This window comes from Nonomuraea sp. NPDC049158, from assembly GCF_040648335.1.
Taxonomy (GTDB): Bacteria; Actinomycetota; Actinomycetes; order Streptosporangiales; family Streptosporangiaceae; genus Nonomuraea.
In genome coordinates, this window is the sequence record NZ_JBEZDM010000015.1 from 1 (window position 1) to 112,457 (window position 112,457).

Annotated in this window: 109 protein-coding genes, 1 tRNA gene and 1 pseudogene; 58 read left to right on the forward strand and 53 right to left on the reverse strand. The window is 70.1% G+C overall.

The features are described from left to right. Positions 1-262 precede the first annotated feature (262 nt). The 4 genes from AB0B61_RS29625 (at position 263) to AB0B61_RS29640 (ending at position 2,693) form a co-directional block, all read left to right on the forward strand. Positions 263-697, forward strand: a complete 435-nt coding sequence (locus tag AB0B61_RS29625) for a GNAT family N-acetyltransferase (RefSeq protein WP_358438491.1) — start codon at positions 263-265, stop codon at positions 695-697. Positions 698-980: 283 nt separating this feature from the next. After that, the gene (locus AB0B61_RS29630) at positions 981-1,145 is read left to right on the forward strand and encodes a hypothetical protein (protein WP_358438494.1); all 165 of its coding nucleotides are present in this window, start codon (positions 981-983) and stop codon (positions 1,143-1,145) included. Between the two features lie 174 nt (positions 1,146-1,319). Next, positions 1,320-1,706, forward strand: a complete 387-nt coding sequence (locus tag AB0B61_RS29635; protein ID WP_358438497.1) for a helix-turn-helix transcriptional regulator — start codon at positions 1,320-1,322, stop codon at positions 1,704-1,706. A 24-nt stretch (positions 1,707-1,730) separates the two neighbouring features. After that, on the forward strand, positions 1,731-2,693 hold the full coding sequence (locus tag AB0B61_RS29640; RefSeq protein ID WP_358438499.1) for a hypothetical protein: 963 nt from the start codon (positions 1,731-1,733) through the stop codon (positions 2,691-2,693). A 326-nt stretch (positions 2,694-3,019) separates the two neighbouring features. On the opposite strand, the gene AB0B61_RS29645 is transcribed toward AB0B61_RS29640, so the two are convergent. Then, positions 3,020-3,805, reverse strand: coding sequence for a sulfite exporter TauE/SafE family protein (locus tag AB0B61_RS29645; protein ID WP_358438502.1), 786 nt, complete (start codon positions 3,803-3,805; stop codon positions 3,020-3,022). Positions 3,806-4,624: 819 nt separating this feature from the next. On the opposite strand from AB0B61_RS29645, the gene AB0B61_RS29650 reads away from it, so the two are divergent. Next, positions 4,625-4,885 (forward strand): replication initiator, encoded by a 261-nt coding sequence (locus AB0B61_RS29650; protein ID WP_358438505.1) that lies wholly within the window; start codon positions 4,625-4,627, stop codon positions 4,883-4,885. A gap of 64 nt (positions 4,886-4,949) precedes the next feature. Here the strand turns inward: AB0B61_RS29650 and AB0B61_RS29655 are convergent. Next, a tRNA-Pro gene (locus tag AB0B61_RS29655) sits at positions 4,950-5,026 on the reverse strand. An 84-nt stretch (positions 5,027-5,110) separates the two neighbouring features. On the opposite strand from AB0B61_RS29655, the gene AB0B61_RS29660 reads away from it, so the two are divergent. From AB0B61_RS29660 to AB0B61_RS29675, 4 genes are all read left to right on the forward strand, one after another. Then, positions 5,111-5,536, forward strand: coding sequence for a hypothetical protein (locus tag AB0B61_RS29660; protein ID WP_358438507.1), 426 nt, complete (start codon positions 5,111-5,113; stop codon positions 5,534-5,536). A 69-nt stretch (positions 5,537-5,605) separates the two neighbouring features. Beyond that, complete coding sequence (locus AB0B61_RS29665; RefSeq protein WP_358438510.1) at positions 5,606-6,151, forward strand: hypothetical protein; 546 nt, start codon at positions 5,606-5,608, stop codon at positions 6,149-6,151. A gap of 5 nt (positions 6,152-6,156) precedes the next feature. Then, complete coding sequence (locus AB0B61_RS29670) at positions 6,157-6,978, forward strand: hypothetical protein (protein ID WP_358438513.1); 822 nt, start codon at positions 6,157-6,159, stop codon at positions 6,976-6,978. Positions 6,979-6,984: 6 nt separating this feature from the next. After that, complete coding sequence (locus AB0B61_RS29675; protein ID WP_225291618.1) at positions 6,985-7,179, forward strand: hypothetical protein; 195 nt, start codon at positions 6,985-6,987, stop codon at positions 7,177-7,179. A 116-nt stretch (positions 7,180-7,295) separates the two neighbouring features. On the opposite strand, the gene AB0B61_RS29680 is transcribed toward AB0B61_RS29675, so the two are convergent. Next, positions 7,296-7,709: an ATP-binding protein gene (locus tag AB0B61_RS29680; protein ID WP_358438516.1), complete on the reverse strand. Its 414-nt coding sequence runs from the start codon at positions 7,707-7,709 to the stop codon at positions 7,296-7,298. Between the two features lie 16 nt (positions 7,710-7,725). Beyond that, the gene (locus AB0B61_RS29685; protein WP_358438518.1) at positions 7,726-8,496 is read right to left on the reverse strand and encodes a SigB/SigF/SigG family RNA polymerase sigma factor; all 771 of its coding nucleotides are present in this window, start codon (positions 8,494-8,496) and stop codon (positions 7,726-7,728) included. Positions 8,497-8,672: 176 nt separating this feature from the next. Between AB0B61_RS29685 and AB0B61_RS29690 the strand changes: the two genes are divergently transcribed. Continuing rightward, positions 8,673-9,029, forward strand: coding sequence for an STAS domain-containing protein (locus tag AB0B61_RS29690; RefSeq protein WP_357946367.1), 357 nt, complete (start codon positions 8,673-8,675; stop codon positions 9,027-9,029). Positions 9,030-9,056: 27 nt separating this feature from the next. Here the strand turns inward: AB0B61_RS29690 and AB0B61_RS29695 are convergent, their stop codons facing one another. Then, entirely contained in the window at positions 9,057-9,713 is a 657-nt protein-coding gene (locus tag AB0B61_RS29695; RefSeq protein ID WP_358438520.1) for a GAF and ANTAR domain-containing protein, read from the reverse strand. A gap of 118 nt (positions 9,714-9,831) precedes the next feature. On the opposite strand from AB0B61_RS29695, the gene AB0B61_RS29700 reads away from it, so the two are divergent. The 3 genes from AB0B61_RS29700 (at position 9,832) to AB0B61_RS29710 (ending at position 13,475) form a co-directional block, all read left to right on the forward strand. Further along, entirely contained in the window at positions 9,832-11,664 is a 1,833-nt protein-coding gene (locus AB0B61_RS29700; RefSeq protein WP_358438523.1) for a SpoIIE family protein phosphatase, read from the forward strand. A 106-nt stretch (positions 11,665-11,770) separates the two neighbouring features. Further along, positions 11,771-12,874 carry a glycosyltransferase gene (locus AB0B61_RS29705; protein ID WP_358438526.1) on the forward strand — a complete coding sequence of 368 codons (1,104 nt, stop codon included), beginning with the start codon at positions 11,771-11,773 and terminating at the stop codon, positions 12,872-12,874. A 10-nt stretch (positions 12,875-12,884) separates the two neighbouring features. Beyond that, on the forward strand, positions 12,885-13,475 hold the full coding sequence (locus AB0B61_RS29710; protein ID WP_358438529.1) for an FMN-binding negative transcriptional regulator: 591 nt from the start codon (positions 12,885-12,887) through the stop codon (positions 13,473-13,475). A 13-nt stretch (positions 13,476-13,488) separates the two neighbouring features. Here AB0B61_RS29710 and AB0B61_RS29715 read toward each other — a convergent pair whose 3' ends face one another. Then, complete coding sequence (locus AB0B61_RS29715; RefSeq protein WP_358438532.1) at positions 13,489-14,556, reverse strand: helix-turn-helix domain-containing protein; 1,068 nt, start codon at positions 14,554-14,556, stop codon at positions 13,489-13,491. 76 nt (positions 14,557-14,632) lie between these two features. On the opposite strand from AB0B61_RS29715, the gene AB0B61_RS29720 reads away from it, so the two are divergent. Together AB0B61_RS29720 and pruA are read left to right on the forward strand one after the other, a co-directional pair. Beyond that, positions 14,633-15,550, forward strand: a complete 918-nt coding sequence (locus AB0B61_RS29720; RefSeq protein WP_358438534.1) for a proline dehydrogenase family protein — start codon at positions 14,633-14,635, stop codon at positions 15,548-15,550. Then, positions 15,551-17,224 carry an L-glutamate gamma-semialdehyde dehydrogenase gene (gene pruA, locus AB0B61_RS29725; protein WP_358438536.1) on the forward strand — a complete coding sequence of 558 codons (1,674 nt, stop codon included), beginning with the start codon at positions 15,551-15,553 and terminating at the stop codon, positions 17,222-17,224. A gap of 98 nt (positions 17,225-17,322) precedes the next feature. Here the strand turns inward: pruA and AB0B61_RS29730 are convergent, their stop codons facing one another. The 3 genes from AB0B61_RS29730 to AB0B61_RS29740 all read right to left on the reverse strand — a co-directional run bounded on the left by AB0B61_RS29730 (position 17,323) and on the right by AB0B61_RS29740 (position 19,322). Then, complete coding sequence (locus AB0B61_RS29730) at positions 17,323-17,466, reverse strand: hypothetical protein (RefSeq protein ID WP_358438539.1); 144 nt, start codon at positions 17,464-17,466, stop codon at positions 17,323-17,325. Between the two features lie 165 nt (positions 17,467-17,631). Continuing rightward, complete coding sequence (locus AB0B61_RS29735) at positions 17,632-18,153, reverse strand: snapalysin family zinc-dependent metalloprotease (protein ID WP_358438542.1); 522 nt, start codon at positions 18,151-18,153, stop codon at positions 17,632-17,634. Positions 18,154-18,572: 419 nt separating this feature from the next. Continuing rightward, positions 18,573-19,322: a tyrosine-protein phosphatase gene (locus tag AB0B61_RS29740; RefSeq protein ID WP_358438545.1), complete on the reverse strand. Its 750-nt coding sequence runs from the start codon at positions 19,320-19,322 to the stop codon at positions 18,573-18,575. A 216-nt stretch (positions 19,323-19,538) separates the two neighbouring features. On the opposite strand from AB0B61_RS29740, the gene AB0B61_RS29745 reads away from it, so the two are divergent. Beyond that, positions 19,539-21,128, forward strand: coding sequence for a S8 family serine peptidase (locus tag AB0B61_RS29745; protein WP_358438547.1), 1,590 nt, complete (start codon positions 19,539-19,541; stop codon positions 21,126-21,128). An 83-nt stretch (positions 21,129-21,211) separates the two neighbouring features. Here AB0B61_RS29745 and AB0B61_RS29750 read toward each other — a convergent pair whose 3' ends face one another. Next, positions 21,212-21,844, reverse strand: a complete 633-nt coding sequence (locus tag AB0B61_RS29750; protein WP_358438550.1) for a TetR/AcrR family transcriptional regulator — start codon at positions 21,842-21,844, stop codon at positions 21,212-21,214. 236 nt (positions 21,845-22,080) lie between these two features. On the opposite strand from AB0B61_RS29750, the gene AB0B61_RS29755 reads away from it, so the two are divergent. Further along, complete coding sequence (locus tag AB0B61_RS29755; protein ID WP_358438553.1) at positions 22,081-22,437, forward strand: hypothetical protein; 357 nt, start codon at positions 22,081-22,083, stop codon at positions 22,435-22,437. On the opposite strand, the gene AB0B61_RS29760 is transcribed toward AB0B61_RS29755, so the two are convergent. The 5 genes from AB0B61_RS29760 to AB0B61_RS29780 all read right to left on the reverse strand — a co-directional run bounded on the left by AB0B61_RS29760 (position 22,434) and on the right by AB0B61_RS29780 (position 27,317). Then, positions 22,434-23,462 carry an iron chelate uptake ABC transporter family permease subunit gene (locus tag AB0B61_RS29760; RefSeq protein WP_358438556.1) on the reverse strand — a complete coding sequence of 343 codons (1,029 nt, stop codon included), beginning with the start codon at positions 23,460-23,462 and terminating at the stop codon, positions 22,434-22,436. The two genes, AB0B61_RS29755 and AB0B61_RS29760, sit on opposite strands and share 4 nt — an antisense overlap. Continuing rightward, entirely contained in the window at positions 23,462-24,472 is a 1,011-nt protein-coding gene (locus tag AB0B61_RS29765; RefSeq protein WP_358438559.1) for an iron ABC transporter permease, read from the reverse strand. Before AB0B61_RS29765 ends, AB0B61_RS29760 begins: the two co-directional genes overlap by 1 nt. Next, a complete protein-coding gene (locus AB0B61_RS29770) occupies positions 24,469-25,485 on the reverse strand; it encodes an iron-siderophore ABC transporter substrate-binding protein (RefSeq protein WP_358438562.1) in 1,017 nt (338 codons plus the stop codon). Before AB0B61_RS29770 ends, AB0B61_RS29765 begins: the two co-directional genes overlap by 4 nt. A 14-nt stretch (positions 25,486-25,499) precedes the next feature. Further along, the gene (locus tag AB0B61_RS29775; protein WP_358438567.1) at positions 25,500-26,393 is read right to left on the reverse strand and encodes a siderophore-interacting protein; all 894 of its coding nucleotides are present in this window, start codon (positions 26,391-26,393) and stop codon (positions 25,500-25,502) included. A gap of 300 nt (positions 26,394-26,693) precedes the next feature. Continuing rightward, positions 26,694-27,317, reverse strand: coding sequence for a helix-turn-helix domain-containing protein (locus tag AB0B61_RS29780; protein WP_358438570.1), 624 nt, complete (start codon positions 27,315-27,317; stop codon positions 26,694-26,696). A 68-nt stretch (positions 27,318-27,385) separates the two neighbouring features. On the opposite strand from AB0B61_RS29780, the gene AB0B61_RS29785 reads away from it, so the two are divergent. Next, positions 27,386-28,636, forward strand: a complete 1,251-nt coding sequence (locus tag AB0B61_RS29785) for an MFS transporter (RefSeq protein WP_358438573.1) — start codon at positions 27,386-27,388, stop codon at positions 28,634-28,636. A gap of 56 nt (positions 28,637-28,692) precedes the next feature. Next, positions 28,693-29,499 (forward strand): serine/threonine-protein kinase, encoded by an 807-nt coding sequence (locus tag AB0B61_RS29790; RefSeq protein WP_225291636.1) that lies wholly within the window; start codon positions 28,693-28,695, stop codon positions 29,497-29,499. A gap of 12 nt (positions 29,500-29,511) precedes the next feature. On the opposite strand, the gene AB0B61_RS29795 is transcribed toward AB0B61_RS29790, so the two are convergent. After that, positions 29,512-30,267 carry a lysophospholipid acyltransferase family protein gene (locus AB0B61_RS29795; protein ID WP_358438576.1) on the reverse strand — a complete coding sequence of 252 codons (756 nt, stop codon included), beginning with the start codon at positions 30,265-30,267 and terminating at the stop codon, positions 29,512-29,514. A gap of 117 nt (positions 30,268-30,384) precedes the next feature. Between AB0B61_RS29795 and dhaK the strand changes: the two genes are divergently transcribed. From dhaK to AB0B61_RS29810, 3 genes are read left to right on the forward strand one after another with little or no spacing between them, the layout of a single operon-like run. Further along, complete coding sequence (dhaK, locus tag AB0B61_RS29800; protein ID WP_358438579.1) at positions 30,385-31,365, forward strand: dihydroxyacetone kinase subunit DhaK; 981 nt, start codon at positions 30,385-30,387, stop codon at positions 31,363-31,365. Beyond that, entirely contained in the window at positions 31,365-32,036 is a 672-nt protein-coding gene (dhaL, locus tag AB0B61_RS29805; protein ID WP_358438581.1) for a dihydroxyacetone kinase subunit DhaL, read from the forward strand. The genes dhaK and dhaL overlap by 1 nt, the downstream gene beginning before the upstream one ends. After that, a complete protein-coding gene (locus tag AB0B61_RS29810; protein WP_358438961.1) occupies positions 32,036-32,419 on the forward strand; it encodes a phosphoenolpyruvate--protein phosphotransferase in 384 nt (127 codons plus the stop codon). Before dhaL ends, AB0B61_RS29810 begins: the two co-directional genes overlap by 1 nt. Positions 32,420-32,462: 43 nt before the next feature. Here the strand turns inward: AB0B61_RS29810 and AB0B61_RS29815 are convergent, their stop codons facing one another. From AB0B61_RS29815 to AB0B61_RS29830, 4 genes are all read right to left on the reverse strand, one after another. After that, on the reverse strand, positions 32,463-34,304 hold the full coding sequence (locus tag AB0B61_RS29815; RefSeq protein WP_358438584.1) for a thiamine pyrophosphate-binding protein: 1,842 nt from the start codon (positions 34,302-34,304) through the stop codon (positions 32,463-32,465). Then, the gene (locus tag AB0B61_RS29820) at positions 34,301-35,146 is read right to left on the reverse strand and encodes a cyclase family protein (RefSeq protein ID WP_358438587.1); all 846 of its coding nucleotides are present in this window, start codon (positions 35,144-35,146) and stop codon (positions 34,301-34,303) included. The genes AB0B61_RS29815 and AB0B61_RS29820 overlap by 4 nt, the downstream gene beginning before the upstream one ends. Positions 35,147-35,207: 61 nt before the next feature. Continuing rightward, on the reverse strand, positions 35,208-35,786 hold the full coding sequence (locus AB0B61_RS29825) for a hypothetical protein (RefSeq protein ID WP_358438589.1): 579 nt from the start codon (positions 35,784-35,786) through the stop codon (positions 35,208-35,210). Positions 35,787-35,883: 97 nt separating this feature from the next. Continuing rightward, positions 35,884-36,312 (reverse strand): CBS domain-containing protein, encoded by a 429-nt coding sequence (locus AB0B61_RS29830; RefSeq protein ID WP_357639239.1) that lies wholly within the window; start codon positions 36,310-36,312, stop codon positions 35,884-35,886. Between the two features lie 149 nt (positions 36,313-36,461). Here AB0B61_RS29830 and AB0B61_RS29835 point away from each other — a divergent pair, with 149 nt between their 5' ends. The 12 genes from AB0B61_RS29835 to AB0B61_RS29890 all read left to right on the forward strand — a co-directional run bounded on the left by AB0B61_RS29835 (position 36,462) and on the right by AB0B61_RS29890 (position 47,656). Next, complete coding sequence (locus AB0B61_RS29835; RefSeq protein ID WP_358438592.1) at positions 36,462-37,847, forward strand: aminopeptidase P family protein; 1,386 nt, start codon at positions 36,462-36,464, stop codon at positions 37,845-37,847. Between the two features lie 164 nt (positions 37,848-38,011). Then, complete coding sequence (locus AB0B61_RS29840; RefSeq protein WP_358438595.1) at positions 38,012-38,797, forward strand: ABC transporter permease; 786 nt, start codon at positions 38,012-38,014, stop codon at positions 38,795-38,797. Next, positions 38,797-39,651 (forward strand): ABC transporter permease, encoded by an 855-nt coding sequence (locus AB0B61_RS29845; RefSeq protein ID WP_225291645.1) that lies wholly within the window; start codon positions 38,797-38,799, stop codon positions 39,649-39,651. Before AB0B61_RS29840 ends, AB0B61_RS29845 begins: the two co-directional genes overlap by 1 nt. 3 nt (positions 39,652-39,654) lie before the next feature. Continuing rightward, positions 39,655-40,674, forward strand: coding sequence for an MlaD family protein (locus AB0B61_RS29850; protein WP_358438598.1), 1,020 nt, complete (start codon positions 39,655-39,657; stop codon positions 40,672-40,674). 1 nt (position 40,675) lies between these two features. Then, positions 40,676-41,734 (forward strand): MlaD family protein, encoded by a 1,059-nt coding sequence (locus tag AB0B61_RS29855; RefSeq protein ID WP_358438601.1) that lies wholly within the window; start codon positions 40,676-40,678, stop codon positions 41,732-41,734. Continuing rightward, positions 41,734-42,759 (forward strand): MlaD family protein, encoded by a 1,026-nt coding sequence (locus tag AB0B61_RS29860; RefSeq protein WP_358438964.1) that lies wholly within the window; start codon positions 41,734-41,736, stop codon positions 42,757-42,759. The genes AB0B61_RS29855 and AB0B61_RS29860 overlap by 1 nt, the downstream gene beginning before the upstream one ends. Continuing rightward, positions 42,756-43,787, forward strand: a complete 1,032-nt coding sequence (locus AB0B61_RS29865) for an MCE family protein (RefSeq protein ID WP_358438604.1) — start codon at positions 42,756-42,758, stop codon at positions 43,785-43,787. The genes AB0B61_RS29860 and AB0B61_RS29865 overlap by 4 nt, the downstream gene beginning before the upstream one ends. Beyond that, positions 43,784-44,830 (forward strand): MlaD family protein, encoded by a 1,047-nt coding sequence (locus AB0B61_RS29870; RefSeq protein WP_358438606.1) that lies wholly within the window; start codon positions 43,784-43,786, stop codon positions 44,828-44,830. Before AB0B61_RS29865 ends, AB0B61_RS29870 begins: the two co-directional genes overlap by 4 nt. 28 nt (positions 44,831-44,858) lie before the next feature. After that, a complete protein-coding gene (locus AB0B61_RS29875; RefSeq protein ID WP_358438609.1) occupies positions 44,859-46,199 on the forward strand; it encodes an MCE family protein in 1,341 nt (446 codons plus the stop codon). Continuing rightward, positions 46,196-46,864, forward strand: coding sequence for a hypothetical protein (locus AB0B61_RS29880; RefSeq protein ID WP_358438612.1), 669 nt, complete (start codon positions 46,196-46,198; stop codon positions 46,862-46,864). The genes AB0B61_RS29875 and AB0B61_RS29880 overlap by 4 nt, the downstream gene beginning before the upstream one ends. An 18-nt stretch (positions 46,865-46,882) precedes the next feature. Beyond that, a complete protein-coding gene (locus AB0B61_RS29885) occupies positions 46,883-47,470 on the forward strand; it encodes a 4'-phosphopantetheinyl transferase superfamily protein (protein ID WP_358438967.1) in 588 nt (195 codons plus the stop codon). Positions 47,471-47,479: 9 nt separating this feature from the next. Then, the gene (locus tag AB0B61_RS29890) at positions 47,480-47,656 is read left to right on the forward strand and encodes a hypothetical protein (RefSeq protein WP_358438615.1); all 177 of its coding nucleotides are present in this window, start codon (positions 47,480-47,482) and stop codon (positions 47,654-47,656) included. On the opposite strand, the gene AB0B61_RS29895 is transcribed toward AB0B61_RS29890, so the two are convergent. After that, the gene (locus AB0B61_RS29895; RefSeq protein WP_358438618.1) at positions 47,653-48,579 is read right to left on the reverse strand and encodes a cation diffusion facilitator family transporter; all 927 of its coding nucleotides are present in this window, start codon (positions 48,577-48,579) and stop codon (positions 47,653-47,655) included. The genes AB0B61_RS29890 and AB0B61_RS29895 overlap by 4 nt on opposite strands. 161 nt (positions 48,580-48,740) lie before the next feature. Between AB0B61_RS29895 and AB0B61_RS29900 the strand changes: the two genes are divergently transcribed. The 3 genes from AB0B61_RS29900 (at position 48,741) to AB0B61_RS29910 (ending at position 51,490) form a co-directional block, all read left to right on the forward strand. Beyond that, complete coding sequence (locus AB0B61_RS29900) at positions 48,741-49,199, forward strand: MarR family transcriptional regulator (protein ID WP_358438620.1); 459 nt, start codon at positions 48,741-48,743, stop codon at positions 49,197-49,199. Positions 49,200-49,271: 72 nt separating this feature from the next. Continuing rightward, positions 49,272-49,922, forward strand: a complete 651-nt coding sequence (locus tag AB0B61_RS29905) for an LppX_LprAFG lipoprotein (RefSeq protein ID WP_358438623.1) — start codon at positions 49,272-49,274, stop codon at positions 49,920-49,922. Continuing rightward, positions 49,919-51,490: an MFS transporter gene (locus tag AB0B61_RS29910; protein WP_358438625.1), complete on the forward strand. Its 1,572-nt coding sequence runs from the start codon at positions 49,919-49,921 to the stop codon at positions 51,488-51,490. The genes AB0B61_RS29905 and AB0B61_RS29910 overlap by 4 nt, the downstream gene beginning before the upstream one ends. Positions 51,491-51,504: 14 nt before the next feature. Here AB0B61_RS29910 and AB0B61_RS29915 read toward each other — a convergent pair whose 3' ends face one another. Both AB0B61_RS29915 and aspS read right to left on the reverse strand, forming a co-directional pair. Further along, complete coding sequence (locus tag AB0B61_RS29915) at positions 51,505-52,704, reverse strand: acyltransferase (protein ID WP_358438628.1); 1,200 nt, start codon at positions 52,702-52,704, stop codon at positions 51,505-51,507. 257 nt (positions 52,705-52,961) lie between these two features. Continuing rightward, complete coding sequence (aspS, locus tag AB0B61_RS29920) at positions 52,962-54,242, reverse strand: aspartate--tRNA(Asn) ligase (protein WP_358438631.1); 1,281 nt, start codon at positions 54,240-54,242, stop codon at positions 52,962-52,964. A gap of 340 nt (positions 54,243-54,582) precedes the next feature. Here aspS and AB0B61_RS29925 point away from each other — a divergent pair, with 340 nt between their 5' ends. Both AB0B61_RS29925 and AB0B61_RS29930 read left to right on the forward strand, forming a co-directional pair. Beyond that, a complete protein-coding gene (locus tag AB0B61_RS29925) occupies positions 54,583-54,882 on the forward strand; it encodes a hypothetical protein (protein ID WP_358438634.1) in 300 nt (99 codons plus the stop codon). A gap of 147 nt (positions 54,883-55,029) precedes the next feature. Further along, positions 55,030-55,479: a hypothetical protein gene (locus AB0B61_RS29930; protein ID WP_358438636.1), complete on the forward strand. Its 450-nt coding sequence runs from the start codon at positions 55,030-55,032 to the stop codon at positions 55,477-55,479. An 81-nt stretch (positions 55,480-55,560) separates the two neighbouring features. Here the strand turns inward: AB0B61_RS29930 and der are convergent, their stop codons facing one another. The 13 genes from der to AB0B61_RS29995 all read right to left on the reverse strand — a co-directional run bounded on the left by der (position 55,561) and on the right by AB0B61_RS29995 (position 69,929). Continuing rightward, entirely contained in the window at positions 55,561-56,892 is a 1,332-nt protein-coding gene (der, locus tag AB0B61_RS29935; RefSeq protein ID WP_358438970.1) for a ribosome biogenesis GTPase Der, read from the reverse strand. Positions 56,893-57,000: 108 nt separating this feature from the next. Continuing rightward, on the reverse strand, positions 57,001-57,657 hold the full coding sequence (gene cmk / locus AB0B61_RS29940) for a (d)CMP kinase (RefSeq protein ID WP_358438639.1): 657 nt from the start codon (positions 57,655-57,657) through the stop codon (positions 57,001-57,003). Positions 57,658-57,902: 245 nt separating this feature from the next. Continuing rightward, positions 57,903-59,102, reverse strand: coding sequence for an FAD-dependent oxidoreductase (locus AB0B61_RS29945; RefSeq protein ID WP_358438642.1), 1,200 nt, complete (start codon positions 59,100-59,102; stop codon positions 57,903-57,905). 203 nt (positions 59,103-59,305) lie between these two features. Continuing rightward, positions 59,306-59,971: a hypothetical protein gene (locus AB0B61_RS29950; protein ID WP_358438645.1), complete on the reverse strand. Its 666-nt coding sequence runs from the start codon at positions 59,969-59,971 to the stop codon at positions 59,306-59,308. Positions 59,972-60,170: 199 nt separating this feature from the next. Next, complete coding sequence (locus tag AB0B61_RS29955) at positions 60,171-61,298, reverse strand: prephenate dehydrogenase (RefSeq protein WP_358438648.1); 1,128 nt, start codon at positions 61,296-61,298, stop codon at positions 60,171-60,173. A gap of 69 nt (positions 61,299-61,367) precedes the next feature. Then, entirely contained in the window at positions 61,368-61,727 is a 360-nt protein-coding gene (aroH, locus tag AB0B61_RS29960; RefSeq protein ID WP_357639298.1) for a chorismate mutase, read from the reverse strand. A 69-nt stretch (positions 61,728-61,796) separates the two neighbouring features. Beyond that, a complete protein-coding gene (locus AB0B61_RS29965) occupies positions 61,797-63,896 on the reverse strand; it encodes a pseudouridine synthase (protein ID WP_358438651.1) in 2,100 nt (699 codons plus the stop codon). Continuing rightward, positions 63,893-64,483: an SMC-Scp complex subunit ScpB gene (gene scpB / locus AB0B61_RS29970; RefSeq protein ID WP_358438972.1), complete on the reverse strand. Its 591-nt coding sequence runs from the start codon at positions 64,481-64,483 to the stop codon at positions 63,893-63,895. The genes AB0B61_RS29965 and scpB overlap by 4 nt, the downstream gene beginning before the upstream one ends. 385 nt (positions 64,484-64,868) lie before the next feature. Beyond that, the gene (locus AB0B61_RS29975; RefSeq protein WP_358438654.1) at positions 64,869-65,681 is read right to left on the reverse strand and encodes a segregation/condensation protein A; all 813 of its coding nucleotides are present in this window, start codon (positions 65,679-65,681) and stop codon (positions 64,869-64,871) included. After that, on the reverse strand, positions 65,678-66,529 hold the full coding sequence (locus tag AB0B61_RS29980; protein ID WP_250905916.1) for an AAA family ATPase: 852 nt from the start codon (positions 66,527-66,529) through the stop codon (positions 65,678-65,680). The genes AB0B61_RS29975 and AB0B61_RS29980 overlap by 4 nt, the downstream gene beginning before the upstream one ends. A gap of 206 nt (positions 66,530-66,735) precedes the next feature. After that, positions 66,736-67,641, reverse strand: a complete 906-nt coding sequence (locus AB0B61_RS29985; RefSeq protein ID WP_358438657.1) for a site-specific tyrosine recombinase XerD — start codon at positions 67,639-67,641, stop codon at positions 66,736-66,738. Between the two features lie 15 nt (positions 67,642-67,656). Beyond that, complete coding sequence (locus AB0B61_RS29990; RefSeq protein WP_358438660.1) at positions 67,657-68,268, reverse strand: NUDIX hydrolase; 612 nt, start codon at positions 68,266-68,268, stop codon at positions 67,657-67,659. Continuing rightward, positions 68,265-69,929, reverse strand: a complete 1,665-nt coding sequence (locus tag AB0B61_RS29995; protein ID WP_358438662.1) for a CTP synthase — start codon at positions 69,927-69,929, stop codon at positions 68,265-68,267. Before AB0B61_RS29995 ends, AB0B61_RS29990 begins: the two co-directional genes overlap by 4 nt. A gap of 110 nt (positions 69,930-70,039) precedes the next feature. Here AB0B61_RS29995 and AB0B61_RS30000 point away from each other — a divergent pair, with 110 nt between their 5' ends. Genes AB0B61_RS30000 through AB0B61_RS30010 form a run of 3 tightly spaced genes read left to right on the forward strand, consistent with a single transcriptional unit; the run spans position 70,040 to position 72,755 of the window. Next, positions 70,040-70,702 (forward strand): acyltransferase, encoded by a 663-nt coding sequence (locus AB0B61_RS30000; protein ID WP_358438665.1) that lies wholly within the window; start codon positions 70,040-70,042, stop codon positions 70,700-70,702. Positions 70,703-70,756: 54 nt separating this feature from the next. After that, positions 70,757-71,890, forward strand: a complete 1,134-nt coding sequence (locus AB0B61_RS30005) for a nitronate monooxygenase family protein (protein WP_358438667.1) — start codon at positions 70,757-70,759, stop codon at positions 71,888-71,890. Positions 71,891-71,903: 13 nt separating this feature from the next. Further along, positions 71,904-72,755 (forward strand): GntR family transcriptional regulator, encoded by an 852-nt coding sequence (locus AB0B61_RS30010; RefSeq protein ID WP_358438670.1) that lies wholly within the window; start codon positions 71,904-71,906, stop codon positions 72,753-72,755. Here AB0B61_RS30010 and AB0B61_RS30015 read toward each other — a convergent pair. Then, the gene (locus AB0B61_RS30015; RefSeq protein WP_358438673.1) at positions 72,712-75,162 is read right to left on the reverse strand and encodes an FAD-dependent oxidoreductase; all 2,451 of its coding nucleotides are present in this window, start codon (positions 75,160-75,162) and stop codon (positions 72,712-72,714) included. The two genes, AB0B61_RS30010 and AB0B61_RS30015, sit on opposite strands and share 44 nt — an antisense overlap. 545 nt (positions 75,163-75,707) lie before the next feature. Between AB0B61_RS30015 and AB0B61_RS30020 the strand changes: the two genes are divergently transcribed. The 4 genes from AB0B61_RS30020 (at position 75,708) to AB0B61_RS30035 (ending at position 79,542) form a co-directional block, all read left to right on the forward strand. After that, a complete protein-coding gene (locus AB0B61_RS30020) occupies positions 75,708-76,223 on the forward strand; it encodes a hypothetical protein (RefSeq protein ID WP_358438676.1) in 516 nt (171 codons plus the stop codon). Between the two features lie 420 nt (positions 76,224-76,643). Beyond that, on the forward strand, positions 76,644-77,945 hold the full coding sequence (gene iscB / locus AB0B61_RS30025; RefSeq protein ID WP_358438678.1) for an RNA-guided endonuclease IscB: 1,302 nt from the start codon (positions 76,644-76,646) through the stop codon (positions 77,943-77,945). A gap of 87 nt (positions 77,946-78,032) precedes the next feature. Further along, positions 78,033-78,932, forward strand: a complete 900-nt coding sequence (locus AB0B61_RS30030; protein WP_358438680.1) for a choline kinase family protein — start codon at positions 78,033-78,035, stop codon at positions 78,930-78,932. Between the two features lie 4 nt (positions 78,933-78,936). Next, positions 78,937-79,542: a DUF4126 domain-containing protein gene (locus tag AB0B61_RS30035; protein WP_358438683.1), complete on the forward strand. Its 606-nt coding sequence runs from the start codon at positions 78,937-78,939 to the stop codon at positions 79,540-79,542. 69 nt (positions 79,543-79,611) lie between these two features. On the opposite strand, the gene AB0B61_RS30040 is transcribed toward AB0B61_RS30035, so the two are convergent. Genes AB0B61_RS30040 through AB0B61_RS30050 form a run of 3 tightly spaced genes read right to left on the reverse strand, consistent with a single transcriptional unit; the run spans position 79,612 to position 82,131 of the window. Continuing rightward, positions 79,612-80,409 (reverse strand): alpha/beta hydrolase, encoded by a 798-nt coding sequence (locus tag AB0B61_RS30040; RefSeq protein WP_358438686.1) that lies wholly within the window; start codon positions 80,407-80,409, stop codon positions 79,612-79,614. Between the two features lie 3 nt (positions 80,410-80,412). Further along, positions 80,413-81,333 (reverse strand): alpha/beta hydrolase, encoded by a 921-nt coding sequence (locus tag AB0B61_RS30045; protein WP_358438688.1) that lies wholly within the window; start codon positions 81,331-81,333, stop codon positions 80,413-80,415. A gap of 39 nt (positions 81,334-81,372) precedes the next feature. Continuing rightward, positions 81,373-82,131: a glucose 1-dehydrogenase gene (locus tag AB0B61_RS30050; RefSeq protein ID WP_358438691.1), complete on the reverse strand. Its 759-nt coding sequence runs from the start codon at positions 82,129-82,131 to the stop codon at positions 81,373-81,375. Between the two features lie 274 nt (positions 82,132-82,405). Between AB0B61_RS30050 and AB0B61_RS30055 the strand changes: the two genes are divergently transcribed. Together AB0B61_RS30055 and AB0B61_RS30060 are read left to right on the forward strand one after the other, a co-directional pair. After that, entirely contained in the window at positions 82,406-83,011 is a 606-nt protein-coding gene (locus AB0B61_RS30055) for a hypothetical protein (protein WP_358438694.1), read from the forward strand. Positions 83,012-83,278: 267 nt separating this feature from the next. Continuing rightward, the gene (locus AB0B61_RS30060; protein ID WP_358438697.1) at positions 83,279-83,659 is read left to right on the forward strand and encodes a Uma2 family endonuclease; all 381 of its coding nucleotides are present in this window, start codon (positions 83,279-83,281) and stop codon (positions 83,657-83,659) included. On the opposite strand, the gene AB0B61_RS30065 is transcribed toward AB0B61_RS30060, so the two are convergent. Continuing rightward, positions 83,649-84,308 (reverse strand): hypothetical protein, encoded by a 660-nt coding sequence (locus AB0B61_RS30065; RefSeq protein ID WP_358438700.1) that lies wholly within the window; start codon positions 84,306-84,308, stop codon positions 83,649-83,651. The genes AB0B61_RS30060 and AB0B61_RS30065 overlap by 11 nt on opposite strands. A gap of 432 nt (positions 84,309-84,740) precedes the next feature. On the opposite strand from AB0B61_RS30065, the gene AB0B61_RS30070 reads away from it, so the two are divergent. From AB0B61_RS30070 to AB0B61_RS30080, 3 genes are all read left to right on the forward strand, one after another. Beyond that, a complete protein-coding gene (locus AB0B61_RS30070) occupies positions 84,741-85,610 on the forward strand; it encodes an RIO1 family regulatory kinase/ATPase (RefSeq protein ID WP_358438703.1) in 870 nt (289 codons plus the stop codon). A 622-nt stretch (positions 85,611-86,232) separates the two neighbouring features. Beyond that, on the forward strand, positions 86,233-87,492 hold the full coding sequence (locus AB0B61_RS30075; protein ID WP_358438706.1) for an MFS transporter: 1,260 nt from the start codon (positions 86,233-86,235) through the stop codon (positions 87,490-87,492). Continuing rightward, a complete protein-coding gene (locus AB0B61_RS30080) occupies positions 87,489-88,337 on the forward strand; it encodes a methyltransferase domain-containing protein (protein WP_358438708.1) in 849 nt (282 codons plus the stop codon). The genes AB0B61_RS30075 and AB0B61_RS30080 overlap by 4 nt, the downstream gene beginning before the upstream one ends. Positions 88,338-88,402: 65 nt before the next feature. Here the strand turns inward: AB0B61_RS30080 and AB0B61_RS30085 are convergent. The 5 genes and pseudogenes from AB0B61_RS30085 to AB0B61_RS30105 all read right to left on the reverse strand — a co-directional run. Further along, positions 88,403-88,681: pseudogene (locus tag AB0B61_RS30085) on the reverse strand (hypothetical protein); the annotation flags it as partial. Positions 88,682-88,915: 234 nt separating this feature from the next. Beyond that, positions 88,916-91,024, reverse strand: coding sequence for an excinuclease ABC subunit UvrB (gene uvrB / locus AB0B61_RS30090; protein ID WP_358438711.1), 2,109 nt, complete (start codon positions 91,022-91,024; stop codon positions 88,916-88,918). A 58-nt stretch (positions 91,025-91,082) separates the two neighbouring features. After that, a complete protein-coding gene (locus AB0B61_RS30095; protein ID WP_358438714.1) occupies positions 91,083-91,316 on the reverse strand; it encodes a helix-turn-helix transcriptional regulator in 234 nt (77 codons plus the stop codon). 14 nt (positions 91,317-91,330) lie between these two features. Further along, the gene (locus tag AB0B61_RS30100) at positions 91,331-92,182 is read right to left on the reverse strand and encodes an ABC transporter permease (RefSeq protein WP_358438716.1); all 852 of its coding nucleotides are present in this window, start codon (positions 92,180-92,182) and stop codon (positions 91,331-91,333) included. Beyond that, positions 92,179-93,093 carry an ABC transporter ATP-binding protein gene (locus AB0B61_RS30105; protein ID WP_358438975.1) on the reverse strand — a complete coding sequence of 305 codons (915 nt, stop codon included), beginning with the start codon at positions 93,091-93,093 and terminating at the stop codon, positions 92,179-92,181. Before AB0B61_RS30105 ends, AB0B61_RS30100 begins: the two co-directional genes overlap by 4 nt. Positions 93,094-93,243: 150 nt before the next feature. On the opposite strand from AB0B61_RS30105, the gene AB0B61_RS30110 reads away from it, so the two are divergent. Genes AB0B61_RS30110 through AB0B61_RS30120 form a run of 3 tightly spaced genes read left to right on the forward strand, consistent with a single transcriptional unit; the run spans position 93,244 to position 96,827 of the window. Beyond that, positions 93,244-94,821 carry an SPFH domain-containing protein gene (locus tag AB0B61_RS30110; protein ID WP_358438719.1) on the forward strand — a complete coding sequence of 526 codons (1,578 nt, stop codon included), beginning with the start codon at positions 93,244-93,246 and terminating at the stop codon, positions 94,819-94,821. Next, a complete protein-coding gene (locus AB0B61_RS30115; protein WP_358438722.1) occupies positions 94,818-96,047 on the forward strand; it encodes an SPFH domain-containing protein in 1,230 nt (409 codons plus the stop codon). The genes AB0B61_RS30110 and AB0B61_RS30115 overlap by 4 nt, the downstream gene beginning before the upstream one ends. Positions 96,048-96,056: 9 nt before the next feature. Beyond that, positions 96,057-96,827 (forward strand): sporulation protein, encoded by a 771-nt coding sequence (locus AB0B61_RS30120; RefSeq protein WP_358438725.1) that lies wholly within the window; start codon positions 96,057-96,059, stop codon positions 96,825-96,827. Positions 96,828-96,871: 44 nt separating this feature from the next. Here AB0B61_RS30120 and AB0B61_RS30125 read toward each other — a convergent pair whose 3' ends face one another. Continuing rightward, entirely contained in the window at positions 96,872-97,747 is an 876-nt protein-coding gene (locus AB0B61_RS30125; protein WP_358438727.1) for a PIG-L family deacetylase, read from the reverse strand. A 188-nt stretch (positions 97,748-97,935) separates the two neighbouring features. Here AB0B61_RS30125 and AB0B61_RS30130 point away from each other — a divergent pair, with 188 nt between their 5' ends. The 3 genes from AB0B61_RS30130 to AB0B61_RS30140 are packed head-to-tail and all read left to right on the forward strand — an operon-like array spanning position 97,936 to position 100,425. Continuing rightward, a complete protein-coding gene (locus tag AB0B61_RS30130; protein WP_358438730.1) occupies positions 97,936-98,976 on the forward strand; it encodes a hypothetical protein in 1,041 nt (346 codons plus the stop codon). Then, positions 98,973-99,590, forward strand: a complete 618-nt coding sequence (locus tag AB0B61_RS30135; RefSeq protein ID WP_358438733.1) for a hypothetical protein — start codon at positions 98,973-98,975, stop codon at positions 99,588-99,590. Before AB0B61_RS30130 ends, AB0B61_RS30135 begins: the two co-directional genes overlap by 4 nt. Before the next feature lie 10 nt (positions 99,591-99,600). Next, positions 99,601-100,425, forward strand: coding sequence for an inositol monophosphatase family protein (locus AB0B61_RS30140; protein WP_358438736.1), 825 nt, complete (start codon positions 99,601-99,603; stop codon positions 100,423-100,425). Here AB0B61_RS30140 and AB0B61_RS30145 read toward each other — a convergent pair. Next, a complete protein-coding gene (locus AB0B61_RS30145; RefSeq protein ID WP_358438738.1) occupies positions 100,412-101,584 on the reverse strand; it encodes an SLC13 family permease in 1,173 nt (390 codons plus the stop codon). The two genes, AB0B61_RS30140 and AB0B61_RS30145, sit on opposite strands and share 14 nt — an antisense overlap. A gap of 54 nt (positions 101,585-101,638) precedes the next feature. Between AB0B61_RS30145 and AB0B61_RS30150 the strand changes: the two genes are divergently transcribed. After that, complete coding sequence (locus AB0B61_RS30150; RefSeq protein WP_358438741.1) at positions 101,639-107,206, forward strand: TIR domain-containing protein; 5,568 nt, start codon at positions 101,639-101,641, stop codon at positions 107,204-107,206. A 15-nt stretch (positions 107,207-107,221) separates the two neighbouring features. Here the strand turns inward: AB0B61_RS30150 and coaE are convergent, their stop codons facing one another. The 5 genes from coaE to AB0B61_RS30175 all read right to left on the reverse strand — a co-directional run bounded on the left by coaE (position 107,222) and on the right by AB0B61_RS30175 (position 112,321). Continuing rightward, positions 107,222-107,824: a dephospho-CoA kinase gene (coaE, locus tag AB0B61_RS30155; RefSeq protein ID WP_358438744.1), complete on the reverse strand. Its 603-nt coding sequence runs from the start codon at positions 107,822-107,824 to the stop codon at positions 107,222-107,224. Positions 107,825-107,850: 26 nt separating this feature from the next. Then, positions 107,851-108,297: a GNAT family N-acetyltransferase gene (locus AB0B61_RS30160; protein ID WP_358438746.1), complete on the reverse strand. Its 447-nt coding sequence runs from the start codon at positions 108,295-108,297 to the stop codon at positions 107,851-107,853. 33 nt (positions 108,298-108,330) lie between these two features. Further along, entirely contained in the window at positions 108,331-109,476 is a 1,146-nt protein-coding gene (locus AB0B61_RS30165; RefSeq protein ID WP_358438749.1) for an epoxide hydrolase family protein, read from the reverse strand. A gap of 107 nt (positions 109,477-109,583) precedes the next feature. Next, positions 109,584-111,071, reverse strand: coding sequence for a 30S ribosomal protein S1 (gene rpsA, locus AB0B61_RS30170; RefSeq protein WP_225291707.1), 1,488 nt, complete (start codon positions 111,069-111,071; stop codon positions 109,584-109,586). Between the two features lie 200 nt (positions 111,072-111,271). Continuing rightward, entirely contained in the window at positions 111,272-112,321 is a 1,050-nt protein-coding gene (locus tag AB0B61_RS30175; protein ID WP_358438752.1) for a polysaccharide deacetylase family protein, read from the reverse strand. Between the last annotated feature and the right edge of the window lie 136 nt (positions 112,322-112,457).

Below are 112,457 nucleotides of genomic sequence, written 5' to 3' on the forward strand. Positions count from 1 at the left end.
GCCGCGGCCGTGCTCGCTCCCGCCCGGGCGGCGTTCGCCGGCGGGCTCAACACGGCGGCCGTCATCGCCGCGATCATCGCCGCCGGCGCGGCGGTGCTGGCGATGCGCCGGCTGAGCCACATCCCGCTCACCGGCAGCACCCCCGGCCAATGACCGCCGGACGCAGCCGGCTCGCCCGCCCGGCAGGCGGCGGCAACCGGCCTGGAAGAGCACACAGCCCCCCAATCCGCTGCCCCCTTGCCCCCCATCTGGGAGGACCATCGTGATAGTCATCCGTCGCGCCACGCCCGATGACGCCTCCACCGTGTACAGCCTCATCCGTGCGCTGGCCGAGCACCAAGGCCAGCCCTCGGCCATCACGGTGAGCGTCGACGACCTGAAGCGGATGCTCGCTCGCCCGGAGATCACCTACCTGATCGCCCAACGGGACGGCCGGGCCATCGGCTACGTGTCCTGGCTGCAGCGGATCCATTTCTGGTCCGGCGAGGACTACCTCGCGCTGGACGACCTGTACGTGACCGGCGCGGAACGCGGCCACGGCGTAGGAGAGGAGTTGATGCGGGCCGTCGCCGAAGCCGCCAACGGCAAGCTGATCCACTGGGAGGTCGCCGAGGCCAACGTGGCCGCGCAACGCTTCTACGCGCGCATCGGCGCCACCCTCGTCGCCAAGAAGATCGGCCGCTGGCAACCGAGATAGTTGAAGCGGCGCCTCCCCGGATGTGCGCTACGCCCTCAACTACACGCCCCGGCGCGGGCCCTCGGCTTTGCACGGGCAGCGCCAAGTACCCCGCCGGGTGGGCCCGCCACCGCCTGGCGGCCTGGCTCAATCCCAGCATCGGCACGACGACGATGCACGGACGAGGGAATTGCGCGCCCCCTCCACTCGCCTCTGGCGCGAGTGAAGAGGCACAGGCCAGCAGGGAGAGCAGTAGCGGATATTGCGCTACTGCACACTATGCGCATCAGAATGGAGCGTAACCATGACCGACCCCACTCCGCCCGTACGGCGGTCACTGTTCCTGCACGCGCCCATCCGGCGCAGGCCGCGCGCCGTGCTGGAGCGCATGCTCGCCCTCGTGGACGACGACACCCCACCGGACGGCCCCGACGGCCCCGTCGCCACCGCCGCGAAGGCCTCGGGATAGGTCTGCCGCTTGTCGTACTCGGCCAGGGCCCGGTAGATGCTGGCCAGGCCGGGGTTGCCCTTGCGCCCGTGGGGGTCAATATGTCAATAGGGTCGTTTTGTCACCAAGGACGGAAGAGCCTGAGCCATGGCTGCACGCCGCGGCGGTGCCGATCGGAGCGGGACGGGACAGGGGATGGTGCCGTTTGTCCTGCTCGCGCTGGCCGATGCTCCGAGGCACGGCTATGTGCTGGCCGGCTACCTGGCCGATCTCGGTTTCCGGCGGGCCGCGCAAGATGCGTCGGTGGTCTACCGGGTGTTGCGCCAGCTGGCGGAGGAGGACCTGGTGACGGCGGAATGGATGCTGGGTGATGACGCACCACCGCGCCGCACCTACCGCCTGACCCCGGCGGGTGAGGCCTACCTGCACGAACGCGCGACTGATCTGCAGCGACAGGCCGAGCGCATCGAGGTGTTCCTCGACCGCTACCGCCACCTGTTTCCCGCAGAGGAGACCACGTCAACGCCGCCTCGCCATCCAGCGCGACCAGGCACGACACCCAACGACGCAAACGGCCAGTAACCGAGACCGGACAAGGAGACGGACATGCACGCTCAAGATGAAGCGCACCAACAAGATCGCGCACCGCAGTTATCGCGCCGGGACGCGGTGACGGCCGGCGGCCTGCTCGCACTGGCAACGGCAGGCGTGACGGGGTGGACGACGAGCGCATCGGCGACCAGCACGACACCGGGCCAGGCGGCAGCGACCAGAACCACCATCCGCCTGGCCAGCGTCACCACCATCCAGGACGGAGGCCTGCTGCCGCGCCTGCTCGCCCCGTTCGAGGCGCGAACCGGCCGGCGCGTGCAGGTCTACATCGGAGAAGACGTCTACGCCAAGGCCCGCGCCGGCGAGGCCGACCTCATCTTCTCCCACTTCGGGCACACCGACACCCAAGCGTTCATCACCGACGGCCTCGGCCAATGGCCACGGACGGTGTTGTTCAACGCCACCGCGTTGATCATGCACACGAGCGACCCGGCCGGCGTGGCCGGGCTCACCGATCCCGTCGAGGCGTTCGGCCGCATCGCCGCCGCGCGTGCGCCCTTCATCGCCACCGCCACGCCGGGGCTGACCTACATCGCCGACATCCTGTGGAACGCCGCCGGCCGACCGGACAAGACCGGCTGGTACCAAGACACGGGACTCCAACCGCAAGCGGCCATGCGAGCGGCCGCCCAGCAGCGGGGCTACAGCCTCTGGGGCCTCACCCCGTTCCTCGTCTGGCAGAAGGACAACCCGCTCCCCTTACGCCCTGTGCTGTACGGCGATGAGATGTTTCACCGCATCATGGTGTCGGTCGTGGTCAACCCGGCCAGGTTCCCCCGCGCGAACGTGGCCGGCGCGCTGGCCCTGCAGGACCACCTGCTCCAGCCCGCCACCCAAGCACTCATTCAAAACCACCGCTACCCCGGCCTCGACCAGCCCCTGTTCTGGCCGGCAGGCCGCGACAACGCCTCCGAACTTTTGCCCGCACCGTCCGGCACCCACGCCGGCCCCAGGTAGCAGCGTGGGTGCCCCGCACCGGCACCCACACCGCAGCGAGCCGATGACCGGCCCAGACGGTTCACTCGATCGATTGCCCGAGTCGAGACGCCTACCACCACCTCACCGAACCCTGGTACAGAGCACTCCGCCAAACCAGGCGCCGACCCGCCCCTGCGGCGGCAGCGCCTGGAGGGGCCCGTCCCCGAGGGCCTAGCCGCCATCTTGCGGGCAGCCAGATCCCGGCCCCGTCAAAATCCCGCCGACCGTAGGACGCGCCCAACCGGCAGCAGCGGTCCCGACCGGACGGCCAGCCGGTGGATTGGGAGCGCCGCCTGGCGCGGGGGTCAGATCAGGGACTGGACGGCGTACAGGCAAGCCAAAGCAGTGGCCAAAACACCCAGAAGCAGCCGTAGCGCGGTCTCCGGCAGCCGGGGCTGCAGATGAGCGCCGACGTAGCCGCCGATCAGCCCACCCAGCCCACACAGCAAGCCCAACCCCCACTCAGGCGCGATATCGCCAGGAGTGCTCAGCGCCAGCACGGCGTAAGTGAGCGCCCCGGCGATCGAGGTAACGAACGTCGTGGCCAGCGCGGCGGGGGCGACCTTCGTGACCGGCAGTCCACGCCCCACCAGGATCGGCCCGAGCAGCGACCCACCGCCGATGCCGTACATCCCGCCCACCGTCCCCACGGCCACCGCAAGCGCGGTGATCATAGGCGGCGACGGGCCGTCCGGCGCACCGTGGCCGCGCGCCGGGCGCAGCGTGCGCACGCACAGCCATAAGCCCAGCGGAAACAGCAGACAGGCCACCAGGAGGCGAAACACCCCAGAGCCGGGCAGGAGGAAGACCCGCACCAGCGCACCGATGACGACGCCGGGCAAGGTACCCAGCACCAGCAGACGGGTCAACGGCCCACCGAGATCGCCGCGCTTGCGGTAGCGCAACAACGCCCCCGGAGTGGCCACGACGTTGAACAACAGGTTGGTCGGCGTCACCGCTGGGTTGGGCACATTCAACACGCTGAGCTGGACCGGAAGCAGGAACACCGCTCCAGACACCCCGACAGGCGTGGTCACCACCGAGATCAGCAAGCCAGCGACAAACCCCAGCAGTCCCTGCCACCAGTTCACGGACGTACCACCCAAACGTTCACGCCCACATTGTTCGTCATGGCCGGCCCACGCCGCCCCGACGGCCTCGGGGTAGGCCTGCCGCTTGTCGTGCTCAGCCCAGGGCCCGGTAGATGCTGGCCAGGCTCGGATTTTTCGGCCGCCTCGCTCAATGAACCCGCACGCTGCTGACCTGCGGAAGTGTAGGGGTGTGTAGGGATCCAGGTATTGGTTCTGTATGTATAGGCGCGTAGGTGGAACAGATAGACCCTACACAGCCCTACAAACACCCGCTGAAGTGCAGGAACACAAAGAGAAGCCCTACACGGCTGCGGTCAATCCCAGCGCTCGCGGCCTATCTGGAACAGATGTAGTCGAATGTAGTCATCCGTATTACAATGTAGTCGTGTCGAACAAGCCGACCACCGTCCGGCTGACGGACGAGCAGAAGGCAGTGAACGAACCAGCGTCGCTACAGCCGTTGCTACAGTCGGCCCCCAGAAACGACTCAGGGAGTCCCTTGAGATCAAGGAACTCCCTGGTAGTGCTCTGTGCGGCCGGAGGTACTCGAAACCCCAACCTTCTGATCCGTAGTGAGGACTCGATCGTCCACAGACGTCCTCCAGGCTCGTGGTTGCCTGATTAAGCGGCAGAAACGGGCGCAGCCAGTCCACCACCGTCCACAGTTATCCGAGACCGTTGTTAGCACTCCCGTTAGCAAAGATCGGCGCTCGGCCCTCGTGCTTCGGTGGCAAGTGGACCCGTACCGCAGGGCCGCCAAGCCCGAGGACGGAAGCCACGCGGCAGCATGACCTTCCGCTTTCAGGTGTAGCGATCGCCTTGTTGCTTCGCTTCGCCCTGGAAGTGCACCGCAGCCTGGCGAGTGAAGCGGCTCTGAGCCGACGGCAGTTCAGCCGTCTGGTCCGGGTGTCGTTCGCCAAGGTCGCCGAGTACCAGCGGCGGGGCCTGATCCACTTTCACGCCATCGCCCGGCTCGTCGGCCACAGCGGCACGGCTGTCACCAAAGCCGTCTACCGCAAGCAGATCCGCCCCGTACTCCTGCAAGGAGCTGCGGCGGTGGACGATCTCTTCGCCCGTTAGTCACTCACCCATGCGAAAGGGTGCCACCCTAAAGAGTGACACCCTGCTCGACCAGTAGAAAACCTGGTCGGGACGACAGGATTTGAACCTGCGACCCCTTGACCCCCAGTCAAGTGCGCTACCAAGCTGCGCTACGTCCCGGTTGTGTCGATCACCCCCTGCGGGGCGAGACGTCATAACCTTAGCGCACATCAGAACCGCACGTGTACTCAGCAGGAGGGGCTCGTGGGGCGCAGGCCGACCGTCGATCGGGGTGAGCTGGCCAGGCTCGTCGCCGAGGGGATGAACGTGCAGGAGTTGGCCGCGCACTTCGGGGTCAGTGAGTCCGGGGTGTTGCAGGCCAAGCGGGCCGCGGGCCTGGCCAAGCCGATGCTCGATCACAGCCGGGCCGTACCGTGGAAGCTGGAGCGGAAGCACGCGCAGTCCGGGCCCGCCACGAACCTGCGGAACCTGTCCGCCGCCGCGCAGGGGAAGCCGCCGGCGGCCGAGCGGTTGAATACCGCGTTGCGGTGGGCTCAGCGGCTTGTCGATGCCGGGCTCGACGTCGGCTACGACAGCGTGAGCGGGTTCAGGGAGGTCGCCGCCGCCCCCGGTGACTCACACGTCGCGGCAGTGCTGGCAGCGGCCAGGAAAGCGCTGGAAGGCCCCTGACACCGGCGTTTCGGGCGCTCGTACGGGGGCAGTCGCTGGTCTCGACAATAGAGACCGGAGGCGAACATCATGTCCACCTTGATCTGGGTGGTCGTCGTCGTGGTCGCGGTGGTGGCCCTTGCCGCAGTCGGCTATGTGGTGTTGCAGCAGCAGCGCCGCAGCCGCCTCCGCGCACGTTTCGGCCCCGAGTACGAACGCCTGATGGCTGAGCACGACAGCAGGCACGACGCGGAGCAGGAGTTGCTCGCCCGGGAGCAGCGCCACTCCGAGCTGGACATCCGGCCCCTGCCGGAGGAGTCACGTGACAGCTACGCCACCCGGTGGAACGAGGTGCAGGAGCGCTTCGTCGACGCCCCCGGGTTCGCGGTATCCGAGGCCGACCAGCTGGTGGCGGCGGTCATGGCGGAGCGCGGCTACCCCACGGAGGACTTCGAGCAGCGGGTGTCCGATCTGTCCGTCGGGCATGCGACCACCCTGGACCACTACCGGGCAGCCCACGAGATCAGCGGGCGCGCCGCCAGGAAGGAGGCCTCCACCGAGGACCTCCGTCAGGCGATGGTGCACTACCGCGCGCTCTTCGAAGAGCTCCTACAAGAGACCACGCGAGGACGGTGACCGATATGACGAGCGACGAGCTGAAAGTGCCGTCGCAACGGGCGGACCAGGTCGACGACGATGGCGAGCGCGCCGACGACCCCCGCGGGAACGATGTCCATGCGGGTGGCTTCCGTACGGATGACGGCCACGCGCATGACGACGCCTCCAGGGACGGCTTCCGTACGGACGATGACCGCGTGGGCGGGTTCCGTGCCGACGCCGATCCAGACGAGGATGTCAGGGACGGCGACACCCCCAGGGACGACTTCCGCGCGAACGACACCCCCACCGCCGACCTGAGTAGGCGTGACGAGCAGTCGCGGGCGACCGTCGCCGAAGAGAACGACGAGAGCGAAGAGAACGACGAGGGGAACGGCGCTCGTCACCACGAGCCCTACGCCCCGACGGGCGGCGACATGCTGGCCGAGCCTGAATACGCCGACGACGTGGCCGGCGAGCCCGTGGTGGTGGAGAGCGCGCCGGCCCACGCGGCCCCTCAGTCCGTCGTCCTGTTCGACCAGGACCCGGCCGAGGTGCAGGCCCGCTGGCGCGAGCTGCAGACCTCGTTCGTCGACGACCCCGGCGACGCCGTCCAGCGGGCCGAAGGGCTGGTCGAGGAGGTCGTCGAGGCGATCACCAGCAGTCTTACGGCTCGTACGAGCGAGCTGCGCGAGCGCTGGAAGGGCGGGGACGACACCGAGCAGCTGCGGCTGGCCCTGCGCGACTACCGGGTCGTGCTGGAGCGGCTGCTCACCCTCTCAGGCCACGAGACCGGCCGCGAGACGAGCCAGGCAACCGGCCATGAGGTAAGCCACGCAACCGATACGGGCTACGGAACGAGGTAACGGGACATGCTGGCGATAGTCGCGGCGATCATTTTCGGGCTGGGCTTCCTGCTCGACCTGCTGAACGTGCGCATCGGGTCAGGGATCTCCGGCACGACGTTCATCCTGCTCGGCCTCACGCTGCTGGCGCTGCACCAGGCGGGCATCGGCACGGCCAGCGTCAAGAGCTACGGCGGCTGGCGAGGCCGTACCCGCCGATAGCGGACAGAGCACGACAGCGCGCGGCGCACTCGATCACGAGGCGTCGCGCGCACATGTCGGTTCAGGTCTGGTGGCCAGGAAATCACATCCGGGAAATCACATCCGGGAAACGTACGTCAGGTCTTGCTGGGGAAGCGCATGGTGACCGTGCTGCCCTCGCCGCCCACCCGCAGGGACAGGTCGGAGGAGAGCAGGCGGGCCACCCAGAGCCCCATCCCGCCCACCGAGCCGGGCATCGGGCCGGGCTTCCAGGTGCCCTCGTCGTGTACCTCGACCACCAGCTCGCCGTCGTGGACCCAGGTGCGCAGCTGCGCGTCGACCGTGCCGTGGGTGACGGCGTTGGTGGCCACCTCGTTGACGGCGATGACGAAATCGCCCACCGCCTCCTCCGCCATGCCCACCTCGCGGGCCTCGGACGCGGCGAACTGACGCACCTGCGGGAGGTCCGGCAACCGGAAGCTCAGCTCTTTCACCGGCGCGCCCGGTGGCGGGCTGATGGAGCCCGCCTGAGGATCGACATCCTCGTTCACCCGGTAACCGCCTTAATCAGCTGACTAGCTCACTACGTAGCTGGTCCAGCACTTTACGGAGGATTCGCGATACATGCATCTGAGAGATGCTGAACTCTGCCGCTATTTCGGCTTGTGTCATGTTCCCAAAGAAGCGGAGCAGCAGGATGTGCTTCTCACGCGATGGCAGCGCGTCGATCAGCGGTTTGACGGCCTGCCGGTCGACCATCTTGCTCAGCGTATCGTCGTCCTCCGGGATCACGTCGCCGAGCGAGGCCGCGTCGTCCTCACTTCCGAGCGGCGCGTCGAGCGACAGCGTGCTGTAGGCGGCCGAGGCGTCGAGCGTGAGCAGGACGTCCTCCTCGCTGATGTTCATCTTCGCGGCCAGTTCGGCCACGGTCGGGGATCGTCCCAGGTCCTGGCTGAGGTCGGCGACGAGCCGGTTCAGCTCGGCGCGGCGCTCCTGGTAGAGACGCGGCACCCGGATGGCCCAGGTACGGTCGCGGAAGTGGCGCTTGACCTCTCCGGTCATCGTGACGACGGCGTAGCCCCTGAAGGCGTGGCCGAGAGTGGGGTCGAAGCCGTTGACGGCCTTCATGAGGCCGACGTACGCGGCCTGCAGAAGATCCTCCAGAGGCTCGCCGCGGTAGCGGTAGCGTCTGGCGATCTCCATGGCGAGCGAGCGGTGCATCTCGACGATGCGCTCCCGCAGGCGTTCGCGGTGACTGTCGGTAGCGGCTTCGCCGGCCATTTCGGCCAGCAACTCTTCGGCGGTCAACTCCTCGAGGACAAATTCCCGCACAGCCATGGCTGCTCCTCATATGGGTCGCAGGGCCGCCTCCACCTGCAGAAAAAGCCCATGCAGAGGCCTGCCTCGCTCGACATCCGAGACGGAAGCCCTCTGCTGGACTTCGGATCCAGTGTCCCCCCTCACGGCAGAAGTATTCCTCCTTCGTGCGGTGACAGTAGGGTTGCCCCGTGACAATGCCGGAGAACGGCGAAGGGGCGGTGACGGCCCTGAGCCTTACGTCGTCGACCGTGGACGAGATCACGGTGATCAAGGTCGATGGCGTGCTCGACGCCACGACGCGCGAGCAGTTCGCGGACTACCTCTCTCTGGCGGGCTCCGAGCTGATCCTGGACCTGGCCGGGGTGACGTTCATGGACTCGCGCGCGCTCGGCCTGATCGTCCACCATTGGCAGACCAGCCTGGCGTCGGGTGCCAGGTTTGCCCTGGTCGGCGTGGAATATTCAAAGTCCAAGGTCATGTGGATCACCGGGCTCGCGCAGCGGCTGCCGCTGTACGACACGCTCGACGACGCCTTGGCCGCCATTGGCTGAGCGCATCAGCACATTCCATTCGAGCAACTAGCGACGCGACTTCTTCTGGTGCTCGTCGACCAGGAGCCTGGCCAGGTCCGCCACCTTGACCTGGTGGTGCTGTGAGATCCGGCGCAGTTCCTCGAAGGCCGCCTCGGACGAGCACCCGCTGGTCTTCATGATGATGCCCTTGGCCTGGTCGATCACCGAGCGCCCGGCCAGGGCCTCCTGGAGCTGGGCGGCGTCCGTACGCGCTTCCTCGAAGTCCCACAGGTTGGCCATGGCCACGCCCACCTGCTCGGTCAGCATGTCGGCCAGCGCCTGGGCGGCCTGCGGGGAGAAGGCGGCCGGCCGTACCGAATAGAGGCCGATGACCAGCAGGACAGGGTCGAGCCGGATCGGCACGGTGAGCGCCGAGCGCACGCCCCAGCGGGCGGCGAGCGGCGCGTAGCGCGGCCAGCGCGAGTCGCTGAGCACGTCCGTCACGACCACCCGGCCGCCGGTCAGCCTGGCGTCGGTCGACGGGCCCTCGCCGAGGTCGCGTTCGCCCTCGACCAGCATGATGAGCTCGCTGTGCGAGCCCGACACCAGCACCCGCTGGTCACGCCAGTGCTCGGCGGAACCCCCCGAGCAACCGGGGACTCCGTCGGCCAGCGCGGTCGTCAGACCGCGCAGCACGCTTTCCGTTGAGTTGTCTTCGCCCAACCGCCCGAGAGTCGCCAGGTTACGGGCAAGTCCGGGGGTGATCATCGCCGTTGATTTCATAGCAGCTAGGCCCTACCCCTTATAGCTAGCATTATCCAGCGTGGCGTAGCGTCAGAGAATGACCATGCCCGGCCTCGAACACGCCCTGGACGCTCTGTCCGGACGTGTTTCCTCCCTGCGCGAGGCGCGGGCGGCCTACCCCTCCGACCTTGCGCCGACTCTAGACGCCGCACTCGCGGAACTCGACACCGCCGCCGAACTGCTGGCCGAGGCGCGTGAAGCGCTGCGCAACGCGCCCAAGCGGCAGGGCGGCAAGAAGGACGGGGCGCAGCGGGAGCTGAAGCTGCTGCGCCAGGTCTACCGGGCCTTCCCCGTGCCGGTGATCGTGCTGGACGGCGGCGGCGTGGTCCGGCGGATCAATCCCGAGACCTCGCGGATGCTGGGCAGCCCCGACGGCTACCTGGTCGGCCGGTCGTTCCCGCTGCTGGTGGACGTGTCGCGACGGGCGGCGTTCCGCTCGCACCTGATGTCGGTGCTGCAGACCGGGCAGCCGGCGGCGTTCGAGTCGCGCCTGGCGCACCAGGGCAGGACCCACACCGTCCAGGTGGCCCTGACCCGGCTGACGATGCCCGGCGAACCGCAGCAGATGGTGGCGGCCGTGGCGCTGCCGACCGAGGTGCAGCTGCCCGAACCGGGCGCCCGGCGGCCCGAGCAGTCGGACGCCGCGCTGCTGCTGGCGGCGGCCAAGCGCCAGGACCTGCTGGCCACGATGACCACACTGCTGCTGGACGAGGAGGCGCTGCGGCAGCCTGTAGCGCTGCCCAGGGCGACGCGGCTGCTGGCGGCCGGCTGGGCCGACTGGGTGATCGCGGACGTCGTACGCGACGGTCTGGCCCGCCGCGCGGCCGTCGTGGCGCCCAAGGACCACCCGCTGGGCGACCTGGTACGCCAGATCGAGTCCGCCCAGCCGGCCGCGAGCCATGTGGTGACCCAGGTGCTGGAACGCGGTTCCGGCGTGGTGCACGAGATGGTCGACGACGAGACGCTGCTGGGCTTCTGCGCCGACGGGCCGCTGCTGACGGCGATGGGCGCCGGCTCGATGCTGTGCGTGCCCATCGGCCCGGCCGACGGCGTGCTCACGCTGGTCAGGTCGCACGCCCGGCCGCCGTTCACGCTGGCCGACCTGGGGGTCATGCAGGAGGTCGGGCTCCAGCTCGGGCTGGCGGTACGCGCGCAGAGAAGCTTCCAGAGCCGTTCGCGGGCCGCCGACGCGCTGTCGGCCACCGTCGCGCCGCGCAACCTGCCGGACGTGCCCGGGTACGAGGCCGCCGCGATCTACAATCCCGGCGCGTCGGTCGGCGCCGAGTTCTACGACGTCTTCCCCGTCGCGGACGGCTGGGCGTTCGCCCTCGGCGGCGCCGCGGGCAAGGGCGAGGAGGCCGCGTCGGTCAGCGCCATGGTCAGGGGCGGGGTCCGGGTGCTCAGCGTCTGGGAGTCCGATCCCGACGTGGTGCTGCGCAAGGTGAACGAGGCTCTGGTGACGCAGGGCACCGGCATGTTCGTGATGGTCGTGGCCGGGTTCGTCCGGGGCCGCAGGATCCGCCTGTCGTCGGCGGGGCATCATCCGGCCGCGCTGCTGCTGCCCGACGGGAGCGTCCGCTTCGCCTCGGGTGGCGGCGTGCCGCTGGGCATCTCGCCGGAGGCCGAGACCGAGGCCGAGGAGCTCACCGTCGCGGTGGGTGAGACGCTGCTGCTCTACTCCGAGGGGCTGATCTCCTCCAGGAACGAGGTCGGCGAGCCGTACGGCGAGGAGCGGCTGGCCGATGTTCTGGGCAGATGCGCTGGTCAGGCGCCTACGACCATCGTGAAGGCGGTCGAGGCGGACCGGCACGCGTTCTCCGGCGGGCAGGTGTGGGACGAGATCGTGGTGCTGGCTCTGCGCGGCGTCTGATCTGCGGGGGTTTGCGGTTGAGCCATCTTTGGGTAAGGTCGGGGGAAGAACGACGTGCCTAAGACGCAGGCACACCTTGAAAGCTGTTTTCACGCTGAGGTGTGCCATGAATATCGCGATCGTCGCTTCCGCTACCGGCAACAAGCGCCACCACATTCTCTCCGTAGCGCGTGAACTGGGACGCGAGCACCACGTCACCATCTACTCCCGTCGTGACAGTGCCGAGGGCAAGGCCAGGACGCGGGTGGCGCCGGGAGTGATGATGGAGCACATCGAGGTGGGCCCGGCCCGCGATCTCGCCCCCGCCGACGTGATGCCGTACCTCAAGGACGTCGGCCAGTATCTGAGCCGGCGCTGGAGCCAGGAACGTCCGGACGTGATCCACGCCCACTCCTGGACCGGCGGCCTCGCGGCCGTCACGGGCGCCAGCGGCCTGGGGGTGCCGGTCGCCCAGACCTTCCACACCGTCGACGCGGCCCACGTGAAGCTGGAGCGCGCGCTCGGCCGCAACGCCAGAGCGGTCATCGCCGGCTCCGGTGACGAGGAGTCGGCGCTGATCCGGCTCGGCGTTCCGCGCAACAACATCGCCATCGTGCCGTACGGCGTGGACACCGAGCGCTTCCACCGTCAGGGCCCGGTCGCCACGCGCGGCAGCCGCAAGCGCCTGCTGCACCTGGGCCCGCTCACCCCCGAACGCGGCGCCCCCACGATCATCCGCGCGCTGCAGGGCCTCCAGGACGTCGAGCTGGTGCTCGCCGGCGGCCCCGAGCCGGAGCTGCTCGACGGCGACCGGGAGGTACGCCGCCTGCGCGCCCTGGCCCAGCAGCTCGGCGTGGCCGACCGGGTGACCCTGCTCGGGCAGGTCAAGCGGACCGCCGTACCCAAGCTCATGCGCAGCGCCGACGCCGTGGTGTCGGTGCCGCGCGAGGCCACGACGGGGATCGTCGCGCTGGAGGCCATGGCCTGCGGCGTACCCGTGATCGCCTCGGCCGTGGGCGCGCACCTCGACTCGATCATCGACGGCGTCACCGGCCTGCTGGTGCCGCCGGACCGTCCCGCGCGGACCGCGCGCCTGGCCCGCGAACTGCTGACGGACCCGACGCTGCGCACCGCGCTCGGCTACGCGGGCGCCGACCGTGCCCGTTCGCGTTACTCGTGGGAGCGGGTCAGCCAGGAGCTGGTGCGGGTGTACGAACTCGCCTGCGCTTAAAGTTCCTTTTATGCTGATTCACCCTTGGGACGCGGGCACCGACGAGCAGTCCCTGGCGTACGTGAAGGACAACCAGTTCGGGCACCTGATAGCCGCGGGCCGCGGCCGTGAGGTGCCCGTCGTGGTGCCGACGCAGTTCCTGCTCGTGGACGAGCGGACGATCGTCCTCCATCTGGCCCGGCCGAATCCGGTCTGGGCGGCGATCGACGAGAACCCCAAGGTGGTCATGTCGGTGGCCGGTCCCTGGGCCTACATCCCCGGCCGGTGGCGGGCCGAGCCCGGTGTCGAGCCGGAGCTGGGCGTGCCGACCACGTTCTACTCCTCCGTCCAGCTCATCTGCCGGGCCGAGATCGTCAAGGAGGCCGAGGGCAAGCTGGAGATCCTGCGCGAGCAGCTCGCCGACCTCGAACCCGGGCAGGGCGATCCGGCCCGGATGCCGCGGCTTCTGTCGGGCATCCAGGGGGTTCGGCTGGCGATCGAGGAGATTCGCGGCAAGTTCAAGTACGACGGGCACAAGGATGACGCTCACCGGCAGCGGGTCGCCAAGGGGCTGACCGAGCGCGGCGGGCCCGGCGACGCCTCAGCTCTCAGCCACCTGTAAGACGCGTCAGCCTTCAGCCACCTGTGACCGGCAGTAGCCGGGCCGCTTTGAGGCCCAGGTGAACGGTCAGGCGGTCGTCGCCCTCCGAAAGGTCCCGGTGCAGCGTCCGCTCGGCCTTGGCCAGCCGGTAGTAGAGCGTCTGGCGGTGGATGCCCAGCTCGGCGGCCGTCTTCTGGGCGTGGCCGCCGTGGTCCAGGTAGACCTCCACGGTGTGCGCCAGCTCGGCGTCCAGCGCCGCCGTCTCGGCCGCCAGCTCGCGCAGGTCGCTCTGGCCGAGCCGGGCCAGCAGCCGGTGCACGCCCAGGTCCTCCCACCGGGCGACGGGGGCGAAGCCGGGGAAGTGCTCGGCGACGCGCAATGCCTGCCGCGCCTCGCGCCAGCTCTGCCAGGCGTCCGCCGGGTCCGCCCGGGGGGCGCCGATGCCGGCCGCCGTGCCGTACGCGCTCTGCAGCGTCTGGGCGACCTCGGCGGCCAGGTGCGCGGGGGCGAGCAGTGCGACGGGCGAGCCGGCGCGGGCCAGCACCCCGCGCGGCAGCGTCCAGAGGGCGGCGACACGCTCCTCCGACTCGCGGACGGCGATCGCGGTGACGGGCCCGAGCACCTCGATGGAGGCGCCGGCCCGCTCCTCCGGGTCGGCCGAGAGCAGCGCGCGCAGGCCGCGGCCGAGGTCGTGGCGGCTCCTGGCCTCCTGGGCGAGCGCGGCGGCGGCCCTGGCGACGAGCGGGGCCGCCCGGCTCAGCGCCTCCTCGGTGAGGCTGCCGGAGTCGAGCAGCCACAGGTACCCGTAGGTGACCTCGCCGTGGCGCAGCGGCCAGCAGACCCGGGCCAGGACCTTGAGGTCGGCGTCCGCGGGGATCCTGACCGGGCCGTGGGCGCGGGCGATGCCGTAGCGTTCGAAGTAGTCGCGGACCTCGCCGGTGGCGCGCCTGCGCAGGATCGACTCCTGGCGGACGGTGTCGATGTCACCGTGCTGCGCACCATACGCCAGCAGGCGGAACGAGCGGTCCTCCAACGTCGCGGACGCCCCCAGCAGGCGGGCGAGCTCGTCGACGGTCTCCTGTAGATCTGCCGAATTGTGCATTTGTATGACAGCCTGCCACAAGCGGCGTTACGCGCGTCGATGGCCCTGTTGTGAGCTGCGCTTTTAGGCTGAGAACATGCTGGGTCAACTGCTACTCGCCACCTCCCGGAGCGCGCTGGTACGCCGCTCGGTATCCGGCTTCCCCCTCACGCGCAAGGTCGTCGACAGGTTCGTCGCCGGTGAGAGCGTTCAGGAGGCCCGGACCGCCATCGAACGGCTGCGCGACGCCAAACTCGCCGTCACCGTCGACCATCTCGGCGAGGAGACCCGCGACGCCGACGCGGCGGCGGCCACCGCGAAGGCGTACATCACGCTGCTCGACGCGCTGCGCCCGCTCGATCTCGGCCGCCGGGGCGAGGTGTCGGTGAAGCTGTCGGCCGTCGGGCAGCGGCTCGACGACGCGATGGCGCTGGAGCACGCCCGCGAGATCTGCGCCGCCGCCGACGCGGGCGGCTCGACCGTGACCCTCGACATGGAGGATCACACCACCGTCGACTCGACGCTCGCGATCCTGCGCAAGCTGCGCGCCGACTTCCCGTCGACCGGCGTGGCGATCCAGGCCTACCTGTTCCGCAGCGCGGACGACTGCCGCGAACTGGCGGTCGAGGGTTCGCGGGTACGCCTGGTCAAGGGCGCCTACCGCGAGCCCGCCTCGGTCGCGTACCAGGGCAAAAGCGAGGTCGACAAGGCGTATGTGCGATGCCTGCGGACCCTCATGGCGGGGCAGGGGTACCCCATGGTGGCGACGCACGACGACCGGATCATCTCGATCACCGAGCTGCTCGCCGACCGCTTCGGCCGCGGGCTCGGGTCCTACGAGTATCAGATGCTGTACGGAATCCGCACCGACCGGCAGGAGGACCTCGCCGGGGCCGGTCACACCGTGCGCGTCTACGTTCCCTACGGCGACGACTGGTACGGCTATTTCATGCGCCGCCTGGCCGAGCGGCCCGCCAACGTCGCCTTCTTCCTTCGTGCCCTTGGGGGTAAGTAAATGGACGCCATCAGCAACGTGCCCGTTCCCGCCAACGAGCGGGTGTACGGCTACGCGCCGGGCAGCCCGGAGCGTACGACGCTGGAGAACCGGATCAAGGAGCTGTCCGGGTCCTCGATCGACCTGACCATGACGATCGACGGCGAGCGGCGGCTGGGCGGCGGCGCGCCGATCGACGTGGTGCAGCCGCACAACAAGGCCTCCGTCCTCGGCCGCATTCAGGACGCCACGGCTCAGGACGTACGGGACGCCGTCGACAGCGCGCTGCGCGCGGCTCCGGCCTGGCGGGCGCTGTCGTTCGACGAGCGGGCGGCGGTCTTCCTCAAGGCGGCCGACCTGCTGTCCGGGCCGTGGCGGGCGACGCTGAACGCCGCGACCATGCTCGGGCAGTCGAAGTCGGCGCAGCAGGCGGAGATCGACTCGGCCTGTGAGCTGATCGACTTCCTGCGGTTCAACGTGGCCTACGCGCGGCAGCTGTACGCCGACCAGCCGGCGTCGTCGCCCGGGGTGTGGAACCGGATGGAGTACCGGGCGCTCGAGGGCTTCGTGCTGGCGATCACCCCCTTCAACTTCACCGCCATTGCCGGAAATTTGCCGACGTCGGCGGCCTTGATGGGAAATGTCGTTGTCTGGAAGCCTTCGCCCACGCAGCAGTTCGCGGCGCACTTCACGATGCGCCTGCTGGAGGAGGCCGGCCTGCCGCCGGGCGTGATCAACATGGTCACCGGCAACGGCCAGGCGGTCTCCGAGGTGGCGCTCACGCACCCGCAGCTGGCGGGCATCCACTTCACCGGCTCCACGCCGACCTTCCAGCACCTGTGGGGCACCGTCGGCGCGAACATCGCCTCCTACCGCGGCTACCCGCGCCTCGTCGGCGAGACCGGCGGCAAGGACTTCGTCCTGGCCCACCCGTCGGCCGACCCGGCCGTGCTCGCCACCGCGCTGGTCAGGGGCGCCTTCGAGTACCAGGGCCAGAAGTGCTCGGCGGCGTCGCGGGCGTACGTGCCGCGCTCGGTCTGGTCGCGCATGCGTGACGACTTCGTCTCCGCGGCCGAGTCGCTGACCGTGGGCGACGTGGCGGGCGACCTGTCGACGTTCATGGGCGCGGTCATCGACGACCGGGCCTTCGCCAAGCACAAGGCGGCCATCGACCGGGCTCGCGGCGCCTCGAACATCGACCTGCTCACCGGCTCCTACGACGACTCCACCGGCTATTTCGTGAAGCCGACGATCCTGGAGTGCGCCGACCCCACGGACGAGATCTTCGTCAAGGAGTACTTCGGGCCGATCCTGGGCGTACACGTCTATGAGGACGGCGACTTCGACGCGGTGCTCGACCAGATGGAGAGCGTCTCGCCGTACGCGCTGACCGGGTCGATCATCGCCCAGGACCGCTACGCGATCGCCTCGGCCGCGGAGCGGCTGCGCTTCGCGGCGGGCAACTTCTACATCAACGACAAGCCGACGGGCGCGGTCGTGGGCCAGCAGCCGTTCGGCGGCGCCCGCGCCTCGGGCACCAACGACAAGGCGGGCTCGATCTTCAACCTGATCCGCTGGGTGAACGCCCGCACGATCAAGGAGACCTTCGTCCCGCCGGTCATCACGGGTCCATACCGGGGTGACATTCCGCAGTCGGCGTTCGAGCAGCCCGACCTGAAGCGGCTGGGTTACTGAGGCCCAGGTGAGACCCCCGGACTCGGGGGTCTCACCTATGACCAGCTCGCCCGCTCCGCGGAAGCGCTACCGGCCTCTGCGCGCTGTGTGGTGTGGAGCTAGCCGACGATGAGACGGGCGTCGGCGAGGGCGGCCAGGGCCAGGCCGGCACACAGGAGGGCCACCGGCCATGCCTTCTGGGTGAGGGCTATTCCAGCACCCGCGAGGAGCGCTACGGCTGACAGGATAGGGAGGATGTCCATAGTGGAGGTCCCTGCCCGGGGAAGCGGCCTCTAGCAGTGCGGGTCTCGCGCTCGTGGGACATTCGGGAGCACGTTCTGCTCCGCAAGAGGACGGCGGCATAGTGCGGCGAGGTTTCGTCCGAGCGGCGGAGTGCGGTTTCGCGGTCGGCCGGCACGCGCCCGAGGTCAGCGGTCCACGAGCACCCGGCCGAACTCGACCAGTGGGGTAGCGCCGGCGAAGTTGCGATCGACCTGGGCCCGTTCGGCCGCGCTCGGATTCGCGTTCGTGCAGCTCACCGGAGCGCTGGAGCCGGACATCAGGTCGGAGCAGAGGCCGGTGCGCCGGTCGGGCAAACCTAAGATGTGGCCGATCTCGTGGGCTGCGATGCGCACCGGGTTGTAGCCCTGCGAGGTGGCTTCCCTGCCCATCCAGATGGTGCCCCGGCCCAGGCTCGTGGGCAGGGTGCGGGGCCAGCCGTTGTCGGCGACGACGACGAAGTCGGCGGGGGTGCCTGCGACGAGGCGGACGTTCGTGACACTGGAGTTCCAGATCTGCGCGGCCTGATCGACCGCGCCGCGGAACTCGGCCGCGCGGCCGGCGTCGTACCGGAGGGTCCTGAGCAGGGGCGCGGCCTGCGCGGGCGAGGCGGTCAGTAAGAACGCGACGGTGAGGATGAGAGAGAGCGCGAGACGCAGGGGTTTGTGCATCGGGTCTCCTCGGACAGTGGGGGTGCTGTCACGGTAGGCGCGATGACGCTGTCCGGGGATAAGCCAGTTTGCCCCTATTACCGTGGTATGGAGCTTGGGCCGCCCGCGAGTCGGCGACCAGCCCAAGCCTCCGCCCAGTCGCTAGACAGAGAGTTCGTCGAGGATGGCGGCCACCTCCGCCGCTCTGAACAGGAACCCGGCATGCGTCGTGTCCAGGGTGTGAACGTCGTAGGGATTGTCGGGAACTCGGGGTGGCGGGTCGAGGGCCTGACGGGCTGGTTGAGATGGATGACACGTGGATCAGTCCGATCGCGTCGACGCGCGGCGAACACGCGTGATGTCGGCACGGCGCGTTGAGCCGCTGATGAAAAGGATGGTGGACATGCCCGCCGGTGAGCTCGCCGAAGTCCGGTGATCGCTCAGGGGATCACACAGGTCCTGGGCGGCATCAAATACTGCTCTCTCAGCGCCGTGATCAGCTCGGCGTCCACGCCCAGCCGGTCGATCGCGTAGTCCCGTACGGAGCCATGGCCGGCCGCCAGCTCCGCCAGGCAGAGCCGCATGATCTCGCCCGGCGCGCGCCCGTAACCCGGCCACTTCAGCGTCCGGTCCGGATAGGCCGCCCGCCAGTCGGCGACCAGCCGTTCGGTGGCCAGTTCGGTGAGGGCGAAGTCCTCCACGATGGTCTCCTCGTCCACCCCCAGCAGGGACAGCAGCAGCGCGGCCAGCAGCCCGGTACGGTCCTTGCCCGACGCGCAGTGCATGACGAGCGGCGCGCTCTCCTCGGCGGCGATCACCTTCAGTGCCTGCCCCAGCTCCTCCACGCCGTCCAGCGCGACCTCGGCGTACCGGTCGGCGAGGAAGCGGACGGTGTCGATGTCCGTGCCCAGCTCGGCCTGGTCGTAGGGCTGATGCTCGATGCTGAGGTTGTGGTAGGCCAGGCCGTCGCTGTCCGGTACGCGGCCCCTGGCGGCTATCTCCCACGGGTAGCGCAGGTCGATCACCGTACGCACGCCCAGGTCGAGAAAGCGCCGCCAGTCCTCGCCCTGGAGCTTGGCCAGGGAATCGGAACGGTACAAACGCCTCCAGCGCACCGTACGACCGTCGCGAGTACGGTAACCGCCCAGGTCCCGGAAGTTGTGCAGCCGGTCGAACGCGATGTGCCTCATTGAGCACACCTTATGAGGTAGGCGGGACCTATGGACGTAGCCGGTAAACATGCCCAGATTGGTGGACATATCCGTCTACGCCCGGAGGTACGCGTGAAGCGTGTCATCGTCCTGGCTGCCTGCACCCTCGTGGCTACCGCTATGGTCAGCCCCGCTCAGGCAGTCCGGACCGCAACCGCCTCGGCAACCGAATACATCGTCTTATACAAGGAAGGGGTGCGGCCGGACGTCGCCCGCAAGGCCGTCCAGGCGGCCGGCGGCACGGTGGTCAAGGAGAACACCGCGGTCGGCGTGGCCACCGTCTCCACCACCAACACGGGCTTCGCCGGCGCCGTCGCCGCGAACGCCTCGATCGAGGGCGTGGCGCACAACCGGTCCATCGGAACGGTCCCGTCCGCCGCCCGCTCCGCCGCCAAGGCGCGCAAGGCCACCGACGCCGTGGAGAAGGCCGCTGACGGCGCCCCCGCCGCCACCACCTTCGGCAAGCCGGGACCGACGGCCGAGCCGCTGTCGGAGCTGCAGTGGGACATGAAGCAGATCCACGCCACCGCCGACGGCTCCTACCGCCACGAGCAGGGCGACCCGGGGGTGCTGGTCGGCATCCTGGACACCGGGGTGGACGCCTCACATCCGGATATCGCCCCCAATTTCAACCGGGCGCTGAGCCGTAACTTCACGGTCGACATCCCGGTCGACGCCAACGGCGATCCGATCGACGGGCCCTGCGAGGCCGAGCCGGACCACTCCTGCACCGACCCCGCCGACGTGGACGAGAACGAGCACGGCACGCACGTGGCCTCCTCCATCGCCTCGCCCATCAACCGGCTCGGCGTGGCCGGCGTGGCGCCCAAGGTGTCCATCGTCAACCTCCGGGTCGGCCAGGACTCCGGCTTCTTCTTCCTGCAGCCGAGCGTGGACGCGCTGACGTACGCGGGCGACCACGGCATCGACGTGGTGAACATGAGTTACTACATCGACCCGTGGCTGTTCAACTGCGTGGACAACCCGGCCGACTCCCCCGCCGACCGCGTGGAGCAGGCCACCATCATCAAGGCGACCCAGCGGGCGCTGAACTACGCCCACGACAGGGGCGTGACGCTGGTGTCCGCGGCGGGCAACGGCGGCACCGACTACACCAAGGAGCTCGTCGACGGCTCCAGCCCCGACTTCGCCAGCGTGCCCGGCGAGGCGCCGTACGACCGGACGATCCCGCCGAGCTGCGTGTCCATGCCCAGCGAGGGCAACCACGTGATCGCGGTGTCGTCCACCGGCATCAGCAAGCGCAAGGCGTACTACTCCGACTACGGCAACGGCTACGTGGACGTGGCCTCGCCCGGCGGCGACGCCTACGACAACCCGGCCACCACGCGTGACGTGACCAGAGCGACGCTGGCCGCCTATCCGAAGTCGCTGGCCGAGGAGAACGGGCAGCTCAACCCCGACGGCACGCCGAACACCCCGTCCGTGGTGCGCGACTGCCGCGGCTCGGTCTGCGGGTACTACACCTACCTCCAGGGCACCTCGATGGCCTCGCCGCGGGCCGCGGGCGTGGCGGCGCTGATCGTCAGCCGGTTCGGCCACCGCGACCGCGCTCACGGCGGCCTGACCATGAACCCGGACGCGGTGGAGGCGGCGCTGAAGGCGACCGCCACCAAGACCCCGTGCCCGGAGCCCCGCGCGTTCACCTACACGCGCATCCTGCCGGACGGTACGACGACGACGGCCACGCACACCTGCGAGGGCGGCAGGTCGCGTAACGGCTTCTACGGCTCGGGCATCGTCGACGCGTTGAACGCGTCCCGATAGCCCCACGGCATGACCGGTGCGCGTCCGTGAGGCAAAGGCGGACGCGCACCGCGTCAGCGAGGGCGGTCGCGCGCCGGTGTGCGCTATGACGTCTGGGCGCGGATGCCCTCGATCACCAGCGCGAGCTCGCTCTCGAAGAGGTCCTCCGAGGTCATCGACCCCAGATGGGGAGCGACCGCGCCCAGATGCGGCAGCCCTTCGACGTCGACAGGGGCATGGCCGAGCAGCACACTGTGCCCGTCACCGGAGGACTCCCGGTGGACCCGCCCCACCACCACGTCCATGAACACCGTGAACCACCGCGCGGTCGCCGCGCCCTCCAGACCCGCGCTCCGGATGATCCCGATCACCGTGTCGAACAGCCGCAGCGCCCCGGGTCCGTGTCCGTGCCGGGCCGCCAAGAGGTCGGCGAAGCCGGGATAGGCGAGCAACGTCGCACGCAGCTCGCGGGCGAACACCCGGAGCTGCTCCGGCCACGGCCGATCCGCCTCGACCGGCGGCACCACGGCCGCGGCGACGGCGTCGGCGACGAGCTCGATCAGCGCCTCTTTGTCGGCCACGTGCCGGTACAGCGCCATGCGCGACGCCCCGGCCTCCTCGGCGACCCGGCGGATGGTCACCGCGCCGAGGCCCTCGCGCCGGGCCAGGTCGAGCGCCGCGACGACGATCCGCTCGCGGTTGAGGCTGCCCCACGCCCGCCGGTCCCGCGTGCTCATGCGGTGGACACTACACTTGCGGACACTGTCCGTAAGACTTAGGGTTGCCTATCCTTGGCCAAGGAGGCGACTTGACCACGACCACCCCGCCCGCGCGACACTGATCGCCGCGAGCCTGGCCGCCAGTTCGGCGCAGACGATCGTCGTCGCGGCCTTACCCGGCTTCCAGCGTGAGACCGGCGCCCCGCTGAGCGCCATCGCGTGGCGGGGCGGCGTGCGCGGCCGTCACCTTCGCCGTGCTGGCGCTGCGGCCGCCGCCGCTGTGGGAGTTCTTCCCCGCCGGGCTACTGCTCGGGATCGGGTACGGCCTGGCGTTCGCGTCGATGGGCCTGCTGGTCGTGGCGGCGGCACCGGCCGACCAGACCGGTATGGCCACGGGCGTCAACACGATCGCCAGGACCGTCGGCGGGGCGGCGGGGGCGCAGGTCGCCTCGGCCATCCTGGCCGCCACGGCCATCGCTCACGTGCCCACGCTGAGGGGTTTCACGATCGCCTTCTGGACGTTCGCCGCGATCGCCGTGATCGCCGTGGTCACCGCCGCGCTGATCCCGGCGCCGGCCGTACGGGAGGCCGAGCCCGCGAGACGACGCTAGGCGCGGCGGCCCCGGGCGAGGAGCCAGAGCAGGAGCGGCGCCCCGAGCACGCCGGTCACCACGCCGACGGGCAGCTCCACGTCCGGGATGAGGCGGCGGGCGATGAGATCGGCCGCCAGGACCACGAACGCCCCGGCCAGCGCCGAGGCCACCGGGGGCGGCCAGGCGGTGCGGGCCAGCCGCTGGGCGATCTGCGGCGCGGCCAGCGCGACGAACGCGATCGGCCCGGCGGCTGCCGTGCCGAAGGCGACCAGCGCGACGCCCACCAGCAGCAGCGTCAGCCGCGCCCGCTGCACCGGCGCGCCGAGCACCACGGCCACCTCGTCGCCCAGCTGCAGCGCCCGGCTCCAGCGGCCGAGCAGGAGCGCGACGGGCGCAAGCACGGCCAGGGCGAGCGCCAGCGGCACGGCCTGGCCCCAGGTGCGGCCGTTGAGGTTGCCGAAGAGCCAGCCGAGCGCGGCCTGGGCCTGGAAGGTGTTGCTCGTGACCATGAGGTACTCGGTGGCGCTGGTGAAGATCCACGACAGGCCGATGCCGACCAGCACGATGCGATACCCGGTGGTGCCGCGCCGCCACGCGAACAGGTACGTCAGCAGCGCGGCGAGCACCGCCCCCGAGAAGCCGAGAACCTGCACGCCGGGCCCGGAACCGATGCCGAGGACGATCCCGGCCACCACGGCGACGCCCGCCCCCTGGGTGACGCCGATCATGTCGGGGCTGGCCAGCGGGTTGCGGGTCATGGTCTGGAACAGGGCGCCGGACAGCCCGAAGGCGGCACCGGTGAGCAGCCCGGTCAGCGCCCTGGGCAGGCGCAGCTCCCGTACGACGAACAGGGTGCCCTGATCGCCCGCGCCGAGCAGCGACTGGACGACCTCGCCGAGGCCGAGCGGGAACTCGCCCAGCCCGATGCCGAGGCAGAAGGCCAGGAACGTCGCGGCGGCCAGCGCCAGGCACACCACGACCACCCGAGGGCGCAGCACGCCCGACACGGGTGGTGTGGAGAGACGGAAGGCGAGCTGGCTCATCACAGCTCCGCCAGCCGCTGGCGCCGGGCCAGCACGATGAAGAACGGCCCGCCGATGAACGCGACCAGCAGCCCGGCCTGCACCTCGATCGGCGGTACGACGAGGCGGCCCAGGATGTCGGCGGCCAGCAGCAGGCACGGCGCGAGCAGCGCCGACAGGGGCAGCAGCAGCCGGTGGTCGGTCTCGGCCCCGCCGCGCCTGGCGACGGCCCGCGCGAGATGCGGCACGACCAGGCCGACGAAGACGACGGGCCCGATGGCCGCGACCGCGGCGCCGGTGAGCAGCATCACGGCCACCGCGCCCTGGAGGCGTACCAGGCCCACCCGGCGGCCCAGCCCGCGGGCCACGTCGTCGCCGAGCGCGAGGCTGTTGAGCGCGGGCGCGCAGGCGATCGCCAGCACGGCCCCCGCCAGGATGAACGGCAGCAGTTGCGGCAGTACGCCGGAGCCGTGCCCGGACAGCGACCCGGCGGACCAGAACCGGTAACGGTTCAGCGATTCGGGATCGACGAGCACGATGGCGCTGGTGACCGAGCTGAGCAGAAACGTGACGGCCACCCCGGCCAGGGCCAGTTTGACCGGTGCCATCCCGTCACGGCCCATTCCGGCCATCGCGTACACGACCAGGCTCGCCAGCAGCGCGCCCGCGAACGCGAACCACACGAACCCGGACAACGCGCTGATGCCGAGGACGGCCATGGAGATCACCACGCCGAACGCCGCGCCCGCGCTGACGCCGAGCACCCCGGGGTCCGCGAGGGGGTTGCGGGTGAGCGCCTGCATGAGCGTGCCGGACAGGCCGAGTGCCGCCGCGGCGAGCACGCCGAGCAGCGTCCGCGGCACGCGCACGGACCAGATCACCTCCCGCGTCTCCTGGTCCGCGCCCAGGCCGCCCAGCGCCCTGAGCACCTCGCCCAGGGGGATCTGGCGGGCGCCCAGGGCCAGCGAGAGCAGGCAGATCAGGGCGAGGGCGCCGGCCGACGCCACCACCAGGATGGCCCGCCGGGTCACGAGGGCAGCCCGACCTCGGTGGCCGGGTTCCCGTCGACGGCGGCCGCGAGCCGCGGCACCAGCGTGTCGAGCACGTACGGCAGGCTGAGCACGGTCAGGAAGGACACCGAGTTGCCGACATCGGTGCCGTCCCGCACGAACACCTCGCGCCCCTCCTTGACCACCTTGAGCCCCTTGTAGACGGTGTCGGCGCGCAGGGTGGCCTTGTCCTTGTCGGGGTTCGTCACGCTCCAGAGGAGCGCTCCGGTGTCGAGCAGGTCGAGGCGTTCGCGGCTGATGTTGGCGCCGAACTTGTCGCCGATGGCCTGGTCCAGGTCGGCGGGGAGCTTGAAGCCGAGCGAGGTGAGCAGGCGGGAGCGCGGGTCCTGGCTGCCGAAGACGAAGTAGCCCTCGTAGACCGTGCCCATCAGCCCGGTCTGCCCGGCGAACTCCGGATGCTCCTTCCGTACGGCGGCGAACCTGTCCTCCACCTGCTTGACCAGCGCCTCCGCCTTGGCGGGCTCGCCGACGGCCACGCCGACCTGCTTGGTCACCTCCTGCCAGGAGATCCCGTAGTCGATGTGCTCCTTGGGCTGCGCCACGGTGGGTGCGATCTTGGACAGGGTCGTGTACTGCTCCTGGGTCAGCCCCGAGTACAGGGCCAGGATCAGGTCGGGCCGCAGGGCCGCGATCTTCTCCATCTGGGGGCCGCTGCCCGTGTCCTTCAGCACCTGCGGGACCGCCGCGGAGCCGAGCTTGGGCTTGGCCCAGGGCCCGATGGCGCCGGGATACCCGCCGAGCCACTCGGTGGTGGCGACGGGCACGATGCCGAGGGCCAGCAGGGCGTCCTGCTCGACGAGGCCGACGGTGACGATCCGCTTGGGCTTGGCGGTGATCGTGGTGCTGCCGTACTTGTGATTGAGGGTGGCGGAGAAGGCGGAGGCCGCCGCCACGGGGGCCTGGGGCGTGGCGGAGCCGCATCCGGTGGCCAGGGCGAGGGTCATGGCGGCGAGCGCGTACAGGACGCGGGTCATTACGGGGGACTCCCTTACTCGTTGTGCTCGGCGCGGCCCAGCCGCCAGTAACCCATGAAGGCCACGGCGCGCTTGTCCATCCCGCGCTCGGCGACCAGGTGCCGCCTGAGCGACTTGATCACCGCCGCCTCGCCGGCCAGCCAGGCGTACAGCGGGCCGTACGGCGCCTCCTCGGGCACCTCCCACAGCTCCTCCACGTCCACGTCGATGTCCTGGAAGGAGTCCGGAGTGGGCAGCGGGGGGAGCAACCGGTCGGCGGCGGCCCTGACGGCGGGCACCAGCAGGGCGCCGCGCTCCTCGTCGGCGCGGGCCAGCCAGGTGACCTTGACGCCGCTCGCCGTCTCGACGGGCAGGAAGTCGTCCGCGCGGGGCACCTCCATGAGCGCCTCGCCCTCGTAGCCGGCCGGCAGCCGTTCGAGGATGGAGCAGATCGCGGGGACCGCGGTCTCGTCGCCGGCGATCAGCACCGCCCCGGTGTCCGCGGGCGGGTGGAACTCCAGGCCGCCGTGCGGCCCGTCGTGGCGGGCGTCGGGGCCGAGCAGCACCGCGACGGCCCCGGGCCGCACATCGGCCGCCCAGCGGGCCACCGGGCCGTCGCCGTGGTCGTGCATGACCACGTCCACGTCCACCTCGCGGGCCTCGGGGCGTACCAGACGGGCGGTGTAGGTACGGAGCGGGTTGCGCAGCGCGTCGGGCAGGCCGCGCCAGCGCGGGAACCAGTCGGGGCCGCTCGGCAGGTGCTCCAGCCCGTGCCCGTCGACCGGCAGGATGAGCTTGATCCGCTGGTCGAACCCGTTGTCCGCGAAGTGGTGCAGGTCCTCCCCCTCGAACGTCACGCGCAGGAAGGTCGGGCTCAGGCGTGCTAACCGGTTCACGCGTACGTCGAACATGCGAAAGGGCTCGATCATCGTCAGCTCCACCTCGATCCTTTAAGGTGAGGCTAACCTAACTCATACTGATCGACCAGTCCCGCCCGGGCACGGCAAACGCCCCCGTCCCTCCAGCCCGGGACGGGGGCGCCTGCCTTTCCGAGCCCTATGTCCGGCGGACTCGGAGGTCAGCGACATGACGAGGGCGGCGGCGCCGCCGAGCATCGCCCGCTCCGTCGGCGGCGCCGCGCCCGGCATGCGGACGGGGGACGGAAGCTTGATGCAGGACATTAGGCGGCGAGCGGCGGCGTCGCGACAGGGCTTGGCCTAGGGATGTCCCTAGGAGTCCTTGATCGTGTGTTTGACCCCCACCGGCAGCACGTCGAAGTGGACCACCACGCGACCGGTCGCCGGGTCCGGAGCGCCCGGGGACTCGAGGTCCCTGCGGTCCGCCACGGCCCGGTACCTCTCCAGGACCTCGAACACCTCCTCGCGCATCCGCGTCGTCTCGGCCACGGTGAGCCGCATCGACCGCCGTCCGAACCCGCTCGCCCGCACCCACTCCTCGGGAGTCGTCGCCTCCTCCTCGCGCCAGCGGGCCAGCTCGGCACCGCGCTGCCGGATGAGGTCGTCGAGCAGCCGGGCGAGCGCGTCGACCGTCTCGGGATCGGCCGACGGATCGGCCGAGGGGTCGCCGTAGGAGAAGCCGCCCGGCACGATCCGCCAGTACTTCTCCTTGCCCTTGCCCAGCTCGGGCACCGTCTCGATCATGTCGTGCCGGGCCAGCTCACGCAGGTGGTAGCTGGTCGCCCCGGTGTTCTGGCCGAGCAGTCCGGCCAGCCGGGTGGCCGTCGAGGGGCCGTGCTCGTCGAGCAGCTCGTAGATGCGCAGTCGCAGCGGGTGCGCGAACGACTTCAGCGCGTTCGCGTCGAGCGTTCTGGCCGAATAGTGCTTGCTCTGCATGGCTGTGCACACCTATCTTTGCAAAGAAATCTGTGCATAGTTTTCCTTACACACTAGCGGAGTGACCCATGCCACGTCTCGGCCGATCCTTCGGCTTCCTCCTGTCGTCGACCGCCCTCTCGAACCTGGCCGACGGCGTGCTCAAGGTGGGCGCGCCCCTCCTGGCCGTGTCGATGACCCGCTCCCCCACACTGGTGTCGCTGACCGGCGCCGCCGCCACGCTGCCGTGGTTACTGTTCGCCCTGCACGCGGGCGCGATCGCCGACCGGCTCGACCGCAGACGGATCATGGTGCTGGCCAACCTCGCCCGTTCCGCCGTGCTCGCGGCGACGACCGCGCTCGGGCTGCTCGGGCTGGTCAACTTGTGGGTCGTTCTGGCCGCCGTACTGATCGCGGGCGTGGCCGAGGTCTTCGCCGACACCTCGGCCCAGTCGGTGCTGCCGATGGCGGTGCCGCCGGAGCGCATCACGGCGGCGAACGGGCGGGTGCAGAGCGCCCAGATGATCGGCAACGAGTTCGCCGGCGCGCCGATCGCCGGCCTGCTGGTCACGCTGCTGCCCGCCGCCGTCTTCGGCGCTCCAGCCCTCCTGTACGGCGCCGCGGGCCTGCTCCTGCTGGGCATGAGGGGCTCCTACGGAACGGCCGCCACAGCGGGCCCCAGGCGCTCGCTGCTGCGCGACATCGTGGCCGCCCAGCGCTATCTGTGGTCCCAGCGGTTCCTGCGCACGCTGGCCGTCTCGGCCGGTCTGCTGAACTTCGCCAGCGCCGCCTACTTCGGGGTGTTCGTGCTGTGGGCCGTCGGCGACGGGTCGCGGATCGGGCTGAGCCCCAGCGGGTACGGCCTGATGATGACCGCGATGGCCGTCGGCGCGGTGGCCGGATCGCTGGTCTCGGAGCGGGTCTCCGGGCTGCTCGGAGAGGGCCGGACGCTGGTCGGCGCCTGGCTGGTGAGCGCCCTGCTGTACCTCGTGCCGGTGGTGTGGCCCGTCGCCTGGCTGCTGTATCCGACCTCCGTGGTGTGGGGCGTCATCGGGGCCGTCGCCAACGTCCTGGTCATCTCCACGCGGCAGCGGCTGATCCCACCCGAACTGCTCGGCCGGGTCAACTCCGCCTACCGGCTGATCGGCATGGGCGGGATGCCGGTGGGGGCCGCCCTCGGCGGGGTGGTGGCCGAACTCGCCGGGCTGACCGCCGTGCTTCTGGGCGCCACAGGGGTCTGTTTGGTGGGCGTGGGGCTCGTGTGGCGCGCCTTACACGATCGAATTTCTCACCCTTTGACCAGCGCACCTTCCGTTCCCGACACATTCAGATCACGTTAGTCACACTTTGGCCTACCTCGAGATGACATGATTACCCCGAGCAATGAGGGGATGGCATGCGGGAGATCGGCGGACGGTACCTCCTTAACGAGGAGGCCGGTCGTGGAGGTATGGGAGTCGTCTGGCGGGCTTTCGACCAGCTTCTCCACCGTGAGGTGGCGCTCAAGGAGCTGACCCTCAGCGGTGAGGCCGAGATGGTCCGTCGCAGGGTCCTCCGTGAAGCGCGGATGGCCGCTGGGCTCACCCACCCGAACATCGTCACGGTCCACGACCTCATCGAAGAGGGCGGCAAGCTGTGGATCGTGATGGAGTACCTCGACGGCCTCTCACTGCACCAGCTGCTCTCCCAGGTGGGGACGCTGCCCGCGCAGTCGGTGGCGGCGATCGGCCAGCACCTGCTGGCCGCGCTGCGTACCGCCCACCAGGCAGGGGTGCTGCACCGCGACGTGAAGCCGGCCAACGTGATGCTGACCGGCGACCGCGTGGTGCTGACCGACTTCGGCATCGCCACGGTCGAGGGCGACATCCGGATGACCACGTCCCGGCGGCTGCGCGGCACGCCCGCGTTCATGGCCCCCGAGCGGCTGCACGGCGGCCCGGCGAGCAAGGAGGCCGACATGTGGTCGTTCGGCGCCACGCTCTACAGCGCCATCGAGGGCCAGCCGCCCTACCCCGGGCAGGACGCGGCCACGGTGCTCGGCATGGCCAGGAGCGGCGGCTACCCGCCGCCGCGCCGGGCCGGGATCATGCGGCCCCTCATCGAGGGCCTGCTGCACCACGACCCGGTGCGCCGCTTCACGCCCGAACAGACCGCCGGCTTATTGGCCGGCATGCGCGCCAGCAGCTACCCCGCGGCGATCTGACCGGTCGTTCCGTTATTCCTCCTCGCCGCGCTTGGCGCGGGCTTCCGCCTCGGCGGCGTCCATGGCGGCGGCCTCCTCCGGCGTGGGAGCCGTGCCGCCGAGGTGCTGGGGCTGCCACCACACGCCCGGCGGGATCTCCGGGTAGGTGCGCTGGGCCCGGTCCACCAGCTCCGACATCCGCGCGTGCAGGTCGGCGACGTGCTGGTTGACGTCCTCGCCGCGCTTGGGGTGGATGGGCTCCCCGATCAGGATCGTGATGGGTACGTGCCGCAGAGTGAGCTGCTTGGACCGGCCCTTGGTCCAGATCCGCTGACTCCCCCACAGCGCCATCGGGATGACCGGGACCTTGGTCGCCTGAGCCATGCGGATGGCGCCGTTCTTGATCTCCTTGACCGTGAACGACCGGCTGATCGTCGCCTCGGCGAAGACGCCGACCACCTCGCCCCCCTTCAGCATGCGCAGCGCCGTCGCGTACGACCCCGCGCCCGCGCCCCGGTCGACCGGGATGTGGTGCATGCCGCGCATCAGCGGCCCCGAGATACGGTGGTCGAACACATCCTGCTTGGCCATGAACCGCACCAGCCGCTTGGCGGGCACCGCCCCGAATCCGGCGAAGATGAAGTCGAGATAGCTGATGTGGTTGCTGACCAGCACCGCTCCGCCGGTGCGCGGAATATGCTCGGTCCCCTCCATGTGGAAGCGGTAGTCGAGGACGCGAAAGAGGGTCCGCGCGGCGGCGATCACCGGCGGGTACACGATCTCAGCCATGACCAGAAGGTAGCCTATTCACCCCGGTCGGACGGTAGTCGGCAGGGTCGTAGAAGCTGTGGCCGAGTTCCACTATGACGCTTGCCCCGCCGGGGAAACGGGCAAATGTTTCTCATCATGAAGAAGCTCATCAACTCGGCCGAATCCGCGGTTGACGACGCCTTGGCCGGGATGGCGGCCGCCCACCCGTCGCTGCGGATCCGCGACCGGGTCGTCTACCGCGCGTCGGGGCCGCGGGCGGGCAAGGTCGGGCTGGTCTCCGGCGGCGGCTCGGGGCACGAGCCGCTGCACGCCGGCTTCGTCGGCTACGGCATGCTCGACGCCGCCTGCCCCGGAGAGATCTTCACCTCGCCCGTGCCCGACCAGATCGTCGAGGCGACCACGGCCGTCGACGGCGGCGCGGGCGTGCTGCACATCGTCAAGAACTACACCGGCGACGTGCTGAACTTCGAGATGGCCGCCGAACTGTGCGAGGACGTCCAGATCGCCGGCGTGCTCGTGGACGACGACGTGGCCGTCCAGGACTCCCTCTACACGGCGGGCCGCCGGGGCACCGGCGCGACGCTGTTCGTGGAGAAGATCGCCGGAGCGCTGGCCGAGGAGGGCGCGCCGCTGGCGGAGGTGGCGAGCGTGGCGGGCGAGGTGAACGCGCGCAGCCGCTCCTTCGGCATCGCGCTCACCTCGTGTACGACGCCCGCGGCGGGCAAGCCGACGTTCGATCTGCCCGACACGCAGGTGGAACTGGGCATCGGCATCCACGGCGAGCCCGGCAGGATCCGGGCGCCGATGGCCTCGGCCCGCGAGCTGTCCGAGATCGCCATGGAGGCCATCCACCGCGACCTGCCGCTGGAGGGCGACCTGCTCGTCCTGCTGAACGGCATGGGCGGCACACCCCTGATGGAGCTGTACGTGGCGTTCGCCGAAGTGGCGGCCGTCATCCGCGGCAAGGGGGCGCGGGTGACGCGGTCGCTGGTGGGCAACTACGTGACGAGTCTGGATATGCAGGGCTTCTCGGTGACGATCTGCCGGCTCGACGACACGTTGACGCGTCTGTGGGACGCGCCGGTCGAGACGCCGGGACTGCGCTGGGGACGCTGATGGGCGCCCCCACGGACCCCGAGACGGGCGGCGGCTCCACGGGCCCCGGCACGTTGACCACGGCCTTCTTCGTCGCCTGGCTGGAGGAGGTGGCCGAGCAGGTCCGGGCGCAGCGCGAGCGGCTGACCGCGCTGGACGCGGCGATCGGCGACGCCGACCACGGCGCGAACCTCGACCGCGGCTTCACCGAGGTCCTCAAGGCGCTGGCCGACTCCCCGCCGGCCGCGCCGGGCCAGGTGCTGGTGTCCGCGGGCACGACGCTGATCCGCCGCGTCGGGGGTGCTTCCGGGCCGTTGTACGGGTCGGCGTTCCGGGCCATGGGCAAGGCGATGGAGGCGCCGGTGACGCAGGCCGGGTTCGCGGCGGCGTTCGAGGCCGGGGTGGTCGCGGTCGAGCGGCTGGGCAAGGCGGCTCCGGGCGACAAGACCATGGTGGACGCGCTGGCTCCGGCATCGCTGGCCCTGGCGCTGGCCGTACGGGATGGGGCGGGGGTCCGGGAGGCGTTCGAGCTGGCGGCGCGCGCGGCCGAGGAGGGGGCGCGGGCCACGATCCCGATGCCTGCCCGCAAGGGCCGGGCCAGTTACCTGGGCGAGCGCAGCGTCGGGCACGAGGATCCGGGGGCGGCGTCGTCCGCCCTCATCGTCGCCTGCCTGGTCACCGTGAGCTCGTGATGGTGGGCATCGTACTGGTGGCCCACAGCGCCGGGCTGGCGGCGGAAACGGCCGCGCTCGTCCGCGGCATCGCCGGTACGGGCGCGCGGGTGGCGGCGGCGGGCGGCACCGAGGACGGCGGGGTGGGCACGAGCCTCGACCTGATCGAGCGGGCGCTCACGGCGGTCGACCAGGGCGACGGCGTGGTGCTCGTACCCGACCTGGGCAGCTCGGTCCTGACGGCCCGGCTGCTGGCGGAGCCCGGCCGGGTGGTGGTGGCCGACGTGCCGTTCGTGGAGGGGGCGATCGCGGCGGCCGTCACGGCGGGCGCGGGCGCGCCCCTGGCGGCCGTCCTCGCGGCCGCCGAGGAGGCCCGCACCATCCGCAAGCTCAGCGACTCCTGAACCCGCTCAGCGGCTCCCGAGACTCGATGCCTCCTGAACCGGCTCAGTGGCCCTTGAACGCCTCCTCCAGCCACCACGAGCCGTGCTTCCCGGCGAGCTTGGCGTGCACCAGCAGCGGCCGGTCCCTGGGGCCTTTCAGCCACTCGGCCACCCCGGCCAGGTCGCCGGGCTCGGTGACCGTCACGGCCGCGAAGCCGTAGCCGGTGGCGATCGCGGCGAAGTCGGCGGGCGGGAAGGTGACCGTGCCGAGCGGGTGCCCGTGGGGGCCGAAGTGGTGCACCTCGGCGCCGTACGCCTCGTCGTCGTAGACCACGACCACCATCGGCAGCCCGAGCCGTACGACGGTGTCGAGTTCGGCGATGCCCATCAGCGCCCCGCCGTCGCCCAGCGCGGCGACCGGCAGCCGGTCGGGCCGGGCGAGCGCGGCGCCGATCGCGGTCGCCAGCCCGAGCCCGATCGACTGGAACGCCTGGGTGAAGCAGAACCCCCGCTCGTCGGGCACATCGAGGAACATGGCCGGGTACCCCATGAAGTTGCCGGAGTCGACCGCCACGATCCGCTCCCCCGGCAGCAGGTCGTCGAGCCCGATCGTGAGCGTCCTGGGGTCGATCAGCCCATCGCCGCCCTCGTCGTCGTAGGGCAGGGCCTGCCACCGTCCCTCGGCCCGGATCCGCGCGGCGACCTCCGCCGACCGATACCCGCGCTCGGTCTCGCCCGCCGAATCGCGAGCGTCCCCCGCCGAATCGCGAGCGTCCCCAGTCGGAGCGAGGGCGTCCCCGGTCGCAGCACGAGCGTCCCCAGTCGGAGCGAGCGAATCGCCGGTCGGAGCGAGGGCGTGGAAGACCGTGCGCGCCGTGGCGGCCGTGTCGCCGACCAGGCCGAGGGTGATCGGCCGGTGGACGCCCAGGGCGCTCTCGTCCAAATCCACCTGGACGAGCTTGGTGTGCTCACCGATCAGCCGTCCGTGGCGGGTGGTCCACATGTTGAGGGCGCACCCCCAGGCCACAATGAGGTCGGCGTCGTGGATCAGCTCGGCGGCGAGCGGCGTGGCGAAGCCACCGCTCACGTCCAGGTCCCATGGGCTGCCCCGGAACAGGCCCTTGGCGACGGCGGAGGTGGCGAGCAGCGCGCCCGTGGCGGCGGCCAGCTCCTCCAGCTCGGCCCTGGCGTGCCTGGCGCCGCGCCCGGCGACGAACACCGGCCGCCGCGCCCCCGCCAGCAGCCGGACCAGCGCGCCGAGCTCCGCGGCCGACGGCGTCCTGAACGCCTCCGCACCCGACGGCATCCCGGCCGACAGCGTCCCAGCCGACTCCGCACCCGACGGCGTCCCGGCCGCTGGCGTCCCGTGCGGCTCCGCGGCCGATGGCGTCCCGTGTGACTCGCCGATGAGGCCGGGCCACGCGACGATGTCCTGCTGCACGTCGAGCGGCAGGTTGAGCACCACCGTGCGCCGGTCGCGGGCCGCCGTACGGTAGGCCGACAGCGTCTCCTCGACCGCCCGGCCGGCCTCCGTGACGCGGAGCGAGACCGCGCCGACCGACGCCGCCAGCGCGTCCTGGTCGATGTGGAAGTTGGAGCGCACGTCCGTCGCCTCGCCGGTGAGCACGATCAGCGGGGTACGGCTCTTGGCCGCCTCGGCGATCCCCGTCACGGCGTTGGTCAGGCCGGGCCCCTGGTGGACGGAGACGACCCCGACCTTGCCGCTCATCCTGGCGTACGCGTCGGCCATCGTGGCGGCGCCGCCCTCATGGCGGGCGGCGACGAAGCGCACGCCGTGCGCCACGAGGGCGTTGGTGACGTGGAAGTTGCCGCTGCCCACCACGCCGAACGCGGTGTCGACCCCGGCCTCGGCCAGCACCCGCCCGACGGCCTCGGCGACGATCATCTCTCGAGCTTATGGTCGCGGCCGCTTCGGAGCTCGTTGGCTCGTTCCTCGCTCTCTCCCTCCGAGCTCCTCCGCTCCACCAGCGCCAGTACCCGCACCGGGCTACCCGACCCACCCACGATCGGCAGCGGCGGGGCCAGGACGACGGCGCCGGTCACCGGCAGGCGGTCGAGGTTGCGCAGCTGGGTCAGGCCGTACTTGCCCGCCCCCAGCAGGAACGAATGGCACGGGAAGGGCGGGTCGAAGGAGTGGGCGGTGCCCGCGTCGGTGCCGACGGTCTCGACGCCGAGCCCGAGGATGGGCGTCTCGGCGGCCAGCCAGTTCGCGCATTCGACGGAGATGCCGGGGGTGTGCGGGCCGGTCTCGTCGGCGTTCAGGAAGGTGGCCTGGTCGGCGGCCCTGGCGTCCCAGCCGGTGCGGTAGAGGAGCCAGCCGCCGTCGGGCAGCGGGCCGTTGGCGCGCTCCCACTCCTTGACGTGGTCGATCTGGAGCAGGAAGTCGGGGTCCTTCGCCGCCTCCGCCGCCAGGTCGAGCACGACGGCGGGGGCCAGCAGGCTGGACACGGGCACCTGGGACACGTCCTGGCCGTCGCGGCCGGTCACCCAGTGGATCGGCGCGTCGAAGTGGGTGCCGCTGTGCTCGCCCGTGTGGATGTCGTTCCAGTACCAGGCGGGACCGCGGTCGTCGTAGCGGCTGATCTCCTCCAGCCGGAACGGAATCGTGTTGCCGAAAGGCTCGGGCAGCTGGAGGATCGGCGTATCCGATGACAGGGGCGAGGTGAGATCGATCACCTCGATGGCGCCACCGCGCAGGCTCTCCACCAGGCTCCGCAAGATCGACATGTCATCCTCCTTGATGGGCTGGCTGCATCCTCCTATATCGGCCCACCCGGCTCCAAGCACGTCAGGACTTGGTCCATGGGGCGCAGCCGCCCGTCTGCAACGCCTTGTCGGTGGCCAGGATCGTCACGGTGGCCGGTCCCGTCGGCATGTCCGCCGCGATCACGTCGCTGACCTGGGCGGACGTGCTCTTCATGCGGGCCCAGTAGCACTTGTCCGTGGCGGTCGCCGGACCCGTCGTACGGTAGGTGCCGGGCTGGATGTCCACGCCCACGATGAGCGTCCGCATGCCGCCGAGCGCGCCCGGCGGCCCGGCCGAGCCCACCGGAGCAGGCGTCCCAGCCGGCGCGGTCCCGACCGGTGCGGTCCCGACCGGTGCGGTCCCGACCGGCGCGGGTGTCCCCGCCGGAGCGGACGCGACCGGGTTCGACGTGACCGTGCCCGCCGGGGCTGACGGGTCCGACGTGGGCGCGCCCGCCGGGGCCGACGGGTCCGTCCCCTGGTCCGCGGGCGGCGTCGAGTCGCCGATCGTCATCGTCACCGGAGGCGTCTCCGCGGGTGCGGCCGTCGCCTCCCCCGAGTCCAGCCCGGTGAAGTACCCGAGCAGGAACCCGAGTAAGCAGGTCAACCCGGAAACGAGCACGATGATGGTCGGACTGCTCGTCGCCCGGGGATATTCCGGAGACGGAGGGTATTCGGGAGGAGGCCCGTACATCACGGGGACAAGCGTCCCATCCGTGTCAACGGTGGAGGTAGTCGACCAGCGACGCCTTCTCCGTCTCCAGCTCCTCGATCGCGCTCTTGACCACGTCACCGATGCTCACGATGCCGACCAGCCGCCCGTCCTCGACGACGGGCATGTGCCGGAACCGGTGTGTGGTCATGGTCCTTCGCAGCTCGTCGACGTTGTCGTGCGGGCCGACCGTGCGTACTTCCGACGTCATGATCGCGGAGACGGGCTGGTCGAGCACGGCCGCGCCGCGGTCGTGCAGGCGGCGGACCACGTCGCGCTCGGACACGATGCCCGTGATCGTCACGCCGTCGGCGGAGACCACGACGGCGCCGATGTTGTGCTCGGCGAGCTTGGTCAGGAGTTCGCGGACCGTGGCTTCCGGAGCCACGGTCATCACCGCGCTTCCCTTGCCGCGCAGGATTGTCCCGATGAGCATCTGAACCACCTCGGCTCTCAGTTACCCCGGGTGGCTCCGGCTAAGCGCTCCACCCGCGTAGCTTTCAAGGCAAGCAAGCAGGTAGGGGCACCGTCAAGCGTTCCCGTAGGCTGCATGCCGTACATGGAGCTTGTGAAACAGGATGCGTGATGACAGAGCCGCTCAATACCGGCAGCCATGATCTGCCCGTCACCGCGGCGCTGACCGCGTTCATGCGGACGGGCTGGGCCGACACCCGGCGCACCGACGTGGCGGCGCTGCCGATCGCGCCCTGGGCGGCCAGGCGCCGCGCCGCGCTCGCCGCCCGCTTCCCCGGTGAGCGGCTCGTCGTGCCGTCGGGGACGCTCAAGGTGCGCAGCAACGACAGCGACTACCGTTTCCGGCCGCACAGCGCGTTCTCCTATCTGACGGGCGCGGGCGAGCCGGGCGACGTGCTGGTCATCGAGCCGTCGGGCGAGGCCACGCTGTACCTCAGGCCGCGCTCGCCGCGCGAGGACGGCGAGGAGTTCTACCGCGACCGGCGTTATGGGGAGTTCTGGGTGGGGCGGCGGCCCGACCTGGAGGAGGCGGCCGAGCTCTACCAGATCGGCTGCGCCCACATCCGCGAGCTGTCGCTGACCGGGCCCGCCAGGGTGCTGGGCGGCGTGGACCCGGCGGTCGACGCGCTGCTGCCGGGCGACGCGGAGTTCGAGAGCTTCCTGTCGGAGATGCGGCTGATCAAGGACGCGTGGGAGATCGGCGAGCTGCAGTCGGCGGTCGACGCCACCGCGCGCGGCTTCGAAGACGTCGTACGCGCCCTGCCCGCCGCGCTCGGACACCCTCGGGGCGAGCGCTACCTGGAGGGCGTGTTCGGGCTCCGTTCGCGCCTGGAGGGCAACGCGGCCGGCTACGACAGCATCGTGGCCTCGGGCGCGCACGCGTGCGTGCTGCACTGGATCCGCAACGACGGCCGCCTCGACCCGGGCGACCTCCTGCTGCTGGACGCGGGCGTCGAGTCCGACACGCTCTACACGGCCGACATCACCCGCACGCTGCCTCTGTCCGGCCGCTTCAGTCCCGTGCAGCGGCAGGCGTACGAGCTGGTGTACGAGGCGCAGACGGCCGGCATCGCCGCGCTCAAGCCCGGTGCCCGCTTCCGCGACTTCCACCTGGCGGCGATGCGGGTCATCAGCGAGGGCCTGCACGACTGGGGCCTGCTGCGCGACTCGCCGGACGCGCTGATGGAGTCGGGCCTGTACCGCCGCTACACGCTCTGCAGCAGCGGCCACATGCTCGGCCTGGACGTGCACGACTGCGCCCGCGCGCGCTCGGAGGTCTACCTGGACGGGGTCCTGGAGGAGGGCCAGGTGCTCACCGTCGAGCCGGGCCTGTACCTGCAGCCCGACGATCTCACCCTGCCGGCGGAGTTCCGGGGGCTGGGCATCCGGATCGAGGACGACCTGGTGATCACCGCCGACGGCGCCCGCCTGATGTCGGCCGCCCTGCCGCGCCATCCCGCCGAGGTCGAGTCGTGGATGGCCGGGCTGCTGGGCTGAACACCTGATACGGCTACGAAGCGATCACGTTTCGTAGCGGGCTGACAACCTCTGAGCTGAGCCTCATACCTTTTCCTCAAATTCCAGCGAAAGCATCGACTTACTAGACGGACCGTCAGTAGGGTTACTGCTTCCGTAGTCGGCTGGTTCCACGAGGTGGTCAGTTGTCCGGATACGTTGGCCGCAAGGCTGTGTCCGTGCTCGGCCAGGTGGGTGAGCTCTTCGTCATCGTCCTGGAGGGATTGCGCCGCAGCTGGGACGTCCGGAGCTGGTGGTGGGAGTTCGTCGACCAGTGCTGGTTCCTGGCCCGCGTGACCAGCGTGCCGGTGCTGCTCGTCTCCTTACCTCTCGGCGCCACCGTGGCGTTGCAGGTGGGTGACCTGGCCTGGCAGCTCGGCGCGGCGTCCGCCACCGGCAGCGCCGTGTTCGTCGGGCTCATCCGGGAGGTCGCGCCGCTGGCCAGCGCCCTGCTGATCGCCGGGGCCGGCGGCAGCGCGATGACCTCCGACATCGGCGCGCGGCACATCCGCGACGAGCTGAGCGCCATGGAGGTGATGTCGGTCAACCCGATCCACCGCCTGGTGACGCCGCGCATGTGGGCGGCGAGCACGGTCGCGGTCTGCCTGTGCCCGCTGGTCATCCTGGCCGGGGCCAGCGGCGGCTACTTCTTCAACGTGGTCGTCCAGGGCGTGACCTCCGGCGCCTACTTCGACGGCGCGCTGTCGCTCGTGGTGGGCTCCGACCTGTACGTGACGCTGTTCAAGGCGTGGATCTTCGGCTTCATCGCCGCGGCCGTCGCCTGCTACAAGGGCATGACCTGCGCCACCAGCCCCGTCGGTGTGGGCCGGGCGGTCAACCAGTCGACGGTGGTCACGTTCATGCTGGTGTTCGCGTTCAACTACGTGATCTCCGCCGTCTACTTCCTCGCCTACCCGCCGAAGGCGCTGTGATGGTCACGCGTACGGCCGGCCTCAGGTTCGCCGTCAGCGGGCGCGAATGGGCCGAGCGGTTCGCGACCCTGGCCAACTGGCCGCTGTTCGTGTGGAAGGTGCTGTTCTACTCCGTCCGCGACGTGATCCTCCGGCTGAAGTACTTCAAGGTCGTCATCCGCCAGGTCAGCGACGTGGTCGTGGGCGTCGGCGCGACCGTCATCGGCGGCGGCATGATCTTCGTGGTGTTCACCATGGCCTTCGTCGTGGGCGCGACCGTGGGCCTGCAGGGTTACCAGGGGCTGCAGGCGATCGGCGCCGAGTCGTTCATGGGCCTGGTCGGCAGCTTCGCCAACGTACGCGAGATCACCCCGATCATCGCCGCGACCGCGCTGGCCGCGCAGGTCGGCTCGTCGTTCACCGCCGAGCTGGGCGCGATGCGGATCTCCGAGGAGATCGACGCGCTGGAGGTGATGGGCATCAACGCCTTCACCTACCTGATCTGCACCCGGGTGGTGGCGGCGCTGCTGGCGCTGGTGCCGATCTATCTGATCGCGCTGTTCGCCAGTTTCTTCGCCACCCGGCTGATGAGCACGGTCCTGTTCGGGCTGGCGCCGGGCGTCTACGACTACTACTTCTACCTGTACCTGCCGGTCAGCGACATCGTGTTCAGCGTGACCAAGGTGGCGGTGTTCGCCTTCACGGTCGTCGTCATCCACTGCTACTACGGCTTCTACGCCACCGGCGGGCCGGTCGGCGTGGGGGTGGCGGCGGGCCGCGCGATCCGTCAGTCGATCGTCACGATCGTCCTGCTCAACCTGCTGCTGTCGTACCTGTTCTGGGGGAACGGCAGCAACCTGAAGCTGACGGGGTGAGCGATGGGACGCGACGAGTTCTCCCTGCCCGTCCGTGCGGGCATCGCGCTCGCGCTCATCGTGGTGCTCGCGGCGACGACGATCTTCATCGTACGGACCGCGTCGGAGATCAGCGGCACCAGGATCGACGCCGTCTTCGCCCGGGCCGGTCAGGGCCTGGACACCAAGTCCCCGGTCAAGATCCGCGGCATCACGGTCGGCGACGTGACGGGCGTGTCCCTCGACGCCAAGGGCAAGGCCGTGGTGAGCATGGCCATCGAGCCCGGTGTCCGGCTGCCCCGCACCACCGTCGCGGCCATCGAGCCGTCGTCGGTGTTCGGGCCCAAGTTCGTCGACCTCAGGCTCGGCGCGGGCGAGACCACCGGCCCCTACCTGGCCGGCGGCGCGGTCATCACCCAGACCCAGCAGCCGCTCGACCTGTCCGACACGCTCGGCGCCGCCTACCGGGGCCTGGACGCCGTGGACCCGCGTGAGGTCACCATCATCGTGCACACCCTGGCCCAGGGGCTGGACGGCGAGGGGAAGCGGCTGCGCGAGCTCATCGACGACGCGGGCACGGTCATCGATGTCGCGCACCGGCAGCGCGCCCGGGCCAGGCAGTTCCTGCATGACACGGCCGGGCTGTCCACCGCGCTGTCCGACAAGGGCGACGAGCTGGTGTCGATCTCCTCCGACGTCAACGTCATCACCCCCGATCTGCTGGAGCGGGCCGACAAAGTGCGGGTCCTGCTCCAGGAGGTCACCTCGGTCTCCGACCTGAGCGCGCACGGCCTGCGCAAGCACCGGCAGGACCTGCGGGCGGCCGTCCACTCGGGCGAGCGGGTGGCCTCGCTCATCTACGCCCAGCTCGGCCTGGCCGGTGACGGCGTACGCGGCCTGAACCGCCTGGTGGACCTGCTGAACAAGCTGATCGAGGCGCCCGGCCCCGGCGGCGCCCGCCAGCTGCAGGTGGAGGCGTTCGTCTCGACCGACATCTGCGAGCTCGTCGTCGGCTCCTGCGGCCCCACCGACGGGAGGGACTGACGTGGCGCTGTCCAGGGAACGCGTGACCCGCCGGTGGACACTGCTGCGCGTGGTGCTGTTCGTCGGCTTGACGGTGACGCTGATCGTGGTGATCACCGTGCAGATCGCCCGGGTCAGCACCGGCGACGGATACCAACTAATCGCGACATTTGATGATGTGTCGGGGTTGCGGGAGGGCGACCAGGTGAAGATCGCCGGAGCGCCCGTGGGCCAGGTCGACACGATCAAGGTGGTGAACGGCCGCGCCGAGATCACCATGGAGGTCCAGGACGCCATCAGGGTGCCCTCGGACACCGAGGCCGCGATCAGGTGGCGCAACGCGGTCGGCCAGCGGGTCGTCTATCTGCTCCCCGGCACCGCGCCGGGCAGGCTGGCCCCCGGCTCGCGGGTCGTCCGCACCTCGTCCGTGGTCGACATCGGCCAGCTGGTGAGCGACCTCGGCCCACTGACCCGCAGCCTGGACCCGGACCAGATCAACCAGCTGTTCACCGCCGCCGCCAAGTCCCTGAAGGGCAACGACAAGAACATCCCCCGGCTGCTCGACAACGTCAACGCCATCACCGGCACGATCAACGAGCGCAAGCAGACGATCCAGCGATTGCTCAAGGACTACGCCACCGTCACCGGCGTGGTCGCCCAGCGCGACAAGCAGATCGAGCAGCTCGTCGACAACCTGGTCACCCTCTCCGAGGCGTTCGCCGGCAACCGCAAGCTGATCGACGACGCGATCGTGCAGCTCTCGACCACCGTCCACACCTCCGACCAGGTGCTCGGCAAGAACGCCGACGAGCTGGGCTCGCTGGTCGACCACCTCTCCGGGCTGACCGGCGGCATCAGGCGGCACGTGAACGAGATCGACAAGACGATCGGCACCTTCCAGCCGCTGCTCGCCCGCGCCTACTCCAGCGTCGATCGCGGTCACTACTTCATCACCGCGGTCCCGTGCCTGGCACTGAGCGCCGCGCCCTGCCCGTACCCGATGAAGACGCCGCCCCCACTGCGCGGCAGCACGCGGATCCAGAGCTCGAAGGACCTGCAGAAGCTCATGGTCGGTGAGTGATGGCGCTCAAGTCCTTCCGCGACCGCAACAAGATCGTCGTCGGCCTGATCTCGCTGACGGTGCTCGGCACGGTCCTGGTGGCCACCTTCCTCGTCGGCAGCCTCGGGCTGCTCGAAGGCGGCTACTACATGTCCGGCACGTTCGTGGACTCCGGCGGCCTGCGCACCGGCAACGACGTCCGGGTCGCGGGCGTGCGCGTCGGCAAGGTGACCGAGGTACGGCCCGACTACGGCCAGGGCAACGTGGTCGTCACCTGGAAGGTCGACACCGACGTACGGCTCGGCCGCGCCACCCGGGCCGACATCACGCTGTCCAACCTGCTCGGCGGCCGCTACGTCAAGCTGTCGGGCCCGGTCACCGCCCCGTACGTCGACCAGCTCCCCGAGGCGCAGCGGCGGATCCCGGTAACCCGGACGGGCGTCCCCACGCTGATCAACGACGCCATCAAGGACGCCACCCACCTGGTCCAGAAGCTCGACGCCAAGGCCGTGGACGACCTGCTCACCCAACTGGGCAAGATCGACACCAGCAAGCGCGGCCGGATCACCAAGCTGCTGAAGAACATCGGCGACCTGTCGGACACCATCAGCCAGAGCGAACCGCAGCTGCAGAAGCTCCTCGACAACGGCACCAAGATCATGAACGTCCTGGAGCGGAAGGACAAGCAGCTCGGGCGGCTCATCGACGCCATCGAGGTCATGCTGAACGAGCTGCGCTCGCGCCGCAACGAGCTGCGCGCGCTGCTCGGCGACGGCAGCGACCTCGTCCAGAGCACCACCCGGCTGATCAACGAGCACGAGAAGACGCTGGTCCAGGTCCTCGACGACACCGGCGCGATCACCACCAAGCTCAACAGCGGCAACAAGGAGTTCAACGCGCTCCTGGCGTGGGCCGGCCCGACGTTCTCCGGGCTGTCCACGATGGGCGGCCAAGGCCCGTGGCTCGAGGCCATAGCCACGGGCCTGGGCCCCATCGACCCGGAGGTGCTCGGCGCCATCGCCAAGGACAGGAAGAACGACCGATGACCCGTTTACTGGCCGCCCTGCTGGCCGGCACGCTGCTGGCGGCCAGTGGCGGGTGCACGCTGCTGGGCGCCGAGCCGTACCGGCTGACCGCGATCTTCAGCAAGGCGCCCTCGCTGTACGAGCAGGCGCGGGTGAAGGTGATGGGGCTCGACGCCGGATATGTGACGAGCATCCGGATCGACGGCGACAAGGTACGCGTCGAGCTGTCGGTCGACCGGGAGGTGCCCCTGCCCGCGAACGTCAAGGCCGTGGTCGCGCCGCAGAACACCTTGGGCGAGCGGAACGTGGTGCTCTACCCGCCCTGGAAGCCCGGCGACCAGCGGATCGCCTCCGGCGCCACCATCCCGCTGGAGCGTACCGACCTGCCGGTGGAGATCGACGACGCGCTCGACGCGTTCACCAAGCTGACCGACGCGCTGGACTCCGACAAGCTGGGCGACGTCGCGGGCGACCTCGCCGACGGCGTCAGGGGCCGCGGCAAGACGGTCAACAACGCGCTCGCCGACACCGCGCGGCTCACCGACACGCTGGCCAAGCAGGACCAGCAGCTCGTCGACCTGGCCAAAGGCCTGAACAAGCTGGCCACCAGCCTCAACAAGCGGCAGAGCCAGGTGACCGGCGCGATCGACTCCTTCGCCGAGGCCAGCGCCATCCTGGCCGAGGAGCGGCGGCGGCTGCGGACGTTCATCGCGGGCATGGCCGATTTCGTGCGCCGGGGCGACGTGATCATCGAAGCCTATTCAGCACGGCTCCCCCAGGCCGCCGGCACGCTGGCCGAGCTGGTGCTGACGGTCCGGGCCAACAGCGCGTCGATGGCCCAGGCGATCAAGGGCGCGGCCGACTTCTCCGACATCCTGATCGACTCCTGGGACAAGAAGCAGCACGTGCTGAAGATCCGCGTGGTGCTCAACGCGATGACCAGGGCCTGGCTGACCCCGCTGTTCGACGCCCTGCACCTCGGCAAGGTCCCGTGCCTGCCCGCCGGCCTCAGCAACTGCCCCTTCGAGCAGGGGAAGAAGAACCGATGAAGGCACGCGTCCTGTCAGGGCTGCTCGCGCTGGGCATCACCGCGTCCTGCTCGCTCCAGACCCTCGGCGCCGGCGGCGGCGGCCTGACCATCAACGCCACCTTCGACGACGTCCAGAGCCTGGTCGCCGGGCACAGCGTGCAGATCTCCGACGTACGGGTGGGCACCGTGACCGGCATCCGGCTGCAGGGCTACCAGGCCAGGGTGACCATGTCGATCACGCCGGAGCACCCGGTGCCCGAGGGCAGCACCGCGACGGTGGCCAAGACCTCGGTCCTGGGCGAGAACTACGTCCAGCTCACGCCGCCCGCCGGCAAGGACCTGTCGAAGGGCCCCTTCCTCAAGAGCGGCGCCACGATCACCGACACCTCGGTCGAGCCGGACATCGAGCAGGTCACCGCGAAAGCCGGGCCGCTCATCGAGGCGCTCGGCACGCAGGACGTCAACGCCATCCTCGACGCCGCCTCGACCGCGTTCGCCGGCAAGGGCGCCGACGTCAACAAGCTGATCAAGCAGACGGCCGAGGTGACCGACACCTACGCCGCCGCCCGCCAGGACATCGCCACCACCGTGGACGCCCTGGCCAAGCTGGGCGACCAGCTCGCCAAGGGCAGCAAGGAGCTGGACCGGCTGCCCGGCACGCTGGCGGCGGCCACGGCCCGCATCGCGCACGGCCGCCAGCACGTGAAGACGGCCATCATCGCGCTGACCGACCTGGCCAAGGAGGCCAACCTCACGGTCTACCCGCGGCACGCCGCCCGGCTGCGCACGCTGCTGCGCGAGCTCGACGCGATCACCTCCTCGATGCTGCGCGGCAAGGAGGACCTGAAGGCGCTGGTGGCCAAGCTGCGGGCGTTCATCGACACGCCGCCGATCACGGTCAACGGCCAGGTGCTGATCTACGTGTGGCTGAAGGGCCTGCTGACGCCGCAGCACAAAGGACTCCTGCCGAACGGAAAGACAGGCTTGCTGCCGGACGGCAAGACGGGCCTGCTGCCCAACCGCGTGGCGGACTTCCGCCTGCTCTGGGAGCCGCCGCGATGAGGAAGCGTCTGCTTTGGGGGCCGCCGCGATGAGGAACCGCCGCATCTACCTGAATCTCGGCTTCTTCGTCGTCCTGGGCATCGTGATGACGATCTGGGCGTTCAGCACGATCATCAAGCTCGACGCGATCACCCAGCCCTACCGGGTGTCGGCGGAGTTCGTCTCCTCCCCCGGCCTGGTCCGCGGCTTCGACGTCGCCTACCTGGGTGTCCGGGTGGGGAAGGTAGGGGACGTACGGCTGGCGCCCGGCAAGATCGTCGTGGGTCTGGACATCGACAAGGAGGTCCGGCTGCCGAAGACCGCCACCGCCGAGGTACGGCGCAAGTCCGCGATCGGCGAGCCGTACGTCGAGCTGTCGCCGCCCGCGACCGGCGTGAACGGCCCGAAGCTCGCGGCCGGCGACGTGATCCCGCTGTCCAAGACCACGGTGCCGCTGGACTACCGCAAGCTGTTCGAGGGCGTCGGCAAGCTGCTGTCCGCCGTGCCGCCCAAGGACGCCAAGACGATCACGCACGAGCTGGCGGTGGCGCTGGACGGCCGGTCGTCGTCGATCAGGGACATCATCGAGGACGCGCACGACCTGACCGGCACGCTGGCCGACAACTCCCAGGTGCTCGACGACCTGTCCGTGCAGCTCACCCAGCTCACCCACACGCTGGCGGGCCGCAAGGACAAGCTGGCTTCGGGCATCACGGACCTGAGCACGGTGACGGCCACGCTGCGCGAGTCGCGCAGTGACCTCGACGCCTTCCTGGACCAGGGACCGGGCGTGTTCGGACAGCTCGACCAGGCCATCAAGCGGGCCAGACCGGGCCTGTCGTGCCTGCTGACCGCGGCGGGCCTGCCGCACAAACCGGTGTTCTCCGCCGAGACCGAGCGGAACGTGCACCACCTGCTGAGCATCATCCCGACCGCGCTGAGCCTGGCGGACGACATCAGCGTGCGGGAGGGCAACACGGTGTACGGCAAGGCGTCGTTCATCTTCAGCGTCCCGGGCGGGCCGCAACCGGCGGAGGAGTACGCGGGCCCGGTCGGCCCGCCCACCGTGCCCCGCCTGCGCGCCTGCCCCGACCGCGCCACGGACGGACCGGTCCGTACGGAAGACGCCGCCGACCATCCCCGTAAGGACAGAGACACAGAGCCGACCAGGCGGCCGGAAGCCCAGGCCAAGGCCACCGCACAGCCCGAGCGGACCCCGGAGGCGGCGGGCGCGAAGTCGCCCGCCGCGGCTTCCGGACCCGCGTCCCGTACCCCGGTGGACACCGCTCCGCTGATTGCCGCGATCTTCCTCGCGGTGGCGGCGAGTGGTGGCATCTTGGGGTGGATCGCGGTGGGCCGGGCCGCCCGCCGCCGTGAGGAGAGCTCATGACCACCAAGCAGGACCTCGCGGAGGACCAGCAGAGCGCCGCGGAGGAGGCCACAGCGGCAGAAGAACCGACCACCTCGGATGATGGTGTGGTCGCCGACGGGCGGTCGGGGCTGGGGCGTGGCCGGCTCCTGGTGGCGGTGGTGGCCCTGCTGGTGGCCGCGCTGGCCGCCACGGCGGCGCTGCAGTGGATCTCCGCGGGCCAGGCCCGCGACTCGCTGGCCCGGCTGGAGAGCGAGCGCGCCCTGCGGCTGGAGGTCTCGGGCGCGGCGAGCTCGTTCGGCAAGGCGCTGCTGAGCTACGACTACCAGAACCTCCAGGCCACCCGCGCCACACTGACGGCCCAGGCCACGGGCGACTTCCTGGCCACCTACGACGAGGCGTTCGGCGGCGCGATGGCCCAGGTCATCGTCAAGCTCAAGGCCGTCTCGCAGGCGAACGTCCGCGAGGTCTACCTCTCGGACGTCGACGAGGCCACCGCGCACGCCATCGTCGTGGTCGACCAGCAGGTGAACACCTCGGAGGCGATACGCTCGGTCAAGGACTCCCATCTGAAGATCAGCCTGGTCAAGGAGAAGGGCGTCTGGAAGGTCCACGACGTGACCGTGCTCGGCGCGGCCAAAGAGGACCAGTACAACCTGGACAGCGGCACCAAGAAGAAGGACTGACCGATCGGCCCCGTGGCGATGGGTGGGCGCCCCGACGAGGTGCTCGCCCCAGAAGACTGGCTGACCGACGTCGAGCGGGCGCGCGCCGCCCGGTTCGCGTTCGAGCCCGACCGCCGCTCGTTCACGGCGGCCCACCTGCTCGTACGCCTCTGCGCCGCCGCGGTGCTCGACACCGATCCGGCCCGGCTGACCCTGTTACAGCACTGCGAGGTACACGGCCCCGGCCACGGCCGCCCGTACATCGAGCAGGCCCCCTCCCTGGGCGTCAGCCTCAGCCACACGCGTGGCTACGTCTGCGCGGTGGCCGGTGCGGGCCGGGTGGGCATCGACGCCGAACGCGTGCCGCCGGGCCCGTTCGACCGGCTGCTCGCCGGCCGGGCGCTCACCGAGCGGGAGCTGGCGGCGGTCACCACCAACGAAGAGCTGATCAGGCACTGGACCCGCAAGGAGGCCCTGATCAAGCGCGGCGAGCTGACCATCGACGGGCTGCGGGAGACCGACGCCGACATGGCGGGCCGCCACCTGCTCGAGTGGACCGCCGAGGGCGACATCGTAGTGGCCGTTATCACAGACTCACCAGCCCAGCAATTGCCCCTGACCAGCTAAAATGGAGGCATGTTCTACAGCAAGTCAGTCGAGGAGCGAATCGCCGACCGGATGGCCCAGCGCAAGCCGCTCGAAGAGGGCAAGACCTTCGAGCACGGGCCGGCCAAGTTCGTGTTCGTCTCGCTGATCGTCGCCGTCGTGCTCATGCACGTCGTCGGCCTTGCCGTGGTCATGGCCCTGGACTAACGGCGCCGAGTGGGAGTCGGATCCAGGAACACCTGGGAGATGCCGGGATAGCGTTCCCGCAGCCGCCGGTCCAGCTCGTCGCAGGCGATCTCCACCCCCGCGGCCGTGGCGTCATCCCGGAAGTCGATCTTCGCGGCCACCAGCAGCCTGCCCGGGCCCAGCATCATGGTGAGCAGCTCGACCACGTTCTCCACCTCGGGCTGCCTCTCCAGCACCGCGCGGATCTCCTTCTCCATCGGGGCCGGAGCGGACTGGCCGATCAGCAGCGACACGTTCGACCGGATCAGCGTGAGCGCGGCCACCAGCAGGAGCGCACCGATCGCGATCGACGCCGCGCCGTCCCACACGGGCGAGCCGGTCACCTGGTAGCCGAGCAGGCCCAGCGCCGCGATCAGCAGCCCGATCAGCGCGGCCGCGTCCTCGTACACGACGGCCTTCAGCGCGGTGTCCGAGGTGATCGAGACCAGCCGGAACGGGCTGACGTCATGCCTGCGCGCCTCCCTGCGCAGCTGCGCGAGCGCGTTGAGGAAGGACATGCCCTCGATCGCGAAGGAGAGGACCAGCACGATGTACGACGGGATGAGGTTGCCGAGCCGCTCACCGTGGCTGATCTCGTGCACGCCGTGCGTGATGGAGAATCCCGCGCCACCGACCAGGGTCGCGACCGCCGCCATCATCGCCCAGAAGAAGCCCGACATGCCGTGCCCGAAGGGATGCCGCGTGTCAGCGGGCCGTTGGGCCCGGCGTACGGAGACCAGGAGCAGGAGCTCCGTCACCGTGTCCGCGGCCGAGTGGGCCGCCTCCGACAGCATCGCCGCCGAACCGCCGATCAGGCCCGCGATCAGCTTGGCCACCGCGATGGCCAGGTTCGCACCGCCCGCGACCAGGACGGTGCCCAAACTCTCACCCGAGTTCTCCGCCACAATCGCTCACTCTATGGCGGCCGTTCCCCGGCGGCATCGCGGGTAGGCCGCGACCGGTGTGCTCCCACGGACTGCGAGGCCGACGCCTATGTGCGCTAGATTGGAGATCTTGACCTCCTCCCTCGCCTGAAGACGGGGGTATCCACGCTCGAGGAGTCTCGATGAGCGCGCCTCGCTGGCTCTCCCCCGCCGAGCAGCGTGCCTGGCGTACCCACCTGGCCCTGCACAAGCTGCTCATGCACCGCCTCGACCGCGAGTTGCAGGAGCACTCCCTCTCGGTGAACGACTACGAGATCCTGGTCAATCTCTCGGAGAGCCCCGACCACCGGATGCGGATGAGCGACCTGGCCGACGCCACCATCCAGTCACGCAGCCGGCTCTCGCACCAGATCTCCCGCATGGAGGCCAAGGGACTGGTCGTCAGGGAGGACTGCCACGACGACCGGCGCGGCACGTTCGCGGTGCTCACGAGCGAGGGCTGGGCCACGATCGAGCGGGTCGCGCCTGATCACGTGACCAGTGTCAGGGAGCACTTCGTCGACCGGCTCACCGACGACCAACTGGACGCGCTGGTGGCGGCCTACGAGCCGATCGTCGAGCATCTGAAGAAGCTGCGCTGACCGGCCGGTCCGACACCTAACCGATATGCCCGACGGCGCACGATCGTTCCGGGCGCTCGCTACGATCCGCTCATGCTCCGAAAGCTGCTGTTCGTCGTCGTCTTCGCGCTGGTGTCCGCCTGCTCATCAAGCGGCGGCGGAAGCGAGCTGCCCGCCGGACCCGACCTGCTGAAGAAGTCCACCGAGGCCATGAAGGTGGTCAAGTCGGCCACCTTCTCCATCGCCACGGACGGCAAGCCCAAGGTGCCGGTGAAGAAGGCCGACGGCAGGCTGACGGCCACCGGCGACGCCGACGGCACCATCACCATCGAGGTGCTGGGCAGCCTGCAGGAGATCACCTTCGCTCTGGTCGGCGACACCGTCCACTTCAAGGGCCCGACGGGCGGCTTCCAGAAGATGACCAGGAAGGACCTGGCGCAGCTTTACGACCCGTCGCGGATCCTCGACCCGTCCAAGGGCCTGGCGCAGCTGCTCGGCACAGCCACCGACCCGCGCGTGGAGGCCGAGGAGAGCGGCGCCTACCGGGTGGCCACGGGGTTCTCCGGTCAGGTCCTCGGCACCCTCATCCCCGGCGTCACGCAGGGCGTCAACGGCAAGCTCTGGGTGGACAAGGCCACCAGCCGGCTCACCAAGCTCGAACTGCCGCTGCAGGACGGCACGGTGACCGTGTCGCTCAGCGACTTCGACGCGCCGGTGACGATCACGCCGCCCCCGGCCGGATGAGGCGCGCCCGCCGGGTCGCGCTCGGCGTCGGCGGCGCGGTGGTGCTGCTGGCCGCCCTCGACGCGTACGTGGTCGTGACCGTCCTGCTCGACATCGCCACCGACGTGGGCATCCCCACCAACCGCCTGGAGCGGGCCACACCGGTGGTCACGGGGTTCCTGCTCGGCTACATCGCCGCGATGCCGCTGCTCGGCCAGCTCTCCGACCGGTACGGCCGGCGGCCCCTCATCCACGCCTGCCTGGCGGCGTTCGCGCTCGGCTCGGTGCTGACCGCGCTGGCGTCCGGAGAGGTGATGGTGGTGGCGGGCCGGACGATCCAGGGGATCGCGGGAGGCGCGCTGCTGCCGATCACGATGGCGCTCATCGGCGACCTGTGGGACGAGCACGAGCGCCCGGTGGCGCTCGGCGCGGTCGGCGCGGCACAGGAGCTGGGCAGCGCGCTCGGCCCGCTGTACGGCGGAGTGCTGGCCCTGCTGCCGAGCACCACGGTGTTCGGGATCGAGCTGGGCGGCTGGCACGCGATTTTCTGGATCAACCTGCCGCTGGCGGCACTGGCCGCCGTGGCGGTCCACCTGACCGTCCCTTCACCACGGGCTCAACGGGCCCTTCCCGGTCCCGCTCCCATAGGTCAGGCCCCGTCCGAACACCCAGAGCAGCCCTCTTCCGGGCCTTCGAATGTGGCATCGGCCGGGCGTGTGGACGGGGTCGGCGGCGCGTTACTGGCATTGAGCCTCGCCCTTCTGGTCGTGGGCCTGTACAACCCGGATCCCGCCACGACCGTCCTGCCGCCCTGGGGCCTGCCGGTGATCGCGGCCGGGGTCGTGGCCGGGGCGGGGTTCGTCTGGTGGGAGATCCGGTCGAAGGTCCGGCTGCTCGACCTGACGGGCACCCGCAAGGGACCGCTGCTGGCCACACTGGGCGTGAGCTTCCTGACCGGGGCCGCGCTGCTGATCACCATGGTGTTCGTCCAGTTCACGGCACAGACACTGCTCGACCTGGAGACGTTGGACGCGGCGCTGGTGCTGGCCAGGTTCCTGATCGCGCTGCCGGTGGGCGCGCTGCTGGGCGGCCTGCTGGCCCGCCGGCTCGGCGACCGCGTGGTGGCGGTGGCGGGCCTGATCGTGGCCACGGCCGGGTACGGCTTGATGAGCCGCTGGCCGCTCGACCTGGCGAACGCCGGCCTGATGATGGACCTCTCACTGATCGTGGCCGGGCTGGGGCTGGGACTGGTCATCGCGCCCGTGTCGGCGGCGGTGCTCCGGGTGACGCCCGCCACGCAGCACGGGGTGGCCTCGGCGGCGGTGGTGGTGGCCAGGATGATGGGCATGCTGATCGGCATCGCGGGGGTGTCGGCGTGGGGATTCCACCGATTCCAGTCGCTGACCGCGGGCCTCGACACACCGCTGCCGGTGGGGGTGGAACCGGCCGTGTACGCGAAGCAGCTGAGCGAGTACCTCGCGAAGGTGGACGCGGCGCTGCATCTGGAGTACACGGAGATGTTCTTCGTCACGGCACTGATCTGCCTCCTGGGCGCGGTGGTCGCCGCCTTCCTCCCCCGCGTCCGGTAAAAGGCGTCTCGGCCTCAGCCACTCCCTGAGATGAGGCGTTTGCCCAGGCGTTGCGCTGGAACTTCCACGAAACGCCTGGTCAACGCGCTGGCCCCAAGCAGCAACCCCATCACGCCGACCAGAACCGCCAGCCGTGCAGACAACGGCACAGCCAGCGGCTCGGGCCAGAAAGGCTCCACGCTCTCCAGGAGCAGCGGGTGCAGCACGTAGATCGAGTAACTGACCAGTCCCAGCCATGCCAGCGTCCGTGGCGTCCTTCGGTGCCGCAGTGCCATCCCGACGACGAAGGTCACCCAGGCCGCGACGGTGGCCGTCTGAACGCCGAACTCATCACGCGCCAGCCAGACCCCGGCCAGCGGCACCAAGACCACCCAACCAGCTTGTTTCCAGGAGATCTCCCCCTGCTCGGCCCGATACAGCACCGTGCCGGCGAACATGGTGGCCAAGATCAGCAAACCCTGCCACGGGCCGGGATAGCTCTGATTGACCGCCAGCAGACCCAGCACGGTGACCCCGATGACGACAGCGCCCGCGTACCGCATCCCGGCTGAGCCTTTGAGCACCGCGGCCAGTCCCACCGCCAGCAGCCCGGTCACCACCAGCACGACCATCAGCATCCGCCCCGATCCACCAGCCGACAGCAGCGCGACCGGCAGCACGCCCGCACCCAGTACGGCCGCCGCGGCGAAGCCGAGCGCGCCGGCGACACTCTGCCGATGCACGCCGAGGCTGAACATCGCGGTCAGGAGCAGATAGAAGGCCATCTCATAGGAAAGCGTCCACAGAACATTGACCACGTTCGGCACATACAGCAGGTTCTGCATCATCGTCAGATGACCCAGCGCCAGGGAGACCGGCCGCGAACTCCACCAGATATGCGGGGCGTCCCAGCCCACCGCCGCCAGTAACGCCATACCTGCCACGCATACCCCGAACAGCGGATATAACCGAAAGAAGCGAGAGATCCAGAAAGCCGGGATGCTGCCTCGCCGCTCCAGCGACGCGGGCACGATATAGCCGCTGACCAGGAAGAACACCATCACCCCGTACCACCCGGGCTCGAAAGCCGCTTTGACCGCCGACTCCATCTCAGGCAGCAGGGGCCTCAACGCATGCTCGAAGACCACCACCACAGCGGCGATGCCACGGAGTGCGTCGAGCCAGGCCAGGCGGCGCCCGGTCTGGTGCTGAGCCGCTGCCGGAAGAGTAAGCATCCGGCGATGCTAGCGATCGATTCTCTGGAACCGCACATTTATCGATAAGCGTCACGATCCGCCGCCGATGGATGATCCGCGCCAGGATCGTCCTCCCTAAAGCGCGCTACGCCCGGCGCGAGACCATCGAGGGAGGCGGTGCCCCGGCCCGGGCAAGGCGATGCCACTGCTCGCGGGCCGGGGATGACCGGGTCAGAGGGCCGGGGTCGAAGGGGGGTCCGGCGTTGGACCGTGCGGTGCCGTACGAGATGGCGCTTTTACGGAGAGAGCCGATGCAGGTCGCGGGGGAACAACGTGACCTGGCGGATGTTCGCCGCGCCGACCAGGCGCGCGGTCCAGCGCTCGAGCCCCAGCGCGAACCCCCCGTGCGGCGGCATGCCGTGCGCGAACGCCTGCAGATACCCCTCATACGGCCCGACGTCCTCCCCACGCGCGGCGAGCGCGTCGAGGTAGTCCTGGTACCTGTGCAGCCGCTGCCCGCCCGTGACCAGCTCCAACCCGCGGAAAAGCAGGTCGAACCCGTTCGAGTACCCCTCACGCAGCGGGTCCGGATGGGTGTAGAACGGCCGCTTGGCCATCGGATACCCCGTGACGAACAGGAACTCCGACCCGTGCTCCCGCACCGCCCACTCCGACAGCCACCGCTCCTGCTCCGGTGAGAGGTCCGGCTCGAACTCCTCCGTGAGCCGCTGCGCCTCGGTGAAGTGGATCGCCGGGATCTCGGCGGGCACCTCTGGCAGCGTCACGTCGAGCAGGTCGGCCGCGGGCTGCCCCCGTACCGCCTCCACCATGCCCGCCACCGCTTCGCGCAGCACCGCCATCACGTCGCGGTGGTCGCGCACGAAGCCCAGCTCGGCGTCCAGGCTGGTGTACTGGGCCAGGTGGCGGACCGTGTCGTGCGGCTCGGCCCGGAAGACGGGCCCCACCTCGTAGACCCGCTCGAACACACCGACCATCGCCTGCTTGTAGAACTGCGGCGACTGCGCCAGGTAGGCGGGGCGGCCGAAGTAGTCGATGCCGAAGACGTTCGCGCCCGATTCGGTGGCGGAGGCGACGATCTTGGGCGTGTGGATCTCGGTGAACCCCAGCCGGTCCAGCGCCCGGCGGAACCCGGCCACGCTCGCCGCCGAGATCTCCAGCGGCGCCCTGAGTCGCGGATGGCGCAGCGCGACCGGCGCGTGGTCGAGGATCGTGGGCAGCGCCGCGGGCACGACCGGCCGGTAGAGGTCGAACGGCGGCGCCTCGGTGGGCTCGGCCAGCACCTCGATCTCCGGCTCGGTGAGCTCGACGCCGCCCGGCGCCTGCGGGTTCGCGGTCACGACGCCCGTCACCCTGACGACCGTCTCCTCACCCGGAACCGCGCCGGGCTCCGCACCCGGGGCCACGCCGGGCGCCACCACCTGGGCGAGCCCGCTGCGGTCCCTGACGACCAGGAAGGTTACGGATTTCAGCCGCCGGCGGCGATGGACCCAACCGGCGATCGTCACTCGTTGTCCGGCGTGCTCAGCGAGCTCCGCCGACAGGACACGAGAGATCATCACAGCTCCTCACGAGTTGCATGATCCCTTGGGAGTGCGGGGGAGAAGGGAACTCCCGGTGCCACCGCACTTTCGCCGCCCACTCAGGGGCGACCTCCGCGACCCGATGACGGGGGTCAGACCGGCGGGGCATTTCCTCCCCGCACTCGGGAGTGTCTTCACCGAAGGTGCGCGAGGCCGCCTTCACAGCTGCCGGCGACTCTCTCAGCCCGCGCGGGCCTTCGGTTACTCGTCTCCGTCTACGTGTTGCCGGAGATCGTAGCCAGCGCCGGCGGACGTCGGCAACCTGATTAGGACCCGTCCACACAGGCGCTACGACAAGATCTAGAGTGCCCACCCCATGAACGAGACCGGAGAACTGGAGCCCGGCTGGCGCACGCTCCAGAGAGGACACCTCAGCGGCATCGACCTCTGCCCGCGGCACGCCCGCACCGTCACCCCGGACGGCACCACCTTCCTCCACACACCCGAAGCCATGGACCCCGACACCGGCGACATCACCTGTACCTGTGGGACCCTCATCCGCCCCGCCACGCCGTCCAAGATGGTCCGAGCGGCCTGGGTACTCGCCTACGGCGCCCATATCGCCACCATGACCCCACGGAGACCCTCATGGCCACCGCAGCACAGGACCCCTTGACCAGAGCCAAGGGAGTTTCGGGAGGCTGACGCGCGTACACGCGGCCGGGGCAGCGGCGTCCGACGACCACAGGGGGCGGATAGGGGTTATCCGGCCACCGGTTGCCGAGCACACTCGGGGCAACCCGTCCCCCCGGAGGAGGCCGACATGCGCAGAGCCCTGGTCGGATGCGCCGTCGCGCAGATCGTCGTGGTGATCCTGCAGTTCTACCTGGCCACGTTCGGCGCGTTCCAGATGCCGCGGCCCACGGGCACGGATCCCGCGGCGATCGGCCTGCACGCCGCGAACGGCCTGTTCGTCATCCCGGCCGTCTCCCTCGTGGCCACCGTCGTCGCGGCGCTGGCGAAGGTGCCCGGCAAGCTGATCGCGCTGTGCGCCGCTCCTCTGGTGCTCAGCGCGGTCCAGATGCTGGTCGTCTTCCCGCTGGCCGGGCTCGCGGGCGCGACGGCGGACGACACACCGCTGGCCAGCCTGTTCGTGTATGGTCTGCACGCCGTCGTGGGGCTGGGCCAGCTCTGGGCGGTGATCGCCGCCTACCGTGCCGTACGCAGACACACCAAGGCACCCGTGGAGGAACCCCAGCCCCAGCCGGTCTGACCGAACCCACGCCCAGGCCCGGCCCGGAGCGAGCCGAACCGTGACCTGAGCCAGGACCTCAGACCGTGGCCTGGACCGTGGCTACTTCTTGGCGGGCTGGCCGCCGCTCTTCCGCTTCTCCCGGATCTTCATCGACACGTCGATCGGCGATCCGGCGAAGCCGAACTCCTCACGGATCCGGCGCTCGATGAAGCGCCGGTAGGTGTCCTCCAGCCAGCCCGAGGTGAACAGCACGAACTTGGGCGGCTCCACCGACGCCTGAGTGGCGAAGAGGATCTTCGGCTGCTTGCCACCCCGCACCGGCGGCGGCGTCTGGTGCACCAGCTCGGTCAGGAACGCGTTGAGCCTGGCCGTCGGCACCCGCGTCGACCACGACCCGAGCGCCTTCTCCAGCGCCGGGACGAGCCGGTCCATGTGGCGTCCGGTCTTGGCGGAGATGTTGACCCGCAGCGCCCACGGAGTGCGGACGAGCTGCCGGTCGATCTCCCTCTCCAGGTAGTAGCGGCGGTCCTCGTCGACCAGGTCCCACTTGTTGAACGCGACGACCATCGCCCGGCCCGACTCGATCACCAGGCTGATGATCCGCAGGTCCTGCTCGGTGAGCACCTCACTGGCGTCGATGAGGACGATCGCCACCTCGGAACGTTCGAGGGCGGCCCGGGTGCGCATGGCGGCGTAGAAGTCGGCGCCCTGCAGCTCACGGTCGCGCCGCCTGATGCCGGCGGTGTCGACGAAGCGCCAGGTCTTGCCGCCCAGCTCGATCAGCTCGTCGACCGGGTCGCGGGTGGTGCCCGCCATCGGGTCGACCAGCACCCGCTCCTCCCCCGCCAGCTTGTTGAGCAGCGAGGACTTACCGACGTTGGGCTTGCCGAGCAGCGCCACCCGATACGGGCCGCGCTCGGCGTCGAACCGCAGCTCCGGCGTCTCCGGCAGCGCGTCAAGGATCACGTCGAGCAGGTCGCCACTGGAGCGGCCGTGCAGGGCGGACACCGGCTGCGGCTCGCCGAGGCCGAGCGCCCACAGCGCGGCGGCCTCCAGCTCCACCTGCTGGTTGTCGACCTTGTTGGCGGCCAGGATGACCGGCTTGCCCGACTGGCGGAGCACCGAGCCGACCGTCTCGTCGGCGTCGGTCGCACCCACGGTGGCGTCGACGACGAACACGATCACGTCGGCCAGCTCGACCGCGACCCGCGCCTGGTCGGCGATGCGCAGGTTCATCCCGGTGGCCTCGGGGTCCCAGCCGCCGGTGTCGACGACCGTGAAGCGGCGCCCGCGCCAGTTGGCGTCGTAGGTGACGCGGTCGCGGGTGACGCCCGGCACGTCTTCGACGACCGCCTCGCGGCGGCCGATGATGCGGTTGACCAGCGTGGACTTGCCTACGTTCGGGCGACCGACGATGGCCACGACCGGCACCGGGCCGCTGTCGGCGACGTCGTCGGATACTGCGAGATCGTCGAGTTCAGCCTCGACCCAATCCCCCGTTGACACGATTTTTCATCCTTTGTGAGTACCGCACCCTTGTCAGGTGCGCTCCTTGATCAGACTCAGCACCTCGCCGATGACCTCTTCGAGGGTCAGCGGCGTGGTGTCGAGCTCGACGGCGCCAGCCGCCATCGAGAGTGGATCCGTCTTGCGCGTGGAGTCGAGGGTGTCACGCTTGGCCATCGCGGCCTGCTGCGCCTCCACCGTGGTGCCGCTCAGCTCCGCCGTACGGCGCAGGGCACGGGCCTCGGCGCTGGCCGTCAGATAGACCTTGACGGTGGCGTCGGGGGCGACCACGCTGCCGATGTCGCGGCCCTCGACCACGATGTCGCCGCCGCCGATGATCTCCCGCTGCAGGTCAACGAGACGCGCGCGCACCTCGGGAACCGCCGCGACGACGGAGACCGAACCGGTGACCTCAGCCTCCCGGATCGGCCCGGCCACATCGACACCGCCGACGTGGATGGACGGGCCGTCGGGGTCGGTGCCGCAGGTGATCTCGGGCTCGCCCGCGCGGGCCGCGACAGCGGCGGGATCGGCCAGGTCGACGCCCTGCTGGAGCATCCACCAGGTCATCGCCCGGTACATCGCCCCGGTGTCCAGGTAGCGCAGCCCGAGTGCGCGAGCGACTCCACGCGACACGCTCGACTTGCCCGACCCCGCGGGACCGTCCATGGCGACGACCAGACCGGTCACGGCCTCTCCCTCTTCACGTTTCCCACTGCACGTTTCTTCTCCAACCTGAAGAGGCTACCGCCTCGCACGCATGCCCTACGCCCAGCTGGGCAATCCGGCGTCCGCCGCGACCCCCTGCCCGACCACAGTCCCCATACCGCGCTCGACCATCCGCCGACCACGTCCCCATACCGCGCACTTGGCCGGATACCGTTCCAAGGCGGTCGATCAGGCGGTCGCCAAGCCCTGACACACGCCACCCGCCATCACTTGAGGCCGGCCGTCAGCCGGAACAGGCCGACCGGCACCAGCCCGTGCTTGAGCAAGCGGTAGGTGGGCATCGGGCTGCCGCTCACCGTCTCCTTGTAGGCGATGGCCCAGCGCCCCTTCAGGTACGCCCTGCGCGGCGTGTCGTCGGGGTGGGTGAACTGGATGACCGCGTCCCTGCGCCCCAAGCTGAGGGGTTGATGAACGTACCCGAACCGGAACGCCTTCACCGCACGGCCGCGCAGCCCGTCGGCGAGCGCGTCGGCCGCGTGCAGGCCCGTCGGGATGCCGCCCTGGCAGGTCCCGTGCATGACGCCGTAGGGCTGGCGCACCGCGGCGGCGTCGCCCACGGCGTAGACGTCCGGGTGCGACTCCGAGCGGAGCGCGGCGTCGACCACGATCCTGCCCTGCCCGTCCACCGTCAGCCCCGCCTCGGCGGCCAGAGGCAGGCCCTTGGTGCCGGCGGTCCAGAGCGTCGCGTCGGAGTGGACCAGCTCGCCCCCGGCCAGCTCGACGGCGTCCGGCAGCACCTTGGTGACCTCGGCACCGTCGCGTACCTGGATGCCGAGCCGGTCCATCGCCCGCTCGACGTAGGCGCGGGCCTTCTCCCCCATCATCGAGCCCGGACGGCCCCGGCTGAGCAGGACGACGCGCAGGTTGGGGTGCGCTTCGGCGAGCTCGGTCGCCGACTCGACGCCGGTCAGACCGCCACCGGCCACGACGACCGTCCCCCGGTCGAGCTCACTGAGGCGTCGCGCGAGTCGTACGGCCTGGTCGTGATCGTCGTAGACGTAGGCGTGCTCGGCCACGCCGGGGGTCGAGGCGTCGGTGACGGTGCCGAGAGCGTAGATCAGCTTGTCGTACGCGATCACGCGCCGGGTGTCCGCGCCTTCGCCGTCGACGGTGGCCACGCCGTTGATGGTGACCACGCCGTTGACGGTGACCTCGTGCCGTTCGGGGTCGAGGGCGCTCACGCGGACCAGGACGAGGTCGATGCCCGTGCCGGCGATGATGTCGGCGATCGCGTGGTCCCGAAGCCGTTCACCCGCGGCGGTCTGGTGCAGCCGCAGCCGCTCCGTGAACCGTGGGGAGGCGCTGACCAGTGTCACCTTGCCGCCGTAGCGGCGCGTCCGGGTGGCCGCCCTGATCGCGGCCGCGATGCCTGTGTAGCCGGCGCCCAGAATCAGAATGTTCGTCATGTCCCTGGCTCCTTGCGAACTCCGGTGGGATTCCGCGCTGAAGACGGAGCGAGCCGCCAGGAATGTGACATCGGCGCCGTTCTTCCACCCCGGAAGGGGGTTCCCTCCCAGGGACACCCGCCCCGGCGGACCGCTACAGAGATCGAGACGGTCGCGTGACGAACCACCCGGGAACCCTTGTGGCCACCGCCACAGGAATCCGATTACCGCGTGACGATGAGCAACTTTTGCCCTCTACCGTCAGCAGTGGAGTGCTGTCCTCGCGGGCGTGGCGCCAGGCCGTGATGGCGCCGACCGAGCCCAGCGGCCATGCGGGCGAGCCGTCGACTCCGCTGGTTGTCGTCGCAAACTACGCGGCGGGACCGAGGTGACCCTCGATGATGGTCTGGGTGATCGGAGGGCGGTCCCAGAGAGCGAGGAGTTCGTTGGCGATGGCCGTGATCGGCTGTGACGGGCGCGAGGCTGAGAGGTTCACCATCCCAGACGCCGATGCTCAGGACCTCCAGCTCAGGGTGGGCGGCGGCCTGGAGGCTTGTCAGGCTCCGGATGTTGACTACGGCCGGCGGTTGGTCGCCGCGACGGTCGGAGTGCCAGCCGCTGCGCCGGTTCACCACCAGGTCGGTGAGAGATTCGGCGAGCAGGGCGGCGCCGATGTTCTGCTCATGGTCGAGCACGATGAGCTGCCCCACGTGTCCGCGCGGGCCTGGGGTGAGGTCGACCGCGATCCGGTCGCCGCCGCCGTTGTCGCCGAAGGCGATCCAGCCGGGTGAGCCGACCAGCCCCTGCACCGCGGCGTCGAGCGGGGTGACGACCGCCGCCGTCGCCGCGAGCAGCGGCTCCCAGGTCATGAAGTCGTGAATCGAGGGCACCGGTGGCCTCCGGTCGTTCCAATGATCGGGATGAAAATAGGCGTGACGCCCTTGGGAAGGATCATCCGCAAACGATCGCTGATCGTCTTACGTCACCAGCCACATGAAGAAGCCTTTGGGGGCTTTTCTGCTGGTCAAGGCACTTTTCTGCTGATCGGACGTCGTATCCCCGGCAAGATTGGAGCCTGCGGTGCCCGCTTCAGGGGACCTGCCAGCCCCGTTCGTGCAGAGCCTTGGTGAGGACGGCCGCCGCGTCCGGCTGCACGGAGACCTCGGCGATGCCCAGCGGCAGGCCGGGAGCGTGCTCCAGGCGAACGTCCTCGACGTTGACCCCGACCTCGTCGCAGATCTGGAAGAGGCTGGCCAGCTGACCAGGACGGTCGCCGACGACGACCTGGACCACCACGTACGCCGGCGCGGGACCCCCGTGCTTGCCCGGGATGCGGCCGTGACCGGCCACGCCGCGCTTGAGCAGCTGGGTGATCTCCTGCGTGACCGTGCCGTCGCCGTCGGCCAGCGCGCGGAGCGCCGTAGCGGCCTCGGCCAGGTCGCGGGAGATGGCCTCCAGCACCTCGGCCACCGGCGTCGCGTTGCCCGACAGGATGCCGAGCCAGAGGCCCGGGTCGCTGCCCGCGATCCTGGTGACGTCGCGTACGCCCTGCCCGGCCAGGCCGAGCGCGATGTCGGACGCGTCCGCCAGCCGGGCCGCGACAGCCGAAGCGGTGACGTGGGGGGCGTGGGAGACGACGGCCACGGCCTGGTCGTGCTCTGTGGCGTCCACCTCGATGGGGTTGCCGCCGCAGAGTTCCACCAGCCGCAGTACGGCCGCCCTCGCCTCCGGTGTGGCGTCGGGAGTGGGGCACAGCGCCCACGGGCGGCCCAGGAACAGCTCGGCCCTGGCGGCTCCGGGGCCCGACTTCTCGCGTCCGGCCAAGGGGTGGGAGGCGACGTAGGTGGACATGTCACAGCCCAGCTGGGCGGCCCGCTCGATGGGCTCCACCTTCACGCTGGCCACGTCGGTGTAGAACGTGGCCGTGCCGTTGCGCTGCAGCGCCAGCAGCTCACCGGCGACGTGCGCGGGCGGCACCGCGAGCACCGCGAGGTCGATCGTCTCGCCGGACTCACCCGGGGCCGAAACCGAAGCCAAAGCCGAAGCGGCCTCCGGGTGCCATTCCTCGCCCGCGCCGAGCTCCCGGGCCAGCCGTACCGCTCCCTGGTCGTGGTCGGCGAGCAGCACGCGCAGCCCGCGCTCGCGCAGCGCCAGCGCGATTGAGGTGCCGATGAGACCGGTGCCGACTACCAGCACGGTGCGGAGTTCGGAGGCCATGTAGATGTCCTGATTTATCTGGCGTCGGAGTAGCTCGGTCGGGTGAGCAGGAAGCGGATGAGCCCGTCGTTACTGGGCGATGTCCTGGCGGAGTGCGACGGCGCCGCGCAAATAGACGTGCTGGATGTCGGAGCGCGGCCGGTCCGTCTCCACGTGGGCCATCAGGCGCACTACCCTGGGCAGCGCGCCCGGCACGTCGATCTCGGTGCAGCAGATCAGCGGTACGTCGTGGAAGCCCAGCTTCCGCGCCGCCAGCGCCGGGAACTCCGCCGTCAGATCGGGAGACGCCGTGAACAGCACGCTGATCACATCATCGGTGGTCAGCTTATTGCGCCCCATCATCTCGCTGACCAGCTCCGTGGTCGCCTCGATGATCGCCCCACGGTCGTTGGCGTCCACCTGGATCGCCCCGCGGATCGCCCGCACCATGTGATTACACCCCTCTATAGCGGTGAAGCCCGTGCGGAGGTTCGCACGGGCTCCTGCGTTCCCGCCAGATTACAGCTTCACGGCGGCGTAAAGCTCGCCGACCTCCTTCAGGGACAGCGCCCTGACGGTGCCTGCCTTGGTACGGCCCAGCTTGACCGGCCCGAACTCGATCCTGGCCAGGTCGATGACGCGATGACCCGCCTCTTCCAGCAGCCGCCGGACGATGTGATTGCGGCCTTCGTGCAGAACGACCTCGACCAGCGCCTGCTGGCCGTGTTCCTGCACGATCGAGAAGGAGTCGATCTTCGCGAGCCCGTCTTCCAGCTCGATACCCTGCTTGAGCCGACGGCTCAGATCACGCGGAATCGGGCCCGGGACCTTCGCCCAGTACTTCTTCTGCACCCCATAACTCGGGTGAGTCAGCCGGTTGGCCAGCTCGCCGTCGTTGGTGAGCAGCAGCAGCCCCTCGGTCTCGGTGTCGAGCCTGCCCACGTGGAACAGCCTCGGCGCGAGCTCCTCCACATAGTCGGCCAGGCACGGCCGGCCCTGCGGGTCGTCCATGGTGGACACGACGCCGATGGGCTTGTTCAGGGCGTAGTAGACCAGGTCGGGGGCGGTCGGGATGCGCTTGCCGTCCACGTGGATGACCTGCGCCGCCGGGTCCACCTTGGCCCCGAACCTCCGTACGACCTGCCCGTTCACGGTGACGCGACCGTCGCCGATCATCTCCTCGCAGGCGCGACGGCTGGCCACGCCCGCCTGGGCGAGCACCTTCTGCAGCCGTACGCCGCCGGGCACCTCCGTGGTGTCGCGCTCGTCGGTGTAGCCGTCGGGGAAGAAATTGCGATCCCGCATGGGCTGGCGAGCGGTCTTGAACCGGTCGCGCGGCGCACCGGTGGCCGCCCCGTCCCGCCCGCCGGACGTACGCCCGCCGATGGTCTGAACGTCGTCGCGCCTGGGGGTACGGCTCGGGCGGCCGGCGTCGCGGCGCGAGCCGGCGTCGTCACGCCGCCCGAAGCGGGCACGGGTTGACTCGCCGCGGCCGTTGCCGGTCCGCGGGGACTCTCCGCGGCTGTAGCCGCTCCTCGGGGCCTCGGTACGGGAACCGCCGTCTCGACGGCCACCACGGTCGGCCCGGAAGCCGCCACGGTCCTCCGTACGCTCGGGACGCGATCCGCCCCGGTCGTCACGACGGTCACCCTGGTAACCGTCACGAGCGCCCTGGAAACCGCCACGGTCGTCACGACGCTCGGGCCGGAAACCACCACGGTCGTCACGACGGTCGGAGCGGAAGCCGCCCCGGTCGTCACTACGGGCGGGCCGGAAGCCACCCCGGTCGTCACTACGCGGGGGACGGAAGCCACCCCGGTCGTCACTGCGAGCGCCCTGGTAACCGCCACGGTCGTCACGGCGCGGGGGACGGTAGCCGTCACGGCCACCACCCTCCCGAGGGCCGGAGCCGCCGCGGTCAGAGCGGTAGCCGCCTCGGTCGCCCCCGGAGGACGAGCCGTAGCCGCCGCGCTCGCCACGGGAAGACCCGCCGTAGCCACGATCGCCGCGCGACTGCGCGCCATATCCGCCACGGTCGCCGCCGCGCGATGGTGCGGAGCCGCCACGGGACTGCGAGTAGCCGCCCCGGTCGCCGCGGGACTGTGAGTAGCCGCCACGGTCGCTTCCGGGTGCCGGACGGTCGTCGTCGCGGGAGGGCGAGCGGTCGTCGCGGTACGTACGCTCGCGGGACGGACGGTCGTCACGGGAGGAACGGTCGTAGCCGCCCCGGTCGCCCGCTGAGCTGGAACGGTTGTAGCCGCCCCGGTCGCCCGCCGAGCCGGAACGGTCGCGGGAGTCGCCGGAGGCGGGCCTGCCGTACCGGGCGCGGGAACCGCCACGGTCGGCGCGGAGCGAGTCGCGGCCGGAACCCAGCTCGCTTCCGGAGTCGCGGCTGTAGCCGCGGTCACTGTCGTCGCGGCGCGCTCCGCCGCGGTCACTGTCATCGCGGCGGGGTCCGCCGCGGGAATCGTCTCGGTGGGAACCGCTACGGAACCCCTCACGGCGGGAACCGCCGCGCGAGTCGTCGGAGCGGAAGGCGGGACGGCCGCCACGGCTCGCGCCGCCGGTGCGTCCACGACCGCGTCCATCACCGGACGGGGTGCTGCGCCTGTTGATCACTTTGTATTCTCCTCGAGGTTTTCCACGTCGTCGGGGAGGAAGGGGGCGAGCTCGGGGAGCTCGCCGATGTCCTTCAGTCCCAGGCGTTCAAGGAAGTATGAACTTGTCCGGTAGAGCACTGCCTGGCTCTCCGGGTCGGTGCCGGCCTCTTCGACCAGGCCCCTGGCGACGAGCGTCCGCATGACGCCGTCGCTGTTGACGCCGCGGACCGCGGCGACTCGTGCGCGGCTCACCGGTTGCCGGTAGGCGACGACCGCGAGGGTTTCCAGCGCGGCCTGGGTGAGCCGGGTCTGCTGGCCATCGCGGACGAACCGCTCGACCAGCGCGGCGCAGTCGGCTCGCGTGTAGAACCGCCAACCGCCTGCCACTTCTCTCAGATCGAAACCCCGCCCGGCTTGGGTGTATTCCGCGGCCAAGGCCCGGAGTGCGGTGCTCACCTCGTGGGTGGGGCGTTCGAGCACCTGTGCCAGGGTCACTTCGGGGACGGGCTCGTCCACGACCATCAGGATGGCTTCAAGCGCCGCCCCGAGCGTCGGGCCGCCGCCCTGGGGGTCGTTCTCGGCGGGCTCATCGGGTACGTCGTCCAGACCGGCGGGCTCGGATACCTCCGCGCCGGGCGGCACAAGGGACGCGTCCCAAAGCTCGTCGTCCATCTCGATGGACGCCTCCGGGAGCCGGTCGTCCAGGTGAGGGGAGACGAGCCGGTCGTCCGCATCCAGCTCAGGCGACGTGCCCTGAAGCCCATCGGCCACGTGCGGCTCGGGAGACGGCTCCTGGAGCCGGTCGTCCACCTCCGGCTCGGACGGCGCGACCTCTGCCTCCTCGACCACGTACGGAGCCTCGTCGATCGCGGGCGGGGCCTCCGGCCCGTCGTCCAGCCCCTCGTCCGTGCTCGTGGTGGCCAGCGAGCCCGGGAGGGTCATCCAGGCGGGCAAGGGGGCGGGTTCGCGAGGCGGGGTGTCGTCCAAGCGGTCAGTCATCAGCCGTCTTCTCCGCGCTCTCCTCGTAGTCGTCCCCTACCGAGACGTCTCCCTCGTCCGACCCGGTCCAGGTCACGTGCAGGTCGCCCAGGGCTTCGACCTGTTCGAAGGTGACCGCGGACTCCCGGAAGAGCTCCAGCACCGCCAGGAAGCGGGCGATGACCTCGATGGTGCCGTCACAGTCGGCCACCAGGGCCCGGAAAGTGGCCCGCCGCATGCGGCGCAGGTGAGCAACCAGAATAGCGGCTTGCTCCCGCACGCTTGCCAGCGGTTGGTAGATGTGCCCGACGCTGACCGTGGGCGGAAGCTTGGGGACGAAGGCGCGGGCGGCGATGCGGGCCAGGTCGTCGGGGCTGATGCCGAGGATGAGCTGCGGGAGGAGGTTGGCGAACTGCGGCTCCATGGGCGCGGTGCGCGGGAAGCGCAGCGCCTCTTCGGCCATGCGGCCGGAGAAGACCTTCGCCACCTCTTTGTACGCCTTGTACTGCAGGAGCCGGGCGAACAGCAGGTCGCGGGCCTCCAGCAGAGCCAGGTCCTCTTCGTCCTCGACCTCGCCCGAGGGCAGCAGCCGGGCCGCCTTGAGGTCGAGCAGCGTGGCCGCGACCAGCAGGAAGTGGCTGGTCACGTCGAGATCCCACTCGGGGCCACGAGCCCGGATGTAGGCGATGAACTCGTCGGTGACCTGGGAGAGCGAGATCTCGGTGATGTCGAGCTTGTGCTTGGAGATCAGACCGAGGAGCAGGTCGAAGGGCCCCTCGAAGACGTCCAGGTGGACCCTGAACCCTTGTGGCTCTGTCTCCGTCACCTGGCCATTGTCGCAGGTGCCGGCCAGCGGGACAGCACCTCGCGGGCCAGCTCACGGTAAGCGTTGGCGCCCAGGGACGACGGGTCGAAGGTGGTGATCGGCTCGCCGGCCACCGTGGCGTCGGGGAAGCGCACGGTGCGGTTGATCACGGTGTGGAAGACCTTGTCGCCGAACGCCTCGACGACGCGGGCGAGCACCTCGCGGCCGTGCAGGGTGCGGGCGTCGTACATGGTGGCGAGCAGGCCCTCGATCTCGAGGTCCTCGTTGAGCCGTTCCTGCACCTTGGTGATGGTGTCCATGAGCAGGGCCACGCCGCGCAGCGCGAAGAACTCGCACTCCAGCGGCACCATGACACCCTGCGCGCAGGTCAGCGCGTTGATGGTGAGCAGGCCGAGCGACGGCTGGCAGTCGATGAGGCAGACGTCGTAGTGCGGCAGCAGCGGCTTGATCACGCGGCCGAGCACCTGCTCGCGGGCCACCTCGGTGACGAGCTGGACTTCGGCGGCGGACAGGTCGATGTTGCTGGGCAGCAGGTCGAGGCCCTCGACGCCGGTCTCCAGCAGCACGTCCTCGGCGGTGACGTTGCGCTCCATGAGCAGGTTGTAGACCGTGAGGTCGAGCTGGAGCGGGTTGATGCCGAGGCCGACGGACAGCGCGCCCTGCGGGTCGAAGTCGACGAGCAGCACCTTGAGGCCGTATTCGACGAGCGCGGCGCCCAGGTTGATGGTGGTGGTGGTCTTGCCGACCCCACCCTTCTGGTTGACCATCGCGACCACCCGCGCGGGCCCGTGGATCTCGGGCGCCACAGGTTCAGGGAACACCGGGCGGGGACGCCGGGTGGGGCCCAGATTCACGCCTATGGAAGGCGTGTTGGTCTTCGTGTCTCCCCAGGGGTTGTCGGGGGTCCCCGGGGTCGAACCGTTGGTCTTCACAGTCACCAGCTCGAACCTCCCTGACGATCCCGAACCGGACCGTCCGGACGGACACTATGGCGTCACCACTTAACGCGGCAAGGCGGCACGCCGAAGTGCCGCACGTCGCAAATGACTATAGATCACTGCCGGGCACGGGGATGCGCGGCGGCGTATACCTCGCGAAGTTTGTCGACCGTGACCAGGGTGTAAACCTGCGTGGTCGTCACCGAGGCGTGGCCGAGCAACTCCTGGACCACCCTAACGTCGGCTCCGCCGTCAAGGAGGTGGGTTGCGAAGGAATGACGGAGAACGTGCGGAGATATCCCGGCGAGTCCGGCCCGTTCGGCGGCGGCCTGGAGCACCTCCCAGGCGCCCTGCCGGGTGAGCCGCCCGCCCCTGGCGTTGAGGAAGGCGGCGGGCGTGCCCCGGCCGTGGGCCACGAGGCCGGGCCGGGCCCTGACGAGGTAGGCGTCGAGCGCGGAGCGGGCGTAGCGGCCCAGGGGCACCACCCGGGTACGGCTGCCCTTGCCGCGCAGCCGTACCTGCTCGGCCTCCAGGTCGTCCACGGCCAGGCCGACGGCTTCGGAGATGCGGGCGCCCGTGCCGTACAGGACCTCCAGGAGGGCGCGGTTGCGGAGGGTCAGCGGCGCGCCGTCGGGGCCGGAGGCGGCGATGAGCCGCTCGACCTCGTCGACGGTGATCGCCTTGGGCAGCCTTCGGAGCTGTCGCGGCGGGCGTACCTCGTGCGCCGGGTCGTGGGCCGTGACGCCCTCGCGCAGCGCGAAGCGGTGCAGGCCGCGGACGGCCGACACCGCCCGCGCGGCCGAGCTGGCCACGAGGGCGGGGTGGTCGCAGTCGCCTTCCCGCAGCGCGGCGAGGAAGTCGAGCACGTCGGCCTCGCCCACCTCGCCGAGCGACACACGGCCGCGTGAGCGCAGGTGCTCGAAGTAGCGGTCCAGGTCACGGCGGTAGGACGCCAGCGTGTTGGCAGCCAGGCCCCGCTCCACCGTCAGGTGGGCGAGGTAGCTGGAGAGCACCGCCTCCACGAAGTGGTCCTTCCGTCACGCCTCCTTGGCGTCGGCGGGGCGCAACAGGGCGAATCCCTCGACCGAAGCCGCATATGCGGCGAGGATACCGGCCACGGTCGGGGAATTGTGGATCATTCCCATGAGCGCCCTTTCTACCGCGTCGGGTAGAGGGACCCATTCGATCGGCATGTCGATCTCTTCGTGCTCGTGGACGAAGCCGTTCTCGTCCTCGGGGATCTTCGACAGGCCGCGGGCCAGGAACACCCGGATCCGCTCGTTGGACATACCGGGCGAGGTGTAGAGATCGACCAGGGTGTGCCAGGTCTCGGCGCGGTAGCCGGCCTCCTCGGCCAGCTCCCGCGCGGCCCCGGTGACCAGCGGTTCGCCTTCCACGTCGCGCAATCCGGCGGGCAGTTCCCAGAGCAGGTGGCGCGTCGGGTGACGGTACTGCCGGATGAGCAGCACCCGGTCCTGCTCGTCGAGCGCGAGGACCGCGACGGACCCGGGGTGCACGGCGTAGTCGCGGTCGGCGACCGTGTCCCTCGGCATGCGAACCGTGTCGGTGACCACCTGGACCACCCGGCCCTTGAACCGGTCCTTGGATTCGAGAACTTCCCACGCCTCGGGCGTGTCTTCCACCCTCACTTGGCCACCTTCGAGGTCACCCGGCTGTCGGCGTAGGCGAGCGCGGCGTTGATCAGCCCCTTGAACATCGGGTTGGCCCGCGTCGGCCGGGAGCGGAACTCGGGGTGGGCCTGGGTGCCGATGAAGAACGGGTGGGCCTCGACGGGCAGCTCGGTGTATTCGACCAGGCGGCCGTCGGGCGACAGCCCGGAGAACACCAGGCCGACCTTCTCCAGCGGCTCGCGGTAGGCGTTGGAGACCTCGTAGCGATGCCGGTGGCGTTCGGCGACCTTGGCCTTGCCGCCGTACAGCTGCCTGGCCAGGGTGCCCTCGCCGAGCTTGGCGGTGTAGCTGCCCAGGCGCATGGTGCCGCCCATGTCGCGCTCGCCCGCGACGACGTCCTCCTGGTCGGCCATCGTGGAGATGACCGAGTGCTTGGCGTCCGGGTCGAACTCGCTGGAATTGGCGTCTTCGAGTCCCGCCAGATTGCGCGCGGCCTCGATGACCATGCCCTGCATGCCGAGGCAGATGCCGAGCAGCGGGATCTTGCCCTCCCGGGCGTGGCGGATCGCGCCGATCTTGCCCTCGATGCCGCGCACGCCGAACCCGCCGGGGATCAGCACGCCGTCGACGCCGTCGAGCTCACGCTCGGCGCCCTCGGGCGTCTCGCAGTCGTCGCTCTTGACCCAGCGGATGTTGACGCGGGCGTCATTGGCGAACCCGCCCGCCCGCAGCGCCTCGGTGACGGACAGGTAGGCGTCGGGCAGGTCGATGTACTTGCCGACCAGGGCGATGGTGACCTCCTTGGCCGGGCGGTGCACCCGGCGCAGGAGCTCCTCCCATTCCTTCCAGTCCACGTCGCGGAAGGGCAGGCCGAGCCGCCGCACCACATAGGCGTCGAGCCCTTCGGAGTGGAGCACCTTGGGGATGTCGTAGATCGAGGCCGCGTCCACGGCCGAGACCACGGCGTCCTCGTCCACGTCGCACATCAGGCTGATCTTCCGCTTGATCGCCGTCTGCACGGGCCGGTCGGAGCGCAGCACGATCGCGTCGGGCTGGATGCCGATGCTGCGCAGCGCGGCCACGCTGTGCTGCGTCGGCTTGGTCTTCAGTTCGCCGGACGGGCCGATGTACGGCAGCAGCGAGACGTGCAGGAAGAAGACGTTGTCGCGGCCGACCTCGTGCCTGATCTGGCGTACGGCCTCCAGGAACGGCAGCGACTCGATGTCGCCGACCGTGCCGCCCACCTCGGTGATGACCACGTCGACCTCAGGACCCGCCATGCCCCGGATGCGGTCCTTGATCTCATTCGTGATGTGCGGGATGACCTGGACCGTGTCGCCCAGGTATTCGCCGCGCCGCTCCTTGGCGATGACGTTGGAGTAGACCTGGCCGGTGGTGACGTTCGCCGAACCGTGCAGGTCGGTGTCGAGGAACCGCTCGTAGTGGCCGACGTCGAGGTCGGTCTCGGATCCGTCGTCGGTGACGAAGACCTCGCCGTGCTGGAACGGGTTCATCGTCCCGGGGTCCACGTTGAGGTAGGGGTCGAGCTTCTGCATGGTGACCCGGAGACCGCGTCCCTTGAGCAGACGGCCCAGGCTGGAGGCGGTGAGCCCCTTCCCTAGGCTGGAGGCGACACCGCCGGTGACGAATAGATGCTTGGTTTGCGATGCGCTGCGCAAAGGGGCTCCCGTGGGTCGATGTGTGGTCGAAGCGTCCACGGGCTCTCAGGATATCAAAGAACGCCCCCGACATGCCCGAACGGCATGACCTAGCGGTAACTTTGGGCCCTATGTCATTAGTACGGCGGGCGACGGGCGCGCTGATTCACCGTGCCTACAAGGCGATCCGCGCGGCTGGAGCGATCACTCCCGCCAGTCCGGGCGGCACCAGATTCCGGCATCTGGGCGACGGTGTCAGCATCGCCTTCCCGCCGGGCGCGATCTTCGGCGAGCGGTGGATCGAGATCGGCGACCACACGCTGATCGGTGAGCGCGTGTCGCTGTCCTGCGGCATGGGCCCCGGCGTCGACCTGGGCCCGGACTCGATCCTGCGGATCGGCGGCGGCTGCTCGATCGGCCGGGGCTCGCACATCGTGGCCCACCAGTCGATCGACATCGGCGAGCACGTCTTCACCGGTCCGTACGTCTACATCACCGACCAGAACCACGTCTACGACGACCCGGAGACACCGATCGGCCGGCAGTGGCCGCGCAACAGTCCGGTATCGATCGGCGCGGGCTCCTGGCTCGGGGCGGGCGCGATCATCCTGCCCGGCACCAGGATCGGCCGTCAGTGCGTGGTGGCGGGCGGCGCGGTCGTACGCGGCGAGTTCCCCGACCACAGTGTGGTCGCGGGCGTGCCCGCCAAGCTGGTGCGTAGCTACGATCCCGCGCTGGGCTGGCACACGCCGGGCATGTCGCTGGCCCTGGACCGGCAGGCCACCGCCTCCTGACCTGGACCACCCAAGCTGTAGACCGAACAACCTTCTGGCGGTTAGCGTCGGACCATGCGGACCGCCATTTGCGAACGTCTCGGCGTCGAGTTCCCGTTGTTCGCCTTCAGCCACTGCCGCGACGTGGTGGCCGCGGTCACCAACGCGGGTGGCTTCGGCGTCCTGGGCGCGGTCGCCTACACCCCCGACCAACTCGACACCGAGCTCACCTGGATCGACGAGCGCGTGGACGGCCGCCCGTACGGTGTCGACGTGCTGGTGCCCGGCAAGCTCGACGCGTCGGCGCTCGATCTCGACGCCCATCTGACCGACTTCATCCCCGAACGGCACCGCGACTTCGTCACGCACCTGCTGTCCAAGTACGGCGTGAACGCTCCGCCACAGCCGGTGGCCGCCTCGACGGACGAGTTCGGCAGGCGGGTGACGGCGGCGGGCGCGACCGGGCTGATCGACGTGGCGCTCAAGCATCCGATCAGCCTGATCGCCAGCGCGCTCGGCCCGCCCCCGCCGGAGATGGTGGCCAAGGCCAGGGCGGCGGGCGCGCCGGTGGCCGCGCTGGTCGGCACCGTCGAGCACGCCCACCGGCAGGTGGCGGCGGGCGCGGACCTGATCGTGGCGCAGGGCACCGAGGCGGGCGGGCACACCGGCGAGATCGCCACCATGGTGCTGGTGCCGCAGGTCGTGGACGCGGTCGCCCCGGTGCCCGTGCTGGCGGCGGGCGGCATCGCCTCGGGGCGGCAGATGGCGGCGGCGATGGCGCTCGGCGCCGAAGGCGTGTGGTGCGGGTCGGTCTGGCTGACCACCGAGGAGGCGGAGACGGCGCCCTCGGTGAAGCGGAAGATGCTGGCCGCCTCGTCGCTCGACACGGTCCGGTCCAGGTCGCGTACCGGCAAGCCGGCCAGGCAGCTCAAGTCGGCCTGGACCGAGGAGTGGGACTCCGGGCCGGAGAGCCCCGGCCCGCTCGGGATGCCGCTGCAGATGCTCGTGGCCGAGGCCGCGATGGCCCGCATCGGCATGGCCGCCGAGCGCGGCGAACCGGGGGCCGTCGAGCTGGCCAACTACTTCGTCGGGCAGGTCGTCGGGCAGCTCGACCAGGTCAAGCCCGCTCGTGAGGTGGTCTACGAGATGGTGAGCGAGTTCGCCGACGCGGTGGAGCGGCTGTCCAGATTGACCGCTCTGTCGACGTGACCAGGCTGTCGGCGTGACCGGCTACGATGCGCGTGTGGTCGGGACACCCGAGGTCGAGCGCGGCACCGGTGTCCCCGCGCACGTGCAGATCGAGCGGTGGCTGCTGGAGTCCATCGGCAGCGGCGAGATGGAGCCCGGCGACCGGCTCCCGGGCGAGCGGGAGCTGTCGGCGCGCCTGGGCGTGAGCCGGATGACGCTCAGGCAGGCGCTGGCGACGCTGGAGCACGACGGCGTCCTGGTCAGGACGCCGGGCAGGTCGGGTGGCGCGTTCGTCGCCGACCCGCGCGTCGAGTGCGATCTGACGGGGCTGGCGGGGTTCACCGAGCAGATGCGGCGGGCCCATCTCCAGGCCGAGGCCAGAGTGCTGGTCGCCACGACCGTCCCCGCGCCCCGCTCCGTCGCCGCCGCGCTGGAGGTCACCGTGGGCGAGCCGGTGCACCACGTCGCCCGGGTACGCTCGGCCGGGCAGTCGCCGGTGGCGCTCGAACGCTCCTTCTTCCCCGCGCTGCCCGGCTTCCTGGAGGAGGATCTCGGCGGGTCGCTCTACGCCCTGCTGGCCACCCGCTACGACCTGGAGCCGCACACCGCCGTCGAGCACCTCGACCCGGTCATCGCCAGGTCCGACGAGGCCGCCGAGCTGGACGTCGAGCCGGGCACTCCGCTCATGCTGATCGAACGCACCGCCTACGCGGCGGCCGGGGAGCCGGTGGAGTTCGCCCGCGACCTGTTCCGCTCCGACCGGGTGCGCATCTCGGTCCGCAGCGGCCTCACCGCTCCCTCGGCCGGCGGCGACCTTGGCTCACGCTCGGCCCGCGGCGGTCTCAGCGCACCCGCTCCCCCGCCGGGTCGAAGAGCGGGTCGCTGACGACGGTCCCGGTCACCCAGGCGCCCTCCACCTCGACCTCGACCTTGACGCCCGGCCCCACGGGCAGATACGCGTAGGCGATCGGCGAGCCGACCGTGTAGCCGTGACCGCCCGAGGTGATCCGGGCCACGACCTGGCCGTCCAGGCGCACCGGCTCGTTGCCGAGCGCGATCGCCCCCGGCTCCAGCGTCAGGCAGCGCAGCCGGCGCTCGGGGTGGGGGTCGAGCGCGTCCTTGCCGAGGAAGTCCTTGTCGAGCTTGACGCAGAAGCCCAGCCCCGCCTCGTACGGCGTGGTCTCGGGCCCGATGTCGGCGCCCCAGACGCGGTAGCCCTTCTCCAGGCGCAGGCTGTCGATGGCCCGGTAGCCGCCGGCCCGCAGCCCGTACGGCTGCCCGGCCCGCCACAGCGCCTGCCAGAGCGCCAGGCCGTACTCGCTGGAGCAGTACAGCTCCCAGCCCAGCTCCCCCACGAACGTCACCCGCAGCGCCAGCACCGGCACGTCGCCCACGGTGATCTCCCGCACCGACATGAACGGGAAGGCCAGCGGGTCGGGCGTGAGCGACCCGAGGATGTCGCGGGCGCGCGGCCCCCACAGGGCGAAGCAGGCGTACTGGCCGGTCACGTCGGCGATCCGCACATTGGCGCCCCTGAGCGCGGCCTGCTTGCGCAGCCAGCCCAGATCGTGCGAACCGAACGCGGTGCCGGTCACGATGAGGAACTCGTCCTCGGCCCGCCTGGTCACGGTGAAGTCGCACTCGATGCCGCCGCGCCGGTTGAGCGCCTGCGTGTACGTCACCGCGCCCACCTGACGGGCGACGCGGTTGTCGCAGACCCATTCGAGCAGCTCGGCGGCGTCCGGCCCGGAGACCTCGATCTTGGCGAACGAGGTCTCGTCGAACAGGCCCGCCGTCTCCCGCACGGCCCGGTGTTCGACCCCGATCGCGGGCGACCACAGCCGCCCGGCCCACCCCTGGGGCCGCTCATCGCCACCGTCCCGCCCGTCGCCGCTGTTCCGCCCGTCGCCGTTGTCCCGCCCGCTCGCCAGGTCCGGCGCGTTCGGCTGGTCCGGCTCGTTCGACCGGTAGTAGTTGACCCGCTCCCAGCCCGCCTTCTCGCCGAACTCGGCGCCGTGCGCGGCGTGCCAGCCGTACGCCGGGGAGACCTTGAGCGGGCGGCCCGCCGAACGCTCATGGCCGGGGTAGCGGATGTCGTAGTAGGTCTCGTAGTTCTCGACCGCGCGGGCGAGGGTGTAGGACGGGGAGCGGTACTGGCGGCCGAAGCGGCGGATGTCCATGTGCCAGACGTCCATGGCGGGCTCGCCCTCGACGATCCACTCGGCCATCACCCTGCCGATGCCGCCGGCGCCCGCGATGCCGTGCGCGCAGAACCCGGCCGCCACGAAGAACCCGCCGACCTCCGTCTCGCCCAGGCAGAACTCGTTGTCGGGGGTGAACGCCTCCGGGCCGTTGATCATCTTGCGGATGCCGACGTCGGCCATGGCCGGCACACGGATCCGCGAATTCTCCGAAATTTCGGTGAATCGGTCCCAATCCTCGGCGAGCAGGCGGCCATTGAAGTCGGCCGGGATGGCGTCGTACGAGGTCTCGCTCGCCGTCCAGGGGGCGCAGGTACGCTCGTAACCGCCCATGACCAGGCCCTGCACCTCCTGCCGGTAGTAGACGAGCAGGTCGGGGTCGCGCAGCGTCGGCAGGCCGGTGTGCTCGTGGAAGGCGTCGGTGACCACGTACTGGTGCGACATCGGCACGATCGGGATCCGCACCCCGGCCATCCGGCCGATCTCGGCGGCGAACATGCCACCGCAGTTGACGACCACCTCGCAGTCGATGTCACCCTGGTCGGTGCGTACGCGCGTGACCCGGCCGCGTTCGGTGTCGATGCCGAGCACGCGGGTCCTGGTCCTGACGCGGGCGCCGCCCTCGCGGGCCTTCGCGGCCAGCGCGTAGCAGAGGGCGGAGGGGTCGATCTGCCCGTCGGTGGGCAGGTACGCCGCGCCGACGACGCCCGAAGGATCCATCAGCGGGAACAGCTCGACCGCCTCGGCTACGGAGATCTCCTCCAGCGGCAGCCCGAACGTACGCGCCCAGCCGATCTGGCGGCGGATCTCGGCCATCCGCTCCGGCGTGCCGGCCAGCTTGATGCCGCCGCACTCCGTCCAGCCGGCGTCGAGCGTGCGGTAGAGCTCCACCGAGTACTGGTTCATCCTGGTCAGCGTGGGGTCGGCGCGCAGCTGGCCGACGAGCCCCGCGGAGTGGAAGGTCGAGCCGCTGGTCAGCTCGTCGCGGTCCAGCAGGAGGACGTCGCGTTCGCCGAGCTGGGTCAGGTGGTAGGCGACGGAGGCGCCGCCCACGCCGCCGCCGATGATCACGATGCGGGCCGAGTCGCTCATGCGGGCGAGGCTACACTAAAAGGTCTAGACCGTTTAGAGGGCATCCAACTGTTCATCTTTAAGATCGAGTGGGTAGATGCAAGTGCGATTGTGTGAGTCCTATGGAGGCCGGTGCGGCCCGGGATCTCGCATACCAGTCGCACGACACGGTTACTGGATTCAAGCCCGGATCGCCGGACCCCGCCGGGCGCGGCGTTGTTTTCGTTCGCCGGCCTCACGCACGGTCCGGCCTGCCGTGCGGCTACCGGCCCCGAATGTCGGTCGTGATGTCGTGCATGGGTTGTGAGCGGCGAGTGGCGTTCACGTATCGCTCATATGTTCTACCCGACGCAGCCAAATGCTGGTAATCTCACGGTCACTGTCTGTGAAAGTCGGGAGGTGCGGGTCATGCGGGCGTACCGGTCGGCTTTCCCGGTGGAGGCGGTGACGTCGTGGTGCGCCCACTGGCATGGTCGCCGTTTGGCGGGCCATTGTGCCCGCCCGGCGCGCATGGCTAAGCGCTGCGGCCGATCTCTGCGCCGTTTGTCGCTGCGGGGCCGTCCGGGGTGGCGATCCGGGACCGGCTCAAGGGTTTGACACCGCGCGATGAGCAGGTGCTGCGGCTGGTGGGCGCGCATCTCGGCGCGCTGGCCTCGCGGGATCTGGCGGCGCGCTGTCGTGCTGGGCTGGAGCATTCCAGCCAGGCGTGGGCGGTGTCCAGCATGGCCCAGGAGAGCGGCATCGCGATCATCGCGGTGGACCCGGCCCACACCTCCAAGTGGGGGGCGCAGCTCTGGCAACAGCCCCTCACTTCCAACAACCGTAAGACCAGCCGGCACGATGCCGCGAGCATCGCGATCGGCAGGCGCGCCCAAGGCCATGCGATCCGGCGACGGACGACACCGCCCCGCGACGACCAGAGCGATCGTCGCGGGCATCGGAGCGTCCAGGCCGAACCGGGTGCTCTTGGGCGTGAGGGACCCCGCCCGCACCCCCGGAGCACAGACACGATCCGCGCCGCCCGGACACAGCCACAACGCGGGCAACCAGCACGCCCACCACCGTTCGGGGCGCGCGGCTGAGCATAAACCCTGACAACAGGGCCCACTCCCGCTCAGTCTTTAGGAACGGTGTCGGCGCTAGCATCGACCGTCAACGATCCCCTCCTGATGGAGGGGGCTTGAGGTGCCGTCAGGTGCTTTGAAGCCCCGCGTTGACCAGCCCTAGTCATCACCGTTGGAGGTGTGATCCAGATGGCTACCTTTCACGCAGGACCGCAGACCCACCAGCGAATGCTTCCTCAGTTCGCTGCTCTGGAATCCGTGGGAGCAGACACGCCCGAGGGTGGGCACGAAACGGCTCACGGACGCGCGGCAGGCCGCGCACCCGGTGTGGAAGTTGGGCGAGGGGAGATCCGCCGTAGCGCACCGGGCGGCGGGCGTCACCCCGACCCGGAGCAGTCCGGGAAGGGCGGAAGGGTCCTTACAGACCCACACGTTTTCGTGCTCGATCGCGACGGAAAACCGTTGCAGCCCTGCCGGCCCGGCCGGGCCCGGCAGTTCCTCAAAGCGGGCCGGGCGGTGGTGGTCCGGCGCACCCCGTTCGTCATCCGCCTGATCGACCGCGCGCTGGCCGACTCCACGGTTGCCGGCGTGCAGGTCGGCCTCGACCCCGGTTCCAGGCACACCGGCATCGCCGTCTTCACCGCACGCGACGCAAGCCGTACCGGGAAGTACAGCATTCAACTCGACCACCGGGGCGCGGCGATCGGTGACAAGCTCACCGCTCGCTCCAACTACCGGCGCGGCAGGCGGTCGCGCAAGCTGCGTTACCGCGCTCCTCGATTCCGCAACCGCACCAGGCCCCAGGGCTGGCTCGCGCCGTCCCTGCGGCACCGCGTGGACACCACCATGTCGTGGGTGGCCCGGCTGCGGCGGTGGGCACCCGTGCGCGCCATCCACGTCGAACGCGTCGCCTTCGACACCCACGCCATCTCAGCGGGCAAGCCGCTAGAAGGCACCGAATACCAGCAGGGCACACTGGCCGGATACGAAGTCCGCCAATACCTCCTGGAAAAATGGGGCCGCACCTGCGCGTACTGCGGCACGGCGGGTACACCGTTGCAGATCGAGCACATCCACCCCAAAGCGCCCGGCGGCTCTAACCGGATCTCCAACCTGACATTGGCGTGCCGGGCCTGCAACCAGGCAAAGAACACCACGCCCGCCGAAGAGTTCCTGCGAAGCAAGCCCACACTGCTGGCGCGCATCCTCCAGCAGGCCAAGGCCACGCTCCGGGACGCCGCAGCGGTCAACGCCACCCGCTGGGCGCTGTGGCGGGCGCTCACAGAGACGACTCTGCCCGTGACCACCAGTTCGGGCGGGCGTACCCAGTGGAACCGCTCCCGCACGAACGCGCCGAAGTCCCACACCCTGGACGCCCTGCACGTCGGCGAACTCGCGCAGGTGACCGGATGGCCGGGACGCGTCCTAGTCATCAAAGCCACCGGACGCGGCCGCTACAGCCGAACCCGCACCGACCGGTACGGGTTCCCCCGCCTGCGACTTCCCCGCATCAAGCACATCCACGGGTTCGCCACCGGCGACCTCGTTCGCGCCACCCTCGCCACAGGCAAGAACACCGGAGTCCACACCGGACGCGTCGCCGTCCGCACCACAGGCTCCTTCAACATCACCACCGCGACCGGCACCCGCCAAGGCATCAACCACAAACACATCCGCCTGCTCCAAAGAGCCGACGGCTACGGCTACACCACGAGTCAGGAGACCACCATTGAACGGTGAACCTCAGGACACACTCAGGCCCCTGAGAACCTTCACGCTCCCGATTCCTCCCCGGCGCGAACGCCGGGGAATCCACGGGTGGTTCTGATGACCGAGATCCTCGACCGCATCCCCCTGCTGTCCGGCGTGCCGCGTTCCGTCGAGGAGCTGCCCGGCGGGCTGACCAACCACAACTACAAGGTGACCGTTCCCGGCGGGGCCTACGTGGCGCGGGTGTCGGCCAGCGAGGGATCGCTGCTGGCGATCGACCGGGACGTCGAGCACTCCTGCTCGCTGGCCGCCGCGCGGATCGGGGTGGGGGCGCCGGTGCACGGCTATCTGCCGGAGCTCGGGGTGCTGATCGTGGGTTTCCTGCCGGGCCGGACGTTCACGGAGGCCGATCTGCGCGATCCGGCGAACCTGCGGCGGCTGGCCGAGGTGTGCGGGCGGCTGCACGCGGGGCCTCGGTTCGAGCGGGACTTCGACATGTTCGAGATTCAGCGGGGGTATCTGGAGATCGTCCAGAGCCGCGGATACCGCCTTCCGACGAAATATCTCGACTTCATGCCCGAGGTCGAGCGGATCCGGAAATGTCTGGATATTCGGGATGTGGGGCGGGTCCCGTGTCACAACGATCTGCTGCCCGGCAACATCATCGACGACGGCGAGCGGCTCTGGCTGATCGACTACGAGTACGCCGGCAACAACGACCCCTGCTTCGAGCTCGGCAACATCTGGAGCGAGTCGGACCTGTCCCTGGACCTGCTGGAAGAGCTCGTCACGGCCTACTACGGCCGCCACCTGCGCCACAAGATCGCGCGAGCGCGGCTGCTCGGGCTCATGTCCAAGTACGGCTGGACGCTGTGGGCCTCGATCCAGGACGGCGCCAACCAGAGCATCGACTTCGACTTCTGGTCGTGGGGCATGGAGAAGTACGAGCGGGCGGTCGCCGAGTTCACCGGATCCGCTCTGCCGCGCCTCATGGACGAGGCGGCCCGGGCAGACTAGAAACATGTTCGCCGCACTGACAGGGCTCGGGCTGTCCACCGCCGCCGGCCTGAACGCCTATATCCCGCTCCTCGTGGTGGGCATCGTGGCGAACTTCACCGACAAGGTGAAGCTGCCCGACGGCTACGCGTGGCTGTCCAACTGGGGCGTGCTCGCCATCATCGCGGTGCTGCTGGTCGCGGAGATGGTGCTCGACAAGGTCCCGGCCGTCGACAGCATCAACGACGCCATACAGACGGCCGTACGACCGGCGGCCGGCGGCGTGGTCTTCAGCGCCACGAACGCGGCGGCGGAGCTGGACCACTCGACTTGGATGACCGAGCACCCGTGGGCGGGCTGGCTGCTGGGCATCCTGGTGGCGCTGGCCGTACACGCGCTGAAGGCGACGGCCCGTCCGATGATCAACGTGGGGACGGGCGGCGTGGGCGCGCCCGTGGCCAGCACGGTGGAGGACGTCGGATCGCTCGGTATGAGCCTGATCGCGGTGTTCCTGCCCCTGCTGGTCATCGTCGCGCTGCTGGCGCTGGCCCTGCTCGCCTGGTGGACGATCAGGAGAGTACGCCGCTACCGCGCCGCCCGCCGGGCCAAACGGACCTCAGGAAGCCCGTAGCGGTCAGGAGGCCCGCAACCAGCGGCACGGGACGGATCGGGAGGTCGGTAACCGGCGGCGCAGGACGGATCAGGAGGTCCGTAACCAGCGGCGCAGGACGAGGAGGAACTCGCCGGGGCGCTCCTCGTGCAGCCGGTGGCTGGAGCCCTCCCAGCACACCACCTTCGAGGCCGGATGCTTGCACAGCCCCGCCTCCCAGGCCGCGCGTTCTGGGTCGGACCAGATCGACAGCACCGGGCACTCCCTGCGGGCCAGGTAGTCGTCGCTCGCCGGCCGCATCCCGATCGCGTCGGGCTCGGTGAACATGGCCTCGAACGCCTGGAGCAGCACGTGCGGCGCCATGCCGTACAGCCGGCGCTTGTGCCAGCGCCTGATGACGGCCGGGGTGGCGGCGTTGGTGCACCACGCGTCGAGCTGCTCGGCGGCGGCGTGCGCGTGCGGGCCGCGCAGCGCGGCGATCGTCTCCGGGAAGGTCCTCGCGACGTCCGCCGTGATGCCGTAGCCGGGATCGAGGGCGACCAGCTTGCGTACCTTGTCCGGATGCTCGACGGCCAGGATGGAGACGACCTGCCCGCCCATGGAGTGGCCGATCGCGATCGCCTCGGGGATGGCGAGCCCGTCCAGCAGCGCGGCGAGGTCGGCGGCCATCTCGCGCGGCGTGTTGCCCTCGTCGGGCACGGAGGAGTAGCCGTGCCCGCGCAGGTCCACCGCGATCACCCGATGCTTGCCGGCGAGCGCGTCGATGTGCCAGGACCACTGGTGGGAGTCCGTGCCCCAGCCGTGCACGAGCAGCAGCGGCGGCCCGTCCCCCTTGCCGTCGTCGGTATAAAAGAGCCGAATGTCCTGCCCTAAATCGGCATAAGGCATCTTTTACCCCACCCGCTCCTTGATCGTGGCGCAGACCCGCTCCTCGGCCTCCTTGGCGGCGGGCAGCATGGCGCCCAGCCCGAAGGCCCCGTGGAACATCCCGGCATAACGCACGCTCAGCGTGTCCACCCCGGCCGCGCGCAGCCGCTCCGCGTACGCCTCGCCCTCGTCGCGCAGCGGATCGTGTTCCGCCGTGATCACCAGCGCGGGCGGCAGCCCGCTCACGTCCGCGTTGATCGGCGAGCTGTACGGCTCGCCGCGCCTGGCCTGGTCGGGCTGGTAGCAGTCCCAGTACCACCGCATGTGCGCCGCGGTCAGGAAATATCCCTCAGCGTTCTCCGCGTGCGAGGGCGCGTCCTGGGCGGCGTCGGTGACGGGATAGACCAGCACCTGCAGCGCGATCGGCGGGCCGCCCTCGTCCCTGGCCTTCAGGCAGGTCACGGTCGCCAGGTTCCCGCCCGCGCTGTCACCGGCGACCACCAGCCTGCCGGGATCCGCGCCCAGCTCCCGGGCGTGCTCGTACACCCAGCGGGTCGCGGCGTAGGCGTCCTCGACAGCGGCCGGATACGGATGCTCCGGCGCCAGCCGGTAGTCGACGGACACCACGATCACGTCGGCATCCGCGCAGATCAGGCGGCAGACGGGGTCGTGCGTGTCCAGAGTGCAGAGCGTGAACCCGCCACCGTGGAAGTACACGACCACCGGCCGCGCCTCTCGCTCCGTCGGCGGCCAGTAGACGCGCACAGGCAGGTCCCCGGCCATCCGGTTCTCCACCCGGCCCACCTTGTACGGCTCCGCCTCCGGCTGGGGCATCTCGGCCAGGATCCGCCGGGCCTCGACGGCGTCCATCACCTCGGTGCCCACCTTGGGGAAGACCGCCGTCATCGCGTCGATGACCGCCCTGGTGACCTCGTCGATCGCCATCGTTCACTCAGCCTCCGTCCGCAGGAGCATCGCCATCGTTCACTCAGCCTTCGTCCGCGGCAGCATGGCGGTCTCGCCCGCCGTCCAGCCGCCGTCCACCGCCAGCTCGGCGCCCGTGACGTACGAGGCGGCGTCGGACAGCAGGAACGCGATGGCCTCCGCCACCTCCTCGGGCTCACCGCACCGCCCGGCCGCGGCCAGCGGGAACGCGCCCTCGCCCGAGACCGCGCCGTGCCGGAGCGTCATGGGGGTGACGATCATCCCGGGATGTACGGAGTTGACCCTGATCCGGTGGGGGGCATACTCGATCGCGGCGATCTTGGTGAGGCCGCGGACACCCCATTTGGACGCACCGTAGCCGCCGGTGCCGGGCAGCGCCGTCAGGCCGGCCGCCGACGACAGGTTCACGATCGACCCGCCGCCTGAGGCGCGCATCGGCGCGACCACCGATTTGAGCCCGAGGAAGACACCGACGAGGTTCACCTTGAGCACGCGCTCGAAGTCGTCGAGCGTGTACTGCTCCAGGAGCGCCGAGCGGGCGATGCCCGCGTTGTTGACCAGCCCGTCGATCCGGCCGTATCCGTCCAGGACCTCCTCGACCACATCAGCCCACTGATCCTGCTTTGTCACGTCGTGCGGGATAAATCGCAATTCGAGGTCTTTTGCGGTGGCGGTGCCGTCCTCCACCAGGACATCGGTGATCACTACGGTCGCCCCGGCCGCGACGCAGCGGCGGGCCGTCGCGGCCCCCATGCCCCTGGCGCCGCCGGTGATGAGCACTACCTTGCCGTCAAGCATGCGTGGCTCCTTCGCGGTACGTGAACTGAATCACGCACCGGCGACAACAATCAAGAGCTTGCTTGGTAACGCAGAGCCCGCATGGCTGCTCCCGGAGCCTGCATCGCTACGCGGGGGCCCGCTTGAGGAGCCTGCATCGCTATTCGGGGCCCGCTTGGGAAGCCTGCATCGCTACAGGGAGCCTCCTTGGTCACGCACCCGCCCCGCGCTCGCACTATCCTCTAAGCAGCGACCGTTCAGCGGTCAGCAGTCAGCGCTCGACAGCCAGCGGGAGGTGGGGACGATCGCCGAGGTCCTTCTCATCATCCTGGCGATCCTGTGCTTCCTCGGCCTGGTGGCCGGCGTCGGCATCTACTTCCTGGTCAAGCTGGGCCAGAAGGCGGCGATCAAGGCCAGGCAGGCGGCGACCCAGCTGACCACGCACGTCAACGCCATGGGCACCGGCGACGCCGGGGAGGTCGAACGCCTCCGCCTCGACCTGCGCCGCGAGGTCTCGATCACCCGCCAGGCCGTCGAACAGGCCCAACGCCAGGGCTGGGGCCTCGGCGACCTCCCTCAGCTCCTGGCCGACCTGTCCGCGCAGGCCGACGTGCACGACGGGCAACTCGCCATGTACGCCCAGCAACGCCGCGCCTCGCCGTACGTCGACCACGTCACGCTCAATCGCCTACGCGAGCACCAGGCCAAGCTGACCGCCATGTGCGCCCGCATCCGCGCCGACCTCCTCGGCGACCAGCTCCAGCACGCCTCGACCGGAATCGACGACCTCCACTCCCGCACGGAGCTGGAGATCGAGGCCCGCCGCCGCCCCCCGGACCCGCTCGACGAGATCGACGAGCTCTATCGCAAGACCATGCGGGAGCACAAAGACCCGTCCTGACGGTCACTTGGCGTGGCACGATGACGTCACTCAGTGATCCGTCGAGAGGTTGACGCGATGACCACGGCACTTCCCGAGTGGTTCTATCCGGGCCCCTCCGGCGGGTGGACCGCCGACATGCTCGATCACCTGCCCCCCTGACACGCCCAGGCACGTCGAGCTGATCGACGGGTCACTCATCTTCAGGCCTCCGCAGACGGGCTTCCACATGCTCGTCATAAATCTGCTCTCTGACCGCACTCTGGGCATAGGCCCCCGCCCGGTCTCATGGTCGCCCGTGAGATGACGGTGACGCTGGGCCTACGGCAGCGTCCCGAACCTGACGTTCTCCTCGTGGAGCGGTCCGCGCTGGCCACCCTCGCCGTTACGTCCTTCAAGCCGGAGGACGTCCACCTGGTCATCGAGGTGGTTTCCGACGAGTCGAGGGAACGCGACCGGACGACCAAGCCCCTCAAATACGCTGCTGCCGGCATCAGGCACTTGTGGCGCGTGGAAATGGAAGAAGACGGCAAGCCCATCGTCTACACCTTCGAGCTCGAGCCGGCGGTCCAGACCTATGTGCCCACTGGTATCCATCGCGGCCGCCTGAAGGCCGACATCGGTTTCCCCGTGGACATCGACCTCGATCTGGACACGTTCATCCGCTGACGTCGCACCCCCAGCTGCGGTGGATGAACGCGTCATACTCCTCCGCGCTGGCACCGTTGTTGAGCATGGCGCGTGCCGCCTGGGCCTGCCGCGTCGTGGGCAGCCGCCCTTCGAGCAGGATCGGCAGCAAGAGCCGCCGCGCCAGCAGTTCAACCGCCGAGGTCCCATAAGGCCTGCGCACCACGGACACGTTGACGCGCAACGCGTGCTCGTTCCCAGGCGCGACTCCCGGCCGATCGATCTCGATCGCGACATAACGGAAGCCATTGGCCACGTCACACGGCCCACACCCGGCCGGACCCCTGCTCAGCCGACCACCGCATTCGGGGCAGGTGAGGCGGTCGTAGGCCGCGTCAACCACACGCCATGGGTGCCTGTCGGGCTCGTCGACCACCATCTCGGCGATGGCCCGCTCGTCGGACCGCTTCTCCTCGGACCGCTGGGTGATGACGTGCTGCCCGGGCCACTCGTCGGACCGCTCCCCGGATCGCTTGTCGGGCCGCTCCCCGGACCGCTCTGTCGGACCGAACTCCCGCTCCAGGAACGCCCGCCAGCCGTCCTCGACGATCAGGTCCACCAGCCGGGCGCACCGGACGCACTCCGGAGCACCGGCCAGCTCCCAGGAGGAGCACTCTCCACATCGCCGCATGCCCGAACCGTACAAGCGACGAGGAACGGCTTCACCTGGTTATCCCGCCCTGGAGCGGAGGTCAGGATGACGGCAGGGCGGGATGGGTGCCCTGCGGGGGTGGACGCCCTGCGGAGGCGGGTGCCCTACGGGGGTGGGCGCCCTACGAGGCAGGTGCCCCGCTGACGTTCAGCTGGATGCCCTGCCGGGGTTGGCGCCCCGCTGACGTTCAGCCGCGCCTCTGCCGAGCAGGCGGCGATTATTCGGTTGCGCCCTGCGGATCGGGCTCGCCATACTCGATCAAGCTGATCGCAAGGCGTACGTGGAAGGAGGTCGAGACCGTGATGACGATGACTGTTCGCGTGCCGTTTTCCGCGTCCTCTGACCTCCCCACCGGGATCTCGCCAAGCTGATCGCTGCGCCGGTGGGCCTCATTTCTGGAGAAATCCCGCCGTGCCCAAGCACTCCTCGCCCCGCCGCCGGGGCAAGTACGCCCTCGACGCCGACGATCTCGAATGGCTCGACAGCGCCCCCGTCGACGACGGACCACCCGTAGGCGACCGCTGGTCGACCTGGGACCAGAGCACGCCCACCGAGCGTGGCCCGAAGCCGCACCCGGACTGGCTCGTCACCGAGCTCGCCGCCGTGGACACCGAGCTGGGCATCCTCAAGACCGGCAAGGAAGCCGACGTCCACCTGCTCTCCCGCGGCGTGCCGGACACCGACCGGGTCTGCCTGTTGGCCGCCAAGCGCTACCGCTCAGCGGAGCACCGGTTGTTCCACCGAGACGCCGGCTATCTGGAAGGCCGCAGCACCCGCGAAAGCCGCATGAATCGCGCCATGGCCAACCGGACCGCCTTCGGCAAGCAGCTCATTGCCGGTCAGTGGGCGGCGGCCGAGTTCGGCGCTTTGTGTCGGTTGACCAAGCTCGGCCTGCCGGTTCCCTATCCGGTACAGATCATGGGCACCGAGATCCTCCAAGAATTCATTGGCACCTCGGACGGCTACGCGGCACCCCGCCTCGCCAACGTCTCGGATGACCTGGACGACCTCTGGACGCAACTGGTGGAGGCGCTGGTCATCCTGGCCAGGGAGGGTCTGGCTCACGGCGACCTGTCGGCGTACAACCTGCTGGTCCGCGAGGGCAGGCTGGTCATCATCGACCTCCCGCAAATCGTCGACGTGATCTCCCATCCCACGGGCCCGCAGTTCCTCGACCGGGACGCCCGGAACGTAGCCACCTGGTTCGCCGCGAAGGGCGTCACCTCAGCAGACCCCGACGCTCTCTCCGTCCTGCTCCAGTCGGAGGCCGGAATGCTCTGACGCCCGCTAAAGGGCGAGGGCCGGAGACGAAAGCGTAGCGACGCTAAAGAGATCCCACAGAAAGATCATCGGACGAGGCGTCGCCGGCAAATGATCGCCTCAGCAAGCGTCATGTATGCCCCGTGGATGTCGTAACGGACCTCCCAGCGGATACGCAGGCGACCAGGCTCGGCCCGGTTATGGGCCGTCCTTGAGCGCCCGGACGCGGGAGCTGTCGATCACCGCTTTTGGACCAGTCGAGCTGGACTCCGCCGGATCGGGAGCCAGGCACTTGCGCTACCACTCCGCCCGGCAACAAGCACATGTCCACCAGAACCACTACCAGGAGGGATATGCCCTCACCGTTGATCGCTCCGGTCGCTGAGGGCGAGCAACACCTTTACCGTTTGGGGCTTTGGCCACGAGGACGGAGACATTCGACGGTTGCCGAAAAGATGGAACATATAACTATATGATCTAGTCGCTTGGGATACTGAGCGATCAGCATGCCGAAGAGCAGAGGGAGGTGCTTCATGACCCGCAAGGACACCGTCTGGGATTGATCCACGATGAGCTGACAGCGGCCGGCACACAGCCTTCGGCGGTGAGCCGGCCCTCTTCATGAGCGCGTTGCGGAGAATTGATGAGGCGTCCGGCGACGGATGAGGAACGGCTGGCGGGCTATCGGGATCTGTTCGTTCTGGTGGAGTACCGCGCAGTCTTCACCGCGAGCGTGCTCTCCTGGATCGGGGACTATCTGTGCAAGGCCGCGGTAGCGCTGCTGGTCTTCGATCGCACCGGCTCAGTGCTGGCCTCGGCAGCGGCCTTCGCCGTGGGGTATCTGCCGTGGCTCACCGCAGGGCCCTTACTCGCTGCAGTGGCCGAACGGTATCCCTCGCGCTCAGTGATGATCTTCTGCGATCTGGTCAGAGCGGCGCTCATCGGGCTGATCGCGATCCCCGGAGTGCCTGTGGCGGTCCTGCTGGTGCTGCTGTTCGCCAGTGGGTTGTTCGCCCCACCGTTCGAGGCCGCCCGTTCCTCTCAGCTCCCGCACATCCTGACCGGCGACCTGTACCCGCTCGGCATAGCCTTCAACAACGCCATCTTCCACCTGGCCCAGGTCTTCGGGTACGCCGCCGGAGGAATGATCGCCGGCTACAACCCGCATGCCGCGCTGCTGCTGAACGCCGGTACCTTCGTCGGCTCGGCGTTCCTGCTGCGCCGTTACGTCAAGCTCCGGCCCGCGACACTGGGGGCCACCCACCGCCTTGGCCTGTGGCGGGAGACTGGACAAGGGTACGCCGTCGTCTTCGGCGACCCGGTGATGCGGGCCATCGCGCTCATAACCTTCGCAACGGTCACCTTCGTGATCGTTCCGGAGGGCCTGGCGGCGGCCTGGGCGTCCGAAATCGACGGCGGCGGCGCGGCACAGGGGCTCATCATGGCCGCGAACCCGCTTGGTGTCGCCATCGGCGGCCTGATACTGACCCGGCTGCTGCGCTCGCGTACCAGGACCCGGCTGATCCGCCCCCTGGCGATCCTGGCCCCCCTCACGCTGGTCCCCGCGCTGCTCGACCCGCCGCTCGCCGGCGTGCTGCTCCTGGTCACCGCCTCCGGCGTGGTCATGTCGCTGCTGCTGCCCGCCGCTCAGGCGCTGTTCAAGAGCGTGCTTCCCACCGAATACCGGGCCCGGGCGTTCGGCGTCATGAACAGCGGCATCCAGATCGCCCAGGGCACCGCGATCCTGGCCACCGGCGCCCTCAGCGAACGCTTTTCCACCTCTACCGTCATCGGGGCATGGTGTGGCGCCGGGGTTGTCCTGATGTTCTTCGTCATATTCCGGCCGCTCGTGCGCCCCGAACCATCGGTTCCTTCATCCGATCCAGCAGAGAGAACACGATGAACGCTCCCACCGTCCGCGCCCTCGGCCACGTCGCAGATGATGAGGCCGACGACAAGGCAACGGAAGAAGGCCAGCAGGCAGAACGGACGGCATTTGGTCCCCGTAACGGGGACGCGACCGGGGACATGCTGCGCGATGCCTACCAGGCGTCGCTGGAGTCGGCTGCCACCCCGGTCTTCCATATCGCGGAACGCAGCGACGGGCTGGTGAAGCCCGTGCCCGTCGAACCATGGATCGCGCCGGTCGACCAATGGCCGGACAGTGAGCGCCAAGCGCTGGACTTGCTCAAGGGCAGAGTTCTGGACGTCGGCGCCGGCGGAGGACGGGCCGCACGCGCGTTGCTCGATCGGGGCCACGCCGTTACAGCGATCGACATCTCACCGGGCGCGCTCGAAGTGTGCCGTCGGCAAGGGGTTCGTTCCGCCGTTCTCGGCACGGTCCACGAGCATGCCGCGACGGGAGAGCGATACGACAGCTTCCTGCTCCTGGGCGCCAATCTCGGTTTGCTGGAGAGCCGGGAAAGGGCGCCGGAATTCCTGCGGGCGCTAGCAGCGATGGCCGAGCCCGGCGCCATCATCGTCGGCCAAGGCCGGAACCTGACGGACTCCGCCGATCCCTTGCACCTGCCCTACAACGAACAGAACCTCCGGGCGGGCCGCATAGCCGGACAACGCACCATGCGGGTCCGCTACCGCGACGTCGCGACGCCCTGGTTCGACTACCTCAGCCTGGCACCACGCGAACTCGCCGAACTCGCCAACGGTACCGGCTGGGAACTCGCCGACATCGTCGACTTCGAGAGCTCAACGGCCGTCTACCTCGCGACCCTCCGCCGACGGACATGACCGGGCGACGGAAGCACGAGCGTTGACCCCTGACAGCGCGCACCTACCCCGGTGCGCCAGACCAGGCGGCGGTACTTGTCATGGTCGTCGTACAGGCACTCGGGTCGCTTGCGGGGCCGCCCTACTCGGCCCCGCGCTGGCGGAATCGCTTGGATCAGGGACATGCGCTGGGTGACGTCGTTGCGGTTACCGCCGGTCAGGGAGACTGCGAGGGGGATGCCTTGCAGAGCGTGCCGATCGTCCAGTCGTTTGCGACCGGGATGACGCTGTCGCCGCTCCACCCTCGGCAACAGCGGTTCGACGCGCTCCCACAAGCTTTCCGGCGCTTCAGGGCAGCTGCTCACCCTTCTTCACACAGAGACCATCGATCAAAAGGGCTTGCGGACACGGCCCTAGATCATTTTGTTAGGACCCCTAAAGTCTCGATGGTGGTACCGCCAAGGAAGCTCGCTCCGCCCAGCCGACCCGGCGAAGCGTTCTTGGGAAGGCGTCCGAGCGCAGCGAGGCCCTTCGGGGGGCGGGCGTTAGCCCGCCTGGGAGGACGTCCGGAGCGAAGCGGAGGCCCTTTCTCCAGGCTGCTACTTGACCCCCGCCTCCCGCATGTCGCGCAGTTCCCGCTTGAGTTCCTTGATCTCGTCGCGCAGCCGGGCGGCCACCTCGAACTGGAGGTCGGCCGCCGACTGGTGCATCTGCTCGGTCAGCGACTCGATCAACGACTCCATCTGTGCCCGGGGCATCTCCCCCGCGATGGTCTTGGCGTGCTGCCCGGCCTGGCGGGCGGCGAAGCCGGGCACGGGCGCCTTGCCGCGCGACTGCTGGCGGCCGCCGCCGAGGAGGCGGTCGGTGTCGGCGTCCTCGCGCTGCAACGAGTCGAGGATGTCGGCGATCTTCTTGCGGAGCGGCTGCGGGTCGATGCCGTTGGCCTGGTTGTAGGCGATCTGCTTGGCCCGCCGCCGGTTGGTCTCGTCGATGGCCCGCTCCATCGACGGGGTGACCTTGTCGGCGTACATGTGGACCTGTCCTGAGACGTTACGGGCGGCTCGGCCGATGGTCTGGATCAGGGAGGTCTCCGAGCGGAGGAAGCCTTCCTTGTCGGCGTCGAGGATGGCCACCAGCGACACCTCGGGCAGGTCGAGGCCCTCGCGCAGGAGGTTGATGCCGACCAGCACGTCGTATTCGCCGGAGCGGAGCTCGCGCAGCAGTTCGATGCGGCGCAGCGTGTCGACCTCGCTGTGCAGGTAGCGGACTCGGATGCCCAGCTCGAGCAGGTAGTCGGTGAGGTCTTCCGACATCTTCTTGGTCAGTGTGGTGACCAGGACCCGCTCGTCGCGGTCGGCGCGCTCGCGGATCTCGTGGACCAGGTCGTCGATCTGCCCCTTGGTGGGCTTGACGAGCACCTCGGGGTCGACCAGCCCGGTCGGCCGGATGACCTGCTCGACCACGTCGCCCTTGACCCGGCCCAGCTCGTAGGAGCCGGGCGTGGCCGACAGGTAGACGGTCTGGCCGATGCGCTCCAGGAACTCTTCCCACTTCAGCGGGCGGTTGTCCAGCGCCGACGGCAGGCGGAAGCCGTGGTCGACCAGGGTGCGCTTGCGGGAGGCGTCGCCCTCGTACATGGCGCCGATCTGCGGCACGGTCTGGTGGGACTCGTCGAGGACCAGCAGGAAGTCTTCCGGGAAGTAGTCGAGCAGCGTGTTGGGGGCGCTGCCCGCCTCGCGGCCGTCCATGTGGCGCGAGTAGTTTTCGATGCCGGAGCAGGTGCCGATCTGGCGCATCATCTCGATGTCGTAGGTGGTGCGCATGCGCAGCCGCTGCGCCTCCAGCAGCTTGCCCTGCCGCTCCAGCTCCGACAGCCGCTCGGCCAGCTCCGCCTCGATGCCGTTGACGGCCATCGCCATCCGCGCCTCGCCGGCGACGTAGTGGGAGGCGGGGAAGATGTAGAGCTCCTCGTCCTCGGTGATGACCTCGCCGGTCAGCGGGTGCATGGTGGAGAGCTTCTCGATCTCGTCGCCGAACATCTCGATGCGTACGGCCAGCTCTTCGTACTTCGGGATGATCTCGATCGTGTCGCCGCGCACCCGGAAGGTGCCCCGCGTGAAGGCGAGGTCGTTGCGGGTGTACTGCATGTCGACCAGGCGGCGCAGCAGCTGGTCGCGGTCGACGTCCATGCCGACGCGGAGCCTGGCCATGCGGTCGACGTATTCCTGCGGCGTGCCCAGGCCGTAGATGCACGACACGGAGGCCACCACGATCGTGTCGCGGCGGGTCAGCAGCGAGTTGGTCGCCGAGTGACGCAACCGCTCGACCTCGTCGTTGATCGAGGAGTCCTTCTCGATGTACGTGTCGCTCTGCGGGACGTACGCCTCAGGCTGGTAGTAATCGTAATAAGAGACGAAATATTCAACCGCGTTGTTGGGCAGCATCTCCCGCAGCTCGTTGGCGAACTGCGCGGCGAGCGTCTTGTTGGGCTGCATGACCAGCGCGGGCCGCTGCAGCCGCTCGATCAGCCAGGCGATCGAGGCGGTCTTGCCGGTGCCCGTGGCGCCCAGCAGGACGTTGTCCTTCTCCCCGGCCTTGACGCGGCGCTCCAGCTCGGCGATGGCCGTCGGCTGGTCGCCGGAGGGAGTCATCTCGGTGACGACCTCGAAGGGCGCCACCTTCCGCTGCAAATCAGTGACCGGTCGCATGGTGCCACTGTAGGCGGCGCCACTGACAGAAACCGTCACCTGGTCACGGGGGCACCCTTCAGGCGGTCCGCTCGCCGATCCGGGGAAACGGGGTGGTGGAGAAGACGACCTCGACCGGCACCTCGAAGTGTTCGGCGATCCGCAGCGCCAGGTAGAGGCTGGGGCTGTATTCGCCGCGTTCCAGGTAACCGATCGTCTGGTAGTGCACGCCCAGAGCGTCGGCGAGCTGCCTGCGGGTGACACCGCGTTCGGCGCGCAGCAACGCGATGCGGTTGTAGACGATCTCGCTCATCGCCGCCTATCTTCTCAGCCGATGCGTTGCAGTGCTCGGTCACGGCGCATCTGCATCAGCGAGCCTGACTCGCGCCGGGCCATCCGGCGCAGGATCGGGGGCGCCAGGAGCAGGCCGGCCGCGGACCACGCGCCGAGCACGCCGATCGTCTCCAGGGTGTGCCAGGAGCCGCCGATCTCCGCCGCGGCGCCGGCGGGCGACAGGGCCGAGCGCATCCCCAGCCCCAGCCAGTACAGCGGGAACACATGGGCCAGCGCCTGCAGCCAGCCGGCCAGCGCCGACAGCGGGTAGAAGATGCCTGAGACGGCGGCGAGCCCGCCCGTGAGCAGCATCGACAGTCCGGCCGCCGTCTGCGGGTTGGTCGCCATCGAGCCGATGATCGCGCCCAGCGGCAACGTGGCCGTGAGGCCGAGCAGCAGCACCCAGACCATGGTGAGCCAGCCGGACGGCGGGGTGTGCGCCAGCGAAGGGATCAGGACCAGCCCGGCCACGAGCACGACCAGCACCCTGATCAGGGTGGTGAACGACACCAGCACCACGCGGCCGACCAGGTAGCCGAGCATGCCCTGCGGCAGGGCCTTGGCCCTCAGCAGCGTGCCGTCCTCCCGTTCGACGGCCAGGCCGCCCACCGCGCTGAGCAGGCCGTTGAAGGCGGCCAGCATGCCGAGGACGCTGGGCAGGGTGACCGCGGCCAGCGAGATGGACGTGCCGGGCAGCGTCGCGTCCCGCTGGAGGTACATCACCACGACCATGGCGGCCGAGGTGACGCCGGTGAAAGTGATCTCCTGCCGGCTGACCAGGGTGTGCTTGGCCTCGATCCAGCCGCGGGCCAGCCCGAGCCGGACGGCGTGCAGCGTGGGGTTCATCGCTCTTCCTTTCTGAGGATCGCCATGTAGGTGTCCTCGAGCGTCGCCCGGCGTACCTCCAGATCGCCGATCTCCTCGCCGTGCTGCGCGAACAGGTCGCGGACGAAGCCGGTGGCGTCATCGGTGGCGTGTACGAAGTGCTCGCCGCGGACGCTCCAGCGCACCTGCGCGTCGCGGGAGACCTCGCGCGCCAGGCGGTCGGCGCTGCCGTCGGCGACGATCCTGCCGCTCGCCAGGATGAGGATCCGGTCGGCGAGTTTCTCGGCCTCGTCCAGGTCGTGCGTGGTGAGCAGGATGGTGGTGTCGTCGAGGTCCGACAGCCGGTGCACCAGGTCGTGGAAGTCGCGGCGGGCCTGCGGGTCGAACCCGGCGGTCGGCTCGTCGAGGAACAGCACGTCAGGGCGCCCGACGATGCCGATGGCCACGTCGAGCCGGCGGCGCTGCCCGCCGGAGAGCTTGGCGACCCGCCGGTCGGCGTGCTCGGTGAGGCCGACGGCGGCCATCAGCTCGTCGGTGGGCAGCGGGCGGCTCCGGCCCTCGTCCGAGTAGGGGGCGTAGTAGCGGCCGAGGTGGTCGAGCAATTCGCGGACCCGCCAGGACCCGTGGTCACGCCATGACTGCAGCACCACCCCGATCCGGGCCCGCCACCGCTCGTCGCCGCCGGCCGGGTCGGTGCCGAGCACCCGCACCTGGCCGCCGGAGCGTACCCGGAAGCCCTCAAGGATCTCGATCGTGGTGGTCTTGCCCGCGCCGTTCGGGCCGAGCAGCGCGATCACCTCTCCCGCGCGCACGGTGAAGTCGACGCCCTGGAGCACCTCCACCGGCCCGTAGCGCATGCGCAGATCGCGGACCTCGATGACGGCGGGCTCCACCGGGTCGGCTAACGCGGAACCCTCGTCCAGGTCCCTCATGGCCTTCATCAGACCCTCCTAGTAGTAGGTCTACTACATTGATAGCACACCTACTACCGATCGCAAGAGGAGTACGACAACAGGTTGCAAGCGAACAGTAAGTGACACCCGATACGGTCGAATCCGCCCGTAGCGGAAGAGGAAGGTGCAATGTCACGACCCAGAGAGGCGTTGATCCAGGCAGGTCAGGGCATGGCCCAGGCGGTCGTACAAGGCGGTGATGTCCGTCAAGCCGTCGGCCAGGCGGTGGACCAGGCGGGCCAGCTGGCCGGTCAGGTCCAGGTTCAGGGCTTCACGCTCAACCCGTACGACTTCGCGGCGGCCCGTGACGGCGGCGTGTCGGTGGGCACGCTCATCGAGGCCCGGTCCGCGTCGCTGAACGAGGCCGGCGAGATCATCAACCGCAGCTTCGCCGAGAACGGCAAGCACGTGATCTCTCCGGTGGTGATCCCCAAGGGGACCACCGCGAAGGTGGTCGTGCCGCTGGGCATCCTGGTGGTGCTCGGCCTGATCGGCGCGCTCGGCAATGTCATCCCCCGAACCGATGTGTTCTTCGGCCCGCACTACTGGATCGTCCTGGTCCTGGCGGCCGCCTTCCTGTGGTGGCGGCGCAGCGTGGTGATGGTGCCCGAGGGCTGCAAGGCGCTGATCACCAAGTTCGGCAAGCTGGTGCAGATCGCCGATCCCGGCCGGGTGACGCTGTTCAACCCGTGGAAGCGGGTCAGTTACATCGTCAACACCACCCGTGAATACCCGTTCAACGCCCCCATCAGCGAGGCCCCCACGCAGCAGGGCGTCAAGGCGAGCGTCGACCTGTTCCTGCAGTTCAGGATCGAGAACCCGGCGGAGTTCATCTTCGTGCTCGGCTCGGTCAGCGGCTTCCAGTCCAAGCTGCAGAACGCCATCAGCGAGGTCACCCGCTCCCTCATCTACGCCCAGCGGGCCGAGGACATCTACGACCTGGTGGGCGAGAGCACGCTGGGCATGCTGGACAACCTCAACCAGCAGTTCCTGCCCGCCGTACGCCTCACCGACGTGAACATCACGCACGCCGAGCCGTCCAGCCAGGAGTACCGGATGGACCTGGCCGCCCCCGAGATGGTGCGCGTCGCCAAGGAGGCCTACACCTACGAGTACGAGCTGCAACTGCGCAAGGAGCAGAACGAGGGCGACCTGATCAAGGAGCTGGCCGGGCTGCAGGAGACGCTGAGCGCGATCCAGGCGGAGATCGCCGGCTACCAGGCGCGCATGGACACGGCGCTGGAGCGGGCCTCCCACCAGGCCAAGGCGCAGGCCAGGCAGCGCCTGGTCGAGGCGGAGTCCTCCGCCAACGCCAACTCGGCGCTGCTGGAGGCGCAGGCGCTCGACATCAGGGCGCTCAGCGCGGCCGAGGCGCCGGAGATCCTCGACTACCGCTTCCAGCAGGACCTGCTGGACAAGCTGGAGTCGGTCGCGACCCGGCTGCCGCAGGTGGTGCAGGTGGGCGAGCACACCGACATCGACTTCCTGGCGCTGGCCCAGCAACTGGTCGGCGGCAAGGGGGCGGCGCTGTTCTCGGCCGAGGACATGGCGGCGATCCGGGGCCGGCTGTCCGAGATCGGCGAGCGCGTGGCGGGCAGGGAGGCGGAGATCACCGCACTGCTCAAGAAGGTCGCCGAAGAGGTGAGCGAGGCGCCCGAGCCCGCTCTCGCCGGCACGCTGCCGACCATCGAGGGTGAGGTCCGATGAGCCGCGAGTTCTCGAAGATCAAGGAGTCGCTGGCCTCCTGGTCCGACATCCGCCAGCTGCTGCGCGGCGGCGAGCAGGGCCAGCTCGTGCCCGTCGTGATCCCCAAGGACAGGCGCGGCTTCGCCTGGATGGCCCTGGTCTTCATCGCCGTCTACTTCGCCGGGATGGCGGTGCTGGGCAACCTCGTCGTGCCGGCCTCGCTGGGCGCGGTGTTCTTCCTGGCCGTGGCGCTGGTGTGGATGTGGCGCCGGGCGATCATCGAGATCGAGGAGGGCACCACCGGCGTACGCAGCCGCTGGGGCGCCATCACCGGCACGCTCCCGCCGGGCCGCCACTACCTGTGGCTGCCGTGGGACCGGGTGGACGCGGTCGTCGACACCTCCACCGAGATCCCGTACTCGGCGCCGATCGTGGCCTGCCCGACGGCGGAGAACGTACCGCTGAAGTCGATCGAGTTCTTCCTCAAGTTCCGCATCGTGGACCCGGTCGCGTTCGTCCGCACGATCGGCGCGGGCAACTTCGACCTGGTGCTGTCGAGCGCCGTACAGGACGCGATCAGGCAGCGCAGCCGCAAGGTCAACACCGAGCGCGCGTACGACCTGCGCGGCTCCGACGTCGGCGACATGCAGGAGGCGCTCAACCGTCAGCTCGGCCGCTACGGCGTGCGCATCACCGGCGCCAACATCCCCGACGTGCAGCTGCCCGACCAGTACCAGCAGCACCTGGCCACCCGCGAGAAGGTGGCCAAGGAGCTGTCGGCCTACGAGCGCGAGTGGGAGCTGACCCGCAAGCGCCGCATCGACACCCTGCTCATGGAGATCGAGCGCTCCAAGAAGACCCGTGACGCCCGCGTGGTCGAGGTCAAGGCCGCGCACAACACCGCGCGCAAGGACGTGGCGCGCATGCTGGAAGAGCAGGCGACGGAGGCGCAGCGGGTGCGCTGGGAGATCGAGGCCCGCGGCCGCGCCGAGCTGACCTCCGCCGAGAACGAGGCCAAGGCCCTGCGCAGGCTGGCCGACTCCTACCGCGACAACCGAGCCGTGCTGCAGTACGAGCTGGCCCGCAGGCGCCTGGACGTGGGCGCCAAACTGGCGGAGAACGCCCCGCAACCCCTGGTGGTCCGCACCCAGCAGGGATCCGGCGACTCCGCGCTGTCGACCTTGCTCCTGGCCCAGTTGCTCCCCCGCTTCTCGGGCCATCACAACGGAGAGACCCCCGGGTCATAGGAGAACCCCATGGTGTTCCGCAAACTGATGGCCGCGTTCGGCGCGGGCGTCGAAGTAGACACGGTCCTGACCAACAGCGGTGTCCGGCCCGGTGAGACGTTACGCGGAGTGGTGAACTTCCGCGGCGGCGGTGCCGACTACAAGGTCGAGGGCATCTACCTCGATCTGACCGCGGTGGTCGAGGTGGAGCGCGGCGACGAGGAGTACAAGACCACCTACGGCTTCCTGCGCCAGCAGGTCGCCGGGACCTTCCAGCTCACCGCCGGCGCGCAGCACAGCCAGCCGTTCGAGATCGTCATCCCCTGGGAGACGCCGATCAGCGCCATCGGCGGTCATCCGCTGCACGGCATGCGGCTGGGCGTGCAGACGGAGCTGGCGCTGGCCGGCGCGATGGACAAGGGCGACCTCGACCCGCTGTTCGTCAACCCGCTGCCCGCGCAGGAGCACGTCATCGCCGCGCTCGACCGCCTGGGCTTCGGCTTCAAGAAGGCCGACCTCGAACGCGGCACGCTGCGCGGCTCGACGATGCCGTTCTTCCAGGAGATCGAGTACTACGCGGGCGGGGAGTGGCGGCGGCACTTCAACGAGCTGGAGCTGACGTTCATCGCCGGGCCGCGGCAGATGGACGTCATCCTGGAGGCCGACAAGCGCGGCGGCTTCCTGACCTCCAGCCACGACGCCTACAACCGCTTCACGGTCCGCTACGACGACCCGAGCGGGGCCGACCAGGCGCTCCGGCACGCTCTGGAGCAGATGGCGCGGCGCCGCGGCTGGCTCTGAGCCTCAAGGGCGGCGTGGAGCGACAGCTCCACGCCGCCAAGCCGTCAGTGGCGATGGCCCGTGACCTTGTACATCCGGTCGTACCAGGCCCGGTAGTGCCAGCCGGACCTGGCCCGGTAGTCGTAGCGCCGGTAAACGTGGAAGATCTCCCGCTTGAGCTCCCGCATCCGCTGCGGCACGTTGGGCGCCCAGGTCGTCATCGGGTAGCCGCGGTAGGCCACCAGGCGCACCCGCCGATCCGCGGCAGCGGCGGCGGCGAAGCGGGCCGAGGCCACGTGGTCGGGGTGGTCGCACAGCCGGCAGCGCGGCGGCGGGTCGGGGTCCAGGGTGCGGATCACGTTCGCCTGGTATCTGGCGTAGACGGCACGCAGCATCGCCACCACGTTCTCCCGGCTCACGCACCGCCGCTCGGCGGGGTCGAAGGCGCGTACGCAGCCCCGGCCGGCCCATAGCCGGGTCAGCGCGTCACGACCGCCGTCGGCCCGCGGGTCGCCGCCGTCCGGCAGCCCGGCGTAGATGAGGATCACCTTCGGCCGCTCGACCAGGGAGTCCACCTTGACGGGCAGCCCCCCGGCGGTGATCACCGTGCTCTGCCAGGCGTCACGCACCCCAGCCAGATGGGCGTACGCGGCACGCAGGCCCGCGACGCGGTCCCGTGCGTACACGTACGGATCATGATGGTCGTCCAGCCCCGCGGTGCCCTCGCCCGCGGTGAGGTAGACGGTGACGCTCGGCCGCTCGCCCAGCACCCCGCCGTAGAGGTCGGGGCTCATGAACAGCAGATCGTCGTCCGGATGGGCGACGACCTGGACGAACCGCTCCCCCAGGACCAGCTCGTCGGACACCGTGGCGGCGATGGCCGGCGGCACGGGACACACCGTGTAGACGACCAGCGCCATCGCCAACGAACCCGAGCGCAAGCTCGGTATTAACCCCTTCATCCCCACCCCCGTCCAGTAAGCGTAAAGATCTCGCGATCTCCACGCCCTACCTTTAAGGGGGATATGTCAGGTCATACTCAGGGAGGAGGCCTGCTCTTTCCGCGCACTTGGCGGGGTCGTTACCATGATTTCGGGAACTGACTGATCGTCGGATGCGGGGCAATGCGATGGCACGGTTCACGGCGGCGCTGAAGCGGATCGCCCCATGGGCGGCGCAGAACGCCGACGGCGCGATCGCACTCGGTCTGGCCATTGTAGTCGGCGTGCTCGGGATCATGCCGGACGGCATCTTCGGCCCGGAGGGCGACAAGGTCCAGGATCAGCTGGTCAGCGCGGCGACCCTGGTGATCCTGGCGCTGGTGGCCACCGCGCTGCTGCGCGACCGGGTGCGTCAGGCGCCGTTGGAGGAGACCGTCACCTCCGGCGCGCTCGCCCAGCTGCCCGTACGGCTGGCCCGGCTCGAGGAGATCGAGGACCTGGTCACCGGCACACGGCGGGCCCTCGACTCGCTCCAGCTGGTCAGGGTGCTCGGCAGCAGGCAGGAGATCGCGCAGGCGCACGCCGACGCCCGCAAGGACACCACGCGGTGGAGCTTCAAGGGCGGCACCGGCACCTACCTGCGCGCGGTCACGCTGCCCGAGTGCGTGGCGGCGGCCAGAAAGGTCAAGCGCCACCTCACGGTCCGGGTCGAGATCATCGACCCGGTCAACGTCGAGGTGTGCGAGACCTACGCCCACTACCGCCGCTCCCTGTCCGACGCGCCCGACGGCACCGGCGAGACCTGGACGGCCGACCGGGTCAGGAAGGAGTCGTACGCCACGATCCTGGCCGCCTTCTGGCACCGCCAGCGTTACGGGCTGCTCGACATCGGCATCGGCCTGTCCTCCACGATGACGACCTTCCGCTGGGACCTGTCGGCCACCCGCCTGATCATGACGGTCGAGGACCCCAACCGGGCGATGACCGCGCTGGCCGACACCTTCTACTACGAGAACTGCGACACCGAGCTGCGGCTCAGCTTCGAGCAGGCCCGGCTGGTGCCGCTGGAGATGTACAAGAAGGTGCCACTGAGCGACGAGCCCACGGTCGAGGAGGTGCAGGAGCTGTTCACCCGGATCTCGATCCCGCTGCCCAGGTCCTACGACGACCGCGACGTCGTCGACATCGCCCGCAAGGCGCTGCGCGCCAGGAATCCGTACGACGCATGAGCCGTCGCGGTGTCTACCAGCAGCTCGCCCGGGGACAGGCGCGCCCATGGGCGCTGGCGGCGCTGTCAGGCACCGGCATCAGGGCCGTACGCCACCCGCTCGGCTTCGTCTGCCTGCCACTGGAGCGTGACGGCGGCGAGGGGGTATGTCTCCATCTGTGGTCGGCCAGATTCACGCACGCGGAGAGCACCACCTCGGGCATCCACTGCCACAGCTGGGACCTGCTCAGCCATGTGCTGTACGGGCAGGTGCGCAACGTGCACGCGGTGGTCACCGACGCGGTGCACGACGCCACGCACCGGGTGTTCGAGGTGGTCAGCGCCGCGGACGGCGACCGCATCACGCCCACCCGCCGGACCGTACGGCAGGAGACGGGGCTGGTGGAGGAGTTCGGCCCCGGCGACACCTACACGCTGGCGGCCGGCCGCTTCCACAGCAGCGTCGTGCCGGCGGGGGGCGAGGCGGCCACGATCGCGCTCGGCCGCGGCCGGCCGGGCAGCCGCGACCTGTCGCTGGGCCCGCTCGGCACCGGCGACCACCACGTGTCCAGGCAACCGCTCGACGACGAGGAGACGGCGCTCGCCGTCCGCCTGATAGCCGCCCACCTGAGCTGAGGGGCCCCGAATGGATCTGGATCACGCTCGCGCGGTCGCCGTCACCGCCGCCGAGGCCGCGGGCGAACTACTCGTGTCCGGCACCCGCGGCGCGCTCGGCGCCCGGCCCAAGGGCGGTTCGGGCGACGTCGTCACCGAACTCGACCTGGCCTCGGAGAAACTGCTGGTCGAACGCATTCTCACCGCCTTCCCGGCGCACTCCGTCATCGCCGAGGAGTCGGGCCTGCTGGGCGCCGCCGACGGCGAGTGGACGTGGCTGATCGACCCGCTCGACGGCACCAACAACGTGGTCATCGGCCTGCCCGCCTACGTCGTCGGCCTGGCCCTGTGCCGCTCGGGACGCCCCATGCTGGGCGTGGTGCACGACCCCGTCTCGGCCCAGACCTGGTCCGCGATCCGCGACCGAGGCGCGATCACGTCCTCCGGCGTACGGCTGGCCCCGCCGCACAACCCCTCACCGCACGGCCCGCTGCTGGCCTGGACCCAGGGCTACTCGGTGTCCAGGAGCGACGCGACCGTACGGGCCATCAAGGACGCCCTGGAGCTGAACGCCCGGCGGATGCTGCAGCTGTGGGCCCCGCTGCTGGCGTGGGCGATGCTGGCCAGGGGCGACATCGACGGCATCGTCGGCTACCGGGCCGAGGCGGTGGACCTGCCCGCGGGCGCGCTCCTCGCGCGGGAGGCGGGCATCGAGATCCGGGCGCTGGACGGCGGGCCGTTCGAGGAGGGGATCGACGGCACGCCCGACGACCGCAGCTTCGTCGCCACCCACCCGAGCGCCATGCCCGGCCTCCTCGATGTGCTGCGCGGCGGTGGAGCGGTCAGCCGAACGTGACGAGGGCCCACACACTGGCGACCAGGCCGACGGCCGCCAGCCCGGTGCCGGTGGCCAGGAAGCGGCGCATCGGGACGGACACGTCGTGGCGGCGGCACGACTCGAACCAGAGCAGCGTCGCCAGCGACGCCCACGGCGTGACGACCGGCCCCACGTTGGTGCCGACCAGCAGGGCCAGCAACCGGTCCTGGTCGCTCGACGGGATGACCTCGGCGATGGCCTGGAAGGCCGGCAGGTTGTTGATCAGGTTGGACAGCCCGGCACCCACCGCCGCCGTCCGGTAGGGGTCGCCCTCGGCGCCGATCATCCAGCGCATCAGGTCGGCCAGGCCGTAGCGGCTGAGGGTGGGCACCACCAGGAACAGGCCCGTCACGAAGATGAGCAGCTGCCAGGGGATCAGGCTCCACGTCAGCCGGGCGCGGTCGCGTACGACGAAGGCCACCACGACGACCAGCGCCGCCACCGAAGCGGCCACGCCGACCTGGACCTTGACCAGCAGCGCGCCGATGAACAGCAAGCAGCCCGCGGCCGCGGCGGCGAACAGCACGCGGTCGGCCACCGGCTCCAGCAGGGGCGGCGTGTAGCGCAGGTCGCGGCGCTGGCCCCGGCGCCAGAAGAAGACCCACAGGAAGACCATCGTCACGGCGATCGAGACGATCTGCGGCACCCACATCCGCCCGGCGAACTGCTGGGTGTCGAGCGCGATCTTGTTGATGCCGAGCAGGTTCGTCAGGTTGGAGACCGGCAGCAGCAGGCTGGCGGTGTTGGCCAGCCAGATCGTGGTCATCGCCAGGGGCAGGGCGGCGATGCGCGCCCTGGGCGCCAGCGCCAGCATGACCGGGGTGAGCAGCACCGCGGTCGTATCGAGATTCAGAAATATCGTAATAAATGAGGCGAAGGCCGTACAGAGGAAGAAGAGCGCGACGTAGTTGCCCCGCCCCAGCACCGCCATCCTGGCCGCGATGGCGTCGAAGACCTGGGCTTCCTTGGTCAGCTCCGCCAGCACGATGATGCCCACCAGGAAGACGAGCAACGGCCCGATCTCGTCCAGGCTGTCCACGGCTTCGCGCCACGGAAGCAGCCCGGTCGCCACGAAGACGAGGCCGAGCCCGAGCAGCCCGACCCTGATCCAGTCGAGCACACCAAGACGTCGCCACACCTGTCGATGATCGCACAGCTGAAAATCGCCGGTCCCACAGGGGATACTGAGGGAATGGCACGTGACGGCAGGCCGACAGAGATCTTCGTCAGCTACTCCCCCGCCGACACGGCCTGGGCGACCTGGATCGCCTGGGAGCTGGAGGCGGCGGGCTACCGGACCATGATCCAGGCGTGGGACTTCGTGCCCGGCACGAACTTCATCGACTTCATGGACCGCGGCGTCAGCGAGGCGCAGGTGGTGGTGGCCGTGCTCTCGCGCAACTACCTGACCTCGCGCTACGGCCGCATGGAGTGGCAGGCCGCGCTCCGCGCCGACCCCGACAACCCGTCCAACAAGCTGATCACGATCCGGCTCGAGGACGTACGCCTCGAAGGGCTGCTGTCCACGATCACCTGGGTGGACCTGCTCGGCGTCACCGATTCCGGCCAGGCCAGGGCGCTGCTGCTGGGCCGGGTCAGGGAGGCCATGTCGGGCCGGGCCAAGCCGGAGGCGGCGCCCGCCTTCCCGACGGGTGCGGGCCTGCCGCTGCCCGCGCCGACCCTGCCGCCGCCGGGCGAGCGCTCGCGGGCCAGGCGCGCCCCGGTGTCGGCGCCGAAGTTCCCGCCGTCGGCCACCGCCGACCACGGCCGCGAGTCGCTGACCGTGCTGCACATCGGCGGTCCCCGGTTCGGCCGGGCGTTGCCCGATCCGGGCGAGCCGTTCACGCCCGAGGACATGCAGGCGCGGATCTGGGCGGATCTCACCGAGATGTACGACCGGGGCATGCCGCGCCCCGACCTCATGGTGGTCACCGGCGACCTGACCGAGTCGGGCAGCCTGGGGCAGTTCGGGCAGGCGACCCGCTTCCTCACCGACCTGCGGCTGCTGGTCGGCCTGGAGCCGCACCGGCTGGTGATCGTGCCGGGCCCGCGCGACGTCACCAAGGCCGCGGCCAGCGCCTACTTCCTCACCTGCGAGGCCGATGACGTCTCCCCGCAGCCGCCCTACTGGCCGAAGTGGCGGCATTTCGCGGGCCTGTTCGGCGAGGTGTACCAAGGGCTGGACGACCGGGTGTTCGACGGCGGCCAGCCGTGGACGCTGTTCGAGGTGCCCGACCTGAGGGTGGTCGTCGCCGGGCTCAACTCGACGATGGCCATGAGCCACCTCGAACGCGACGCCTATCCCCTGCTCGGCGAGGGGCAGGCCGCCTGGTTCGCCGAGCGGCTGCGCCCCTACGAGGAGAACGCCTGGCTGCGGCTCGGCGCGATCGGGCACCCGCCGGCCGCCCTGCGCGACGCGCCGACCTACGACCGGATCCTCGCCCGGCGGCTCAACCTGCTCTTCCAGGGCGCGGGAGAGGCCGGTGAGGCCGCCGTCGCCGCGCCGCGCTCCGGCCATCACCAGGTCGTCGAGATCACCGCCGGCGGGCTGCGCACCTGGCTGCCCGGCGCCGACCGCCCCGAGCGCGTCTCCCACAGCTGGCGGGCCGCCCAGGCCACCTTCACCGGAGAGGCGCCGGCCGCCCGCGCCCCCGAGCCCGCGCCGATCGAGCGCGAGCCGAGCCCGGTGGAGCTGCTGCTCGACCGGATCACCGAGGTCTGCGAGGCCCGGCACGAGCGGGCCAGGATCCGCCGGTTCACCGCCCACCTGGTCGTCACCCATCCCGAGGACGGGTTCGTCCGGCAGACGATGATCGGCGCGCACGTGGGCGAGCTGACCGCCGCCGAAGCCGATCATTTCGTCCGGCAGGCGCACGCCGCCGACCTCGCCGCCGAGCTCGTCTACCAGGGACCGCCCCCGGCCAGGTCGCTGCGCGACGAGCTCATGCGCAGAGGTGTGCGGCTGCGCAGCTTCACCGAGTTCCAGGGCCTGCTGGACCTGTCGGGCTATGTCGCCGAGCAGACGGCCCGGCTCACCAACGACCGCCGCTACCCGCCCAGCCTGTACGTCCCCCAGCGCTACCGCGAACTCGACCGGCCAGGACACCAGGTCAGGGAGGGCCTGACCGACGAGCTGATGCGGCTGCTGGCCGCCGACCACGGCCGCTTCCTGCTGCTGCTGGGCGACTTCGGCCACGGCAAGACGTTCGCGCTGCGCGAGCTGGCCAGGCGCATCCCGACCGAACTGCCGCACCTGACACCGATCCTGATCGAGCTGCGGGCGCTGGACAAGGCACACTCCGTGGACGCGCTGGTCGCCGCTCATCTGGCGAGCCATGGCGAGGAGTTCATCGATCTCAAGGCGTTCCGTTACCTGTTGCGGCAGGGGCGGATCGTGCTGCTGTTCGACGGTTTCGACGAGCTCGTCACCCGGCTCACCTACGACCGGGCGGCCGACCACCTGTCGACGTTACTGGCCGCGGCCGAGGACAAGGCGAAGATCGTGGTCGCCAGCCGTACCCAGCACTTCAAGTCGCACTCCCAGGTGCTCACCTCGCTCGGCGAGATGGTCGGCGTGCTGCCGCAGCGGCGGGTGCTCAGCGTCGAGGACTTCACGCACGACCAGATCCGCGCCTACCTGGCCAACCGCTTCGCCGACGGCGACGCGGCGGCGGCGCGCATGTCGCTGATGGAGAGCATCACGGACCTGCTCGACCTGGCCCAGAACCCGCGGATGCTGAGCTTCATCGCCGACCTCGACGCTGACCGGCTGCGCACGGTGGCCGGCGCCCGTCACACGATCAGCCCGGCGCTGCTGTATGAGGAGATCCTCGGCTCGTGGCTGGCCTTCGAGGAGCGGCGGGCCAGGGTGCCGGGGTCGCCGACTCCGCTGACCACCGACGAGCTGTGGCAGGTCGTGACGGGGCTCGCGCTGCGGCTGTGGGACTCCGGCGAGTCGCTGCTGGGGGTCGACGAGCTGACCGAGTACGCCGAGACGCTGACCGGCCTGGCCGGCGGGCAGCTGTCCGCCGAGCACGCCGCCCACGCGGTGGGCTCGGGCAGCCTGCTGGTACGTACCGAGGAGGGCATGTTCGGGTTCATCCACTCCTCGGTCATGGAGTGGCTGATCGCCCGGCACATCGCCGCCACCATCGAGGCGCCGGTGGGGCTGTCGCGCCGGCCGCTGTCGGCGCTGACCGTGGAGTTCCTGTGCGACCTGGCCGACGTACGGGCGCTGCGGGCGTGGGTGTCCGACCCGCCCGCCGACGACGTGTCGCGGGCGAACGCGGTCAAGATCTCGGCGCGGCTGCGCACCCCCGCCCGGGCCGACCTGCGGGGCGCGAACCTCAAGGGCGAGGACCTGTCGGCCAGGGACCTGCAGGAGGTCGACCTGACCGGCGCCGACCTGACCGACGCCACGCTCGTCGGCACGAACCTGTCCCGAGCCGTCCTGCGCGACGCCAAGCTGGCCGGGGCCCGGCTCGACGGCGCCAAGCTGGCGGGCGCCGACCTCACCGGGGCCGACCTGTCGGACGCGCGGCTGGCCCACACGGACCTGAGCGACGTCTCCGCCGAGGGCGCCCGGTGGCACCGGGCCACGCTGATCAACGTGACGGGCACGCTGCCGCACCTGCCGGGCGCCTCCGTGGTGCCCGGCCAGCCGGTGGAGATCCAACTCGCGCCCGCCGCGATCGGCGTGCCGTACGGCTATCACTTCCAGACCAGCCGGCTCCCGGAGCCCATCGCGTACACCCCCGACGGGTCCACGCTCGCCGTCGGCCACGAGGACGGCGGCGTGCTGCTGTGCGTGGGCGGCGCGCCCGTGCGGACACTGCAAGGGCACGCGGGCCGCGTGTACGCGGTCTCGTTCGCCGGCGACCTGCTGGCCACCGGCGCGAGCGACGGCCGGGTCGTGCTCTGGGACGCCCTCACCGGCGCGCACCTGCGCGAGCTGCGCGGCCATGCCGACGGGGTCTGGCCGGTACGCCTCAGCCCGTCGGGCGAGCTGGTCGCGGCGGGCGGCGGTGACGGCGTCATCCGCCTCTGGGACAGCGCCACCGGCCGGCTCCTCCACGAGCTCGCGGGCCACCAGGCACCCGTCTACACGGTGTCGTTCGGCGACTCGGTGCTGGTCAGCGGCGACTCGGCGGGCGTGGTACGCCTCTGGGACCTGACGTCCGGGCAGGTGGCGGGCACGCTCGACGGCCACCGCGGCTCGGTCTACCGTGCGGTCCACAGCCCGGACGGTTCGCTGCTGGCCACCGGCGACGAGGCGGGGACGGTACGCCTGTGGGACGCGTCCTCGTGGGCGCTGCGGCACGAGCTGAAGGGCCACTCCGGCAGCGTCTACTGCCTGGCCTTCACCCCCGACGGCTCCCTGCTGGCCAGCGGCGACACGGCCGGGGCCGTACGCCTGTGGGACCCGGCCGGCCAGGCCCACGGCGTCCACACCAGCCACGCCGGGTCCGTCTACCAGGTGCTCTTCTCCCCCGACGGCCGCACACTGGCCAGCGGCGACTCCAACGGCGTCGTCCGGCTGCAGGAGGTGGGCGGCGGCCGGCGGGTCGAGCTGACCGGGCATCGCAGCTCGGTCTGGCCGTTCGTGTTCCGGCCCGACGGCGAGCAGCTGGCCACCAGCAGCAACGACGGGACGGTACGCCTCTGGGATCCGGCCAGCGGCCAGTGCCAGCGGGTGCTGCGCGGCCACGGCAGGCGGATCTCCTCGGTCAGGTTCAGCACCGACGGCTCGATGCTGGCCACCAGCGGCAACGACGGCGTCGTCCGCCTCTGGGAGCCGCGCACGGGGCGCCGCCTGCGCGAGGTCGCCGGCACCGCCGACCGGCTCATCTCGGCCCTGTTCTCACCTGCCGGGCCGGTCCTGGCCACCTCCAGCAACGACGGCGGCGTACATTTCTGGAACGCCGTCACCGGCGACTACGAACGCGAGCTCAACGCCGAGACCGACCACGTGTGGGCCGAGGCGTTCAGCCCCGACGGCACGCTGCTGGCCACGGCCAACGACGACGACAGCGTACGCATCTGGTATCGGCCGACCAGCCGCATGGTGAGCAATCTGGCCGACCACCGGGGCCGGGTCCGCTCGATCGCCTTCAGCCCCGACGGCCGTTTCGTGGCCACGGGCTGCGACGACCGGCTCATACGCCTCTGGCACGTCGAGTCCGGCGGGCGCGTCGCTACCTTGGAAGGCCATACCGACCGGGTCTACTCGGTCGTGTTCTCGCCCTCGGGCCAGCACCTGGCCAGCGCCGGCAACGACGGCCTGGCCATGGTGTGGGAGCTGCGTCCCGGCCAGCCCTGGCAGCCGCGGCTGCGGCACACGCTCGGCCGGCACGCCGGGCGGCTGTGGAGCGTCGCGTTCGACGCCACCGGCGAGCGGCTGGCGACGGGCGGCGACGACCTCATGGTGCGGGTCTGGGACACGGCGACGGGGCGGCCGCTGCACACGCTGGCGGGACACTCGCGGCGGGTGTGGTCGGTGGCGTTCAGCCCCGCGGCGGACCTGCTGGCCAGTGCCGGGGACGACGGGGTGGTGATCCTCTGGGCGGGTACCGAACGGCGGGCCACCCTGCTGGGCCTGCCGGAGGGGTGGGCGGCGCTGTCCCCGGACGGCCGGTACAAGATCCAGGGGGAGGTTTCCGGGCAGTTCTGGCACGTCATCGGGATGTCGCGGTTCGAGCTGGGTGAGCTGGACCCGTATCTGCCCGGTGTCCGCCAGGTGCCGCTCGACTCCCCGTTCTGAGCCCTCCCGGACTGGTCAGCCGCGGGCGGCTCGGGTCAGCAGGTCGTCCCAGACCTGGGCGACCCTGGTCTCCAGGTCGTCTAGGCCGCCCTCGTTGTCGATCACGATGTCGGCGATCGCCAGCCGGTCCTGCCGGGTCGCCTGCGCCGCGATGCGGGCCTTGGCGTCGTGCTCCGGCATGCCACGGTGCTCGGCCAGGCGGGCGATACGGACCTCGTCGGCGGCGTCCACGACGATCACCACGTCGTACATCGGCGCCAGCCGGTTCTCCGCGAGCAGCGGCACGTCGTAGACCATGATCGCGTCGTCGGCCGTCTGCCGCTGCAGCTCGGCGACCCGCTCCCCCACCAGCGGATGCACGATGCCGTTGAGCGTGGCCAGCTTGTCGGGGTCGGCGAAGACGATGGCGCCCAGCTTCTCCCGGTTGAGTGAGCCGTCAGGGTGGAGCACCTCGTCGCCGAACACGCCCACCACGCGGGCCAGACCCGGAGTGCCGGGCTCCACCACCTCGCGGGCGATCTTGTCGGCGTCGATCACGACGGCGCCCCGCGCCGCGAGGCGCTTGGAGACCTCGCTCTTGCCCGATCCGATGCCGCCGGTGAGGCCGATTTTCAGCACGCGGAAAGCCTATCCGCGATCGTGGATCAGCGGCGCATGTGGACCAAGGTGAGATGGTCGTCCATGCGCTCCCGGTGGGTCTCGCGGTAGCCCAGGCTGCGGTAGAGGCGCAGGTTGCCCTCGGACAGGTGGCCGGTGAACAGGTCGAAGGCCGTGGCCTCCGGCATCCGCTCGTGCAGCGTCCGCATCAGCGCCCGGCCCAGGCCCTGACGTTGCCGGTCGGGGGCCACCACCAGGCGGCCGACCAGGCAGGTGGTCCCGCCCAGCTGGCCGCGTACGGCTCCCACGATCCGGCCGGCGTCGATGGCCTTGAGCACGGCGCCGGTCTCGATGGCCTTGCGGACCTGCTCCACGGACTCCAGGAGCGGCGGCAGGAACGGGTCGCCGTACAGCTGGGCCTCGGTGACGTACGCGGCTCGCTGCAGGGTGAGGATCTCACCGGCGTCGTCCGGCAGCGCACGCTCGATCTCCACGCGAGCACCCTACTGCAGCCCCGCCCTCCGCCCCTACCGCACCCCGTCCAGGGTTCCGAAGAACGTGCGGATGCTCCGTACCAGCGGCTCGGGCGAGTTCATCGCCACCATGTGACTGTCGCCGTGCTCACCCGCCCAGTGGACGACCCGATTCCCGCGCTCGGCGATGCGCCGGAGCAGCGCGGAGCCGCCGTGCGACACCCCGCTCGGCACCGCGGTCTGGTTGATCGGCATGCCCGCCGCTCCCTCGTAGTACGTCCACGACGACGAGCCGCCCGTCCCGGTCAGCCAGTAGAGGCTCGCGTTCGTGAGCACCAGGTCACGGTCGATCGGCTCGGCGGCCTCCTCATCGGGCCAGCCGTCGAACTCCTTGAACCGCTCCACCAGGTAGGCCAGCTGCGCCACCGGCGAGTCGGTGAAGCCGAAGCTCAGCGTCTGCGGCCGGTTGGCGAGGTACGGCCCGTAGCCGCTGCCTCCGGCGAACCGCTGGGTCAGGTCCGCCAGCTCGGCCAGCTCCGCCTCGGTGGCGTCGGCGAGCTCGGCCGGGTCGCCGGTGGGGATGCCGAGCCCGGCGGTGATGTGCGAGCCGATCACGTGGTCGCCGTCGATGGCCGCCAGCTGCGGGGTGACCAGGGCACCGGCGTCGTTGCCGTGGGCGCCGTACCGCTCGTACCCGAGCCGGGCCATCAGCTCGGCCCAGGTCCGCGCCACCCGTACGATGCTCCAGGGCCGCTCGTCGGCGGGCTCGGGGAACGGTGAGAAGCCGAAGCCGGGCAGCGAGGGGGCCACCACGTGGAAGGCCGTGGCCGGGTCGAGGCCGTGGGCGCGCGGGTCGGTGAGCGGGCCGATGACGTTCAGGAACTCGGCGACGGTGTTCGGCCAGCTGTGCGTGAGGATCAGCGGCAGCGCGCCGGGCTCCGGCGAGCGGACGTGCAGGAAGTGGACGCGCTGCCCGTCGATGTCCGTGGTGAACTGCGGGAAGGCGTTGAGCTTGGCCTCCTGCGCCCGCCAGTCGAACCCGTCGGCCCAGTACGCGGCCAGCTCGCGCAGGTAGCCGACCGGGACGCCCCGGCGCCAGCCGCCGCCGGGCAGCGGCCGCGGCCAGCGGGTACGGCTGAGCCGGTCCTTCAGGTCGTCAAGGTCGGCTTGCGGGATCGTGATGCGGAAGGGTTCGATCATGTGGCAACCCTAGGAAGGATCGCGGAAAGAATCGTTCCGCATTGACGCAAAAGAAAAACCCCGCACCGGATGGTGCGGGGTCTTTCTCTGTCAGCTAGTCAACCAGGTCAGCTCTGGCCGCCCGCGAGCTTCTCGCGCAGAGCCGCGAGAGCCTCGTCGGAGGCGAGGGCGCCGGCCGCCGGAGCGGACGAGCCCGAGCTGCTGGCCGGAGCCGCGGTCTCACCGGTGTAGGACGAGGGAGCGGCTTCGCCCGCCTCGGCCTCCGCCTTGCGAGCCTCTTCGATCTGCTTCTTGTGCGCCTCGAAGCGGGTCTGGGCCTCGGCGTACTGCCGCTCCCACTCCTCGCGCTGCTTGTCGAAGCCCTCGAGCCACTCACCGGTCTCCGAGTCGAAGCCCTCGGGGTAGATGTAGTTGCCCTGGTCGTCGTAGGTCGCCGCCATGCCGTAGAGCGTCGGGTCGAACTCGACCTCGGCGCCGCTGACACCCTCGTTGGCCTGCTTCAGCGAGAGGCTGATGCGACGCCGGTCGAGGTCGATGTCGATGATCTTGACGAAGATCTCGTCGCCGACCTGGACGACCTGCTCCGGGATCTCCACGTGGCGCTCGGCCAGCTCGGAGATGTGGACCAGGCCCTCGATGCCCTCCTCGACCCGGACGAACGCGCCGAACGGCACCAGCTTGGTGACGCGACCCGGCACGACCTGGCCGATCTGGTGGGTGCGGGCGAACTGCTGCCACGGGTCTTCCTGAGTGGCCTTGAGCGACAGGGAGACGCGCTCGCGCTCCATGTCGACATCGAGGACCTCGACCGTGACCTCCTGGCCGACCTCGACAACCTCGGAGGGGTGGTCGATGTGCTTCCAGGACAGCTCGGACACGTGGACCAGGCCGTCGACGCCGCCGAGATCCACGAACGCACCGAAGTTGACGATCGAGGAGACGACGCCCTTGCGGACCTGCCCCTTCTGGAGGGTGTTGAGGAACGTCTGGCGAACCTCGGACTGCGTCTGCTCGAGCCAAGCGCGGCGGGACAGGACCACGTTGTTGCGGTTCTTGTCCAGCTCGATGATCTTCGCCTCGAGCTCGCGGCCGACGTACGGCTGCAGGTCGCGGACACGGCGCATCTCGACCAGGGACGCCGGCAGGAAGCCACGGAGGCCGATGTCGAGGATGAGTCCACCCTTGACGACCTCGATGACGGTGCCGGTGACGATGCCGTCCTCGTCCTTGATCTTTTCGATCGTGCCCCAGGCGCGCTCGTATTGAGCCCGCTTCTTGGACAGGATCAGGCGGCCCTCTTTGTCCTCCTTCTGGAGAACCAGGGCTTCGACGTGTTCGCCGACCTCCACGACGTCCGCTGGGTCGACATCGTGCTTGATCGAAAGCTCACGCGAGGGGATGACACCCTCGGTCTTGTAGCCGATATCGAGAAGGACCTCGTCTCGATCGACCTTGACGACGGTGCCCTCGACGATGTCGCCGTCGTTGAAGTACTTGATGGTCTCGTCGATCGCTGCGAGGAAGGCTTCCTCGGACCCGATGTCGTTGACCGCTACCTGCGGGGTGCTCGAGGTGGCCTCAGTGCTGGACGTCATGTGTGGAATTGCTCCGAACGCGGACAGGATGTCGATGTGGCGGACGCGCGGCAGGCCCTCTTCCGCATCAAGCCGAGGAATTACGACATCGACGTGACCGAGCGCGAGCCCGCTCCGTCTGAGGCGCGCGCGAGCCCACAGCGCAGCGATCAGCATATGAGACCTTGAGCGTGAGGTCAATCCAACCGGCCCCACACTGGTCAGTAAACGATCAGCTGACCTTTCCGCTTCGGTGTGATATTACCCTGAAGTCGCTGCGGAATGGAGATCTTCGTGGGGTCCCCGTCGGAGACGTAGCGGTCCCCAGGGTGCTTGTTCAGCCACTCCAGCCAGTACTGGGAGCACCATTTGCGGCATTCGCCCTTTTTGCCGTTGCTCTGGATGCGCTGGATGGCCACCGGATCGAATTTTTTCGCAAAGGGCGAAAGAGACGGCTCGGCCCCGGCCAGGAAGACCCCGGCGAAGTCGTAGGAGGTGCCGTCCCACTCACCGTGCCGGGCGATCTTCTTCGGGTGCGGCATCGCCCCGAACGGCAGGGCCATGGTGACGACCGGGCCGGCGCCGAGCTTCTTCAGCAGCCGTTCGAGCCGGACGATCTGCTCCTTGACCTTCTTCTTCCGCATGGCGGCCAGATTGGGGTGGGCCCAGGTGTGGTTGGCCACCTCGAACCCGTGCTCGACCAGCCACCGCACGGCCGCCGCCTGCTGGTCGGGCTTCCTCAGCCCGAACGGGTCGTGGTTGACCCACAGCGTGGCGACCGGCCGGAACTCGGGATAGCGCCGGGCCACGTCGAGGAGCACCCCGACCGCGGTGTCCGGCGCCGGGTTGCCGCTCGCGTCCAGCCTGAAGTGGCTCTCGTGCCCGTCGTCGAAGGTCAGCACCACGGGGAACCGGCCGGCGGGCACCCGGATGTCACCGGTGGCGAACTCCTTGGCGGTGATCGGCGCGTAGCCCTGCTTGGCCAGCTTCTCCAGCTCCCTGCGCAGCTGGTCGGGTGTGCGGTCGATGGAGGCGATCCGCTTCTTGAGTATCCGGTGGTACATCAGCACCGGCACTAACCCGAGCTCGTTGGCCTTGACCTGCTTGGCGAACTCCGGCGTGGCCACCACCCCGGGCGGCTCGGCGAACGTCGGCACGGGCTCGGCGGGGGTGGGCTGCGCGGACTGCTCGATCTTGGCTACCGCCGGTGGCCCGGGCACGGACCGGCCGGAGGAGGACTGCAGCATCAGCCCGACGACCGCCACTGTCACGACCAAGACGTTCGCGAGAGCGATGAACCGGGGGAAGGCCGCTGACGATCGCACAAGGCTCCCGTGCCACTCGGGGGAAATTACCCTCAGGGTAGTCCAGAACCCCGTATCGGCCGCTGTTCGCGACCCGCCGGAC

What these genes read in the sequence shown, in the direction of transcription:
- AB0B61_RS29915 (WP_358438628.1), bottom strand. Translation starts at nt 52,704, where the DNA reads ATGCTTACTCTTCCGGCAGCGGCTCAGCACCAGACCGGGCGCCGCCTG.
- AB0B61_RS29730 (WP_358438539.1), bottom strand. Translation starts at nt 17,466, where the DNA reads ATGGACATCCTCCCTATCCTGTCAGCCGTAGCGCTCCTCGCGGGTGCT.
- AB0B61_RS30000 (WP_358438665.1), top strand. Translation starts at nt 70,040, where the DNA reads ATGTCATTAGTACGGCGGGCGACGGGCGCGCTGATTCACCGTGCCTAC.
- uvrB (WP_358438711.1), bottom strand. Translation starts at nt 91,024, where the DNA reads ATGCGACCGGTCACTGATTTGCAGCGGAAGGTGGCGCCCTTCGAGGTC.
- dhaL (WP_358438581.1), top strand. Translation starts at nt 31,365, where the DNA reads ATGGGCGCCCCCACGGACCCCGAGACGGGCGGCGGCTCCACGGGCCCC.
- AB0B61_RS29690 (WP_357946367.1), top strand. Translation starts at nt 8,673, where the DNA reads ATGCCGGAGAACGGCGAAGGGGCGGTGACGGCCCTGAGCCTTACGTCG.
- dhaK (WP_358438579.1), top strand. Translation starts at nt 30,385, where the DNA reads ATGAAGAAGCTCATCAACTCGGCCGAATCCGCGGTTGACGACGCCTTG.
- AB0B61_RS29830 (WP_357639239.1), bottom strand. Translation starts at nt 36,312, where the DNA reads ATGCTCATCGGGACAATCCTGCGCGGCAAGGGAAGCGCGGTGATGACC.
- AB0B61_RS29930 (WP_358438636.1), top strand. Translation starts at nt 55,030, where the DNA reads ATGCGCAGAGCCCTGGTCGGATGCGCCGTCGCGCAGATCGTCGTGGTG.
- AB0B61_RS30040 (WP_358438686.1), bottom strand. Translation starts at nt 80,409, where the DNA reads ATGCCTTATGCCGATTTAGGGCAGGACATTCGGCTCTTTTATACCGAC.
- AB0B61_RS29715 (WP_358438532.1), bottom strand. Translation starts at nt 14,556, where the DNA reads ATGCACAATTCGGCAGATCTACAGGAGACCGTCGACGAGCTCGCCCGC.
- aspS (WP_358438631.1), bottom strand. Translation starts at nt 54,242, where the DNA reads ATGATCTCTCGTGTCCTGTCGGCGGAGCTCGCTGAGCACGCCGGACAA.
- AB0B61_RS29860 (WP_358438964.1), top strand. Translation starts at nt 41,734, where the DNA reads ATGGCGCTCAAGTCCTTCCGCGACCGCAACAAGATCGTCGTCGGCCTG.
- AB0B61_RS30130 (WP_358438730.1), top strand. Translation starts at nt 97,936, where the DNA reads ATGGCACGGTTCACGGCGGCGCTGAAGCGGATCGCCCCATGGGCGGCG.
- AB0B61_RS30135 (WP_358438733.1), top strand. Translation starts at nt 98,973, where the DNA reads ATGAGCCGTCGCGGTGTCTACCAGCAGCTCGCCCGGGGACAGGCGCGC.
- AB0B61_RS29875 (WP_358438609.1), top strand. Translation starts at nt 44,859, where the DNA reads ATGAGGAACCGCCGCATCTACCTGAATCTCGGCTTCTTCGTCGTCCTG.
- AB0B61_RS29785 (WP_358438573.1), top strand. Translation starts at nt 27,386, where the DNA reads ATGCCACGTCTCGGCCGATCCTTCGGCTTCCTCCTGTCGTCGACCGCC.
- AB0B61_RS29905 (WP_358438623.1), top strand. Translation starts at nt 49,272, where the DNA reads ATGCTCCGAAAGCTGCTGTTCGTCGTCGTCTTCGCGCTGGTGTCCGCC.
- AB0B61_RS30005 (WP_358438667.1), top strand. Translation starts at nt 70,757, where the DNA reads ATGCGGACCGCCATTTGCGAACGTCTCGGCGTCGAGTTCCCGTTGTTC.
- AB0B61_RS30120 (WP_358438725.1), top strand. Translation starts at nt 96,057, where the DNA reads ATGGTGTTCCGCAAACTGATGGCCGCGTTCGGCGCGGGCGTCGAAGTA.
- AB0B61_RS30060 (WP_358438697.1), top strand. Translation starts at nt 83,279, where the DNA reads ATGGTCGCCCGTGAGATGACGGTGACGCTGGGCCTACGGCAGCGTCCC.
- AB0B61_RS29925 (WP_358438634.1), top strand. Translation starts at nt 54,583, where the DNA reads ATGAACGAGACCGGAGAACTGGAGCCCGGCTGGCGCACGCTCCAGAGA.
- AB0B61_RS30035 (WP_358438683.1), top strand. Translation starts at nt 78,937, where the DNA reads ATGTTCGCCGCACTGACAGGGCTCGGGCTGTCCACCGCCGCCGGCCTG.
- AB0B61_RS29710 (WP_358438529.1), top strand. Translation starts at nt 12,885, where the DNA reads ATGCTGATTCACCCTTGGGACGCGGGCACCGACGAGCAGTCCCTGGCG.
- AB0B61_RS29835 (WP_358438592.1), top strand. Translation starts at nt 36,462, where the DNA reads ATGACAGAGCCGCTCAATACCGGCAGCCATGATCTGCCCGTCACCGCG.
- AB0B61_RS30150 (WP_358438741.1), top strand. Translation starts at nt 101,639, where the DNA reads ATGGCACGTGACGGCAGGCCGACAGAGATCTTCGTCAGCTACTCCCCC.
- AB0B61_RS29955 (WP_358438648.1), bottom strand. Translation starts at nt 61,298, where the DNA reads ATGGCCTCCGAACTCCGCACCGTGCTGGTAGTCGGCACCGGTCTCATC.
- AB0B61_RS30015 (WP_358438673.1), bottom strand. Translation starts at nt 75,162, where the DNA reads ATGAGCGACTCGGCCCGCATCGTGATCATCGGCGGCGGCGTGGGCGGC.
- AB0B61_RS29735 (WP_358438542.1), bottom strand. Translation starts at nt 18,153, where the DNA reads ATGCACAAACCCCTGCGTCTCGCGCTCTCTCTCATCCTCACCGTCGCG.
- AB0B61_RS29900 (WP_358438620.1), top strand. Translation starts at nt 48,741, where the DNA reads ATGAGCGCGCCTCGCTGGCTCTCCCCCGCCGAGCAGCGTGCCTGGCGT.
- AB0B61_RS29820 (WP_358438587.1), bottom strand. Translation starts at nt 35,146, where the DNA reads ATGTCGATCTTGCGGAGCCTGGTGGAGAGCCTGCGCGGTGGCGCCATC.
- AB0B61_RS29845 (WP_225291645.1), top strand. Translation starts at nt 38,797, where the DNA reads ATGGTCACGCGTACGGCCGGCCTCAGGTTCGCCGTCAGCGGGCGCGAA.
- AB0B61_RS29780 (WP_358438570.1), bottom strand. Translation starts at nt 27,317, where the DNA reads ATGCAGAGCAAGCACTATTCGGCCAGAACGCTCGACGCGAACGCGCTG.
- AB0B61_RS29665 (WP_358438510.1), top strand. Translation starts at nt 5,606, where the DNA reads ATGTCCACCTTGATCTGGGTGGTCGTCGTCGTGGTCGCGGTGGTGGCC.
- AB0B61_RS29795 (WP_358438576.1), bottom strand. Translation starts at nt 30,267, where the DNA reads ATGGCTGAGATCGTGTACCCGCCGGTGATCGCCGCCGCGCGGACCCTC.
- AB0B61_RS29635 (WP_358438497.1), top strand. Translation starts at nt 1,320, where the DNA reads ATGGTGCCGTTTGTCCTGCTCGCGCTGGCCGATGCTCCGAGGCACGGC.
- AB0B61_RS29720 (WP_358438534.1), top strand. Translation starts at nt 14,633, where the DNA reads ATGCTGGGTCAACTGCTACTCGCCACCTCCCGGAGCGCGCTGGTACGC.
- AB0B61_RS30075 (WP_358438706.1), top strand. Translation starts at nt 86,233, where the DNA reads ATGAGGCGTCCGGCGACGGATGAGGAACGGCTGGCGGGCTATCGGGAT.
- AB0B61_RS29705 (WP_358438526.1), top strand. Translation starts at nt 11,771, where the DNA reads ATGAATATCGCGATCGTCGCTTCCGCTACCGGCAACAAGCGCCACCAC.
- AB0B61_RS29890 (WP_358438615.1), top strand. Translation starts at nt 47,480, where the DNA reads ATGTTCTACAGCAAGTCAGTCGAGGAGCGAATCGCCGACCGGATGGCC.
- AB0B61_RS29850 (WP_358438598.1), top strand. Translation starts at nt 39,655, where the DNA reads ATGGGACGCGACGAGTTCTCCCTGCCCGTCCGTGCGGGCATCGCGCTC.
- AB0B61_RS30165 (WP_358438749.1), bottom strand. Translation starts at nt 109,476, where the DNA reads ATGATCGAACCCTTCCGCATCACGATCCCGCAAGCCGACCTTGACGAC.
- AB0B61_RS29815 (WP_358438584.1), bottom strand. Translation starts at nt 34,304, where the DNA reads ATGATCGTCGCCGAGGCCGTCGGGCGGGTGCTGGCCGAGGCCGGGGTC.
- AB0B61_RS29760 (WP_358438556.1), bottom strand. Translation starts at nt 23,462, where the DNA reads ATGAGCCAGCTCGCCTTCCGTCTCTCCACACCACCCGTGTCGGGCGTG.
- AB0B61_RS29630 (WP_358438494.1), top strand. Translation starts at nt 981, where the DNA reads ATGACCGACCCCACTCCGCCCGTACGGCGGTCACTGTTCCTGCACGCG.
- AB0B61_RS30095 (WP_358438714.1), bottom strand. Translation starts at nt 91,316, where the DNA reads ATGAGCGAGATCGTCTACAACCGCATCGCGTTGCTGCGCGCCGAACGC.
- AB0B61_RS30105 (WP_358438975.1), bottom strand. Translation starts at nt 93,093, where the DNA reads ATGAGGGACCTGGACGAGGGTTCCGCGTTAGCCGACCCGGTGGAGCCC.
- AB0B61_RS29685 (WP_358438518.1), bottom strand. Translation starts at nt 8,496, where the DNA reads ATGGCTGTGCGGGAATTTGTCCTCGAGGAGTTGACCGCCGAAGAGTTG.
- AB0B61_RS29790 (WP_225291636.1), top strand. Translation starts at nt 28,693, where the DNA reads ATGCGGGAGATCGGCGGACGGTACCTCCTTAACGAGGAGGCCGGTCGT.
- aroH (WP_357639298.1), bottom strand. Translation starts at nt 61,727, where the DNA reads ATGGTGCGGGCGATCCGCGGGGCGATCCAGGTGGACGCCAACGACCGT.
- AB0B61_RS29750 (WP_358438550.1), bottom strand. Translation starts at nt 21,844, where the DNA reads ATGAGCACGCGGGACCGGCGGGCGTGGGGCAGCCTCAACCGCGAGCGG.
- pruA (WP_358438536.1), top strand. Translation starts at nt 15,551, where the DNA reads ATGGACGCCATCAGCAACGTGCCCGTTCCCGCCAACGAGCGGGTGTAC.
- AB0B61_RS29775 (WP_358438567.1), bottom strand. Translation starts at nt 26,393, where the DNA reads ATGATCGAGCCCTTTCGCATGTTCGACGTACGCGTGAACCGGTTAGCA.
- AB0B61_RS30065 (WP_358438700.1), bottom strand. Translation starts at nt 84,308, where the DNA reads ATGCGGCGATGTGGAGAGTGCTCCTCCTGGGAGCTGGCCGGTGCTCCG.
- AB0B61_RS30045 (WP_358438688.1), bottom strand. Translation starts at nt 81,333, where the DNA reads ATGGCGATCGACGAGGTCACCAGGGCGGTCATCGACGCGATGACGGCG.
- AB0B61_RS29865 (WP_358438604.1), top strand. Translation starts at nt 42,756, where the DNA reads ATGACCCGTTTACTGGCCGCCCTGCTGGCCGGCACGCTGCTGGCGGCC.
- AB0B61_RS30080 (WP_358438708.1), top strand. Translation starts at nt 87,489, where the DNA reads ATGAACGCTCCCACCGTCCGCGCCCTCGGCCACGTCGCAGATGATGAG.
- AB0B61_RS30050 (WP_358438691.1), bottom strand. Translation starts at nt 82,131, where the DNA reads ATGCTTGACGGCAAGGTAGTGCTCATCACCGGCGGCGCCAGGGGCATG.
- AB0B61_RS29670 (WP_358438513.1), top strand. Translation starts at nt 6,157, where the DNA reads ATGACGAGCGACGAGCTGAAAGTGCCGTCGCAACGGGCGGACCAGGTC.
- AB0B61_RS30115 (WP_358438722.1), top strand. Translation starts at nt 94,818, where the DNA reads ATGAGCCGCGAGTTCTCGAAGATCAAGGAGTCGCTGGCCTCCTGGTCC.
- AB0B61_RS29945 (WP_358438642.1), bottom strand. Translation starts at nt 59,102, where the DNA reads ATGACGAACATTCTGATTCTGGGCGCCGGCTACACAGGCATCGCGGCC.
- AB0B61_RS29675 (WP_225291618.1), top strand. Translation starts at nt 6,985, where the DNA reads ATGCTGGCGATAGTCGCGGCGATCATTTTCGGGCTGGGCTTCCTGCTC.
- AB0B61_RS29770 (WP_358438562.1), bottom strand. Translation starts at nt 25,485, where the DNA reads ATGACCCGCGTCCTGTACGCGCTCGCCGCCATGACCCTCGCCCTGGCC.
- AB0B61_RS29740 (WP_358438545.1), bottom strand. Translation starts at nt 19,322, where the DNA reads ATGAGGCACATCGCGTTCGACCGGCTGCACAACTTCCGGGACCTGGGC.
- AB0B61_RS29640 (WP_358438499.1), top strand. Translation starts at nt 1,731, where the DNA reads ATGCACGCTCAAGATGAAGCGCACCAACAAGATCGCGCACCGCAGTTA.
- rpsA (WP_225291707.1), bottom strand. Translation starts at nt 111,071, where the DNA reads ATGACGTCCAGCACTGAGGCCACCTCGAGCACCCCGCAGGTAGCGGTC.
- AB0B61_RS30140 (WP_358438736.1), top strand. Translation starts at nt 99,601, where the DNA reads ATGGATCTGGATCACGCTCGCGCGGTCGCCGTCACCGCCGCCGAGGCC.
- AB0B61_RS30110 (WP_358438719.1), top strand. Translation starts at nt 93,244, where the DNA reads ATGTCACGACCCAGAGAGGCGTTGATCCAGGCAGGTCAGGGCATGGCC.
- AB0B61_RS30100 (WP_358438716.1), bottom strand. Translation starts at nt 92,182, where the DNA reads ATGAACCCCACGCTGCACGCCGTCCGGCTCGGGCTGGCCCGCGGCTGG.
- AB0B61_RS29910 (WP_358438625.1), top strand. Translation starts at nt 49,919, where the DNA reads ATGAGGCGCGCCCGCCGGGTCGCGCTCGGCGTCGGCGGCGCGGTGGTG.
- AB0B61_RS29700 (WP_358438523.1), top strand. Translation starts at nt 9,832, where the DNA reads ATGACCATGCCCGGCCTCGAACACGCCCTGGACGCTCTGTCCGGACGT.
- AB0B61_RS29810 (WP_358438961.1), top strand. Translation starts at nt 32,036, where the DNA reads ATGGTGGGCATCGTACTGGTGGCCCACAGCGCCGGGCTGGCGGCGGAA.
- AB0B61_RS29880 (WP_358438612.1), top strand. Translation starts at nt 46,196, where the DNA reads ATGACCACCAAGCAGGACCTCGCGGAGGACCAGCAGAGCGCCGCGGAG.
- AB0B61_RS30030 (WP_358438680.1), top strand. Translation starts at nt 78,033, where the DNA reads ATGACCGAGATCCTCGACCGCATCCCCCTGCTGTCCGGCGTGCCGCGT.
- AB0B61_RS29885 (WP_358438967.1), top strand. Translation starts at nt 46,883, where the DNA reads ATGGGTGGGCGCCCCGACGAGGTGCTCGCCCCAGAAGACTGGCTGACC.
- AB0B61_RS29870 (WP_358438606.1), top strand. Translation starts at nt 43,784, where the DNA reads ATGAAGGCACGCGTCCTGTCAGGGCTGCTCGCGCTGGGCATCACCGCG.